Consider the following 115,343-nt stretch of genomic DNA (forward strand, 5'->3'; position numbering starts at 1 on the left):
TTACCAGTGTAAAGAAGGATGGACGGGAAATACTTTCGGAAATTTTGAAAGATTCACGGCTTTATGAACATACAGATATGCGTTATTTTGAGCCAAAGCTTGCACAACATATTGGTTGTATGCTGAATGAATATCTGTATTATTTTTATTATAGAGAGAAAGCTCTTCGGAATATTCAGAAAATAGGGGAAACACGAGGAGAAAGAATTAAGAAAATCAATGATCATATGTTGAAGGAACTTGGACAGTATGATGCAGCAAGAGATTTTGATAAAATGTTAGAAATCTACAGTGAACATATTTATATGAGAGAAAGTAATTATATGCAGGGGGAAACTTCTGTGGCAAGAGATGAGGCTTGCATTCCACGATTTGAACTTTATACAAAAGATGAAGGTGGATATGCAGGGGTTGCACTGGCATTTATGAAAGCAAAGATTACTGGTACAAAAGGAGAGATGATTTTGTGCGTCCCCAATCATGGAACTGTGGATTGGTTAGAAGATTCAGATATAATAGAGGTATCCTGTAATATTTCAAAGAATGGGGCCACACCAAAGAAAGGTCTATATGAATTACCAGAATGTGCAAAACAGCTGATTCGTACTGTGAAATGTTATGAGAGACTGGCCGCAGAGGCGATTGTGGAACGGAATACAGAAAAGGCTATTGACGCATTGATGATAAATCCACTGGTAAACTCATATTCTTTGGCAGTAAAACTGTTAGGGGAATATCTGGAGGTCTATAAGGAGTATACAGGAGGATGGACATTATGAATAGCGTAGGTGGATTTGGAATTGCCAATGTGGATATCATTTTTGGAAATGCTGACAGAATTCCAAAGCTTGGAGAAGAGATTTATACGCCAAGCTGCTTTAAGCAACTTGGCGGAGGCGTAGTTGCAACACTGATTCAGCTTTCAAGGTTGGGTGTTCCGGTGAAACTTGCAACTTATATAGGAAATGGTTCTCTTAGTAAATATCTTGTAAAAAAATTGGAAAAGGAAAAAATAGAGTACATTAACATGTTATCAACGGATGAAGAAGATCCAGTTACTCTCAGTTGTATTGTTTCCTGTGAACAGGACAGAGGTATTGTTTCCTATAAACCTAAAGAAGAAGCGTTTAGGGTGGACAGTAAAAAAATTTATGAATTTTATAAGGATTGTAAAATTGCTTTTCTTTCTCTTGAACAGAAAGAGTTTTGTAAATCTTTGAAAGAAGCAGGATGTATTATCGTGTTGGATTCTGCATGGAATGATATGTTAAGTTTGGAATGGTATTATGATGTTTTTCCGTATGTGGATTATTTTATTCCGAATTCCATGGAGGCGATAAAAATAACAGGCGAAGAAAATCCGGAAAAGGCATTGGAAAAATTGGGTCAGTATTTAAAATATCCAATTGTAAAAAATGGAAATAAAGGATGTCTTTATAAAGAGGATGGAGAGATTCATACTGTTGAACCGCTTCCAGTAAAACATGTAGATTCAACGGGTGCAGGTGATGCATTTGCAGCTGGATTTATGTATGGATTATATTATGGTTATAGTTTGGATGATTGTATACGGTTTGGAAATATTACCGGCGGGTATGCGGTAACAAAAATGGGATGTTTAACTGCAGAAATAGATGAACAGAAACTTTTAAATTATTTTCATAATATTTATAGGAGATAATGGAGAGAAGAATTTTTAAATAAATGTTTACACAAAGCGAGGAGATATTTTTCCTTCATATAGAATGATGAAATATAAGAGTCCTATATTTTCTGAGTGACATATAACAGGGAAAGCTAAAAAGCAATTTCGAAGAGCAATAAATAGAGGAAAAATTTAAAAATGGCCGGATCAGAAAGAGGAATTTATCCTAGATGGGGGGCGACTGCCAGTTCCTGGAACCGGTGCTGCATCACGGAGAAAGACAGAAACACCATCTTCAGGTGGAAATCCTTCCGGATTCTCCTGAAGGGAGTACGCCTTTTTATCTGATGTCGTTTATTATTGCTTGACGCAAAAAACCAGATGCCGTATACTGTAACTGTTCATCGGAGGGTTGATTGTTCGACGGAAACAATGGCTGGATAAGATGACAGGCTGAGATGCCTGTTGCTTATCCGTTACTGTTCAGGGGTATGTATAAGTCGTTGTTAAAAATGACGAAACTTATTTTTTTATTTTGTGGATAATCATTTTCAGCAGGAAAAACTGTGTTTATAGTTTTTTCTGCTGCTCTTTTTATGAACAGTTATACACCGGGTTCTGCTTTTAAGTCCTCTTTTTTTTTAGTCTCAAGATTTACATTAATACTTTTTTATCATAAAACAAATAGTTTATCCACAGTCAGAATGACGAAAGAGTGTTTTCTGGTAATTCGCTTTTTTCCTACGTTTTTGTTATACTCTTTTTAACAAAAAACACGAGAGGTTTCTTCATGGACATTGATTTAAAAGAAGAGCTTAAGAAACGCGATGAACTTCTTGCTGGTTATCTCAAACAGATTGAGATCCAGGAGGAATTTATCCAGAAACAAAAAGAATTGATCGAATATCTGGAAGATCATATTTCTAAGATCACAGACATAATCAGTGGCGTTTGATTATAACTGTGCTGGAGGGAAATATATGCCTGATTGGGAACAGATCAACTGGAAACTGGAGACCTTCGAAATGATGATAAAGGCAGGCATACCACAACACATAGAGAGCTTTTTATGATATCGGGGAGAGGAATGGTAATAGATACGCCTGGAATGAGAGAACTCGGAATGTGGAGTGCAGAGGATGGAATTGATCATACTTTTTTGGACATTGAAGAACTAACAAGGAAGTGCAGATTCAGCGATTGCTCTCATGAAAACGAGACGGGATGTGCAGTGAGACAGGCTGTGAAGGACGGATTGATTGCAGAAGAACGATATAGAGCGTATATGAAATTAAAAGCAGAGAATGCATACAATAAAAATGCAGTTGATTATCTTGCTGCTAAGAAAAGGAAATTCAAACAGATTGCCAAATTAAATAAACATAATTATAAACAATAAATGAAGAGCCAGACGCAAAAGACGCAGAGCCGCTAATTCTAAAGGATTTGAATTTAGAATTGTGGCTTTTTATATTGCAATACCATGAGTTAAAAAGAAATGGAGAAAAAGAAAATGAAGGAAAATATTATCATTCGATTGGAAAGAGAAAATGAATACCATGAGGTAGAAAATCTGGTAAGGGAGAGTTTCTGGAATGTGTATCGCCCAGGTTGTCTGGAGCATTATGTACTCCATCAGCTTCGCAACGATCCGGCATTTGTTCCAGAATTGGATTTTGTCATGACATTAGATGGACAGTTGATTGGACAGAACATGTTTATGAAGGCTGTGATTGCAGCCGATGATGGCAGAAGTATTCCGATTATGACCATGGGACCGATCTGTATTGCACCGGAGCTTAAAAGGAAGGGGTATGGAAAGATTTTACTGGATTATTCTCTGGAAAAAGCAAAAGAGCTTGGATGCGGAGCAGTATGCTTTGAAGGAAATATTGATTTTTATGGAAAAAGCGGATTTAAACAGGCAAGCGAGTTTGGCATCCGCTATCATGGATTGCCGGAAGGCGAGGATGCATCTTTCTTTCTGTGCAAAGAACTGATACCGGGATATCTTAATGGAATTACAGGAGAGTATGCACCTCCGGCAGGGTATCTGGTAAATGAAAAGGAAGCAGAGGCATTTGATAGAGAGTTCCCGTATATGGAGAAGAAAAAACTTCTGGGACAGATTTTTGAATGATGAAAAGCAGGAGGTAAATTTAGATGAAAGCAATGGAAAAAGACTGGTATCAGAAAAATTGGACGCTGGATATTCAGAATATGTCATGGGTAGAAGATACAGGCAGACAAGTAGATTTTCTAATCAAGCAGTTACAGTTAAAAGGAACGGAAAAAATACTTGATCTTGCATGTGGATTTGGTCGGCACTCACTGGAGTTTGCCAGACGTGGGTATGATGTTACCGGTATTGATATTACACCGGCGTACATAGATTATGCAAACGAGCAGGCAAAAAAAGAAAATTTGAATGCAAAGTTCATTTGTCAGGACATTCGCACGATCACATTTGATAAGGAATTTGATGTTGTGCTGAATATGGCGGATGGAGCAATAGGATATCTTGAAGACGATGGGGAAAATCATAAGATTTTTTCTGTCATTGCGAAAGCATTAAAAAATGGTGGAAAGCACTTTATGGATATCATGAATGGAAGCTATGCCCAAACACATTTCCCTTGCAAGTTATGAGATGCAGGAGAAAAGGGACTTACATTATCTGCTTTTGAATGGGAGAAGGAAAGAAAAACACTGACATATGGGCAGGTAGACTATATGTATGGAGAAGCACTTTATAAGCCTGAAATGAAAGAAGGAAATCCTATAAGGTTATATAGTTTGGATGAAATCACGGAGATATTCTGTAAATTAGGACTTCGTATTTGTAACAGCTTTGCTGATTTCAGTGGAAAGCCGAGTTCTGATAATGATATTCAATTGATGGTTTATTCCATACGGGAATAAATCTTCATCAAATCTTTATTTTTTTCTGTTAGGTTATATTTCAGTAAGAAATGAAATATAGAAGGAAGGATAGTAAAGATGGAAATGATGTTACAGACACAAAATCTATGTAAATATTTTAGAAAACAGAAAGCGGTAAATAATGTTTCACTTAATATCGAAAAGGGACAGATTTATGGACTGCTTGGACCGAATGGCGCTGGTAAATCTACCACATTGAAAATGCTGACCGGTATGATGAAACCAACTGCAGGAAAGATTTACTTTGATGGAAAACTTTTGGATAGGAAAGATTTATCAAAAATAGGAGCGTTAATTGAAAATCCGCCTATTTATGAAAATCTTTCCGCCAGAGAGAATTTGAAGGTAAGACAATTATTGCTTGGTACAGATGAAAACAGAATTGATGAGGTCTTGCAGATTGTATCACTTACAAACACCGGAAAGAAGAAAGCAGGACAGTTTTCTTTGGGGATGAAGCAAAGACTAGGCATTGCAATGGCATTGCTTGGAGAACCGGAACTTTTGATATTGGATGAACCTACGAATGGATTAGATCCAATAGGCATCGAGGAATTACGAGAGCTGATCCGGTCTTTTCCGGAACAGGGAATCACTGTAATTCTCTCCAGTCATATTCTCTCAGAGGTACAGTTACTTGCAGATAAAGTCGGGATTATTTCAGGTGGAATCTTAGGATACGAAGGAGCATTAAAGCAGGGAGATAATCTTGAAGATTTGTTTATGAATGTGGTAAGAAAAAACCAGAAAGCAGGTGAAATCCATGGTTAATATTATAAAAGCAGAACATCAAAAAGCCAAAAGAACCATGCGAAAAAAGTTTATCTGGGGATTTCCTTTTCTTACATTTGTCATGGCATTTATATTTACTCTTGGGATGACAAATGCTTATGCAGAAAGTGTTTGGAACTGGTGGTATACACTTTTGCTGCCGGGGATGATTGCTCTATTTTGTTATCTTTCTGTGGCGCAGGAGAAAAAGATAAAATACTATCATTTAATGACTATTCCCACAGACAGAAGAAAATTGTTGCTGGGGAAAATTATTTATATTGGGTACATGATTTTGTTTTCTAATGTGATTGTGTTTGCAGGAGCAACGCTTGGAGGCTTTCTTCTAACGACACATGTTCCAGTTGGAGGAGCGTTGATTGCAGTATTGTTTCTGACGGTTTCTGAGTTATGGGAGATTCCGGTAGCTTTATTTTTAAGTGAACGCTTTGGAATGATTGTAAACCTGTTCGTCTGTCTATTTATTACCGTCAGCGGTGTGGTAATATCACAGACCAGAATCTGGTATGTACTTGTTTCTGCAATCCCTATGCGAATGATGTGCCCGTTGCTTCATGTTTTACCAAATGGACTTGCCGCAGAAGCAGGGAATCCTCTTTTGGATACGGGAGTGATTGTTCCGGGAATGTGTCTCTCAATCATCTGGTTTGTTTTTGTAACGGTTCTGTTTTTGAAATGGTTTGAGAGAAGAGAGGTGAAATAAGATGATTGGAAGATCTCTTAATGCAGACTTGCGAAAGATGAAAGGAACATCTGTGATTCTGGCACACTTACTGATTCCGATTATAACCAGCGTTATATTTTTAATATATTACTTTTTTTCACCATGGAATGAAAATATGAAAGTGATTGCATTTTATCAGGCAATAGGAGCAGGACTTCCGGTACTTATTGGAATTTTTACAGCAAGTGTGATGGAACAGGAACAAAATGCAGGTGATTTTCAAAATCTGTTGTCTTTACCGGATAAACCTGCAGCATTTTTATCGAAACTGTTGATGCTACTGGTTTTGTGTCTGTGCTCTATCCTATTGACAGCAATCATATTCGGAATTGGATTTGGAAGAATCGCATCAAGCGATATCGAAATCATGAAAGGATGTATATTTGCAGCATTGCTGCTGTGGGGAAGCAGTGTTCCACTTTATCTGTGGCAGCTGATTCTGGCTTTTCAGTTTGGAAAAGGGGTATCCATTGGAGCAGGGATTATATCAGGACTAATTAGTGCATTGATGCTTACCGGACTTGGAGATTATGTGTGGAAATATGTATTTGTCTGCTGGACGGGTAGAGTACCATATACTTATCTGCAATCTGTATTGGGAGAAACTAGTGTAGGTGAATGGTTGTCATTCATACCAGGTTGCTTAATATTTATAGGGATTAGTATGGTATACTATTTTTGGTGGGTAAACCACTGGGAAGGAAACAGAATATCGGAATAGAATCGAGGGAAACTATGGCAAAAATACTGGCAGTTGATGATGAACCGGCAATTCTGGAAATGATAGAAAGCATTTTGAATAAGGATGGACATCTGGTTACCAAAGTAAGTAATCCGCTGAAACTTAATATGGAAGAATTACATCGTTATGACCTGATTTTACTTGACATTATGATGCCTGGAATGGACGGCTTTGAATTATGCAAAAGAATCAGGGCACTTGTGGATTGTCCGATTTTGTTTCTTACCGCAAAAACGGAGGAAAAAAGTCTGGTGAACGGACTTTCGTTGGGAGCAGATGATTATATTTCAAAGCCATTTGGAGTGATGGAACTTCGGGCAAGGATTCATGCACATCTTAGAAGAGAGCACAGGGAACATTCTGTCCGGATGGTTTTGGGGAGGGTCTGTATTCAAATATCTCAAAAGAAACTATTGGTTGATGATAAGGAACTTCCTCTTACGAAAGCGGAGTACGAAATTTGTGAATTCCTGGCTAAAAACAGGGAACAGGTTTTCTCGAAAGAACAGATTTTAGAAGAGGTCTTTGGTTTTGACAGTGAGAGTAATGACAGTACCATTATCACGCATATCAAAAATATAAGAGCAAAATTTGCGGATTATGATTATACACCGATAAAAACAGTCTGGGGGATTGGATATAAATGGGAAGAGTAAAGAGAAGCAATGCACTCAGCTGGATTTTTATGAGATATGTACTGGTCATGCTTGGATCATTAGTAGGTTTGGTGATTGTTGCTTGGCTGCTGCTGTACCTTTTGATTAGTGTGGGCTGTATCTATCCGGCGAATTATGCAGAGCAAAAGATTAATGAAGCATATGATACGATTTTACGTGCGGATAAAGTAACTGCTGAGATGATTCCTGCACTTTGTGATTATGTAATCTTTTCAGAGAATGGAGAGAAAATAGGTGGAGATCTGTCAGAACAATACGAACAGATAGCATGGAATGTTGCAAAGTACGGAAACGCATCCGGGAAATATTTTTATAAAGTAATTGTAAGGGAAAATGAATATGTTGTATTGCAATATCGCCTGACACCTCAATATCATTCAGCTTTTTTGAGGGAGCATTTTATAGGACCACAGAATGTGATGAGTATTATGTCAGTGATTGGAGCGGTAGCGATTATCATCATTCCGTCCATACGTTTTGGAAAAAGAATCAAAAAGCAGATGCAGCCTGTATTAGACGCAATCAGACAAATAAAGGATCAAAATCTGGAATATGAGACATCCTGTTCCGGTATCAAAGAGTTTGATGACTGTTTATCGGCAATCGATGATATGCGAGATGCATTGCGAGAATCTTTAGAAAAGCAGTGGAAAACAGAGCAGGAAAAGAAAAAACAGATGTCTGCTTTGGCGCATGATATTAAAACACCTCTTACGATTGTACGGGGAAATGCAGAACTACTTTCAGAGACTGAACTGACCACAGAACAGAAGAATAATATCACTTATGTTTTGAACGGCACAACACAGATACAAAGTTATGTAAAACAGTTGATAGATGTCACAAAATCATGGAATTGCAGTGATGTTACCTATACAACGGTGAGGTTAGAAGATTTTTTCGCAGATATAAAGGAACAGGCACTCGGACTGGTAGAAATCTATCACCAGAAAATAGATTGGAAGGCGGGACAAAGTGATAAAAAGGTAACGATTGCTTATGATCCAATGTTCCGGGCCGTAATGAATATGATTCAGAATGCAGTGGAGCATACAAAAGAAAATGGAATCATTTATATTGACGCAAAGGAGCAGGATGGCCGGCTGACATTCATTGTGGAGGATAGCGGATCAGGATTTACAAAAGAAGCATTATTGCATGGCACAGAGCAGTTTTTTATGGATGACACAAGTAGAAATGGCGAAGCCCATTATGGGATGGGACTATTTTTTGCAAAAACTGTGGCTGAAAAATATGGTGGAGGTATTAAACTTTCAAATTCTGAAAATACAGGTGGGGCGAGGGTAGAAATATTTTTCCTGAGTAGTCAAGAAACAAGCTAAATAGACCGCAATTAAGCTATGTAAAAGAAATTTTACATGCTTTTATCTAATATGTAAAAGCCTTTTGATAGACATTACTACTACGTTTGCTGTAATCTCATGGAAGAAGGAGGCATACAGAATTATGATAGCTGATAAAATTAAAAATGCTCGTACTATTCTTTATTACATAACTATCATTATAGTTGGGATTATATGCACATATAAGAAGAGAATAATATAACTTTTGTTATGATATCAAATGATTTTTTCATTTAATATAACATTGCATTGGATGAAAAAATGTGTTTGGAGATGAAAACATAATCGAATTGAAGGTTGACGATTCAAACATAAAAAGAGCTGGGTGGCATCTACCCAGCTCAATCTTCTACATGGAAGACATCTTCCACCAATAAATTAAAGTATTTAGAAATCCGTAGCATAAACTCGGCAGATGGGGTGCTGTCCCCACGTTCTATCCTGCCGACAGTTTTGGTGCTGAATCCGATAGCAGCGGCAAGGTCATCTTGGTAAATGCCACGCTGTTCTCGGATTTCTCGGATATTATTGGTAACCGCCATAAAAATCCCTTCTTTCAGTTCTATAGAATTTTCTTATTGTCAATTATGCAAAATGATGTGTCCGATAAAAAGGACTTGCAATTTTATCGGTAATGTCCTGTAATAGCAGAAGCATCAGATTTTCCAAGAACTTTTCCAAATATGTCTAAGCGGTCATTTTCACTAACCTTGATAGGTGCATACTTTTCATTAAGCGAGATAAGGAAGATTCCGTCTGTATCGTTTTGCAATTTTTTAATATAGGCTTCTCCGTTTAGAGCGAAGATGCCGATTTCTCCATTAGCAACAGATTCCTGCTGTAATACCCATGCAATCTGACCATCGTGGAATTCAGGTTCCATACTGTCACCACTAATACGGACACCGAAAGTAGTATCTTCCGGTAAGATAGATTCATCTATACATACAGTCTCTTTCGGTCCGTCTACAAGGAAGTTACCGGTTCCGGCTGATACAGCATTTTCAAAAATATCAATGCTTCGGAATGGAATTATCTTAGCAGTCTGCTTTTCATACATTCCGGATGCGTGGAGCAGATTAATATAATCCATAGCTTTTTCCCTGCCTTCATGTCTATGTCGCAGGAAAGGCTGATGTGAACTTTTTGTTTGACAGGTACATATCAACTAAAACAGAATTGCGCAGCACTACTTACAGTAATTATTTGTATACATGGAATCATTTTATTCGTGATACATTTGGCAAGAAGAAAGTAAGAGATGTGAAATACTCAGACGTGTTGTTCTTTTATACAGACTTGATTAATAATCAGGGATTACAGATTAATACGCTTGAGACAATTAACACAGTACTAAGACCTACATTTCAACTTGCTGTCAGAGATGATATCATAAGGAAGAATCCGGTAGACGGAGCATACTGTGAAGTAAAAAAGCGTAATGGTGGTGCCAGAAAAACAAGGCGAGCATTGACTGTGGATCAGCAGAGAAAATTCATGGAGTATGTAGCAAAGAATCCGTTCTTTTATCACTGGTATCCATTCTTTGTATTTTTGTTAGGAACTGGATGCAGAATAGGAGAAGCAATTGGGATACGCTGGGATGATATTGATTTGGAAAATCGAATCATTGATATCAATCATAGCTTAACCTATTACCAGAGAGCGGATGATTCATATAAATGTGAGTTTAGAGTATCTTTGCCAAAGACGGAAGCTGGTAATCGTAGAATACCTATGATGCAGCAGGTATATGATGTGCTTCAGGAAGAATATGAGAGACAGAAGCAGGAAGGCTTTTGTGTTGAGAATGTGGATGGAATGACCAATTTTGTATTTACCAACCGATTTGGGATGCCACATAACCCATCAGCAGTAAACCGGGCAATCAAAAGAATTGTGGATACACATAATTCAGAAGAAGAGGTGGCTGCTAAAAAGGAGAAGAGAGAACCTGTTATGATTCCAAGATTCTCCTGCCATATCTTCAGACATACGTTTGCATCAAGATTTTGCGAGAATGAAACCAACATCAAAGTAATTCAAGAGGTAATGGGACATGCTGATGTATCGACTACCATGAACATATATGCAGAGGCAAATCCAGATGTTACCAAATCAGTAATTGAGAAATTATCAAAAAATATGGATATTTTTTAGAAAAGTGTCCTGCGATTGAACTCTTCGAAGATTGAAAAATATACCTATTCATACTGTGGCAAATATGTTATACTTGCTAAGTATTGTTGTGTTTGACACAGCAGTACATGCATAAAATAAAAAGACGTATTTTAAGGCGAATGACATCTTTTGGACGCACAAAAGTCAAAAAAACGTCCAAGAGTATCCAAGTATATAGAATCCGGGAAAGCCCATTTTCCAAGGGTTTGCAAGGATATACAAGAGTTAGCTTAGCAATCAAAAAAATTCCCAACGATGAAGTCACTGGACGCTGATAAGAAATCTGCGAAGTCAGAAAACAGCACTTCCACAGCAGCACCGGAGAAAGAAGAAGTTATCGACTTCTCCAAGGTAAAGGTAGAGCCTTTATTTGAGGAATTTGTTGATTTCGATACTTTCAGCAAGTCAGATTTCAGAGCTGTAAAGGTAAAAGCTTGTGAAGCAGTTAAGAAATCCAAGAAGCTGTTACAGTTTACTCTGGATGACGGAACAGGCACAGATCGTACGATTTTAAGCGGTATTCACGCTTATTACGAACCAGAAGAACTGGTTGGAAAGACGCTTATCGCTATCACTAACCTGCCGCCGAGAGCCATGATGGGAATTGAATCCTGTGGAATGCTTCTCAGTGCAATCCATGAGGAAGAGGGCGAAGAAAAACTTCATCTTCTGATGGTTGATAACCATATTCCGGCTGGTGCAAAGCTCTATTAAGATGATGTAAAGATGTACCGTTTTACCGAATAGACGGGACGTACTTCATTTGATAAAAAACTAAAAAAACAGCGATTTACATCAAACTTACATCAGTTGATGCAAAATTAAGTGCAAGCAAGAAAAAATCGCATAATTAGTGCAATGAGTGGGCAATTCCAATCGGAGTTGCCCATTTTTAAAACAAACAGAAATATAAATAGGAATTGACAGAGGTAATGAAATGTTTGAAGAATTAGGAATTAGTTTTGGCACAGCACTAATCGTCTTACTTGCATTATATTTTATAATTAAGTGGGCGGTCAAAAATGGAATAAAAGAAGCCTATAGGGATATTACAGGGAAAGTCACTACCGAGGATATTGAGGCAGAACAAATATGTAACGAAGAGAAAAAATAGTTAATAAAGAGAGGTGCATATGCTATGCCAGGTATACTCGTGGTTGAAGATGATGAAAATTTAAATCGTGGAATTACATTTTCACTGAAAAAATCCGGATATGAGGTTTTTTCAGCAGAATCAGTGAAAAAAGCGAAAAGAATTGCAAGTGATAATAATGTGGATGTTACCATTTGTGATGTGAATCTTCCGGATGGGAATGGACTGGAATTTGTAAGGTGGATGAGATGCAATTATAATACATACATTATTTGTCTTACAGCACTAGATCAGGAGATGGATCAGGTCATGGGATATGAAGCAGGGGCAGATGATTATATTACAAAGCCGTTTAGTCTTTCGGTACTTCTTTTGAAAATAGAAGCACATTTCCGCCGCAGACAGGAGAAAACGGAAGCCGGAAAGATGATTTCGGGAGATATCGTATTTATCGCAGGAGAAATGAAAGTCCTGATAAAGAGTCGTGAAATCAGTCTGACAAAAACGGAGTTGAAAATGCTGACTTTTTTTCTTCAGAATCCGAAACAGATTCTTTCAAAAACACAAATATTGGAAAATGTGTTTGATCTGGAAGGGGATTTTGTGGATGAAAATACAATCGCTGTCAATATCAGAAGACTCCGTGAGAAAATCGAAGACAATCCGGCTGTACCGGTCTATATAAAGAATATCAGAGGTCTTGGGTATATATGGAATCAGGAGGTAAGGCGGTGACAAAGAGATATTGCAAGAAGATTACAGTAGTGCTCTCCTTGGTATTACCTGTCATATTATTGTTTGCAATATTAAATTGCTTTACCACGTATGTGTTTTATGAAGATTATAAATATAAAATGAATCTTATGACAGAGATTGCTGCAAAGGAAGAATTTTCCGGGCTGGATGCTGTTTCGGAATTGCTTAAGGATAAGGATATTGAAACTAACGAACAGGGAAGGCGATTATTGGAGCAATATGGATACTGGGGGAATAAAGGGAATGCATTTTATTCGCAATTCCGGCATCAGGTTATGGTGACCGGTGCTGTAAGCACTGTGATATGCGTGCTTCTTTTGACTTTTTTACTTTATTGGAAGAAAAAAGAAGATGCGTGTCATCAGAAAATTTTAGACCAGTTGGAAGGAATTCTGATCAGATTCCGTGAAAATAAATTTGATGATTTACTGAAAACGGAAAATCATGCAGAACTGGAAAAATTGAATGACCAGCTTGAAGCAATCGGACATCATATTCAGTTGATAAAGGAAGAAGCAAGGGCAGAAAAGGAGAACACGAAAGAAATGGTTTCTGATATTTCTCACCAGTTAAAGACACCGGTTGCAGCTTTGGATACATGTTTTAGTGTGCTGATGCAGAATGACTTAAGTGCCACAGAACAGGAGGAGTTTCGTATCCGTTGTCGGAGTGCTCTGGATGGACTGGAGACATTATTGCAGTCGCTTCTTGAAATATCCAAGATGGAAACTGGACTGATTCAGATTAATAAGAAAAAACTTCCGCTTATGGATACTGTCATATCTGCTGTGAACCGCACTTATCCTAAAGCGGATGAGAAAGAAATTGAATTCGTTTTTGACTATGAAAAAGAGCTGGAAACATGCACGATTATGCAGGATAAAAGGTGGCTTGGTGAAGCTGTGATCAACGTTCTGGATAATGCGGTCAAGTACAGTCCGTGTGGTTCAAAAATATTTATCCGGTTACAAAAAAGAAACGATCTTGTAAGAATGGAAATTGAGGATCAGGGAATTGGTATTCCGCAGAATGAGTATCACAAAATTTTTCAACGATTTTACAGAGGAAGTTCCAGGGAGGTCATGGAAAAGAGTGGTACAGGAATCGGACTTTTTCTATCGAGAGAAATTATCGAAAAACACGCAGGTACGATTACGGTAACCTCCGGCAAAAAGAAAAAAGGAAGCACGTTTGTGATTCAATTACCATATGTTGGTTAAATTTTAAGTGAGCAGAAATCTTACAATTCTGTAAGATTTCTGCTCGTTTTTTGAAAGTGAAATGAAAGATTGTCCTGATACAATTTGGATGTAGGTTGAAAAATGACCAAATATATAAACAGGCAAAGAAAGCGTGCTGAAAAGGTACGCTTTACAGAATTGAAAAGGAGGCAACACATGAGTGTGATATTAGAAACCAAGCAGCTTTGTAAGTTTTATGGCGCAGGTGAGAATCAGGTCAAAGCGGTCAATCAGGTGGACATTCAGATTGAGCAGGGAGAATTTGTCGCAATTGTTGGAAAGTCAGGTTCCGGTAAAAGTACATTACTTCATATGCTTGGAGGGCTAGACACCCCGACAAAAGGCAGTGTTACTTTAGCAGGGAAAGATTTATACAGGATGAAGGAAGATGCCCTTGCTGTTTTCCGCAGAAGAAAAATCGGATTTGTTTTTCAGGCATTTAATCTGGTTTCATCTGTTAATGTCTGGGAAAATATTGTACTGCCACTGGGGCTGGATGGAAGAAAAGTGGATGAAGCGTATGTAAATGATATTATTGCAACTCTGGGGATTGAAAACCGGATTTATAATCTGCCAAATCAGTTATCCGGAGGACAGCAGCAGAGAGTAGCAATTGCAAGAGCACTGGTGAATCGTCCGGAAATTATATTTGCAGATGAGCCGACAGGAAATCTTGATTCTAAGACCAGCGATGAGGTAATCGCTCTGTTTAAGATGACAGCAAAAAAATATGGACAGACAATTGTAATGATTACCCATGATGACGAAATTGCACAGGTCGCTGACCGTATTCTGGTGATTGAGGACGGACAGGTGGTGGATTTCAGATGAAGACAATAAGCAGGATTGCATATAGCAATGACAAAAGGAACAGGACAAGAAGTATACTGATCATGATGGCAATCTGTCTGACCACGATGCTGCTTGTTATCATCAGTACTGTGGGAAATGGGGTAATTCATTTACAGAAAAGTCAGGCGGCAGGATCATATGGAAGCAATTATGGTCTGTTTGTTTCCGCAGACGGATCGCAGTTAAAAGAAGTAAACCGCCGTGCGGAAATAGATGCTACAGGCACTATGTGCACCGAAGGTATCATAAAAGGCAATGAAAAAGGCGGGTTTGTCTGCATGGATGAGACTGCAAGAAAAATGCTTCCTTATAATAAAGAATATGAGTTGAAGGAAGGAAAGTATCCGGAAAAAATGCAGGAAATTGCCGCAGGAAGAGCATTTTTTCGTGCAATGGGGTATGGTGATGTAAAGATCGGAGATACGGTTACACTGGATTACCGCGCAGGGATGCAGTCAGAATATAAGCCGGAAGAATTTGTTGTCAGCGGAATCCTATATGATCGGGATGAGTATACCATCGAGGCATCTTATGTTGCTTTCGGGTCACAGGAGTTTTATGATGAGCACGTCGCAGAGAATGACAGACAGTATAATATTTATTTTACTTTAAATGATTCTGCAAATGTATCTATGAATAATATTGATTCGGTTATAAAGCAGATTGCAGCAGCTTGTGGGATCGAAGAAAAAAACGTTATAGTCAATGATCTCTATTTGCAATGGGTCTTGCAGCCGAGTTATGAAACGATTGCGGTATGCGGGGTTTTGATTCTTGCAATTGTACTTTTCTCTGTTGTGGTCATTTATAATATTTTTCAGGTCGGTATTGCCAACAAGATACAGGAGTATGGAAAAATCAAGGCTCTGGGAGCGACAAAAAAGCAGATGAAACAACTGATCTTCAGAGAGGGCATTTTTTTGACATTTTTTTCAATACCAGTTGGATTGCTTTTTGGCTTTCTGATTGCAAAATGCGGTTTTAACTGGCTGGTAGAACAGGGGAACCTTGTATCAACCGGAACTGGCTCTATGGGAGTTCAAAATCAGCAGGTGCCTCTGTTTTCCCTGCCTGTTATGCTTCTCTGTATTTTCGTATCATTTCTTACCGTTGCTTTGGCACTGCGTAAACCAATGAAAATTGTTTCACGGATTTCACCTATCGAAGCAACACGGTATTTAGAAAATGCAGAAACACAAAAAAAAGGAAAACGAAATGGCAGAAAAAATGTCACCGTGTTTTCTATGGCAATGGCAAATGTAACGGGTAATCCCAAAAGAACTATTGGTACTATCCTCACAATGGGTTTTTCTTGCGTATTGTTTGTGATTATCTCTAATTATGTGGGAAATATTGACACGGAGCATGAAGCACGTCTTTCCGTTAATCATGGACAATTTGAACTGCAGCTTGACTATTCTGCTGAGTACGATGAAAGATATCCGGAGAATAATCTGGATACGATTCTGACGGATGATCCATTGAATGATTCGCTGATTGAAGAAATCAAAAGCATTCCGGGAGTAACAGATGTCATGACGAGAGAGATTGTCTCTGTAAATCTGAACGGAACAAGATTTCCGGCTGATATTGTGAGTAAAAATGATTTTGATTTTATGCGCCAAGAAGGGGATATTGGCTCTATGGACTATGATCAGGCGGTAAAGAATGGTGATATTTTCTTTGGCTGGTCAACGTGGATGGAACAAGATGGATATGCTCCGGGTGAATCCATTGCATTTGACTTTGAGAATGGAAGTGAAACCTATACCTATCAGGGAAAGATTGCAGGATCCTTTGTAAGCGCGGACACTTATCTTGTCATTCCGGAAGGTGTATACCGTTCCATGAATCCGAGAGGAACAGCCTATGGCTATCTGTGGGTGGACTGTGATAAAAAAGATGTGGCATCTGTAGAACAAAGTCTGAATACTTTGATTTCTAATACTTCGCATATAAAAATGGATACTTATCATGCGCAGTTACAATCTGCCGAATTTGCAAGCAGCATGATGAAGCTTGGCTGTTATCTGTTTATGGCTATTGTAGGACTCATCGGGTTTATGAATATGGCGAATACCATGATCATGAATATTACGACAAAAAAGCAGGAATATGGTATATTACAGGCTGTGGGTATGACAAATAAACAATTAAATTTATGCCTGCAATTACAGGGACTGATGTTTACGGTTGGTACCATATGCGTAGCTTTGATTATTGGTCTGCCGCTCGGCTATGCACTTTTTTCCTATGCAAAACATAATGGAATATTTGGAATGAATATCTATCATGTTCCAATCGTACCAATTTTTATTATGATTTTTTTGGTCGGTCTGTTGCAGATTGTACTTTCCTGCGTTTTAAGCAGTAATCTGAAAAAGGAAACGCTGGTAGAAAGAATAAGGTATCAGGGATAGCAAGTAATATGTAATGAACTAGGTCTTAACGAAGAGGAGAAATAGATAACTTCCAGTTGTGCCAACTTGCCCTTTGAGAGAGGAGAAATCCCTTTCTCAAAGGGCTTTTTCTATTTATACGGATATTCGCAAACTACAAGATAAAGCCAAAACTTCATATTACCAAGTAAATGAAAAGCAGGAGAACAGTATTCGATTAAAAGAATGACAGGTGGCAGAGTCATTGAAGCAAATACAGATTTTTATAGATACCTTATCTGCCACCTGCCGTCTGCCGGTGTATGAAATTACGAAAACAGATTGCGAATCGCATGCAACTTGCAATCAAACAAGATATAATGAAGAAAAAAGAGGAGGCGATATCTATGGCAAGAACAGCAAATGTATTTGCACGTGTCGAACCTGAAATAAAAGAACAGGCAGAGCAGGTGCTTGATCGACTTGGAATTCCAATGTCCAATGCAGTAGGAATGTTTCTGAGACAGATTGTGCTCCAGAGAGGAATTCCTTTTGAAATGAAACTTCCAGCTTATGAGGAGCCTGTGGCATATGGTTCTCTGACAAAGGAACAGTTCAATGCAGAAATAGAAAAAGGCATGGAAGATATTAAGGCTGGCAGAGTGTATTCAGCAGATGAAGTTGAAGCAGAAATGAAACGGGAATTTGGTATATGAAATATAAAGTGATGTATACAGCAGGAGCAAAGAAAGATCTGCGAAATATTTTCAGATATATTTCAGAGGAACTGTTAGCTCCAGAGAATGCTGCAGGACAGACAGAGCGGATGCTGGATACTATGCCGAACAGAAATCGGCTCTATGAGGAAGAACCGTGGCACAGCAGAGGACTTCGATTCTTTCCGGTGGATAATTATCTGGTATTTTACAAAACAGATGATGAAACTGAAGCGGTATATGTAGTGCGAATTATGTATGGTGGACGTGATGTTCATAAACAGTTAAATCAAACAGAAGACGTTTCAGTAAATTAAAACAGAATATGGAACTAAAACACGCGCAGTTAGTCTATGAAAAATAGGTTAGCTGCTTTTTTCATGTAAAAAAGGAGGTGCCGTGTATGGGATATGCACGTAAAGATGTAGAGAAAACAAAGAAAATAGCAAAGAAATTTGTGCGCTATCAAGAGGGTGCAGAGCTTTATAGCATTGGACTGACGAAATTGAATAATACGGAGTGAAAGCCGTTACTGCGACTGGGCAGTTACAAGCCCGAATTACCGTACTCATATAAGTTCCTCTCAGATTCCATGAAATGCCCGGTATTCCCGGTACATTTCAATCATATTTTTTCTTGCATTTTTCAAATAAGAAGTATCGGCGCTGATTCGTCCAAGAAGAAAATATCCCTGATAGATAGAAAGCATGCGCTGAGAAAGAATTTTTGCATGATCTGGAGACAATCCGGAGTATAACAATACTTCCTGAAAAATCTGCTCAAATTTTTTCAGTCCTTCCATAAATACAGATGCAACTGCAGGCTTGCTAAGTGCTGTTTCCATACCCATCACCGCATACGGGCAGCCTGCAAATGTTTGTCCATTTGTCCTTTCAGATAAAAAATCAAAGATTTCTTCAATAAAACTTTCCCAGTCATTTCCCTGAGAACTATTTTGAAATTGTTCCAGTAAGATTTTTTGATAGTATTCCGTTACCGCTGTTGCCAGGTCATCCTTGCTTTTGAAATAAAAATAAAAAGATCCTTTTGGAAGGTCTGTTTGTTTGAGGATTTCGCTGATTCCAGTAGCAGAATACCCATTTTTCCAAAATAATTCAGCAGCACACTCGATCAGGCGTTGTCTGGATTCTTCACCTTTTTTCATTTCGCATTTCCTCCTTTAGTCTGGAAAACAGATGTGTAAGTGCAAACATAAGCGTTTCATAATGCATGTAATCTAAAGTATTCCTATCTGCAAGAATTTGAAGACTTGCCGGGAACTCGTCATCAGCTTCCCAGAAACGAATGATAATCGGCAAAAAAGGAAAAAGATTTAATTTAAAAGCAACATCTCCTTTTTCCAGTTCTTTTCCGGAAAGTGATATACAGGCATTACGCAATTCAATGGTTTTTCCGTTAAAAAAGTCAGCGGTATTCTGAAAAAATCCTCTGTTCGGTGAGAGATTTCCTGTTCGGACAGAGGAAAGGCTGTTTATATTTACAAATTCATGTGACAGATGGCATCTATCCTTTGAATAACATAAAACATCATAAATAGTCATTGCTTCATTATGATTGGCTTCATGAACTATTTCAAAATCATTATCTGACCACTGAACACTTCCCGTTTTTCGGTTAATACGATAGGTACGGTTAATAAAAGTAATATATAACCAGTCAAAATTGTAATCTAATGAATATTTATGTATCATTGTAGCCTGATCATATTGCAGGAAAACATGTGCCATTGAAATTTTTGTTTTATCATAATTATTGATAGCTTTCGTCATATATTCCTCCAAGAATATTTTTGTTGTAATTATTTATAAAATAGACTAATCGGTCTATAAAGTCAATACATTTTGCATAACACATAAAATTAACGATCATGAAAAGTAAATGATTAAGACTTCCCATACCTTCTTATGGTAGATGACAGAATCCCGGCAGTCAACTACTGCAAAACAGTATATAACAGTTGACAACAGTATTATACTGTTATATACTGTTTACAAGAGGAGGAAACATATGAAGCTTATAATCAATAATACATCGATGGTACCAATTTATGAGCAGATCATGGAGCAGATCAAGGCGCAGATCATCTCCGGAGAATTAAAAGAAAATGATATATTGCCGTCCGTGAGAACAATGGCAAAGGAACTGAAGATCAGTGCACTTACTGTGAAGAAAGCATATGACAATCTGGAAGCAGAGGGCATGACAGTCACAGTTCATGGGAAAGGAACGTATGTAGCGGCTTCGAATACACAGCTGATGGAAGAAGAGCGCAGGAAAGAGGTTGAGGCGGATCTGGAAGCAGCAATTCAGAAGGGAAGGCGCTGCGGAATGAAGGAGGAAGAGATCCGTTCGTTGTTTGAACTCATCATGGAGGATGAATGATTATGTTGGAGATCAAAGGAGTAAAGAAAAGCTACGGTGAATTTCAGTTAGACTGTTCGTTAAATGTAGAAAAAGGAAGGATCACCGGTCTGGTTGGAGAGAACGGAGCCGGTAAGAGTACTTTGTTCAAGGCAGTGCTCGGACTCATTTCTTATGATGCCGGTGAGATAAAGATCCTGGGAAAAATACCGGAAGAGTTAAGTGAAAAAGAGAAAGAAGAGCTGGGAGTTGTCCTGGCAGAAGCCGGATTCAGTGGATACTTGAAAGGGAAAGATGTTGAGGCAGTCCTTGCCAAATTGTATCCAAAGTTTGAAGCAGAAAAATTTCATCAGATGTGTGAAGAATATCAGATTCCGTTGGATAAATTTATAAAAGAGTACTCAACAGGAATGAAAGCAAAGCTGAATCTGATCATTGCATTGACACATCAGGCAGAATTCCTGATGCTGGATGAGCCGACGGCAGGGCTTGATGTCGGAGCGAGGGAAAGGATGCTGGATATTTTAAGAGAGTATATGGAAGAAGAACCGGAGAGAAGTATCCTGATCAGCTCACATATTTCTTCGGACCTAGAACATCTGTGTGATGACATTTATGTGATACATAAAGGAAAGATCATACTTCATGAAGCGATGGATACGATTCTTGAAAAATATGCAGTGTTGAAGGTCAGTGAGGAACAATATCAGGCAGTGGATAAAAGGTATCTTTTGAAAGAGAAAAAAGAGTTTTTTGGAGTTGCCTGTCTGACGAACGAGAAGCAGTATTATATAGAAAATTATCCGGAAATCGTAGTAGAGAGCGGATCACTCGATCAGGTGATCCTGATGTTGACAGGGGGCGAAAGATGATGAAAGGAATCAGAGGGCTTTTGGAAAAGGATTTTCGATTGTTTTTTCGACAGGGTGGTAATCTTTTTTTGGTGTTAGTGTTTGTAGCATTGTTTTTTATACTTACAGGAAAAACGGCAGCTGCTTTCATTGCAATGTATATCCCATCTGTTCTGGCGATATATTCAGGTAATACGATCAGTTATGATGAAAATGGCCATGGTTACACATATTTATTTTCTTTACCCGTAAATAAAAAAATATATGTCAGAGAAAAATATATTTTTTCCTTTATCATGACAGCATGTGGATGGTGCATTGGAATGATCTGTGCAGGAATTATGGTACTCATAAATCCTGAAGAGGTGTTTGATCTGGAAATGCTGGCAATGGAGTTGATCACATTTTTTGTGTTTCAGGCAATTGCGGGAATTATGATCGCGATCAGGATAAGGTTCGAAGGAGAGAAAGGGCGAATTGTGCTGCCAATCGCAATTTTAATTATTTTTGCGATTTGTTATACAATTAGATCTTTTGTGAAGACTAACTTGGGATTAAAAGAAAGTATTCTGCATATGATAGGGGGAATAGGGGATTTTGAAATCGGGATTGCCCTCATTGTGCTAAGTCTGCTTATATGGTTTGCTTCGTATAAGTATAGTATGAGCGCTATGAAGAAGAAAGAGTTTTAAGATAGATGTGGCAAAAATGATCCATTAAAAATAATGATTATAAAGTTGTAATAGCTACCAAAAATATGAGAAAAACTTTGTGGAAAAATAGGCTTGTGTTTCGTAAGAGTCCCTTGTAAAATAGCGGACAAGGATGAAAAGAAAAGGAGACTCTTATGGGAACCAATGAAAAAGATATGACTGCCGGATCTCCCGGAAAACTGATCATAACTTTTGCCATACCAATGATGCTTGGAAATATTTTTCAGCAGTTTTATACAATGGCAGACACCATGATCGTCGGACAAGTGGTAGGAGTTAAGGCACTGGCGGCAGTAGGTGCCGGTGATTGGCTGGTATGGCTGGTGTTGGGGATCATGACAGGTATCACACAGGGTTTTTCTATTCTTGTATCTCAGTATTATGGAGCAAGGGAAAAGGAAAATCTGAAATGTGCAGTGGCGAAAAGCTATATCATGACAGCATTACTGTCTGTGGTCGTACTCGCAGTAAGTGAAGGTACAGTTTATCATGTTCTTTTATTTTTACAGACACCGGATAATGTCATTGATCTGACAATGCTATATTTGCGGCTGATCTTTGCGGGAATCCCGATCATAGCTGCTTATAATATATTTGCAGCGATCCTTCGGGCACTTGGAAACAGCAGATCTCCGTTGATCGCAATGACAGTGGCAGCAGTGATCAATGTGGGACTGGATCTGTTATTTGTGGCGGTTTTTGGCTGGGGTATAGCCGGAGCAGCAGTGGCGACCGTTATCGCACAGGGATTTTCAGCCTTATACTGTTTGATCGTATTACGTAAAATCCCGGATATCCGCCTGGAAAAGAAGGATTTTTACAGGCAGCCCTCTATGAGCCTGCGACTTTTGGAACTGGGAGTTCCTCTTGCAATACAGAATGTGATCATCTCCGTGGGAGGACTTGTGGTACAGTATGTGATCAATGGATTTGGTTTTCTGTTTGTAGCCGGATTTACGGCAGCGAACAAGCTGTATGGAGTTTTGGAGATGGCTGCCGTTTCATATGGATACGCCATTACAACCTATGTGGGCCAGAATCTTGGTGCAAAAAAATACCAGAGGATTCGAAAAGGTGTGCGCAGCGGCACTTATATGGCAGTGCTCACTTCGGCTTTCATTTCTGGTATGATGGTGTTGTTTGGACGTAATGTACTGTCCCTGTTTGTATCCGGTGAACCGGATCAGACCCGACAGGTATTGGATATAGCATATAAGTATTTGTTTATTATGGCTGTCTTTTTGTGGGTGCTGTATCTGCTGTATGTGTATCGTTCCGCTATCCAGGGTCTGGGTAATACTTTGATTCCGCTTGCCAGCGGCATTGCAGAATTTATCATGCGTGTCAGTGTTGCGCTGCTGCTGCCAAAACTGATCGGTGAAGATGGAATATACTATGCAGAGATCTGTGCATGGAGCAGTGCAGCTGTTTTATTATTCGTAAGTTATATGATCATTATACGAAAATATAAAGAAGTATTATGAGGCAGGACTTCCGGAAACAAAAGTCATAAGAAAGGATGCGGTAGCAGATCTGTATGATGGAATATATAAAAGCTGGGGAGATCTTTCCTGAGAAAAAACGAGCGGGCCGGCGTTAAATAAAACGCTGGACCCGCTCCATTGTAGTTTTTAGAATAAAGATATCCGTCAGTACATCACCGGTTTCCAGAGAATGGTTGGCGTTTTGGGTGAGAAAGATAGGTACTTCTTTCTGCGCTGCCAGTTCCCGGATGGAATCGGTTTCAGCCCAGGGATCTGCGGTACCGTGGAAGGCGATGCTTCCGGCAAGTGGAAAGGAAAAGGTCTCTGCAAGAGGTGTAAACAGGATGCTTTTTACAGTCAGATCGTGTCGGGAAGCATAGGCAGAGGAGATGACTGTACCAATGCTTTTGGAAATAAACAGAACGCTGCCATAGGAATTCCAGTCGATGTTGCTTAAGGAGCGTTCTGTCTGTTCCAGGGCGAGGTCAAAGGCCTGTTTCATTTTTTCGGGGTCTCCTTTGACATTTTCCGGAAGGTTGTCATAGGATACAGTGCGGATTTTGTAGCCGTGTTTGCTGGCAAGGCGGCTGGTATAGTACAGAAGCGGCTTGTCAGCCGTGTATCCGATGCCCGGAAAAACAACAGCTAATTTCGGGGCATTTTTATCTGCTCCGGCTGTATGAGAGGAAACTTTTGTATAGAGCATCTGCAGCTGAAGCTTTTCCTGAAGCTCCTTTAAGGTAATGGAGATCGTACAGGAATCGGATGGAAGATAATCATAATCGGTAACAATGTCGTCCTCTTCCATGGAATAAACAATGTGTGAGGAACCCATGAGTTCCATGTCTTCTTCAATATCTGAAAGTAATTCTTCGTATGATTTCATATTAGTTTAAACCTTCTTATTCAAAAAATCTTTTATTTTTACAGATGCCTCTATTATACTGGTTTCATTGAATAACAGCAAGAGCCGGCAGAGAGAAGTTAAACCTTGCTTTTATCCTGCCTGCACGATATACTAATACAATACATATCTGATTAATGGAGGGTTTTACAAATGAAAATTGCAGCAACATACGACAACGGAAATATTTTCCAGCATTTTGGAAAAACGGAGTTTTTCAAGGTGTACGAGGTAGAGGATAACAAGGTTGTTTCCAGTGAAGTGATCGGTTCCAATGGCACCGGACATGGTGCACTTGCAGGACTTCTTGCGGATCAGGGTATTAGTGTTCTGATCTGTGGTGGAATCGGCGGCGGCGCTCAGACAGCACTTGCTGAGGCTGGTGTTGAGTTATGTTCCGGAGCACAGGGTGACGTAGATGCAGCTGTGGATGCTTATCTGAAGGGCGAGCTGGTATCCACAGGTGTGAATTGTGATCATCACCATCATGAGGATGGACATTCCTGCGGAAGCCATGAGGATGGACACTCCTGCGGCGGTCATGAAGACGGACATTCCTGCGGAGGCTGTGGCGGAGGATGTGGTTCCCAGCCATCTATTACAGGTCCTAACGTTGGAAAAACCTGCCGTACCCATTACAGAGGAACTTTTAATGATGGAACACAGTTCGATTCTTCTTACGACCGTGGCGAGCCGCTGGAATTCATCTGCGGAGCTGGTCAGATGATCAAAGGTTTTGATGCGGCAGTTGCAAACATGGAAGTTGGACAGGTGGTAGATGTGCACCTGATGCCGGAAGAAGCTTACGGAATGCCGAATCCGGATGCGATTTTTACGCTTGAGATCGCACAGCTTCCAGGTTCCGAGGATCTCACTGTAGGACAGCAGGTATATCTTTCCAACCAGTACGGACAGCCGTTCCCGGTTAAAGTTAACGCAAAAGATGAAAAAACCATTACTTTCGATGCTAATCATGAGATGGCAGGTAAAGAGCTGAATTTCAGAATTGAATTAGTAGAAGTGAAATAAGAAGAAACAGTGGGAGGTGCTGTATGGGAGCATATGGCATCTCCCTTTTTGCCTGAAGGGAGGAAGCTTTCCTGATGAGGATCTCTATGATACCATTTGGATTACTGTCCGGTTTTATGGACAGTAAAGAAATCCGGATCACAGAGCTGGGTGAAGATGGATTTCGGTTTCGCCTGGCAGAGGAATGCCCGGAACCGGAGCAATTTCTGATCTGTTTTTACGATATGAAAAAAGCCGGGTACAGGAGAGTGGAGATCCGGAGGTTTGGGATGAGTGCAGCAGAGGAGCAATGCCAGCAGGATCAACAGCCATCTGAAAAGGAAACCGGAAAATGTTTTTACAGGGAATATTCTGTGAGAGTGGAACAGAAGGACTATGTACAGGAGGTTCGGCGTCTGGCCGGAGCGTATAACAGATATATCTGTCTGAAGCTGGATGGAGACGATGGAGAGCTGGCGAAATCACTGACCGGTTATCCTGCGGAGTTGGATGAGATGCACTGCAGGTGTCTGGAGGAACAGAAGAAGCGGTGGTTTTTCAGAGAAAGTGAAAAGGCTTCCGGAAATCCACAGAATACAATGGATACAGAAGAACTAAGGCTTTTGGATAACGCAGAGTTTGCCCTGGAATTAAACTGCACTCCCCTGTATGAAGAATATCTGCACCAGCCGCTGCAGGCTTTTCTGGCGTCTTACTGGCAGAAGAATTATCTCACTCACAGTTATTTTGCAGGCCGGATACCGGACAGATTTTATATTGGAAATCAGTTCTGCCATAATCTGTTTCCGACAGAAGAGCAGCTTTTTTCTATTATGGATAAAATGTATTCGGAGGGATTGGAGATCACACTGGTATTTTCTTATATCCGGGAATTTATGCTTTTGTCTGTGGGAAAGCTTCTGGAAAAGGTGGATAACTGGTGTTGTATTCATGGGGTGAATGTGGAAATCGTAGTCAATGACTGGGCCATGATGGAAATGCTCTGTGGAAAAACATTCCGCCTGCGTCCTGTTCTTGGGACATTGCTCAATAAACGAAAAAAGGATCCGCGAATAAAATATAAATCCGGTGATACCTCATTATTTCAGCAAAACAGCCTGAATGCGGAGTTTTATCGGGATTTTCTGGCTGAAGAATTTCATATCCACAGATACGAATGGGAGTCCTGCGGATATCCACAGGAGCTTCCGCCGGGAAAAAACAGTCTGCATCTGCCTTTTTATCAGACAAACACTTCGCAGTACTGTCCGTTGTATGCTTTGTGCACCACCGGAGATCGTGGTACACAGCAGCTTGCGGAGCACTGTCCGAAATTCTGTGAAAAATACGCACTGCTTTATCCGGAACATTTACACATGGCAGGGCGGTATAACTCCCTGTTTGGTGTGGATAAAACACTTCCGGAGTCAACGGAAATGTGGAAAAATTTAAAAGGCACAAAGCCGGATCGTATTGTTGTTAATATATGACAGGTGATGGGCAGGCTGCGAAGGTGGATCGCGAATATCTATTTGACAAGAATACATTGCGGAAAAAAGGAACAGGTCATGGATAACAGTATGAAAATAACAGCCGGGTTAGGCTCCATAGATGAATATGAACGTTTTGTGCAGGCAGGCGCAGATGAATTTTTCTGTGGTTATGTACCATTTTTCTGGGCGGAAAAATACGGCACAGTAATGCCGTTAAATCGTAGGGAGGTTCTCTGCTGTAATGTTCAGCTTGGTGCATACAGTGAGCTGGAGATCCTTTCCCGGATGGTAAAAAAATATAAAAAGCCGGTACATCTCACCTTCAATTCCCTATATTATCTGCCGGAACAGTATCCGGAGATCGGAGATATCATAGAGAAGTGCATGAAAATAGGATTTCGAAGCTATATCATTGCAGATCCGGCGCTTCTTGTTTATCTGAAAAACAGGGGACTTTCCTGCGAGATCCATCTCAGCGGAGAGACAGGGGAAGTGAACAGCGAAATGCTGAAGATGTTCCGGCGCTTTCCTCTGAAGAGATTGATCTTTCATCGGAAAAACACGTTCCGGGATATGCAGTCTGTTATTGCATCTCAGAGAGAGGTGGAGAAACAGGCCGGGATCCGGCCGGAGGAGGGAATGGAGTTCGAGGCCTTTGTGCTGAATGAAATGTGCCAGTTTACGGGAGCATTCTGTAATTCTCTTCACTGTGATGAGATGGGATATCTTTGCAGGGTGCCCTATTGGCTGGGAACTGTACGGAATGGTGAGGCTGTTCCGGAAAAAATAAAGGCTCTTCAGGAGCAGGCCTGGGAGCAGGAACCAGCTCCGGAAGCATATGATGAATCCGGATATCTCTGCGGCGAGACAGGCTGTGGCCTGTGTGCACTGTATCAGCTGAAGAAGGCAGGGATCACGCATCTGAAGCTGGTTGGCCGGGGAAATTATGTGGATTATATGGAAAAAGATATCCGGAACCTGCGAAAAGCGCTGGAAATTTTGGACGTTGCAGAAAATGAAACAGCGTTTCAATGTATGATAAAAAGGATATTGTTTCCACATGGGTGCAGTGAAAAGTGTTATTATTGATGGAAGAATATAAATATTCACGAAAACCGGGATCCGGGCAGAATATATTTTCAGAAGAAATCCAGGACTGAAAGCTGTGAATATCAAATTGCTAAGATAGTGTGAGGAGAAAAGATAAAAAATGAATTTCGAGCGTGTAAAAAGAGAAGAAGCAGATACAGTTCTGAAGCTGTACCGTTCGCTGCTGGGGACGCCCTATTGTGTGTGGACAGAAGATTACCCTTCAGAAAAAGAAGTGGAATTTGATCTTTCCAGAGATGCGCTGTTTTGTATGCGGGACGCTGCAGGAAATATCGCAGGTGTGATCTCCATTGATGATGATCCAAATGTGGAATGTCTCACATGCTGGTCAGAAACAATGGTGCCGTCAGCGGAGGTCTCCCGGGTGGGAGTATGCCGGGAATTCCAGAACCAGGGAATTGCCAGGAAGCTTCTTGAGGGTGTGATGGAAGAATTGAAGAAGCGGGGCTATAAAGCTGTACATCTCCTTGTTGCGAAGGATAATGTAAAAGCACTCCGCTCTTATGATAAGCTGAATTTTGAGAACGTGGGAGAGTGTGAACTCTGGGGACATATGTACTGGTGTTATGAGAAAGAATTATAAAAAAACACTATAAAAATGAAAAACAGGTATCTTTTTGCCGGGCGGTAGATCGACCACCAATGTCAGATCAATAAGTGGTGGTCAATATACAGTCAGCAGAGAAGATACCTGTTTTTTGTTTGAAAGCAGATCAAATCTTCCGGCAGCTGTCCCTCTCGATCAGCTGATGAGGAACAATGATCTTTGTGGCCGGAAGGCTCGGATTTTCGATATGACTGATCATCTGTGTAGCCGCTTCCATTCCAAGCTGCCCGGAGTTAATATCAATGGAGGTCAGCTGAGGCGAAGTCAGTCTGGCAAAAAGTGAGTTGTTAAAGGAAAGAATGGACAGATCCTCCGGTATGGAAATATCTGCTTCCATACAGATCCTTTCCAGAGAAAGCGCCAGAATATCATCACTGACAAGCACAGCTGTAGGACGATTTTCGCTTAAAAGCAGCTTTCGAAGCTCCTGAAACTCATCCTGGGAAGCTGCCGGAACCTCTATACAGTATTCAGGCTGTACGGTTAATCCGTGACTGATCAGCGCAGTCATGTAGCCGGTTTTACGGTCTGCGGAAAAGACCAGAGAATTATCTACACCCAGATAAGCGATCTTCCGGTGGCCCAGAGCATAAAGATACTCCGTTGCCTCCTGTCCGGCCAGAAGGTTGTCATTATCGATGTAGATCGTATGATTGGTGTATTGTGCCGGTTTTCCGATCAGGATATAGAGAAGTCCTTCACTGAAAAGAAAATCAATAACAGGATCATTCACACGGGAATAAAGAACGATAAATCCGTCAACCTTACCGCTTCTGGACATAGAACGTACCGCGTTAAGGATTTCTTCTTCATTCTGACCGGTAACAATGGTGCTGATATACTGATGTGCGTTACAGTAGTGGCTGATTCCCCGGATCGTCTCAAGGTAAAAGGAATTCTCGTATGTCTCCTTTGGGGACGGAGGCAGGATGATACCGATGGAGCGGGAAATCTGTGCTGCCAGGTTGCTGGCCTGGAAATTCGGCTCATAGCCAAGCTCTGCCATGGCTCTGCGTACACGTTCCTTGGTTTCTTCACTGATAGATGGATTGTTTTTGCAGGTTCTGGAAACGGTGGACGGGGACACCCCGGCCAGAGCTGCCACATCCTTGATGGTTACTGCCATAAAATTGCCTCCTTACGGATATGCCGGATCAAAGCGGAAGTATGCATCTGATCTGGCTTTTTTATATCTCAGTTTGATAGATATATTGTAGTTCATAACAAGGATACTGTCAAACATATTGCATAGAAAATTGCATGAAATTGCGTAAAATCAGGTGTGCAGAGAATCATGCAGTGAAGTGCAGGCAGATTTCTGTTTGACATAATGAAAAACTGCACAAAATCAGGATGTAAAAATTGTAAGAAAGGTAGAAAAGACAAAAATGCATTGCACTTCATGCAAAATGGACGTATAATTTACGCAAACGGTTGCATAAATTATATGAATATGCATCCGTGAGAGGATAATAGATAAGATGCTCTGAGATGCAGGGCTCAATATAAGGAGAGAAAAGATATGGATAAAAGAGCAGCCGGCATTTTGATGCCGATCACAAGTCTGCCGTCAGAGTACGGCATCGGATGTTTTTCAAAGAGTGCCTATGATTTTGTGGACTGGCTGAAGGAAGCGGGACAGAGCTACTGGCAGATCCTTCCGCTGGGACCTACAAGTTACGGAGATTCTCCGTACCAGTCCTTCTCCACCTTTGCGGGAAATCCGTATTTTATCAGCCTGAAGGCACTGGTGGAGGAAGGCGTCCTTACAAAGGAGGACTGTGATAAGGTCAGCTGGGGAAGAAGAGCAGACAGTGTAGACTATGAGAAAATCTACAAAGGCCGTTATAAGCTTCTCCGCAAAGCCTATGAAAACAGTAACATCAGCGAGAATCCGGATTATCAGAAATTTGTTGCAGAAAACAGCTGGTGGCTTTCCGACTATGCACTTTTTATGGCAGTAAAGGATCAGTTCGGCGGTGTTGAGTGGACAAAATGGGCAGAGGATATCCGCCTTCGCTGGGCAAATGCCATGGATTACTATCGCAGAGAATTATATTTTGATATTGAATTCCAGCAGTATATGCAGTTTAAATTCTATGAACAGTGGATGAAACTGAAAAAATATGCCAACGAAAAAGGTATCCAGATCATCGGAGATATCCCGATCTATGTAGCTATGGACAGTGCGGATACCTGGGCTCATCCGGAGCTTTTCCAGCTGGATGAGGAGAATGTGCCGGTGGCTGTAGCCGGATGTCCGCCAGACGGATTTTCAGCAACAGGACAGCTCTGGGGAAATCCACTGTACCGCTGGGATTACCACAGAAATACAGGATATCAGTGGTGGATCTCCAGACTGAGCTATGTATTCCGCCTTTATGATGTGGTAAGGATCGACCATTTCCGTGGCTTTGATGAGTATTTTTCCATTCCGTACGGTGCGGAAAATGCTATTAGCGGTCACTGGGAAAAAGGTCCTGGGATCGATCTGTTCCGTAAGGTAGAGCAGGCTCTTGGATGGAAGCAGGTTATTGCCGAGGATCTTGGTTATGTGACAGATTCTGTTCGTCAGCTTGTCCATGACAGCGGATTTCCGGGAATGAAGGTTCTGGAGTTCGCTTTTGATTCCAGAGATTCCGGATGTGCCAATGATTATCTTCCGCATAACTATCCGGAGAACAGTGTAGCATACACAGGAACTCATGATAATGAGACCATTGCCGGATGGTGGAAGAGCATTACTGCAAAAGAGCGTAAGCTTGCCAGAGATTATCTTTGTGACAGTTGTACACCGGACAAGGATCTGTATAAATGCTTTATCAGCCTGGTTATGAGAAGCAGCGCAAAGCTCTGCGTGATCCCCATGCAGGATTACATGGGGCTGGATAACAGTAGCAGAATGAATCAGCCTTCCACAGTAGGAAAGAACTGGAAATGGAGGATCCGCAAAAGGGAGCTGACTGTGAAGCTTCAGAAAGAGATCCATGGTATTGCGCTTCGCTACGGACGTATGAACTGGTCCGATTAACTGGTACGTTTGTGAGGTATATTCCGTTTAAACGGGACGTGTAAGAGAGTGTGAAGAATTTAGATAGAATAGTGTTTTTTTGTGTGATATAATGCTGTTTCGTAGAGGCAGCTGTCAGTAAAGGGGAGGCTGACAGCTGCCTTATTCGTTTATAAGGATGCAGGGAAGCGGAGGGAAATATCTGCTTTGGATGCGTCAGATTTTTTCAATAAGGGGAGAATTATGACAGGAAAAACACACGCAGCAGTGGGACTTGGAACGGTACTGGCCGTAACGCAGCCGTCCACAGTTCACGGGATGATACTTGCAGCAGGAACGGGAATGCTTGGAGCACTGATCAGCGATATTGATGTGGGAACCTCCAAATCCCATAAGGATGCGGACCGGATCACGCTGGTCGCGGTTCTGCTTGTGGCAGCAGAGATCGCATTGAATTATTTTTATGATTTTTCCATCTGGGAAAAGATCCGCAACAACCAGTCCATGGCACCGGTAGCCATGGGAGTTATTCTTTTTATTGCAGTCTGTGCCTTTGGAAAAAATCAGCCACATCGGTCATTTATGCATTCGATCATGGCTATGGCCATTTTGAGTGCGGCCATATCCATGGTGTCAATGAAGCTGGTCTTTTACTTTGTGGTTGGATTTACATCACATCTGGTACTGGACTGCTTTAACCGGAAACGGGTACGGATCCTGTATCCGCTGCCGGGAGGCATTGCACTGGATTTCTGTAAGGCAGGAGGCTTTGTGGATTCCCTGCTTTTTAAGCTTGGATCTGTAGCTGTGATCTTTGAGATCGTATATCTGGCTGTGCAGATGGGAGAGAGCTGGAAGCTTTTTCAGATGTAGGAATGTTTTATTTACCGATTACGGATATTTTTATATGGGGCGGATATTGCAGGAACTGAAGGTTAAGACAAAAAAGGAGCAGATTTTCCAAATGCGGAATATCTGCTCTTTTTTAACCGAATGCGGATCATGAATATCCGCCTGACGGTTTTTAAGTGTGATCATTTATTCTTTCTGATCCTGCAGGCGCATGCTGTGTAAAGTACGTCTGTGGAAGAGTTCAGTGCTGTCTCACAGGAATCCTGGATCACACCTACGATGAAACCGACACCAACTACCTGCATGGCAACATCATTGGGGATTCCGAAAAGGCTGCAGGCCATCGGGATCAGAAGAAGAGAACCGCCGGCAACACCGGAAGCACCAGCCGCACTTGCAGCAGCCAGGATGCAGAGGATCAGAGCGGTCGGGAAGTCTACGCTGATACCAAGTGTATGTGCAGCAGCCAGAGCCATGATGGAAATGGTGATCGCTGCACCACCCATGTTGATGGTCGCACCAAGAGGGATGGAGATGGAGTAGGTATCCTCATCAAGTCCGAGATCCTTGCACAGCTCCATGTTTACCGGAATGTTGGCGGCAGAGCTTCTTGTGAAGAAGGCTGTGATACCACTGTCCTTCAGGCAGCGCAGAACCAGCGGATACGGATTCTGGCGTGTGCAGATGAAAGTAACGATCGGGTTGATCACCAGTGCAACAAAGAGCATGGTTCCCACCAGTACACAGATCAGACGGCCATAGCTTAACAGTACGCCAAGTCCCTGCTCGGAGATGGTTGTGAAGATCAGGCCCATGATACCAAATGGAGCAAGGCTGATGATCCATCTTACGGCCGTGGAGGTTGCATCGGAAATGTTTTCGATGACAGTCTTGGTAGTTTCGCTTGCGGCCTTCAGTGCGATACCGAAGATGATGGCCCATGCAAGGATACCGATATAGTTGGCGTTGACAAGTGCGTCAACCGGGTTGGAAACAATGTTCATCAGAAGGTTTTTGAGGACCTCTGCAACACCGCTTGGCGGAGTGACGTCGGAAGTATTTGTATTTTCGGAAAAAGTCAGCATGATCGGGAACAGGCGGCTGGAAATCACAGCTGCCAGTGCTGAGAGTACATTTCCCAGAAGATAAAGTACAACAACAAGTTTCATGTTTGTTTTCTGGCCTTTTCCCATGTGGCACAGAGAGCTCATTACCAGGAAGAACACCAGAAGCGGAGCAATTCCACGGAGAGCACCGACGAGCAGATCACCGAGAATGGAGATCACAGATGCCTGAGGGATCGCAAGTCCGAGAATGATACCAACGATCAGACCGCAGATGATACGCTTGATCAGGTTGATGCTGTTCCATTTTTGAATCAGGTTTTTCATAACTAGTTTCCTCTTTCCTATTGTGTGGGTGTGCTGAAAAATGCTGAGCCGCAAAGCAACGATCCGGTGTAGAGGGCTGATCGTTCTAAACTGCTACTACTGCATCATGTAAAAGCACAACAGGATAATTATATACAATCATGTCCGCCTTGTAAAGACAAATGTACATAAAACACGAAAAAGATATAAAAAAAGCGCCAGATCAATGCTTCGTCTGGCGCTATATATTTGAAGTTTCAGGCCCGGATTTTCCGGAAGCTTACAGCAAAGAAGAGAACCTCCGCAAAGCCTGTAATTCCCCATGAGAAAATATACAGGAGATAAAGCGAGGAAATGGTCTGGAAGTGTGCGAACACCGTATAGAACCAGATGACACGGAATACACAGGATCCCAGAATAATGATGATGGTCGGTGGGATACTTTTTCCGATGCCACGGGAAGCGGCGATACTGCAATCCATAAAACAGCTGAAGGCGTAGCTGAAGCCCATGATCCGGATCCTCTCCATGCCTGCATCTATGACGGCCGGTTCTGTGGCAAACAGTGACAGAAACTGCGGACCGAAAACAAGAAGCAGCCCACCAAGGATCGCGCCTGCGATGAAGGCATATGTAAGGCTGATCCCATAAGTCTTCAGCATACGTTTTTTATTTCCGGCACCCCAGTTCTGACCTATGAAGCTTGCGCATGCAGTATAGAAAGCAAACATGACGTTGTAGACCAGAGAGTCTGCATTTGCAGCGGCGGCATTTCCGGAAACCGTGATTGCATCGAAGGAGTTGACGCCGGCCTGTACGAACAGATTTGCAATGGCAAAAATTCCGTTCTGCAAACCTGTGGGAATGCCAAGAAGCAGTACTGCTTTACAGGCCTTCGGGTGAAGACGGAGCTTACGCAGGGATACCCTGCATTCATCTTTTCTCCGGAGGAGGTGGATCATTACCAGAGCTGCGGATATATACAGGGCGATCGCACTGGCAGTTGCCACACCTGCGGCAGCCATATGACAGACGATAACGAAAAACAGGTTCAGAAGAACATTGATCACTCCGGCAATGGAAAGATAGATCAGTGGTCTTTTCGTATCTCCGCGGGCACTTAATACGCCGTTACCGAAATTGTATACGGCCATGGCCGGCATACCCAGAGCATAAATCTTCATATATAAAACAGCCTGATCCATCAGCTCCGGTTTCGTATTCATCATGGACAGCATCTGTCCGGAAAACAGAAGACAGACGACACAGACCAGAAGTCCTGCGATGGCACAGAGAAGAAGAGATGTATGGATCGTTTCTTCGGTACCTTTTCTGTTTTCGGCACCAAGCTCGTGGGCTACACGAACATTGACTCCTGCGCCCATTCCGATCAGGATTCCGGTAAATAAAGTGACCAGCAGAGTTGTGGAACCCACAGCTCCAAGTGCCATGTAATCTGCAAATCGCCCCACAACCGCAACATCACTTAAGTTAAAAAGAACCTCCAACACCTGGGACCCCATCAGGGGAAGGCTGAAAAGGAGGAGATTTTTCCAGAGAGAGCCGGAGGTCATCTCTATGGAATGCGTATTCTTTTTTTCATTTTCACACATAGCTTACCTCATAAAAAATTATAAAAAATTCCTTCATCCAAGGTATACAATACTATGTTGAAATAGGTTTGTAAAGAGGGGAAAATGGCTCTTTCGCCAGGCGCAGAGGTTTGTTTTTATTTATAGATTCTACATTGATTTCAGTACGAACAATGATATAATAAATGAGAGCAATAAGAAAGTATTTTCAGAAATATTGGAAATATAAAATACAGCAGACTAAGGAGGAACTCAATACAATGAAAATCGGAAATGATATTTACTATGTAGGTGTAAATGACCATCAGGTAGATCTGTTCGAGGGACAGTATGTAGTGCCAAACGGAATGTCCTACAACTCCTATGTGATCAAAGATGAGAAAATCGCAGTTATGGACACTGTAGATGCCGGCTTCACAGAAGAATGGCTTGGAAAAGTAGCAGAAATTCTGGATGGCGCGAAACCGGATTATCTTGTAGTTCAGCATATGGAGCCGGACCATGCCGCAAACATTGAGAATTTCATGAAAGCATACCCGGATACAACTGTTGTTGCCAACACAAAAACCTTCACTATGATGGAGAATTTCTTTCGTGGAATGAATCTGGAAGGAAAGAAACATATTGTAGCAAATGGTGACACCCTGACACTTGGAAAACATGTCCTTACTTTCGTATTTGCACCGATGGTTCACTGGCCGGAGGTTATGGTTACATATGATAGCACAGACAAGGTTCTGTTTTCAGCAGACGGCTTCGGCAAATTCGGAGCTCTTGATGTAGAAGAGGATTGGGACTACGAAGCACGCCGTTATTACATCGGAATCGTCGGAAAATATGGCCCGCAGGTACAGAAGCTTCTCAAAGCAGCAGCAACTCTGGATATCCAGACTATCTGCCCGCTCCACGGACCGGTTCTTACCGAGAATCTTGGACATTATCTGGAGAAATATGATATCTGGTCTTCTTATAAAGTAGAGAGTGAAGGTGTAATGATCGCCTACACATCTGTATACGGACATACAAAGAAAGCAGCAGAGCTTCTTGCACAGAAGCTGGAAGAAAAGGGCTGCCCGAAGGTTGTTGTCTGCGATCTTGCAAGAGAAGACATGGCAGAGGCAGTGGAGGACGCTTTCCGCTACGGCAAGCTGGTACTGGCCAGCATTACATACAACGGAGAAGCATTCCCGTTTATGCGTACATTCATCGAGAACCTGACAGAACGTAATTACCAGAACCGCACCATCGGCCTCATTGAGAACGGAAGCTGGGCACCGACAGCAGCCAAAGTCATGAAAGGAATGTTCGAGAAGAGCAAAAATATCACATGGCTTGAGAACAATGTAAAGATCATGTCCTCTCTCAGCGATGAGAATGTGGCAGAGATCGATGCAATGGCAGAGGAGCTCTGCAAGTAATTTCTGAATGTCAGAACAGCTTATAAAAAATAAAGATATAACATAATAAAAAGACGTGGATCCGTAAGGCCACGTCTTTTTTATTTACCAAGTAACAGTTACATCCTCTTACACCACATAAATCCATAAGCCGGAAGCTCCACGTCCTTAAGCTCCAGAGTCTGGTCTGTGATCAGATCGCGGAAAGTTCCCTCCTCCTGCATCCAGGCAGTTTTTTCACTGTCGCTGAAGTTGAAGATTCCGATAAAGCGGTCATCTCCCTTCTGACGGAGGATACAGAGAATACTGTCATCATGAACATCATATGTATACACATCACAGTCCTTATCAAAAACAGATTCCTGACGGCGGATCTGTTCCATGCGGTCCAGAGTCTGGAAAATCTGTCCCTCAACGGAGGTTTTTGATTTTCTCTTTCCGGCAAGCTCCCACTGGAAAGCACCACGGTGGATATAGCGGGAATCTGCAGCCTTATCCGGATCCTCTTTATAGGAATAATCATTGAGACGGCCGATTTCATCGGAGCTGTAAAGCATCGGGATTCCGGACTGGGTAAGCATATATGCGTGAAGCATCAGATCCTCACGGATACCTCTTTTCAGTTTCTCGTCATCTTTTTCAAAAAGAGCAGCCTCGATTCCGCACATGGAAGCAGTGGTTCCGCAGAAGCGGGCATCCTGAGTTACCGGGTCATCATTATAGAGCTCTCCGCGACTGTCACTTCCCGGATGCTTTCCTGTAAAGAAATCATTCAGGTAACGCTTATGGGATGGCTCATCCATGTCCCATTCTTTCAGGGTGGCGAAATCAAGTCCCCAGCCGATATCGTCATGGCAGCGGAGATAATTCAGGAAGGTGTACTGCTTCGGAAGGCTGTTTACAATATCCATCTGTTTTTTCAGAAGGCGGATATCACGAGTGGCAATGCTGTTCCAGGTTGTAGCCATAGTGGTTACGTTGTAAAGCATATGGCACTCAGGCTTTTCTACAGTTCCGAAATAAGGAACAACCTTCTCCGGCTCCATAACGACCTCACCAAGAAGTACAACACTTGGGCAGACAATCTCGGCGATCATACGCATCATACGGACGATGGTGTGAACCTGTTTCAGGTTACGGCATGGAGTTCCCAGTTCCTTCCAGATATACGGAACCGCATCAATACGGATGACATCCATTCCTTGGTTTGCAAGGAAGAGGAAGTTGTACATCATCTCATTGAAAACACGTGGATTGCAATAGTTCAGATCCCACTGATATGGATAAAAGGTAGTCATGACATAATGACCGATATCCGGAAGCCAGGTAAAGTTTCCCGGAGCAGTGGTTGGGAATACCTGTGGTACGGTTTTTTCGTACTCGTCCGGGATCTCGCGGTTATTGTAGAAGAAGTAGCGGCTCATATATTCGCCGTCACCCTGGCGTGCTTTTTTGGCCCACTCATGATCCTCGGAGGTGTGGTTCATAACAAAATCCATACACAGGTTCATTCCGTTTTTATGGCATTTGTCAGCAAGAGCGGCAAGATCTTCCATGGTACCAAGATCCGGGCGGACTTTGCGGAAGTCGGCTACTGCGTAACCACCGTCGGAACGGCCCTTCGGGGTATCCAGGAACGGCATCAGATGCAGACAGTTTACATTACACTCCTTAAGATATGGAAGCTTGGCAGAAACTCCCTTGATGTTGCCGGCAAAATTGTCAATGTAGAGCATCATGCCCAGCATATCCTTCTGGCGGAACCAGTCCGGATTATTTTCTCTTTCGAGGTCGCGGTTTTTGAGAGCACGGCGGCGTGCTGTAAAATACTGGTACATCTGGTCGCAGAGCTCTGCAAACATGTCATCATTGTGATAAAGCTCTGTGTACAGCCAACGAAGCTCGTCGTGATGATGGTTTAAACGTTTCTGAAAAATTTCCTGATCTTTTTTCATGATTTCCTCCCTGAATAGATATTTATAGATGTCGGGAAACCTGTCAAATATTTCCCGGCGGTAATGGTTATCTGACATTTTTCCACAGAATTATAGCATGAAGTTTGCGGTACATGAATATACGGGTTGTTATGGAATATGGAAAAATGTTGTAAGTATTTTCAGTCTCCTGTTGTCTGTCGTCGTATCAGAACAGGAGTGATCTTTTTGTGGATCGGTTTTTGAAGCAGTGCCGGTTTTCTTTTCTTCATTTCGTTCATCTGTTCCACAAGCAGTTCCATGGTAGTCTGTGCGATCACATCAATCTGCTGTCCAACAGTAGTGATCGGAATGATGGACTCCTCAGCAATGGGTGAATTATCGAATCCGATGATCTGATATTCATCCGGCAGACAGTTATATTTCTGGAAGATCAGATTGAGAAACATATTCGCGTAAGTATCATTGGATAAAAATATGCCTTTTTTCTGACCGGAATATTTACTGTCAATATCCTGAAAGATCACACGCATCTGTTCAAAAAGCTCCTGATAGGAATCACCGGAAACATTAAGGTTCAGTTCATAAGGAACATGATATTCCCGGCATGTTTCTTCAAAGGCACGGATACGGTCATAAGCCGGAACATTCTCAGGTACATGGACATTGATGTGAATCAGTACATCACACTGATTACGTATCAGCAGAGAAGTAGCCTGCATGCCGCCCATGTAATTGTCTGTTGTAACGCTGCATATATGTTCCGCTTCACGTTCAATGGCGATCACAGGAATATTATAGGAAGCCAGTTTTTCGGAGGAAAGAGTATGGCTGAGAACAATAAGTCCTTCAATCTTATAAGCCATCAGCTCGTCCAGATACTGCATTTCTTTCTCCGGGCCGCCATCACTGACAAAAACCAGAAATTTGTAATGATAATCGGAGTAACTTCGAAGAAGCTGTGTCAGCATTTCAGAATAATAATGAAGATAAAGGTTCGGGATAATGATCCCTACAAATTCGCTTTTTCCATTGGCAAGAACCCTGGCAAGCTTGTTTTTTCTGTAGCCGAGCTCATCAAGGGCTTTTGCAATCTTTTCCTGATTTTCCAGGGTCAGAGAATCCGGATGATTGAAATATCTGGAGATCGTAGTCTTGGAAAAACCAGTGTATTCTGCAATATCGGCAAATGTTACCTGTTTTTTAGCCATAAAAAAATAGTCTCCTTTTAACAGCAGAAAGTTATGATACGGAATGCAGATGTGATCATATAAGAGAAAGCTGCAGACCGTACAGGATGATTGGATTGATATAATTAAGTATAACAATACAGACGTTAAATAGCAATAAAAAAATAACCAGTTAAGTTACCGGTAACTTTTCTTAAATAAATTAACAAAAAAGGTTGACAGAAGCTATGGCATATAGTAGTATCAAATTATAAAGTAACCGGTTACTTTACCGGTTACTAAATAAGAACGAAAGAACAAAAAGGGAGGAAAAGAGAATGAAAAAAGGTTCTGCGAAAGCTGTCCCGGCAGGAAAAAGAACTGCTGCAGAAAAGCTTCAATATGTGAAAAAGAACTGGCAGCTGTATGTGTTTTTTCTGTTGCCAGCACTTCTTCTGACGATCATCTTCAAATACGTGCCCATGGGTGGTGTACTGATCGCTTTTGAGGACTACAATGTTATTGATGGTGTATTTGGAAGCAAATGGGTAGGACTGGAATACTTCCGGAGATTTCTGGCATCACCGGACTTTATGAATTATCTTGTGAATACTCTGAAACTGAGTATTTACGGACTGCTGTGGGGATTTCCGATTCCGATCATCCTGGCACTTCTTCTGAATCAGATCCGGAGAGCCGGGATCAAGAAAAAGATCCAGCTTCTGATCTATGCACCGAATTTTATTTCAGTTATCGTACTTTGCGGTATGGTTCGTATGTTTCTTTCACCAGTAGGTCCGTTGAATAAACTGATCGGTTCTGATGCCAACTGGATGACTATGCCGGCGGCGTTCCGTACGATTTACATAGCCAGCGGAATCTGGCAGACAGCCGGATGGGCGTCCATTATGTATACAGCAGCACTTGCCAATGCAAGTAAGGATCTGGAAGAGGCAGCAGTGGTGGATGGGGCGAATATCCTGCAGCAGATCTGGTATGTACAGCTTCCGGCTATTAAAAATATCATTGTGATCCAGTTTATTCTTCAGGCCGGAAATATTATGAGCATTGGCTTTGAAAAAGCATATGCACTGCAGACAGATATGAACCTCCCTGCATCTGAGATTCTTTCTACTTATGTATACAGAATCGGTCTTCTGAATGGCGACTATGGATATTCTACAGCAGTGGGGCTGTTTAATTCAGTGATCAATGTAATTCTTTTGATCTTTGTAAACTGGGTAGTCAAGAAACTGAATGACGGAGAAGGATTATAGGAGGTGCTGTTATGGCAAAAGTAAAGAAAAAGAAATATTCGGCATCTGACAAGGCTATTTTAGGAATCGGATACGTGCTTCTGGGTGCATTTGTAATCTCCATTCTGGTTCCGCTTTTATATGTTGTGATCGCATCTTTTATGGATCCGAATGTGCTGAACAGCCAGGGAATCAGCTTTGATGTGCGGAAGTGGACGATCGATGCGTACCGAAGAGTTCTTGAAAATAATATGATCTGGAGAGGCTTTGCAAACTCATTTTTTTATTCCCTGGTGTTTACCATTATTTCAGTTCTGGTAACTTTGCTGGCAGCATATCCAATGTCCAAGAAAGAATTTGTGGGAAGAAATTTCTTCAATGTTATTTTTCTCATTACCATGTTCTTCGGTGGAGGAATGATCCCGACTTTTATCCTGATCAATCAGCTGCATCTGGTAAATACAATCTGGGCAATTCTGCTTCCGGGTGCGTTTAATGTCTGGAACATGATCCTTGCCAGAACCTATTATCAGTCTATCCCCAAGGAACTCAGAGAGGCATCTGCCATTGACGGTGCCACGGAAATCGAGCATTTTTTCAAGATTATGATGCCGGTATGCAAACCGATCATTGCAGTGCTTGCACTGTGGTCCTTTGTAGGAATGTGGAACAGTTATTTTGACGCTATGATTTATTTGAATGATGCGAAACTGCAGCCATTGCAGCTGGTACTTCGTTCCATCCTTGTACAGAATACACCGCAGCCCGGAATGATCGCAGATATCCAGAGTACTGCACAGATGGCAAAGGTAGCGGAACTTCTGAAATATGCTACGATCATTGTATCAAGTTTACCGCTTCTGATCATGTATCCATTCTTCCAGAAATATTTTGACCAGGGCATTATGGTTGGTTCTGTAAAAGGCTGATGACAGGAGGTTGATAATGATGAAAAAAAGAATGAAGGCATTATTGGCAATCGGGCTTTCTGCAATTATAATGGTATGCAGTGCCGGATGTGGAAATGGAAAAGAACACATGAAAGCAGAAATAGATCCGGATATCCCGGTGGAAGATGTGTCATTTCCTCTGAAAGAAAAAGCAGAGCTGTCTTTTATTACCAGTGCACCTGCAACATCTACACAGGAACCTAATGAAAGAACGATTTTTGAAAGACTGGAAAAGCAGACCAATGTCCACATTAACTGGACCTGTTTTGTATCGGATCAGTTTAATGACAAAAAAAATCTGGCACTGGCACAGTTCGGAAATCTTCCGGATGGACTTTTTAACGCAGGTATGAGTGATTATGATCTTCTTCGCTATGCCAAACAGGGAATCATTATTCCGGTAGAAAATCTTATTGATAAATACATGCCGAATCTTAAGGCTGTATTGGAAAAATACCCGGAATACAGAACAATGTGTACAGCACCGGACGGACATATTTATTCTTTCCCATGGATAGAGCAGCTTGGTGCGGGGAAAGAAGCCATTCAGGCAATTGGAGATATTCCCTACATTAATAAAAAATGGCTGGATTATCTGAAGCTGGACGTTCCGACCACAACTGAGGAACTGGAACAGGTTCTGATCGCTTTCCGAGACAATGCAGATAAACTGGAACAAGAATTTGATATTGAGGGTGGTGTGATCCCGATGTCCTTTATCATCAATAATGGTGATCAGGATCCTGCAATTCTCATCAACGGATTCGGAGAAGGATATGGTGACACCGGTGATCATTTTGCAGTGAAAGATGATGGAACCGTTATTTATACAACTGTACAGGAAGGCTATAAAGAAGGTATTCAGTGGCTCCATCGGCTGGTAGAAGAAAAGCTGGTGGATCCGGAGGCTTTTACCCAGGAATGGTCAACTTATGTTGCAAAAGGTAAGAACCACAGATATGGTCTGTGTTTCACCTGGGATATTGCAAATATTGATAACAATGAAGATTATGTAATGCTCCCGGCGCTGGCCGGTCCGGATGGTCTTGTAAATATCACAAGACAGAATAACAGTGAAACCAGTGGCTTTGACAGAGGACGCTGCGTTCTGACTACAAGCTGTCGGAATACGGCACTGGCAGCAGCATGGATCGATCAGATGTATGCACCGATCCAGTCTCCGCAGAATAACTGGGGTACTTACGGGGAAAAAGATTCATTTAATATCTTTGAGATGTCCGAGAATGCAGAAGGTGGTCAGATGCTGAAACATATGGATCTGGGAGATGCATCTCCGGTAGAGGTTCGTGAAGCACAGTCTGTAAATGGACCGTTGGCAATACTTAACGAGTATTACGATGTATATGTAACAGAGCCGGCAGATGCAAAATGGCGTCTCGACAATATGCACGAAACATATCTTAAGGATATGAACAGTAAATATGTGTATCCGAATGTATTTATGAGTATTGATGATACCAATAAGGTATCTCAGTACGACACGGATATCAAGAAGTATGCGGAACAGAAAAAAGCAGACTGGATCCTGAATGGCGGCATCGATAAAGAATGGGATTCCTATCTGAAAAAGATGGAGCAGTATGGACTGTCTGATTATCTGGCGATCAAACAGAAATATTTTGACCAGTATCAGAAGTCTCTTAGTGAGACAGAGAAATAAAAACAGAAAAAGATACCGGTCAGAAACATAAAAAAGAAAGAGAGAGCAGAGTATGAGTGAAAAACTTGAAAAAGCACGTCTTTATGAAATAGAGGAAGCAAAAAATATCCCGCAGGAAGAGAAACCGGCCTTTCATGTATCTGCACCGGTTGGCTGGATCAATGATCCCAATGGATTTTCTGTTTTTAAAGGAAAGGTACATCTTTTTTACCAGTATCATCCTTACAGCCGTGACTGGGGCCCTATGCACTGGGGCCACAGTGTGACAGAGGATATGATCAGATGGGAGCAGCTTCCTGCAGCACTTGCACCGGATCAGGAATATGATCGAGAGGGATGCTTTTCCGGAAGTGCTATTGAAGTGGATGGAAAACAGGCTTTGATCTACACAGGAGTTACAACAGTAAAGCTGCCTGATGGAAAAGAAGAAGTTCGGCAGAATCAGTGCCTTGCCTGGGGTGACGGAAAAGATTATGTAAAGGCAGAGAAAAATCCGGTAGTCACCGGGGATATGCTTCCGGAGAAATGCAGCAGAATTGATTTCCGTGATCCGAAGATATGGGAAGATAACGGAACATACCATATGCTCGTAGGATGCCGCAGCGAAGAAATTCCTGGACAGGTAGTTCTGTTTTCCAGTAAAGATCTGAAAGAATGGAAATTTGAAACAACTCTTGCGGAGAACTCCACAGGAGAAATCGGTGTTATGTGGGAATGCCCCGATTTCTTTCCGCTCGGGGATAAACATGTGCTGATCTGTTCTCCGCAGCATATGCGTGCAAAAGGGTATGAGTTTCATAATGGACATAATTCCCTATATTTTACGGGAGATTATGACAGCGAAAAACATACATTTGAAAAAGACGCACCGGTAAGTCTGGACTACGGACTTGATTTTTATGCGCCGCAGACAACCCTTCTTCCAGATGGAAGAAGAGTGATGATCGCCTGGATGAAATCCTGGGATAGCTGTGTGATCAAGGAAAAGCAGAGATGGCAGGGAATGATGACTCTTCCGAGAGAGCTGGAATATCGTGACGGAAAAATCTGGCAGAATCCGGTCCGAGAAATTGAGAATTATCGGAAAAACCGTTGCTGTTACGAGAATGTAAAAGTCGGTGAGAGCTTAAGCCTTGAAGGCGTCTGTGGCCGAATGATCGATCTGACCGTGGAATTGCAGAACACAGATAGCATCATGGATGGAGGCAGGAACTCCGGAAATCCAAATCAGGAAGCAGCGGATGTGTACAATGAGTTCCAGATCGAACTTGCACGCAATGAAGAATATACAACGGTCTTTACCTATGATCGAAAAAGACAGATACTGGAGATCGACAGAACCTGGAGTGGGGTACAGCGTGATGTTGTGTGTACAAGAAAGCTCCGGATCACAGATGACAGACAGAATCTGAAGCTGCGTTTTATCCTGGATCGAAGCTCCATAGAGCTTTTTATCAATGATGGAAGCAAAACTGCGACTACCGTGATCCCAACACCAGTGGAAGCAGATGAAATCCTGTTTCACAGTGACGGAAATGCTGTGATCCGGGTTGAAAAATATGATATTGTGTTGTAGAAGCCTCTCAAATATTGACAATTTCTCCGTTTTTGTATAACATAGGGGAAGTTGCTTACGCCGGATCAGGAGTTATTCGTAGCTCCTGATCCGGCATATATTTACAGGAGAGGAACACAGGAATGTTTTATCAGTTAAAAATCACAAGAAAAGGAACGAAACCGCCGGTATGGAGACGCTGTACTGTTGCGGCTGACGTTACATTTGCAAGAATGGCAGCCATGCTTGAGAAACTGGTTCAGTATCCGGCAGGCAGCCTATATGAGATTGAATTTTTTCAGAAAAAAGTACAGATCCGTGAGAACGGTGACGGAGAAGCGAAGAATAATTTCACATTATTAAATGCAGGCGAGACAGAGACTGCAGAGCTTATGGATTCCGAGAAATGGTTTACTTTCCGTCAGTATGGTGCGGATAAGGAAGTTCCGGAATACAGAGTTGATATTGAGAAGAAAGACAAGGGAACAGCAGAAGCTCCTTCTATTGTAAAAGAAGTAAAGGGTGAGGATGATCCGTACTGGACAGAGGCACCGGAGCTGGGATGCACTGCAGCAGTTGAAACTGAGGTGGAAACAGCCAAAGCATCTGAAGACATTGCTGCAACAGTAGCGGCAGTAGAGGCAGCAGCCAGAGCTGCAAAAGCAGATGAGGCAGCCACAGGCAGCAGAAGAAATCCTACAGTAAAAGATTTCCTTATGTCCTATCGTAAAGAAGACCTTCTCAGCATTGCAGGTGAGCTTGGACTTCACTGCAAGGGAATGGATCAGGAAGAGATCGCCGCAAAGGTTGCCGCAGAGGTTCTTAAACCGGAGGTTATGAAAGCAAGCTTCCTCGTAGCAGACGATCAGGAGGTACTGGCTTTTGAGGCAGCTATTCAGAGAAAATGCTTCCATGTTGCAGAGGATGAGTGGAATACGTTAGAGTGGCTGAACGATATGGGCTACCTTGTTTCCTACAGTGATGATTACGCAGAAGTTCCGGCAGAGGTTGCAGCTGTTTACGACCAGATCAACACACCTGAATTCCGGACACTTCGCAGTCAGGTAAACTGGCTGAAGGATTGTCTTGTTATGGTAAGCTATCTGTATGTATCTGCACCGGCGAAGACAGTATATGAGATGTTTAAGCAGAGAAAAGGCTTTGACATCGGATATGACAGGTTCATCGAGCTGTATCATACCGTTCCGGAAAAGGCCTGCATCTGTGAGCTTGCGGAGGATCAGATGATCCTGAAATCCGCACTGGTCAATAACATCTACAAGGATATCGAGAGACGTCAGGGTGGACGGAAATTCTATATTCCGTCAGTAGATGAGATCCTGGATTATTCCGAAAACGGTTATCCGACAAAATCTGCTTCTTATCAGAAACTGGGCAGATTCCTGATGGATGAGATGAAGGTTTCCGAGGCGGTGAAGGATCAGGTACTGTTCTTTATTTACAAAGAATGCTCCATGGATGGCAGAATGTCAGCGATCATGGAAAACCTGAACCAGAAAGGGATCCAGTTTAACGATGAGCAGCTTGAGAAATTTACAAAGCTGATCATGGAGGCAAACAATAACACAAGAATGCTGGAATTCCGCGGTTACACACCGAATGAGATCTCAGGAGCAGTATGGCCGTTTGCCACAGGCAGGCCGCACACTGCAATGCCGAACAGCTTTGTGCCGACAGCAATGCCGATGCATCCGGCATCTGCAAGAAAAATCTATCCGAACGATCCGTGTCCGTGCGGAAGCGGTAAGAAATATAAGAAGTGCTGCGGAAGAAGATAGTTCCGCAGGAAATTCACAGAGGTTCCGGAGCTGATACAGCTGAGCTTTTGAGATAGTATCGCCGGGATATCATACAAATTAAATATAAGACAGTTCGTTTGTACCATCCTGTCTATAAATAAAACCAGGGCTGAAGAAGATGTGAGAATCAGGGCAGACTCGTGGCGGGTCTGCCTTTTTTTATTTATGGAATATCGGGGTGGTGTGACAGATTCAGAAGGAGGAAGAAATTATGTATCAGTTAAAAACAGAAGCAGATTTTGATTCTGCACATTTTCTGTCCGGTTACACCGGCAAATGTTCCAATATCCATGGCCATCGCTGGCATGTGGAGATTGAGATCGAAAGCCGAAAGCTGGAGAAAAACGGCCAGGAGCGAGGGATGCTGGTAGACTTCGGAGATCTGAAAAAGGATCTGAAGGAGCTGGCAGATTCCATGGATCACACACTGATCTATGAAGAAAATACATTACGTCCGAAAACTCTGGAAGCACTGGATGAAGAAGGATTCCATCTGGTGAAGGTTCCCTTTCGCCCTACAGCAGAGAATTTTTCAGAGTATTTTTTCAGAAAAATGAAAGAAAAGGGCTATCCTGTAAAAAGAGCTGTTGTTTACGAAACTCCTAATAATTGTGCAGCTTACCGGGAAACGGAAGAAGAAACGGAGGCGGTATGGCTATGAGTACATATCAGGTTGTAGAGAAATTTGTCAGCATCAACGGAGAGGGCAGACGGGCAGGAGAGCTTGCCGCTTTTATCCGATTTAAAGGCTGCAATCTTCAGTGCAGCTATTGTGATACCAGCTGGGCAAATGAGCCGGGATGTGAGAGTGAAAGGCTGACAAAAGAAGAGATTCTTTCCTGGATCCGTGAAACAGGCGTAAAAAATGTGACACTTACAGGCGGGGAACCACTTTTGCGGGAAGGGATGGATGAGCTGATCGAGGCAATCCTGGAGGATCCATCCCAGCGGGTAGAGATTGAGACCAATGGAAGCGTGGATCTGAAGCCTTATCATATATTAAAAAACCGTCCGTCCTTTACCATGGATTATAAAACACCGGACAGCGGCATGGAAAAAGAGATGCTTCTTTCCAATCTGGAGCTTCTGGGCAGTGAGGATACGCTGAAATTCGTGGTCAGCAGCCGCAGAGATATGGAAAAAGCTCTGGAAATCCTGAAAAAGTACAGGCTGATCGGAAAAACAGCAGTTTATTTCAGCCCTGTTTTCGGCAGGATCCAGCCGGTGGAGATCGTGGATTTCCTTATGGAAAAAAAGCTCAACGATGTAAAGCTTCAGATCCAGCTTCATAAGGTAATCTGGGACCCGCAGAAACGGGGAGTATGACAGAAAAACATATCACAATATAACAGAAATACCGCAGAAAAGGAGAACGACATGAAAGCACTTGTACTTGCAAGCGGCGGTGTGGATTCCACCACCTGCCTGGGGCTTGCCGTGAACAAATATGGAAAAGAGAATGTAATTGCATTAACAGTAGCTTACGGACAGAAGCACACAAAAGAAATCGAGGCTGCCAGAAAAACAGCAGAATATTATGAAGTGGAACATCTTTATCTGGATCTGGAGCCGATCTTCCGGTACAGTGACTGCTCACTGCTGAAGCATTCAGACAGAGAAATCCCTCACGAAAGCTATGCAGAGCAGCTGAAGGAAACCGATGGATCACCGGTGTCAACCTATGTGCCGTTTCGGAACGGATTATTTCTTTCCTCAGCAGCAAGCATTGCGCTGTCAAAAAACTGCAGTGTGATCTATTACGGAGCGCATGCGGATGATGCTGCCGGAAATGCGTATCCGGACTGTAGCAGTGCATTTCACAATGCGATCAATGAGGCAATTTATCAGGGAAGCGGCGGTCAGCTGAAGGTTGAGGCACCTTTTGTCAGCTGCACAAAGGCAGAGGTCGTAAAAACCGGCCTGGAGCTTAATGTTCCTTATGAACTGACATGGAGCTGTTACGAAGGCGGCGAAAAGCCCTGCGGTGTGTGCGGAACCTGTATTGACAGAGCAGAGGCATTCCGTCTCAATGGAGTGAAGGACCCGGCACTTGACAGATAGATCGGTCATGAGTAAGTAACGAAGTGGATCGCAAATATCCGCCTGACCATAGAAAGGAAAAAAATATGAGCAGAGAAAACCTGGAAAAAGAAGGAATCACCCTTCTCGGAAATCAGAAGGTAAAATATCCGGACAATTATGCTCCGGAGGTACTGGAAACATTTTTGAACAAGCACCCAGACAACGATTACTTTGTAAAATTTAACTGTCCGGAATTTACAAGCCTTTGTCCCATTACCGGACAGCCGGATTTCGCGACGATCACAATATCCTACGTACCCGGTGAAAAAATGGTGGAGAGCAAATCTCTGAAGCTGTATCTTTTCAGCTTCCGCAATCACGGAGATTTTCATGAGGATTGCGTGAATATCATTATGAAGGATCTGATCCGTCTTATGGACCCGAAATACATTGAGGTCTGGGGAAAATTTACTCCGAGAGGCGGCATTTCCATTGATCCCTACTGCAATTACGGAAAAGCCGGAACCAGATGGGAGGAGATTGCCTGGAAACGCCTGACAGAGCATGACATGTACCCGGAGAAGATCGATAACCGGTAGAAAAACAAAAAGTCCCTGTTTTCACTGCGAAAAGCAATGAAAGCAGGGGCTTTTGGTTTAGTGTGCCTGACAGCGTAGGTTTATCTTTATGACAGCCGGATGCATTCTGATTCTGTGCCAAACAGATCAGCGATCACGTCGTGCACGGTTTCGATCTTATCTGCCATATAAGCCTTTGCTCCGCAGAACAGCAGGCCGTTTTCCACGTCGCCCTTTACGGCGGCGATCAGCTTGTCTGTAATGCAGTAAGGGATCTCGCCGGGGGAACATTTGGCAAGGCAGCGGTGGCATGGGCTGTGCGGGATTTTTTCACCGGCCATGACGTGCTGCATGAAGGGATTCATAATGGCACGTCCCGGCATACCTACCGGGCTTTTTACAATGGCAATGTCGTCCTTTGCGGCGTGGATCAGGGATTCTTTCAGCCGGATGTCTGCGTCACATTCTTCCGTTGGGATAAAGCGGGTGGCGACCTGAACGCCGTCCACACCAAGATCAAGGACATGCTTTACATCCTCGTGCGTGGCGATGCCGCCGGCAGCTACTACAGGGATTTCCGTGCCGAATTTTGCTGCATAGCTTTTTACAGTCTGGACGATCTTTCGGATCTCATTGTCGTAGGTTTCCGGGGTATAGGAATCCAGCTCTTCCTTGTGGAAGCCCAGATGACCGCCTGCCTGGGGACCTTCGATCACCACAAGATCTGCAGTGCGCTTGTACTTTCTTTCCCAGTATTTCAGAATAACCTTTGCAGATTTGTCCGTTGAGACAATGGGGGCGATCTTTGTTTTGCTTCCGCTGACAAGAGCAGGGAGCTCTGTAGGAAGTCCTGCACCGGAGATGATCAGGTCAGCACCGGCCTGGACAGCTGCCTTTACATGAGATGCATACTCCTTCAGTGCAACCATGATGTTGTAGCCAATGATACCGTCAGGAGAAATCCTGCGTGCTTTTTTCATCTCGGACAGGATAGCCCGCTGGTTGGCTTCCGCTGTATTCTGGTCGAAATCCTTTTCCTTGTAGCCGATCTGAGCGGTGGAAATGATTCCGATTCCGCCTTCTTTTGCAACGGTGCCTGCCAGCCGGCCAAGGCTGATGCCGACACCCATTCCACCCTGGATCAGGGGAAATCTCGTAAGTTTATCACCGATTTTAAAATTCTTCATAATGATCAGATCCTCACATTCATTTGCGTTCTTTAAATAATTTTAATATAAAATAGTTTTATCATCAAAGTATATCATAACAGGGAAATTTGTCAATGTATATGTAGGAAGGTTGGATCAGGGAGATGTGGTGATTTGTCGGTATAGCTTTTCGGAATAAGAAAAGGGTGAGCTGACAGCATTACGCTGTGTAGTCTCACCCTTTTTATGTGTGATGAAATCTAAAACTGTAAAGCAGTAGACTGTAGCTGAACTCCATCTGGCAAAATCAGAATTTAAATAGATTCAGACCGATCTCTTCGCTGAACTCACGACCGATTTCTCCATCGATCACCTGGATCTGGATTTCGGCGGTAGCACTGATGATGGCACGGTTCAGATGGCCGCCGTGTACAAGGCCTTTTTCGTCACCGGCCGCGATATGGAGATGAAGATAAACGTCACCGTCTTTACGGGTAACGGTACCGGTAAGAGAAACAATCTCATAAGCTCCCTGAAACTGGATAGAGTGGTATTCCTTTGTTACGGTGTTGTATACACCTGCAGTGAAATCATTGATGGCACCAAGGCCTGTGACCTGTGCAAGGCGGATGTTCTCTTTCTCTGCAACCTTGCCGATCTCCTCCAGGATCTCTTCCTTCGGATCAAGTCGAAGATAGATCGTGTTTCCAAAACGTCTGTATTCCATGATAAAAAACCTCCCTGTAAATTTTTTGATTTTCCCATTGTCTGAGTATGATTCCAGTATAATACATTCATGTTTTTATTCAATAGTTACATTAATCAGATTACAGCACTTCCGGAAATCACTGCATCATGCTCTGTCCAACTTCTTTTTAACCGAATCAAGTAAGTCCCCTGCGGGGTTGCGAGGAGCAATAAGCAGTGGGTGGGACTTACTTGTATCAGGAGGGGTACAAGCCCCTCCTGATAAACTGCGGAGCAGTTATTCGGTTATGAGCAAGTAGCGAAAGCGGATTGCGAATATCCGATTGACTTTATTAATTTCTGGAATTGCTATAGGTGTATTTTTTACATGTTCAGATTTTTTACATGAAAAAAAGGACTAAACCGATGAAAATATTGAATTTATATTTTTACCGGCTTTTTTTATAATGATTTTCATAAAGAACGGAATGTAAGAACTGTAAACTGGAAGCAGCAGGGAAAGGGTGAAAGTATGAAAAAAAGATTTGGTCAGATGATCAAGGTAAAACCGGAAAAGCTTGCCGAATATAAAAAATGGCATGCAAATCCAATGCCGGGCGTAAATGAAATGATCAAAGAATGCGGCCTGAAAAATTATTCTATCTACAGCAGAGGAGAATATCTTTTTACATATTTTGAGTACGAAGGCGAAGATTTCGATGCAGATATGGCAAAGATGGCAGCAGATCCGGCAACACAAAGATGGTGGGATGTTGTAAAACCGCTGATGTCACCCCTTCTTGACAGAGCAGAGGGCGAATTCTGGTCAGATATGGAAGAAATTTATCACCTTGACTAATAAGCAAAAGTAATAGATATGGAGGAAAAGAAACATGAACAGTAGAGAAAGATTTATCGCAACTGTAGAAAGAAAACCGGTAGACAGACCGGCCTGCTGGCTTGGTGATCCGACACCGGAGGCAGTTCCTGCACTTTGCGATTACTACCATGTAGACAATATCAAAGAACTGAAAAAAGTATGCGGAGATGATTTCTACGCAGTAGAGATCCCGTACAAATCCCCGACATGCTCCGCAATTTTCGCGGCATTTGACTGGTATATGAACGGAAGCAATGTAGATACAGAGCACAGAACACTGACAGCAGACGGATGCTTTGCACAGTGTGAGGATCTTGAAGATGTGGAGGCAGTGAATTTCCCATGGCCGGATCCGGAGCTTTATATCGATCCGGAAGAGTGCCGCCGTCTTGTTGATGAGGCACCGGATGATAAAGTAGTTATGGGTATGCTCTGGGCCTGCCACTTCCAGGATACCTGTGCTGCATTCGGAATGCAGACATGCCTTATGAACATGGTTGCAGAGCCTGAGATGGTACATTATGTAGATGATCATATTGTAGATTTTTATCTGAAAGCCCTTAAGATTTTCCTTGAGGCAACAAAAGGTAAAGTACAGGCAATCCTCATCGGTGATGATGTAGGAAGTCAGAGAGGCCTGATGATCAGCCCGGCTCTTATCAGCGAGTTCGTTATTCCCGGAGCAAAGAAACTTATCGATCTGGCACACAGCTATGGCGTAAAGGTTGTATATCATTCCTGCGGATCTATTGTTGAAGCTATCCCGCTTCTCATTGAGGCTGGCGTTGATGTTATCCATCCGATCCAGGCACTTGCAGCAGGTATGGATCCTGCAAACCTGAAAGATAAATTCGATGGAAAGATTTCTTTCTGCGGCGGTGTTGATACACAGGATCTTCTTCCGAACGGAACACCGGAGCAGGTAGCTGCAAAGGTTAAAGAGCTTCGTACCTACTTCCCGACAGGCCTTATCGTATCACCAAGCCATGAGGGATTACAGCCGGATGTTCCGCCAAGCAATATCAAGGCGCTGTTTGACGAAGCAACCAAGATCTACGAATAGGGAGGAAGAAAAATATGATCATTATTGGAGAAAAAATCAACGGTTCCATTCCTTCTGTTGCAGAGGCTATTGCAAAAAGAGATGCGGAGTTTATCAAGGACCGTGCAAGAAAACAGGCAGAAGCAGGAGCAACATTTATCGACTGCTGTGCATCTGTTCCGGAGGAAGAGGAAGTTGAAACACTGAAATGGATGATCGACTGTATTCAGGAAGTAACAGACCTTCCGATTTCTGTGGACAGTCCAAGTGCTGATGTACTGATCCAGGCTTATAAATTCTGTAAACGTCCGGGACTTTTCAATTCTGTATCCGGCGAGGGCGACAAGATCGACAAGATTTTCCCTGTTATGGCACAGGAAGAAAATAAAGGCTGGGAAGTTATCGCTCTTCTCAGTGATGATACCGGAATCCCGAAAAATGCAGCAGACAGACTTCGCGTATTTGATAAGATCATGGCAAAAGCCAAAGAATACGGAATCGCTCCATCAAGGATCCACATTGATCCGCTGGTAGAGATGCTTTGTACATCTGAGAACGGAATTGAGACAAATATCGAAGTTATCACTTCTGTTCGTGAGCAGTATCCGTCCATTCACATTACAGCAGCGATCAGCAATATTTCTTTCAACCTGCCGGTTCGTAAGCTGATCAACCTTGGATTTATGGTACTGGCTATGAATGCCGGACTGGACAGTGGAATCCTTGATCCGACAAACAGAGACATGCTTGGCCTTATTTATGCAACAGAAGCTCTTCTTGGAGAAGATGACTACTGTATGGAGTACATCGGAGCATACAGAGAGGGTCTTATTGGACCTGTAAAAAAATAATCAGGATCCCTTCAGGTTTGCAGAGCCTGCGGAGGACTCTGCAAACGAATCCCATAAAAAATACGATAAAAGCTGAGATGAGTGCGAAAAATTATCAGCCTGTCCGTAGCAAATAATGAATATACATAATATTTGGAGGTAGAACAATGTCAAAAATCGAAGAAGTTGCAAAATTAGTAGAAATCGGTAAAGCGAAACTGGTAGGAAAAGCAGTGCAGGAAGCTCTTGATGAAGGCTGCGATCCACAGGAGATCTTAAATAAAGGTATGATCGATGCCATGGCTGTTGTAGGTGAGAAGTTCAAAAATAATGAGATCTTTGTACCTGAGATGCTGGTAGCAGCAAGAGCCATGAAAAAAGGTGTTGAGGTTCTGAAACCGCATCTTGCATCCGGAGCTACAGGCGTAAAGGGTAAACTTATCATTGCAACAGTAGCAGGAGACCTTCATGATATCGGTAAAAACCTTGTTGCCATGATGATCGAGAGTGCAGGCTTCGAGGTTATCGACCTTGGTGTTGACGTTTCCAATGACAAGATCATCGAGTGCTACAGAGAGAACCCGGATACAAAGATCATCGCTCTTTCCGCTCTTCTTACAACAACAATGCCTGCACTTCGTGATGCTGTAGATGCACTGAACAAATCTGATTTCAGAAGCAATATCAAGGTTATGGTCGGCGGAGCACCGATTACCCAGGAATTCGCAGACGAGATCGGTGCAGACGGATATTCCGAGGATGCTGCAAGTGCTGCAACACTGGCAAATCAGCTGATCGGAGCATAACTGAATAATCCAACCGCTTATGATAAACCTATGCCATCAGGGATACCGTATGGAACAGAATTCAGAGATTCTGTTCATGCGGCATCCCTTTTGGGGTTTTAGAAACATAGGATGGATTAGATAAGAAGATCAGAGCATAAAAAACCGATGCAGGATATTTGTCTGATCCGGCATCGGTTTATATATCATTATCTTCTGGCATCCTCAACAGCTTTATACATAGCCATGATATTCTGAGGAGGAACATCACCGAGGATGTTGTGCTCCTGGTTGAATACGAATCCGCCATCCTGGAAGAAGATATCGATCATGCGTCTGCAGTAGTCGTAAACCTCTTTTTCAGTTCCCATGTTCAGAATTTTTCTGGTGTTGCATCCGCCGCCCCAGAAGGTGATATCTTTGCCGTATTCCTGTTTCAGTCTGGCAGGATCCATATTGGCTGCTGATGTCTGAACCGGATTAAGGATATCGAAGCCTGCTTCTGCCAGATCTCCGATGACCGGGAAGATGGAACCGCAGGAGTGGAGGAATGTCTTCATGCTGCTGTGTTTATGTACATACTCATTAATCTTTGTATGATACGGTTTGAATAAGGTACGGTATTTTTCCAGGGACATGAACATGTTGTTGTTCATTCCGAGGTCATCACCGAAACGGACGATATCTACGATTCCGTTAAGGTACTTACATGTGTTTTCCAGGTTTTTCAGGTGGCGTTCCAGAAGCTGGTCATTAAGTGCAAGAACCTGCTCCGGTTCCTCATAAATATCCATGAGATAATTTTCCATTCTGCGAAGGAAAGTTCCCCATTCGAAGAAGTTGCATCCGCAGGTGATCATCAGGGCACGGTCTGTGCTGTTCTTCAGTACAAGACATCTCTCACGAAGTGTTTCCCAGAAATATTTTTCGTTGGAATGATCCCATGGACTGTGAACCATAGCACTCCAGATAACCTTTCCCATCTCTTTATCCAGATCATTGTAGTTTTCCGGGTAATCTTCTTTATATGGGAAGTACTGCTGGTCAAAACACATTCCGCCGTTTGGCATCTTGGCAATGAGTGTGCCCTCGCAGTCAAAATATTCATAAGAGCCATCTTTGTTATGTCTCGGCCTGAACCAGCCCGGCCACTGTGCGGCAACGCCGTTTGATAAGGTTACATCGTACCAGTCGGAGTCTTCTGTGTTAAATACACGGCCAACGTCAAGGACGTCAGCTCCGATGATATCAAGAACCTGGATCTCAGGCTGAGCTACCTGCTGTACCACATCGTAAATACGGTTGTGGCCTGTTGTGATTCCAAGATATTCTTTTAATTTTCCGTAAGCCATACCACTGATTCCGGCACTTACGTTGCTTCCCAGATCCATTGGAAGGGAATCAGGATTCTGATGATTGACAGACGCCATTACACGTTCTCTGGGTGTCATTTTCATATATATTTACCTCCTGTAGTTTTTTATTTGCTTCAACTTATAACTACATTATGTGAAAAAAAAGTGTGTGTTTCAATACGATTGCCGGAATAAAAATCTAAACGTTTTACTACAAATTTTACTATGTTGAATGAAGCGGATCTCATAGGACATATAATGAAAAACAGATAAAAACAGAGAGAAAAACGACGAAACAGAAGCGTTTGAAGGGATATAAAAATGATAACATTAAAAGACGTTGCAAGGGAAGCGGGTGTATCCATAGCAACCGTTTCCTGCGCACTGAGCGGAAAGAAAGCAGTCCGTCCGGAAACCTATACAAAGATAATGGACGCTGTAGAGAAGCTGAAATATATTCCGAATTATTCTGCCAGAAATCTGAAAAAAAAAGCCAGCAATATGGTAAGCGTGCTGCTTCCGGGAATGAGGAGCCAGTTTTACTCAGGGCTCTTTGACGGAATATCTTCTTATCTTCAGTCCCATGGATATTCCATTAATATTGCGTTTTCCAATGATTCCGCAGATGTTGAATGTACGAAGATCGACGAATTTATTACCCAGAATTCAGCAGGGCTTATTATCGTGACGACACAGCCCGGTAATACAGCTTTTTTTCAGAACCACATTATGGATTATCAGATTCCGGCGGTTTTTGTTGAGCGTGAACCGGATTCCGTGTTCTGTAATTATGTAGGGTTTCGTCATTACGATACCTTTTACAGCATAACAAAACAGGTTCTGGAACAGGGATACCGGGATATCAGTATTGTCTGTGGTCCTCTTGAGTTTTCTTCTGAGCGGAATTATGTCCGGGCATGCAGAGATGCCATGGAAACACTGGGTGAAGATTTGGCACCGGAGAAGATATGTGCGACGAATTTTACCAGAGAAGATGCATTCAGCAGTTTTATGAAAATTTTTTCCAGGAAGCCGCCGGAGGTTTTGCTGTCAACAAGTCGTGAGATCACATATGGAATTCAGACTGCCATGGAATACTGCGGATTGCGAACCCCGGAGGATATTGTTCTGATCAGCTGTTCCGAGGAATCCTGGATCAACATCAATCAGAATGATGGTGTGATCAAAATCTCCAGAAACAGTACTGTTCTGGGGGAGCAGGCAGCCAGGATACTTTTGCAGAATATCCATAACCCAAGGCTGTATGAGCAGACTATACAGGAGATTGATTTTTCGGAAAAGGATATCCGGCTTGTGAGTCTGCCGGAAAAAGAAAAGCAGCAGAAACAGAGCTTCCGGATATCCTGCAGAGAGAAAATCCGCTTTCTGGCAGTGGACAATCCGACTATCCAGGCACTGCAGCTGCTTACCGGACATTTTGAAGCGGAAACCGGGATTCAGGTAGAGTTTCATTGTGTACCTCAGAACCAGCTGCTTTCCATGATTTCAGAGTCCTGTGCTACGCTGACGCAGACCTATGACTTTTATACCTATGATGTTCCGTGGCTGGAATATATGGTTCAAAATATGTGTCTTGCAGATATTTCTTCCTTTATTGAAAGTGACAGCTTCAGAAAGGATCAGTTTTTTCAGTCAGGCTTCCGGAACTGCCAGTTGAACGGACGGTATTTCGGAATCCCGGTGAGCGGAGGAACACAGCTTCTTTTCTACAGAAAAGACCTGTTTGAAAACAGGGAGCTTCAGACTGAATACCAGAAAAGGAGTCTGATATCACTTCGCGCACCGAGAACATGGAAGGAATTTAATGATGTGGCTGCCTTTTTTACAAGGAAGGAGAATCCTGCGTCACCTACAGAATACGGAGCTTCTTTTGCGGGAGCGATCGATGAAGAACTGGCACCGGAGATCCTGATCAGGCTCTGGGCCTGCGGCGGAAAGCTGTGGGATAATTATCATAGGCCAACCTTTCATACGAAGGAGAACAGAATGGCTTTTGAGAGTATTCTCCATACGCTGGATTATATACCGGAGAAAGATATGAACAGATCTATCACTCAGACAGTAGATGATTTCTGTACAGGCAGGACAGCTATGCTGATCACATATTCAGAGTTTGCCCATGGAATAAACCGGCGGGTGAAAGAGAATGTATCCGGTCGGATCGCTTCCGGTATGGTTCCGGGAAAAGCACCTGCCAGTGTAGGATGGAATCTGGGACTGAATCCTTTTTCCTCACACAGAGAATCTGTCTGCCGATTTTTTTCCTGGCTGTGCAATAGTGATACGAATCTGTATCTGACTATACTGAATGGTGCGTCAACAGTTGTGACACCGTACCGCAACAGTGAGCTGCTGAAGCTGTATCCCTGGCTGGTCAGCACTGAGGAGAGCCTTCAGTATGCAAAAAGACGAAACAGTCCGTATCGAAAGAATCGCCTGATTATTCCTGTAGAGCAGATTGAGAAGATCATGTGTCAGGCTCTGCGAAAAACATATCAGGGAGATATCTCTGTTGAGGAGGCGCTGAAAGCAGCACAGGAAGAGGCGGATCACCTGTTCAGCATGTATGGATATCCAACGATTCACGAAATATTCAGAAGATGACGAAAAACCACGTTTAATAATTTTTTTGTAATATGCAATATACACAAGAATAATTGTGGGAAAAGTTGTAACTTTTGTGAAAATATAGTATAATCAACGAAAAAGTGCACGAAAAACAGACAAAAATTATATATAATCACGGGCGATGTACAGATGGGAGGGGAAGAAAATGTATACACTTCTGATTGCTGATGATGAACCTCTTATCCGCAATGGGGTGAAAAAGATCATAGACTGGGAATCTCTGGGATTTTCGGAGATTTTTCTTGCGGAGGATGGACAGGAGGCACTGGATATCATACGGAAAAATCATGTGGATCTTGTGCTGACAGATATTGTGATGCCGTTTATGGATGGTCTGGAGCTGACGGAGATCCTTTCAAGGGAATTTCCGCAGATCCATGTTGTGATCCTCACTGGACATGAGGATTTTCAGTATGCACAGAAATCTGTGGGACTTGGAGTGAAGAACTATATCCTGAAGCCTATCGGTGCCGAAAGTCTTTATAAGGAAATGAAGGAGATCTGTGAGAAGCTTCATATAGAGAACAGCCAGAGACAGTATATCCAGTCAATGAAGAACCAGCTTCGCCAGAGTCTGCCTGTACTTCAGGAACAGACACTGAACAAGATTGTCTGTTCTGCAGACCGTAATCTCAGGCTGTATCTGGAGAGGGCAAAAAGCCTTCAGCTGGATATGAGCCAGGCACCATATGAGATTGGAGTCATGGATCTTGATATGGAAAATATTTCAGGGGCAGATTATGATCTTTATCTTTTTGCATCGCGGAATATTGTGAAAGAATGTCTGGGAAAAGAACATTATGTTTTTGAAGATGGAAAAGACAGAGTGGTAATTTTGTTTCGCTGCGGTACACTTGAAGCAGAATCGCATGATCTTATTTATGATGTCCTCTGTATTATCCAGAAGTCTATCTATAACACGATCCGGCTGAAAACCACCTGTGCACTGGGGACAACGGCAGCCACCCTGGATGAACTGAACCAGGCCTACCGCAATGCAAAGAAAGCACTGGAGTGTAAATATTCACTGGGAAGCAATAATGTTTATGATATTGAAGACCTGAATTATCTGGAGCGTTCCTTCTATTATCCGCAGCAGGAACTTCACCATCTTACTAAGAGTATCATGATCGGCAATACGGAAGAAATTGAACGAGCAGTACGTTCTGTATTTCGTGACAATGGAAAAGACGGTTCCCTTTCCGGAAAAAATGTCAAGGTTATTTATATGGAGGCAATGAATGCGCTTTTGAGAGAACTTGCCGGGCTTAAGGATATCCCGGATGAAATGTGGAACAGAGGATTTGTATTATACCAGAAATTTGAAACATACAGTTCCCTGAGAGAGATGGAGGATGAGCTGATCCGGTTTGCATGCAGTATCCGTGACGAAATGAATTCTGCTCAGACAAACAGTGGAATGCAGGTTATTGACAAGGTGAAGGATTATGTAATGAGAAATTATAAAAATCCGGAGATTTCCCTTACATCAGCAGCGGAATTTGCATCTGTCAGCACAGGATATTTAAGCGGACTCTTCAAGAAAGAAGCGGGAACGAATTTTGTAAAATATCTTACAGATGTCCGTATGGAAAAATCCATGCAGCTGCTTCGATCAACAGATATGAAAACCTATGAGATTGCTTATGAAACAGGATTTTCCAATCCTCATTATTTCAGTGTTTCTTTCAAAAAATATACAGGAATGTCTCCTTCCGAGTTCAGGGCAAAGGAGTAAGCCATGAAGAAAAAACAGAAAAGCAGCCTGAAAAACCGGGCCCTGAGTCAGACAGCGGTGCTGATTATTGTTACCATGTGTATTATGGTTACTGTTTTTTATATGGTCTTTCATTCAAGGGCATTTAATGAACGGGGAAAGTACGAAGAAGAAAATCTGGTAAATATGGAAGCCTATCTGAACAGCTATCTGGAGGAAGTGGATTCCATTGCAAAAAATGTAAATTATAATTATTATCTTCAGGATTATCTGGAAACTGTGATCAAAGAAGAAGATGATTATGTGGATAGCGGAATCGGAAAAAATATGCGTTCTTATGAGATGAGCTCCCAGGCATTCAGTGACACCTTACTTTCCAGGGCAGATATTTCCTCCATTATGATTTTTGGAAAGAAAAAAATGCTCCTGAACAGATCTATGTATACCTATCAGAAGGTCGCATTGGATTATTCCAAGCTGGACTGGTATGCGAAGGCAGTGGCAAAGCCACAGGATGCAATTATCACAGGACCTAACAGACATTCATTTTTTGACACAGATGATGAGGTGATCTCACTGAGCAGGGAAGTCCAGAGCTATGAAAACGGAACCTTCCGAGGTGTGATCCTGATCAATCTGAATATGAATAAGATCACGGAGATCTGTAATTCTTTTCAGGAAAAACAGGAGAATTTTATATGTATTATAAATGATAAGGGCGAGCTGGTTTATGAGCAGCAAAATGGAAGAGAACGCTTCGCTTTTGATGAGAAGGAAAACCGTCAGGAGCTGAATACAGCACTTGGGAAAACGAAGGAGAGCTGTTTCAGGCTGAACTACAGAGGAGAGAAATATCTGGTAACCAGAACCGATATGAAAACAACAGGGTGGACTCTGGTAAGTATGGTTCCGTACAAGTCTGTGATGGCAGAAACAATGGCAATCAGTGGGGTAATGATCCTGGCTGTGGCAATTACTCTTATAGTAACCCTGCTTCTGCTTAACCGGATTCTTACAGGAGTAGTAAAGCCTCTGAAAAAACTGGAAAAATATATGGTTCAGGTTAATCCGGATAATATGGATCAGCGTATGGAAATTCTTACAGACGATGAGATCGGACATTTGTCAATGAAATTTAATCAGATGATGGACCGTATCCGGAATCTGAAAGAGCAGGTGATCGAAGAACAGGAAGATAAGCGAAAGTACGAGCTTCAGGCTCTGCAGGCACAGATCAATCCGCATTTTCTGTACAATACGCTGGATTCCATTATATGGATGGCAGAGACAAATGACTCAAATATCGTGGCAATGACAGAAGCACTGGCAAAGCTGTTCCGGATATCCCTGAACAAGGGAAATGAAGAAATCTCTCTGGAAAGGGAGCTGGAGCATGTGAAAAATTATCTGATCATTCAGAGTATGCGTTATGCAGATAAATTTACATATGAAATTTCAGCAGAGCCTGGTGTGGAACGGTGCAGGACGATAAAGCTGATCCTGCAGCCGATAGTGGAAAACTGTATTTATCATGGCATCAAAAAGAAACGAGGAACAGGAAAGATCACTATCCGGGCGTACAGGCGGGAACAGAATCTGATCATAGAAGTCAGCGATGACGGATGCGGAATGCCGGAAGAAATATGCAGGAAAATCCTTTCTGATGAGATCGAATCTGAGAATATCAGCGGTTCCGGAATCGGAGTCAAAAATGTAAATGAACGCATCCAGCTCCGTTTTGGAAAGAAATACGGTCTGAGCTATTCATCAGAAGAAGGCGTTGGAACGACAGTGACTTATGTTCTTCCATATAATGAGGGAGGCAGTATATGAATAAGAAGCATATGAAAAAAAGGCTCCTGATTTTTGCGGCGGCAATTTTGATGATAATAACGACAGTAACTGTTCATTATAAAACAGAAGTCAGATCTGAGGCAGCCGGTATAAAAACGCAGCAGGAAACAAAGAAAAAAATAATCGGTGCCACCCTTGCATCCAGTCAGGCCAGTTATCAGTATGCTATTGGAAATCTTCTTGTTGCAGAAGCAGAGAAAGATCCGGATTATAAGCTGGAAATCCAGTATGCAGAATGGAATGTAAAAAAACAGGAAGATCAGATGAGGGATTTTATCCGGAGAAAGGTTGATGCCATCATTTTTTGTCCGGTTAATGCAAAATCCTATCTGAATGTACTTCGCGAGGCAAAGAACGCCGGAATCCCTGTGATCAATCTGAATATGAAAGTGGATACTGTATCTACGGAATATATTACAACTTATGTAGGGGCAAGTATGTCGGAAGAGGCTGATCTGGCAGGTCAGCTGGTGGTGGAATGTCTTAATGGAAAAAAAGGAAAAGTGGGAATCATAGAAGGTTCTCAGGGAACAGATCCCCAGATTTACAGAACACAGACATTTCTGGAATATCTGTCCAGTTATCCGGACGTTGAAGTTGTGGGGATTGAAGAAGCCAACTGGTCCCGGGCAAAAGCAGGTCTGGCAGCATCCAGACTTCTTTCCCAGAATCCGGATATCAATGTATTTTACTGCCATGACAGCAATATGGCACTGGGAGTTTATGATATGCTGAAGGCAAGAGGAATACAGGACAAGATCCAGGTGATAGGAATTGGAAATGAAACAGAGCATATGGAAGCGGTAAAGAGTGGAAAGCTTTATGGTATTGTAACCCAGCCACCGGAATATGAAGCGGAATATGCATGGAGCTGTGCAAAAAGAGCTGCTTCGGGAGAAATCCTGAGACTGTGGTACAAGAACCTGGTAGTAAGCCTTACAAAAGATAATATAGACACTTATTTCAGACCGTCACTGGATTAAAAAAAGGACTGTCACTGATGTGAAAAATAAGACTAAACCGATGAAAAAATTGAATTTCAATTTTCATCGGTTTTTCTTATTATACTAATAAATACTTCGTAATGATCGGATTTGTTACTCAGAAAGGTGAACTGACATTGGCGGAGGTGTCATTCATGGGAAAGGAGATAAATATGAGCAGTGGAGTAAACAGCACGGGACAGACATACGCTCTGGATATGCAGAAGGTTTCAAAACGTTTTCCAGGTACACTGGCTGTTGATAAGGTAGATTTCCGTGTGAAAAAAGGTGAAGTGCATGCTCTGATGGGAGAGAATGGTGCGGGAAAATCAACTCTGATGAAAATGCTGAACGGTTTGTTTAATGACTATACAGGAGATATCTACATTAACGGAGAGAAGAAACTTCTCCATTCCCCGACAATGGCCAAGGAAGCAGGAATCGGAATGGTATATCAGGAACTTTCTCTTGCAAGAAGAATTTCCATTTATGAGAATCTTCTGGTGGGAAGACTTCCGAAGAAAGGTATTTTTGTAGATAAGAAGAAAGCAATTGAGGAGTCAAAGAAACTTCTTGCAAGAGTGGGACTGGATTATATTGATCCGACTATGGATGTTTCTGAAATCAGCCAGTGCGAAGCACAGCTTGTCGAGATTGCGAAAACTCTTGGCTTTAATCCATCCATTATTGTTATGGATGAGCCCACATCCGCTCTTTCCAGCGACGAGGTTGAACGCCTTTACAAGATCATCCGTCAGCTGAAGGCAGAGGGGCTTGCAGTGGTTTATATTTCCCATCACCTGGCAGAGATCTTTGAGATCGCAGACAATGTTACAGTTATGCGAGATGGTAAGCTGGTAGGCTCCTGTGCAGTAGCTGATACGAATCCGGACAAGCTGGTTGAGATGATGGTAGGAACTCCTGTAAAGAATTTCTATGAGAACCATAAATCCATGGTACAGGATGAAGTTGTACTGAAGGTTGAAGATTATACACACTGGGGATTTTTCCATCATGTAAACTTCGAGCTTCATAAGGGTGAAGTACTTGCTATCTGCGGACTGGCCGGGGCAGGAAGAACAGAGATCGCAAGAGCACTGATCGGTGTGGATAAGGCCGATGGTGGAAAAGTCTATATACATGGAAAAGAGACACATTTCAGGAACTTCGGAGAAGCTATCGCCGGAGGACTTGGATATCTGACAGAGGATCGAAAAGTCGTAGGTCTGGCACTGAACCAGACAGTTGGTGATAATGTGACCTCCTGTATTATCGATCGGAATTCCAACGGTATTTTCTACAACCAGAAGAAACTGAACGGACTGATTGATGAGAAGATCAATGAGATGAGCGTTTATCCGGCAGACAGAGACCGTCTGGTAAACAGCTTCTCCGGTGGAAACCAGCAGAAGGTGCTGATGGCCAAATGGCTGGCAGCTGGTGTTGATATCCTGATCCTGGATGAACCTACACGAGGTGTTGATGTTAATGCCAAGCAGGTTATCCATAATGTAGTTAAGGATTATGTATCAAAAGGCAATTCCGTAATTCTTCTTTCTTCTGACCTTCCGGAAGTTGTGGGACTTGCAGACAGAGCAGTGATCTTACGTGAAGGACATACGATCGGAATGATCCGGAAAAAAGATATGACGGAAAATTCAATACTGATTGCAGCTAATGGGGAGGGAGAGTTCGTATCATGTCAGAAGTAAATAAAAATGGAAATACTGCCGCTCCAAAGGTAGATACAAGAAAAACAGAGATCAACAAAGCCAGCCTGATCTTTAATCAGCTTGGCATCTGGATCATTGTTGCAGGACTTATCATTCTGGGAATGATCATTTCGAAAGGACAGTTCTTCGGAAAAAGTAATATCCAGTCTATTCTGGAAGCAGTAGCCCTGACCGGTATGGTCTGTGCAGGACTGTTCTACGTTACATATTCAGGAAACATGACCGATATGTCTGTGCCGATCACAATGGCATTCGGCGGAGTTATGGCAGTACAGTGCATTAACTTCGGTTTTGTGGGATCTATTATTGCAGGACTTCTTGCAGGTGCCCTGATCGGTCTGATCAACGGTTTCATGATCGGTAAGATGAGAGCCAACGCCATCATCTGGACACTGGCGGTAAATCTTTTGATATCCGGTGTCATACGAGTAGTATGGCAGGGAAAAATGCTCTACGCAGAGGATATCGCGAAAGAGAGCATGCAGTCATCTGCTGAAAAGTTTTACGCGATTTCCAGAACCTATATCGGTGGAGCAATCTCCCTGATGGCAATCGTTATGCTGGTTATGTTTGTGATCTCATGGGTGATTCACACAAAAACAGCATTCGGACAGAAACTGAAGATCATCGGTACCAATTATGAGGTAGCGAAATTTTCAGGAATCAACTGTACAAAACAGATCATTATCGCATATGTGATCAATGGTCTCTGCAGCGCAACAGCTGGTATCTTTTATGCAGCTCTCAGAAAATGTGCTTCCTACGAAAACGGAACCGGTTATGATTTTGATGCTCTGACTGCGATCCTTCTGGGTGGCGTTTCCCTGAACGGTGGAAAAGGAAGTATTGTTGGAACCTTCGGTGGTGTTCTTGCTTATGGTATCCTCAACAATATTCTTTCCTGGATCGGTCTTGGGACATACACCAAGTATCTTGTCCAGGGTATCGTATTCCTGTTCATCGTATGGTTAAACACACATTCAAACAGAAAGTTGGGTAAAGCATGATGGAGAAGAAATTTAAGCTGAATGCAGCAATGATCAACAAAAACCGCGCATTTTTATTACTTGCGATCGTACTTTTCTGTGGACTGTTTGTGGACAATTTCTATACAGCCTACAATATCCGGGCAGTAACAGGTAACGGAAGTCTTGTTATCTGGCTGGGACTTGGATTTACTATCGTCCTCATTGCAGGGCATATGGATATGACAGTTATGTACATGTCAACCTTTGCAGCACTTCTTACACTTGGGCTTCACAGCAACCAAAAGCTTCCGTGGGCAATCTGCATTCTCATCGGTGCTCTGATGGGTGTTGTAAACGGCCTGATCATGGGACTGCTTGTTACAAAGCTGAAGATCCACGCATTTATCGCAAGTATCGGTATGCAGCTGGTTCTCAAGGGAATCATGTATGTGTACTGTAACGGAAGTGAGCTGAGTATCGGAAGAGATTATGATCTGAATGAGAAGCTGAATAATCAGCTGCTTCCATTTCTTCCATTCTCAACGTACTTTATTATCACAACACTTTTTGTAATCCTGGTAATTGTAATTCTTCGTTACACAAGACTTGGAAGAAATATCCATATGGTAGGTGGTAATGCAGAGACAGCATGGCTTGCAGGTATCCACAGTGACCGTGTTGTAATAGCAGCATTTATCATTTCCGGACTTGCAGCAGGACTTGGCGGAGCATTGAACGGAATCTATTCCGGCGCGGCGAATGTAACCATGGGTGAAAAAGGAATCTCACCTTTCTATATGGCATTTACAGCAACTGTTATCGGTGGAACAGATATCTACGGCGGCAAAGGAAGCGTAGGCTGGACCTACATTTCTCTTCTGATGATCGCGTTCCTGAAATCTCTCTGTAAATCCACAGAGCTTCAGGTACTGGTTATCGGTGCAGCACTTGTGCTTTGCCTGATCTATGAGACAGTTGCAAAATACAATAAAGATAAGATCCTTGGACGTCGTCCGAATCTTCATCTGGAACATCTCAAAGAGATGAAAGGTGCAAAATAAGTAACGAAAATAATAGGGGGAATTAAAAGCGGAGGGAGCTTTTAATAAAATAAAAACTATATAAGGTATAGGAGGAAGAAAACATGATGAAAAAGAGACTGGCGGTTCTGTTATGTGGTGCTATGTTGTTAGGTACGGGGTCTGTAGCATTTGCAGAGGAGAACACAGACGCCCAGGCAACTGAGGCAGAGGCAAGTGATGAGAGTGCAGAAGAGGAAGCAGTAGAAGTTCCTGACGCTGCAAAAGATTCTTACGACAAACTGCAGGAAGCAGAAAAAACATTAAAAACAACAGATGACCATCTCATGATGGAAGCACCGCTTAGCTTCGATGTTCCGGAAGTAGACGGAGATGCTGCATATTGTGAAGACAATTACGAAGAGACAGATGCCAATCACTGGCATTACAAAGAGTATCTTGACTGGGACGAGGCAAATGATGCAAAATTCCCGGAGTCACCGGCAGATGGACAGGAAGGCAAAAAAGTTATCCTGATCGTTCATGGTGCACATGCCTGGACAACATGCTACACAGAGGCTTTCCAGAAAGCATGTGATGCAGTCGGAATGGAAGTAACTGTTTATGATCCAAACTGGGATCAGGGAAATCAGGACAGCTACATTGACCAGGCGATCAACGAGCATCCGGATGCAATCGCATTGATTCCGCTTTCCGCTGACCATGCAACACAGCAGTTCAAGAAGATCACAGACGCTGGAATCCCGGCATTCTGTGTAAATACAACACCAGAAGCAGAAGCTATGAACTACATCATTTCCTACACTGGCCCGAATGACTGGTACCAGATGAGAACACTTGCCGATATGCTTGGCGAGAAGATGGAAGGCAAAGGAGGAGTTGCTTACATTACACATAACGTAGGTGGATCTCCTTACTATGCACGCTGCTATGGACCTATGACAGAGCTTGCTGAGAAATATCCGGATATCGAGACACTTGATATCCAGTCTCCTGGATTTGAGGCTTCCAAGGTTAAACAGGTTGTATCCGACTGGATCACAAAATATGGCGATAAATTAAATGCTATCGTTCTTGCAGATGACTCTGACCAGGCGATCGGTGCAGCTGAGGCTTGCGAGGCAGCAGGACGTGACGATATCGTAATCGTTGCAGCTGGTATCTCCAAACAGGGTCTTGATCTTGTAAAAGACGGAAAACTTTATGGTATGTCCTATCAGACCTGCCAGGGTGATGCTGGTCTTGCAGTTCGTACAATCTCCGAGTGGTTCTGTGGCATTGATGTAAACCGTGTAAACTATCTGAGAACAGACGTTGTTACTTCTGAGAACACAGCAGACTTTGAGCCGTGCCAGTGGTAATAAAAAAGAATAAACATGTCTGCTGATGCGGATGTCTGGATGCCGTCTCCTTTGAGGGAGGCGGCATTTTCAAACTGTGGATTGTGAAGAGCTTATGCAGCAGTGGCTTGTGTGGGCATGAATAATGGAGGTAATGGGATGAAAGCAGAAGAAGTTAGGATCTCCGAATGGGAAGGATATCAGAGAAAGGATTTTAAACTGGATGGCCATGAGTGTATCCTGGTCATGCCGAAAGAAGTGCATCCGGGAAAACCATGGGTATGGCGCGCAGAGTTTTTCGGAGCTTTTGATTATGCAGACAGAGCACTTCTTGAAAAAGGCTGGCATATTGCATATATGATGATCAGCGACATGTACGGATGCCCGGAATCCATAAGCCTTATGGAAATGTTTTATCAGTATATCACAGAGGAAGAAGGCCTTAATAAAAAAGCAGATCTTTTCGGCTTCAGCCGGGGCGGTCTTTATTCTGTCAATTATACGGTGAAAAATCCTGAAACGATCTCCACGCTGTATCTGGATGCGCCGGTTATGAATGTGACGAGCTGGCCGGGAGGATATGGAGCAAGTGAGCGTTATTCGAAAGAATGGGAAGAGTGTAAGGCAGTTTATCATCTCACAGATGAGAATGCCCTGGAGTTTAGGGGGAATCCTCTGGACAAAATGCCTCAGCTTCTTAAAGCGGGGATCAGGATCATGCTGGTAGCGGGTGCGGTTGACAGTGTTGTGCCTTATCAGGAAAACGGTGCCAATCTGGCCAGATATTATGAGGAAAACGGCGGCCAGATCAAAGTGATCGTAAAACCGGACTGTGACCATCATCCGCACAGTCTGGAAGATCCTGCACCGATCGTAGAGTATATTGCAGATAATTTCGAGAGAAACTGAGAAGAGATATACTTAAAAACAAGTATGTCTACCAGAAACTAATCATAAACAGCCAGAAATTAAGAATTGTACACATTGGCTGACCGGGGTACAATATAGGCAATTCAAAAAACAATTAAACGAAATGCAAAGGCGCATTTGTTGTAGAAATACAGCGAATGCGCCTGTTTTTTTACCAGAATGAACGCAGGATGCAGAGGCAGATCGCGGGATGATTTTCAGAAAGAGAGGGAATGTATTATGGCAAAGAGCGAACAGGTAATCAAAGATCTTGATAGAGTGATCGGACTGATCAACACAGATATGAAAGATATTCCGGCAGAGGAGAAAAAACAGATGGTGGCAGATACCATCGATCATTTTGACAACTATGTAAGCCCGGGCTGGCTGAAATACCGTAAATCTGTTTCTTCTGACTCTGAGCAGGGTGCAGTTCTTGAGTGGCAGGATGAAGGAGCTTACTGCTATGGACTGAACGGAGAAAAATTTATCGACTGTCTTGGCGGCTTCGGTATTTACACCTGTGGTCACAGAAATCCGGAGATTCTGAAAACCGTAAAAGCGCAGCTTGATCATCAGGCACTTCATTCTCAGGAGCTTCTTGATCCGCTTCGTGGATATCTTGCAAAAGCACTTGCAGATATCACACCTGGCGACCTGCAGTACTGCTTCTTCACAAACGGCGGTGCAGAGGCCGTTGAGATGGCTCTGAAGCTTGCACGTATCGCAACCGGCGGAAGATGGTTCATTTCCACAGTAGGTGCTTTCCATGGCAAGAGCATGGGCGCAATCTCCATGGGTGGTAAAAGTACATACCGTACTCCTTATATTCCGATGGTACAGCAGGTACAGCATGTGCAGTATGGTATTGCAGATGATGTAAGAAAAGCGATCAAGAACCTTCAGGCAGTTGGAGAGAAGGTTGCCGGTGTGATCCTTGAGCCGATCCAGGGCGAGGCTGGCGTTATCGTTCCTCCGGCAGGATACCTTCAGGAGGTTCGTGAGATCTGTGATGAGACAGGTGTGGCGCTGATCTTTGATGAAATCCAGACAGGTATGGGACGTACCGGCACAATGTGGAGATGTGAGGCAGAGGGCGTTACACCGGATATCATGACATATGGTAAAGCTTTCGGCGGTGGTATCATGCCGATCACAGGTATCATCTGTAAACCGAAGATGTGGGTTCAGGATCTGATCGACAACCCATGGCTTCTTGGCTCTCCTACATTTGGCGGAAACCCGGTATGCTGTGCAGCAGCTATCGCAACTATCAAATATATGCTTGAAAATGATATCCCGGGTGTCTGCAAAAGTAAAGGTGAGATCCTGAAAGCAGGACTTCAGAGCCTTGCAGAAAAATATCCTGAGATCATCCAGGAGGTTCGTGGTACAGGTCTTATGCTTGCAGTTGAGTTCCATACATGTGAGCTTGGTTATGAGACTGCAAAGGGTCTGTTTGCAAGACGCGTCATGACAGCCGGTACTCTTGTTAATGCGAAAACCATCCGTTTCGAGCCTACAGCTGTTATCTCCGAACAGGATATCAAGGATGTTATCTCCAGAATGGACGAGGCTCTTGCTGATACAAAGAAAGAACTTAATGTATAAGATAAGACAGAATTTTACAGAGAGTATTTTTTATGCGGAAAGGCATCGGCTTAGCTGGGCTGATGCCTTTTCTGAATGAATTACAAAGCATTTATATTGATGGATATGCTGCAGAGATAGACGTGAATATCTGAGTTAATGATCAATGTATTTTTTCAGAAAGGGATGATATTATAAGATGAGCTTATGCAGAATAGAAGTCATCACAAGCCTTGCAAAATTTTCCAGCCTGAAATCTGCACTTAGTAAAGCCGGTGTCAGAGGTATGACTGTTATGCAGGTGCTTGGATGTGGCGTTGAAAAAGGTACCCGTGAGTACGAGGTGGATGAAAATTACGAGATGGAGCTCCTTCCCAAACAGCAGATCAGTGTTGTGGTAAAAAAGGAGCAGGTGGATAAGATTGTGGAAGTGATCAAGCATGAGCTTTATACCGGGCATATTGGCGATGGCAAAATTTTTATCTACGATATTGATAATGTGATCCGTGTAAGAACGGGTGATGAAGGTGTAGATGCTCTGTAAAGGGTAAGCAGAGAATCGTGATGGCAGGCGAGGGTGTCCGCAGATAAAGCGGAACTTCGCCTATTTCTATGTTGTCTGTTTTGGGCTGCTAAACGAATGCGGATCGCGAATATCCGTCTGACTTATTGGGAGGTGACTGGGATTATGAGTGAAGATAAGAAATTAGGGCTGGGAAGTGTTGTATCTATATCAGTAGGGTTGGTCATTGCCACCAGCTGTCTGGTCTCACTGGGGCAGGGTGCAGGTACGGTTGGTGTTGTGTTTATTTTTTCCATGATTATTGCGTGTCTTTTGAATATGACTACGGTGGCTTCGCTTTCGGAGTTGAATGCCATTATGCCGAATACGACGGGTGGCCTGGCGCAGTATACGCTGGCATGTCTGGGGCCTTTTCCCACGCTGATCTCCATGGTGGGCGGTTATCTGCTCTGTAATATTTTGTCCTCTGGTGTGGAGGCTTCGATTTTTTCCTATGCGATGGCGCAGACGATCAAGCTGCCGGTTCCCAGTATTGCGTATACGCTGATCATGACCATTGTGATCATGATCGCAAATCTTCGTGGTGTGGATATGTTTGCAAAGATCCAGGATCTGGTCGCGTTTCTTCTGGTTGGTTCCATGATCATCATGGGACTGATCGGTATGCTTAAGCTGGGGACAGGGCAGGTGGTTTCGCAGCCGTATACAATGGCCACGAAGCCTTCGGAGCTGTTTTCTGCTACAGCTACGGCGTTCTGGCTGTTTATCGGGGCGGAGTATGTGATCCCGGTTTCCAAGAGTGTTAAGAATGCGAAGAGGAATGTTCCTCTTGGTATGATCATAGGTCTTGCTCTGATCTGTGGTGTGCAGTCGATAATGGTGTTTGGTTTTCATAATTATACGCCATGGCAGGAGCTTATGGATTCCCCGGCTCCGCATCTGCTTTACGGAGAAAATCTTCTTGGCAGTGCAGGTAAGATCTGGATGACTTTGGTGGCTGCGCTTGCAGTTGTGAGTACGCAGAATTCTACGGTGAATGGTCTGGCGAGTATCTGCCAGGGGATGGCGAAGATGAATATGATGCCGAGGATTTTTGCGAAGACGAATAAGCACGGGGTTCCCTGGTTTGGCGTTGTATTTGTCAGTGTGACGATTTTTATTTTTGCACTGATCAGTAATGATTCTTCTTCCATTATTTCGTTCCTGATCCTGGTGGGTTCGGTGTTCTGGATGATTTCTTATGTGCTGGCGCATGTGGATGTGCTGATTCTGAGAAAGCGGATGCCGAAGGTGCCGAGGAGCTTCAGGGTTCCTGGTGGGCCGGTGTTTCCGCTTGTTGGTATTGCGGGGACGTGTTATATGATCCTGAATATTTCTTCTGATCCGGTGGAGCGGAATATGATCTGGCTGGTTGTGGTGATCACTTTTGTGGTTCTGGCGGTTTATTCTTTCTGGTGGATCAGGACCAGGATGAAGATGCCGGTGTTTAAGAGTGTGCCGATCCAGAAGGTTATGGCGATGGAGAATGAGTTGTTTTATACGATCCGGAAGAGAAAGGGGATTTGGAGATAGTGTGGTGGAAGGACGCTGCTTTTATTGGCAGCGTCTTTCTTAATAAACGAGATAAACGAAATATTTTAAAAAAATTGAATTTTATGGTTGACAAGCATAACTCCCAGTGGTATTATAACTGAGCTGTCGCAAATAATTGTTTTTGAAAAACAAACAATTAAAAAGAATTTCAGAAAAATGAAAATCATAGTTGACAAAAGACAGAAGATATGATAAAGTATCCAAGTCGTCAACGAAACGACAACAAAATCTTAACTCGAAAATGTTTGAAAAAAACTTAAAAAAGTGCTTGACAAACAAAAAGAGATGAGATAAAATAAACGAGCTGTCTGAGAGACAGACACAAAAAACCTTGATAACTAAACAGTGAAACACATACGATTCTCGAAAATTTCTTTACATTTATTTAAAGAACGGTTTAAACAAACCAAAAGCAGTAAAACGAGAGATAGCCAAACGGTTGTCTTGAGTAAATGAATCAAACATTTTATCAGAGAGTTTGATCCTGGCTCAGGATGAACGCTGGCGGCGTGCTTAACACATGCAAGTCGAACGGGAATTACTTTATTGAAACTTCGGTCGATATGATTTAATTCTAGTGGCGGACGGGTGAGTAACGCGTGGGTAACCTGCCTTATACAGGGGGATAACAGTCAGAAATGGCTGCTAATACCGCATAAGCGCACAGAGCTGCATGGCTCCGTGTGAAAAACTCCGGTGGTATAAGATGGACCCGCGTTGGATTAGCTTGTTGGCAGGGTAACGGCCTACCAAGGCGACGATCCATAGCCGGCCTGAGAGGGTGAACGGCCACATTGGGACTGAGACACGGCCCAGACTCCTACGGGAGGCAGCAGTGGGGAATATTGCACAATGGGGGAAACCCTGATGCAGCGACGCCGCGTGAAGGAAGAAGTATCTCGGTATGTAAACTTCTATCAGCAGGGAAGAGATTGACGGTACCTGACTAAGAAGCCCCGGCTAACTACGTGCCAGCAGCCGCGGTAATACGTAGGGGGCAAGCGTTATCCGGATTTACTGGGTGTAAAGGGAGCGTAGACGGATGGACAAGTCTGATGTGAAAGGCTGGGGCTCAACCCCGGGACTGCATTGGAAACTGCCCGTCTTGAGTGCCGGAGAGGTAAGCGGAATTCCTAGTGTAGCGGTGAAATGCGTAGATATTAGGAGGAACACCAGTGGCGAAGGCGGCTTACTGGACGGTAACTGACGTTGAGGCTCGAAAGCGTGGGGAGCAAACAGGATTAGATACCCTGGTAGTCCACGCGGTAAACGATGAATGCTAGGTGTCGGGGAGCAAAGCTCTTCGGTGCCGCCGCAAACGCATTAAGCATTCCACCTGGGGAGTACGTTCGCAAGAATGAAACTCAAAGGAATTGACGGGGACCCGCACAAGCGGTGGAGCATGTGGTTTAATTCGAAGCAACGCGAAGAACCTTACCAAGTCTTGACATCCCTCTGACCGACTCTTAACCGAGTCTTCTCTTCGGAGCAGAGGTGACAGGTGGTGCATGGTTGTCGTCAGCTCGTGTCGTGAGATGTTGGGTTAAGTCCCGCAACGAGCGCAACCCCTATCCTCAGTAGCCAGCATTTAAGATGGGCACTCTGTGGAGACTGCCAGGGATAACCTGGAGGAAGGCGGGGATGACGTCAAATCATCATGCCCCTTATGATTTGGGCTACACACGTGCTACAATGGCGTAAACAAAGGGAAGCGAGCCTGCGAGGGTAAGCAAATCCCAAAAATAACGTCCCAGTTCGGATTGTAGTCTGCAACTCGACTACATGAAGCTGGAATCGCTAGTAATCGCGGATCAGAATGCCGCGGTGAATACGTTCCCGGGTCTTGTACACACCGCCCGTCACACCATGGGAGTCAGTAACGCCCGAAGTCAGTGACCTAACCGCAAGGGAGGAGCTGCCGAAGGCGGGACCGATGACTGGGGTGAAGTCGTAACAAGGTAGCCGTATCGGAAGGTGCGGCTGGATCACCTCCTTTCTAAGGAAAAAGTAGAGAAAAGAAATGTGTTTTACTGTTTAGCTATCAAGCTGAAAGATTTCTGGTGCCGATGCGGTTGGGGGACACACCCGTTCCCATCCCGAACACGACGGTTAAGACCCAATCGGCCGATGGTACTGCACTGGAGACGGTGTGGGAGAGCAGGTGGGCGCCAGATCAAAAAAAGAAAAACAGGAGAGATCCTGATGAGAATAAAAGCTGGTTTTACCAGTGATCAGAGTTTACAAAAACAGTTTGTGAGTTCTGATGGCTGATAAAACATCAGTCAGCATTGTACCTTGAAAACTGCATACATGAAATTTGATTAAGTTAATCAAATATCCTTAAACGCAAAGTATTAAGAAATTAATGCAAACGCAAAGATAGGAAGACATCGATTTATCTGTTATGAACAGAGTAATCAAACACATGTCGGAAGATACGTGAGTATCGGAAGACAGAGAATCAAGAAAGAGACCGCATCACCTACGCTAGGGTGATGAAGCGAAAGGTCAAGCAATAAGGGCACAGGGCGGATGCCTTGGCACTAAGAGCCGATGAAAGACGTGATAAGCTGCGAAAAGCTTCGGGGAGGAGCAAATATCCCGTGATCCGGAGATTTCTGAATGGGGAAACCCGCATGAGAAGACCTCATGCATCCATACGCCAATCCATAACGTATGGAAGGGAACCCGGGGAACTGAAACATCTAAGTACCCGGAGGAAAAGAAAGAAACATCGATTCCGTAAGTAGCGGCGAGCGAACGCGGAGGAGCCTAAACCGGTGTGCGTGCATGCCGGGGTCATGGACTGCATTTAAGATTCAGCGAAGTTAACAGAACGGTTTTGGGAAAGCCGGCCGGAGAGGGTGAAAGCCCCGTACGTGAAAGCCAAGCTGACTGAGCAGGATCCGGAGTACCACGAGACACGAGGAACCTTGTGGGAAGTAAGGGGGACCACCCCCTAAGGCTAAATACTACTTAGTGACCGATAGCGCATAGTACTGTGAAGGAAAGGTGAAAAGGACCCCGGGAGGGGAGTGAAAGAGAACCTGAAACCCTGTGTCTACAAGCTGTGGAAGTACTTTATATGTACAACCGCGTACTTTTTGTAGAACGGTCCGGCGAGTTACGCTTACTGGCAAGGTTAAGCACTTCAGGTGTGGAGCCGTAGGGAAACCAAGTCTTAAGAGGGCCTTAAGTCAGTAGGAGTAGACCCGAAACCGGGTGATCTATCCATGTCCAGGTTGAAGCTGCCGTAAGAGGTAGTGGAGGACCGAACCCACATCCGTTGAAAAGGGTGGGGATGAGGTGTGGATAGGGGAGAAATTCCAATCGAACCCGGAGATAGCTGGTTCTCCTCGAAATAGCTTTAGGGCTAGCCTCGGTGTGAGTCTTGCGGAGGTAGAGCACTGAATTTCCTAGGGGGCGTCAAAGCCTACCGAAGAATATCAAACTCCGAATGCCGTGTAGATATCACCGGGAGTCAGACTGCACGAGATAAGTTGGGCGGTCAAAAGGGAAAGAGCCCAGACCTACAGTTAAGGTCCCAAAGTGCGCGTTAAGTGGAAAAGGATGTGGGATTTCGAAGACAACCAGGATGTTGGCTCAGAAGCAGCCATACATTCAAAGAGTGCGTAATAGCTCACTGGTCGAGAGGTCCTGCGCCGAAAATGTCCGGGGCTGAAACGCGCCACCGAAACTAAGGAATCCGAAAGGATTGGTAGAGGAGCATTGTATATGGGAAGAAGCAGTACCGTAAGGAGCTGTGGACTGTATAGAAGAGAGAATGCCGGAATGAGTAGCGAGATAGAGGTGGGAATCCTCTAGGCCGAATATCCAAGGTTTCCAGGGTAAAGCTGATCTGCCCTGGGTGAGTCGGGACCTAAGGTGAGGGCGGGAGCCGTAGCCGATGGACAACAGGTTGATATTCCTGTACTGCAGTATAACAGAACTGTGGGGACACGTAAGGAGAGCGGGAGCCGGGAATGGAAAGTCCGGTACAAGCGAGGTACCAGTATGGTAGGAAAATCCGCCATGCAATGGGAAGACGTGATGTGGAGCGAAATTTAGTAGCGAAGCCCGTGAGCCATGCGTCAAGAAAAGCCGCTATTGTTTATACTGTACCCGTACCGTAAACCGACACAGGTGGATGAGGAGAGAATCCTAAGGCCGGCGGAAGAAGTATTGCCAAGGAACTCGGCAAAATGGCCCCGTAACTTAGGGAGAAGGGGTGCCTGCGAGAGCAGGCCGCAGAGAATAGGCTCAAGCAACTGTTTAGCAAAAACACAGGTCTATGCGAAACCGAAAGGTGAGGTATATGGGCTGACGCCTGCCCGGTGCTGGAAGGTTAAGAGGAGAGGTCAGACGTAAGTCGAAGCTTTGAATTTAAGCCCCAGTAAACGGCGGCCGTAACTATAACGGTCCTAAGGTAGCGAAATTCCTTGTCGGGTAAGTTCCGACCCGCACGAAAGGCGTAATGATTTGAGCGCTGTCTCGGCAATACATCCGGTGAAATTGAAGTGCCAGTGAAGATGCTGGCTACCCGCGCCAGGACGGAAAGACCCCATGGAGCTTTACTCCAGTTTGGCACTGGGGTCCGGTGTTGCATGTACAGGATAGGTGGGAGGCTGAGAAACGGTAACGTCAGTTGCCGCGGAGCCGCTGTTGGGATACCACCCTTGTGATATTGGGCTTCTAACCAGCCGCCGTAATCCGGCGGTGGGACAATGCCAGGCGGGGAGTTTGACTGGGGCGGTCGCCTCCGAAAGGGTATCGGAGGCGCCCAAAGGTTCCCTCAGAATGGACGGAAACCATTCGAAGAGTGCAAAGGCAGAAGGGAGCTTGACTGCGACACCGACGGGTGGAGCAGGTACGAAAGTAGGGCTTAGTGATCCGGTGGTATTAAGTGGGAATGCCATCGCTCAACGGATAAAAGCTACCCTGGGGATAACAGGCTTATCACTCCCAAGAGTTCACATCGACGGAGTGGTTTGGCACCTCGATGTCGGCTCATCGCATCCTGGGGCTGTAGTAGGTCCCAAGGGTTGGGCTGTTCGCCCATTAAAGCGGTACGCGAGCTGGGTTCAGAACGTCGTGAGACAGTTCGGTCCCTATCCGGCGTGGGCGTAGGATATCTGAGAGGAGCTGTCCTTAGTACGAGAGGACCGGGATGGACGGACCGCTGGTGGACCGGTTGGCTTGCCAAAGCCATGGCCGGGTAGCCAAGTCCGGAAGGGATAAACGCTGAAGGCATCTAAGCGTGAAGCCCCCCTCAAGATGAGATATCCCATTCTTTTAGAAGTAAACCCCCTTGAAGACGACGAGGTAGATAGGGCAGGGGTGGAAGTGTGGTAACACATGGAGCTGACTGTTACTAATCGGGTGAGGGCTTGACCAAGAAACGCAGGTTAAGAATTGATTCAAAGAGTTTGATTGACCATCAACAAAGCATGTATGTAGTTTTGAGAGTACAATGTAAAAGAATTTGTGGCCAACAGCCACTTTTTCTTGTATATAGGGGATTGGTCAAATGGTATGATAGGGGTCTCCAAAACCTTTGGTGGGAGTTCGATTCTCTCATCCCCTGCTATTTAAAAGTCGGAAAATCTTGAAAAATCAAGGTTTTCTGACTTTTTCTTTATTTTTACTGTCACACAAACAAAACCAGGGGATTGCCAATTGGCAATCCCCTGAATCATTAATATATATATATTATGCTTCTGCGTCAGCGTCAGCATCCTCATCCTCTTCCGGAGCTGCTGCGTACTCACCGATGTGAACAACAACTGCATCCTCAGGTGTGATAAAGTGAACCTGTTTGCCTTCCGGGATCGGGAGGTCTTTTACGTGGATGTCACGGACATCTGCCGGATAGCCGTTGAAGTCGATAACGATAGTATCCAGAAGGTTGGCCGGATCTGCTTTGTAGTGGATCTCTTCCATCTCCTGCTCAACGATACCCTGAACCATATCTGTATGTTCCAGTTTGACAGCAACTGTTGTGGAAACCTTCTCACCGGCTACCAGTGCCTGGAAATCCAGAGCCATCAGCTGTTTTTCAATTGGATTATAATCAATGTTCTTTACCAGGGCATCAACTTTCTCGCCTTCGATGTCCAGATAAATCTGTGTACCTTCTTTATTTGCTTTAATGAATTTCGCTGCCTCGGCACCGTCAAACTGGAGTGCTACAGGCTCTTTCATTTCTTTTCCACTAAGAATTCCTGTGACGTAACCCTCACGTCTTAATTTTTTAGCTTTTACATTCGGGTTTCTTTTCTCTGCTTTCAATGTGATCATGTCAAATTCCTCCTCCTGATGCATGGATTCCGGTAATGTTGCTGTTCGCGCTGTTCGCAGTAACACGAATTCTGCATTTCTTTTCTGACTGGGATTATTATAGCACTTCTCGTGAAAGGTGGCTAACAAAAAGTTAGAAAATTTAAAAGCAATATTTTGTATTGTTTGACTTATATGCAAAACTTCAAGAGTAAAATTAGACAAAAACGAAGTGTATATTTTAGATTTTACAGAAAAAAATAAAACAACATGAAAAATTGCACAAATTAAGTGATCATAAAAGCTCAAAAATCGCTATTTATCTGGAACAGAGATAAGTGATAAATGTGAATACTCCTTTTCATCTGTTCTGGAAATGCAGGAAGGCGACAATGTAACGTGGAACACCTGATTACAGTTGGAAAATGTCAGGTTTTGCAGAAAGAATACAGCAACATGCTGCAGAATATCTGTGCATTACAGAACGAGCAGAGTCCGGACGCGGAAAAAACGCAGCCGGAATTTTACTCTGGAGAAAGAATTTAACGGAATTGCATATAATTTCTGAAACAATTTTACATACACTTCACAAAGCCTTATCCCAACTACGATATCTGAATATCCGGAAAACTTCTATACTAAATAACATGTGAGCGAGAGAAGAGAAAGGAGATAAGTAATGTCAGAAATTGCACTTAGAAATGTATGTAAGCAATTTGATTCGGAGCATTACGGTGTGAAGGATTTTAATCTTGATATACATGATAAAGAGTTTGTGATCTTTGTAGGTCCGTCCGGATGTGGAAAATCCACAACTTTGCGTATCATCGCAGGTTTGGAGGAGATTACAGACGGTGAGCTGTGGATCGACGGTGAGCTTTCCAATTATCTGGAACCGAAGGAGAGGGGAATGTCCATGGTGTTCCAGAACTATGCTTTATATCCGAATATGACGGTTTACGGAAATATGGCATACGCCCTGAAGATCCGTAAGCTTCCGAAGGATGAGATCGACAGAAAGGTCCATGAGGTGGCAAAGATCCTGGAGATCGAGCAGCTTCTTGACCGGAGGCCGGCAGCTCTTTCCGGCGGTCAGAAACAGCGAGTTGCCATCGGAAGTGCAATTATCCGGAAACCGAAAGTCTTTCTTATGGATGAGCCCCTTTCCAACCTGGATGCAAAGCTTCGTGCTCAGATGCGTGTGGAGCTTGTGAAATTACATAAACAGCTGGACACCACCATTATTTATGTAACTCACGATCAGACAGAGGCCATGACACTTGGAACAAAGATTGTAGTCATGAAAGATGGATTGATTCAGCAGGTGGGCGCACCGCAGAGCATTTACGATAATCCGGTAAATCTTTTTGTAGCAGGCTTCCTCGGCTCTCCGTCTATGAACTTTTTCCGATGCACGGTGAAAGCAGAAGAAAATAACCGCACGGCTCTTCTTCTGGACGATGCCAAAACTGTAAAAAAGGTTTATCTGGACGGAACCAGAGGAAAACAGATCGCAGACAGATATAACGGCAGACACGTAATCCTGGGAATCCGTCCGGAGGATATCTACGAGCTGGATGAAGCGAAAAAGCTTGGTATTGAAAATGACAGCGTAGATGTAGACGAGCCTGTAGTAAACCGCGAGATGCTGGGAGCGGAAGTGATCCTCTATTTTGATGAGCAGGGCAAAACCCTGGCAGTTCGTTTAAGTCCGGAAAATCAGACACAGGTAGGGGAGAAGGTTTCTCTGTATTTTGATATGGAGAAGGCGCATGTGTTTGATCCGGAGACAGAAGAAAATATTTTTGTGCCATGAATTTATGTCACGGAAGAGCTTGAGTACAGGCAGATCAGCCTGTAGATAGAATCTGATTATGCAAGGAGGAGAAATAGTTATGGGAAATAACAGCAAAAGCAAGATTACACCGTACTTATATCTGGTACCCTGTATGTTGATTTTTGGAATATTCCTGTTTTATCCGTTTTTGAAAACAATATATTTAAGTCTTTACAAAACCAACAAAATGGGACAGGCAAAGCTGTACGTTGGTTTGGGCAATTATAAAGAGCTGCTTCAGTCAGCATCCTTTATCAACAGCCTGAAGGTGACGCTGATCTTTGTACTGATCGTTGTAGTTGGCGGCATGCTTTTTGGTCTGATCGCAGCAGTGCTTTGTAACAAGGCATTTCCGGGAATCCGGGTGTTCAGTACTTCCTATGCGCTGCCAATGGCTATCGCATCCAGCTCTGCAGCGATGATCTTCCAGATCATGCTCCACCCGGCAGTGGGTATTGTGAACAAGCTTACCGGCCTGGATATCAACTGGCTGAACGATCCGAACACGGCTCTGATCTGCGTAGCCATTCTTACCGCATGGCTTAACAGCGGAATTAATTTTCTGTATTTTTCCGCAGGACTCGGAAATATTGATGAGACCATTTATGAGAGAGCTTCTGTGGATGGAGCCAGCAGTGTGCAGCAGTTTTTCAGCCTGACGCTTCCAGGACTTTCCCCGATCATGTTTTACACACTGGTAGTAAATATCATTCAGGCCTTTCAGTCCTTTGGACAGATCAAGATCCTGACAGAAGGCGGACCTAATGAATCCACCAACGTAATTGTCTATTCCATTTACAGGGACGCATTCTTCAACTACCGCTTCGGAAGTGCGGCAGCCCAGTCCGTTATCCTGTTTGTGATCATCATGATCATTACACTGATCATGTTCCGTATTGAGAAGAAGGGAGTGAATTACTGATGAGCCAGATAGAAAATATGGCAGTTCCCACAGTGGGAAATATGTCAAAAGAGGAGCTCCTGGAGCTGAAAAAAGCCATGAATGCAAAAGCTCTTGCAAGGAGAAGAACAAAAACAGCGCTCCGTGTTACGGCAAATGTGGTATTTGCGGTTCTGATCCTGCTTCCATTGCTTTATGCCATCAGTATTGCGCTGATGCCTTCCAGTGAACTGTTTACTACAGAGTTGAATCTCTTTCCTAAGAATCCGACCTTTTCCAACTTTATCAATGCATTCCGCACGGTTCCGCTTCTCCGATTCATATTGAATTCCTTTATCATGGCGGGATGTATTACCATCGGACAGATCATTACCTGTTCTCTTGCTGCTTTTGCGTTTTCTTTCCTGGAATTCAAAGGAAAAGGTATTCTCTTCATGGTTGTGATGGCAACCATGATGGTTCCGGGAGAGGCAACGATCATTTCCAACTATCTGACTGTATCAGGCTGGGGAATGCTGGATACCTATCAGGTACTGATCGTGCCTTATCTTACATCCGCAATGGGAATTTTTCTGTTTCGCCAGTTTTATATGACCTTCCCGATCTCACTGTATGAGTCGGCAAAGCTTGACGGCTGCGGCAATCTGAAATTTATTGTAAAGATCCTGCTTCCGCTGACGAAATCCGCTATCGGTGCCATGGCAGTGTATACCTTTATCAATGCATGGAATATGTATATGTGGCCGCTGCTTGTAACAGGCTCCAACAATATGCGAACCGTTCAGATCGGTATCAGTATGCTGGACAGTGTGGATTCACAGTCCATCACACTGATGATCGCAGGAGTTGTTATGATCATTATTCCGTCCATTTCCATCTTTATCATCGGACAGAAACAGCTTATCCGCGGAATGTTTTCCGGGGCAGTCAAGGGCTGATACCGGAGCAGACCGCAGCCTCAGAGTGTTTTATCACAGGGGAAAAGATATTGTCACAGTCGTAAGACCTGGCAGTTCATCTTATATATAGGAAGAAAAAGAGAAAATTTTTCAAAAAGAGGAGAAAAAAGTTATGAAGAAAAAAATGATCGCAGCTTTACTTACTGCAGCAATGGCTGTTGGCTCTGTTTACGGAGTAACTGTATTCGCCGCAGATGCCGGCACAGATGAGAAAGCAGAGATGGCAGATGCTTCCGATGTAGACGGAACTACGATTACATTCTGGCATTCCATGGGTGGCGTTAACGGCGAGGCCATTGACACTCTGGTAAAAAAATTCAACGATGAGAACGAGTACGGAATCACGGTAGATGCGCAGTATCAGGGCGAGTATGATGATTCCCTGAACAAACTGAAAAGTGCTCAGATCGGAAATATGGGTGCAGATCTTGTACAGGTATATGAGATCGGTTCAAGATTTATGATAGATTCCGGCTGGATCGTGCCTATGCAGCAGATGATCGATGCAGACAGCTACGATGTATCTGAGATCGAGCCGAACCTGGCTGCATACTACACCATTGACAATGAGCTGTACTCCATGCCGTTCAACTCTTCCACACCGATCATGTATTATAACAAGGATATGTTTGATAAAGCAGGTATCACAGAGGTTCCTGACAGTCTGGAGGGAATCGGTGAGATCGGACAGGAGCTTCTGGACAAAGGCGGCGCAGGCGAGGTAATGTCTCTTGGTATCTATGGCTGGTTCTTTGAGCAGTTCATCGGAAAACAGGGGCTTGAATACGCAAACAACGGAAACGGACGTAAAGAGGCTGCTACAGCTGTTGCTTTTGACGAGAACGGTGCTGCAAAGAATATCCTTACAGCATGGAAAGACCTTAACGACAAAGGCTTTGCACCGATCGTAGGTAAAGGCGGTGATGCAGGACTTGCAGATTTCTCCGCAGGAAAGTCAGCGATCACTCTCGGTTCCACAGCGTCCCTGAAACAGATCCTTCAGGATGTAAACGGAAAATTTGAGGTTGGTACAGCATACTTCCCGAAGATCAAATCCAGCGACGAGGGCGGTGTTTCCATCGGTGGTGCATCTCTCTGGGCACTGAATAACAATGATCCGAAAAAGCTCCGTGCAACATGGGAATTCGTAAAATTCCTCATTTCTCCGGAGTCTCAGGCTTACTGGAACGCACAGACAGGATACTTCCCTGTAACTGTAAAAGCTCAGGACGAGCAGGTATTCAAGGATAATGTTGAGAAATATCCTCAGTTCCAGACAGCAATTGACCAGCTCCATGATTCTTCCGCAGATTATGTAGGTGCACTGTTAAGCGTATTCCCTGAGGCAAGAGCAACAGTAGAGTCTGAGATCGAGAGTATGCTCAACGGAAAAGAGGATGTAGATACAGCGGTGAAAAACATGGCTGATTCCATCAACAAATCCATTGAAGAATACAATCTTGTGAACGAATAATCAGAAAAAGCGCGAAAATCGAAAAAGAAAAATAAAAAGAAAAATAAAAAGAAGCAGCAGAAAAGCCCTGGAATCAGGTAGACAGTTACTACCTGTATATAATCGGATAATTGCAGAACAGTTATCCGGTTAGAATCCGGGGTTTTTCCTATTATATTGTGCAAAAATCGGCTATTGCCAGAAAATAACGGGATAAAAACGTTGGAATTACTGGACGGAATAGTATATATTAGCTATAATGATAAAGCTAATATTTACTCCTCAGGGAAGGAAGATAAATCTGTGAACAGAAGTAAAAGAGAAGATTATAAAAGATTCGTGGTATTTTGTCTGGCAAGTCTGATCGTGATTGCACAGGCGGCTATTTTTGCCTATGTGTGGTATGATTTCTACAGAGGAATGATCGAGCAGCCCTTCTGGCGAAAAGGTAACTGGGTACTGATTCTGATTTATGCGCTGATCTACCTGATGTTTGCCAAGCTGTATGGCGGCCTGAAAGTAGGATATCTTAAGCGGATCGATGTATTTTATTCACTGACTCTGGCTCTTATTTGTGCCAATGTTGTGACATATTTTCAGATTACACTGATCAACCGCTGGTTCCTCTCAGCGAAACCGCTTTTTGAGATGACACTGGTGCAGATCGCAGTGACGATCATCTGGATCTGGGGTACGCGGTACATTTATTCGAAGCTTTATGGGGCCAGAAGACTTCTGGTGATCTACGGAGACCGTGATCCAGGAGATGTGATCCACAAGATGAATACCCGAAAGGATAAATACGATATCAGTGGAAAGGTTCATATCTGTGAAGGTGAGGAGAAGATCCACGCTATGATGGAGAAGTATGAGGGCGTGATCATCTGGGATCTTCCGTCCCAGATTCGAAACAGATATCTGAAATACTGCTTTTCCCATTCCATCCGCTGTTATATGAGTCCGAAGATCTCGGATATTATCCTGCTTGGAACAGACAGGATACACCTGTTTGACACACCGCTTCTGATGTGCAGGAATCAGGGACTTTCCATGGAACAGAGAGCATTTAAGAGAGTTCTGGATATTATTATATCAGGACTTGGAATCATTGTATCTTCTCCGATCATGCTGATCATTGCCATTGCAGTGAAGGCTTATGACGGTGGCCCGGTATTTTATCTTCAGGATCGTCTCACATATAAAGGAAAAGAATTCCGTATCCGGAAGTTCCGCAGCATGTGCGTGGATTCTGAGAAGAACGGAGCACGTCTTGCATCCAAGCATGATTCCCGTATCACACCGGTAGGACATATTCTTAGAAATCTGCATCTGGATGAGCTACCGCAGCTTTTCAATGTATTTATGGGAGATATGTCACTGGTAGGACCTCGTCCGGAGCGTGATGTGATCATGCAGGAATATGAGAAAGAGATCCCGGAATTCCATTACAGACTTAAGGTAAAAGCCGGACTTACCGGCTATGCTCAGGTATATGGCAAGTACAATACGACTCCGTATGACAAGCTGAAGCTTGACCTGTTTTATATTGAGAACTATTCATTTCTTCTGGATATCAAGCTGTTGTTTATGACTGTGAAGATCTTTTTCCAGAAAGAAGTATCTGAAGGTGTGGATGACGATCAGAAGAATGCTTTGAAGGATTCACAGGAAGAGAAATAAGATTTTTTAAGTGCGTGTCAGGCTGGCTCTGATGCGCACTTTGCAAATGGAGACATATGAGACATAAAGGAGGCGTTTTTTATGGAAAAACCACTGGTTTCAGTGATCATGCCTGTTTATAATGGTGAGAAATATATTGGAAAAGCAATCCGGTCAGTTCTGGAGCAGAATGTTCCTGTCGAGATCCTGGTGATCGATGACTGCTCCACAGACGGAACAGAACTTACTGTGATGAAATATATGGAAAGCGGAAGTATCCGTTATATCCGCAACGAGAACAATGTGGGAGCAGCCCGTTCCAGAAACAGAGGTGTGAAGGAATCACGGGGAAAATATATCGCCTTCCTGGATGCGGATGACTGGTGGGAAAAGGGTAAGCTTAGAGAGCAGATCGAAGTGATGGAGCTTACCGGATGTGTGATCTGCTCCACAGGAAGAGAGCTGATGCAGCCGGATGGCCGTACAACAGGGAAATATATCCCGGTTAATGAGCGGATCACCTACCGGGATCTTCTGAAGCATAACAGTATCAACTGTTCCTCTGTGCTCCTCAGAAGGGAAGATGCGATCGCTTTTCCAATGGAGCATGATGACAGCCATGAGGACTATATCACCTGGCTGAAAATTCTTCGAAAAGGTGGTTTTGCGGCAGGAATCAATAAACCGTATCTGAAGTGCAGGCTCAGTGAAGGCGGCAAATCCCGCAATAAACTGAGGTCAGCAGCCATGACCTATCAGGTCTATAAATATATGGGCTATGGAAAACTGAAAAGTTTGATATTCTTTGTATCTTACGCATTTCATGGAGTATGGAAGTACCGTTGAAAATGCTGGTAAACCAGAATAATCCTGGTAAATGTTAATTTTCTATTTCCAAATTCATAAATATATGTTATTATTTATTCATATTTTTTTAGCAAGTAGCGAAGCGGGTTATGGATATCCGTATGAATAAGGTGGGAACAGATGAAACAGAGAACAGACAGCCAGGGGGTTCCGTATTCCTATCTGGTTGATAACATTAAGGTATTACTGATTTTCCTGGTTGTATTTAATCATATTATTGCATTTCAGCTGGTTAAGGTTGACATGATCGTACGTTATGTATGGTACGCGATCACGATCTTCCATATGCCTGCTTTTGTTTTTATGTCCGGATATCTGTCCAAGAAGCCTCAGGATGTGCTGAAGAATGTGAAGAATCTGCTGATTCCTTACATTCTTGGATACAGTCTCACATGGTATGCCTATATATGGCTTGGCAAGAGCATGGATTATGAGCTTCTTCGTCCATCCGGAACAGTTATGTGGTATGTGCTTGCGCTTTTTATCTACAGACTGACTATCGAGGCTCTCGGCAAGGTGCGTTTTATTGTGCCGTTGAGCATTATTTTTGCGTTATGGGCAGGAACGAGACCGGAATTTACAACATATCTTTCCAGTTCCAGGATTGTTGTATTTTTTCCGTTTTTTGTGGCAGGCTATCTGTGGAAAAGTGATTATACGAAGATCGTACGTAAATTTAAGGGAAAATTGGTTCTGGTGCCAATTTCAGGACTGCTTCTTTACGCAATCCCTAATTTTATGATCGCCAATCAGATCCCGATCGATATTTTCAGGGGAAATCACACATATCAGTTATCCGGAATGGATGATATTACAGGAATGCTGATCCGTCTTCTGATGTATCTGGTATCCTTTGTGCTGGTACTTACATTTCTTGCACTGATGCCGGATGTGAAGCTGCCGATTACTTTTGTTGGAAGGAATACAATGGGGATATATTTCTTCCATTATCCGATTATGATCGTGATGAACGGACTGTTTCTTCTGAGCATTCCGCAGATGCTGAATGTATGGGTACTGTTCGGTGTATCATGGATATTTGTACTGCTTCTTGGAAGCAAGCCGGTATCCTTTATATATAATGGTGTTCTTAATCTTATCATTTTGATTTTCTTTAAGAGGGAAAAACCGGTCCAGGATGAAGGACTGGAAGATGAGTATGATGAAGAGGAACACTACAAAGTTATACGAAAAAGAAAAAAAGCAATTGAAGAACTGGCGGCAACTCTGGAAGAGGAGGATGCCATGAAGGTGAAAAATGATGTGGCGGCTGTGCTGGAAACTGAGGATGCTGAAGCGGCTCAGGTGGAAGTAAGTGCAGAGGAGCTTTATGCAGATAAGGATTTTGCTGTGGAAACAGAGGGTGAGGATGCTGAGTCACCACAGACTTTTGAAGAACTGCAGGAGCTGGATGAATTAATGGATATTATAAAGCCACAGGAAGAGACAACGCTGACGGAAAAGGAATAGCAGAAAGAGCAGGATGATAATGAAAAGAGTTATTACTTACGGCACTTTCGATCTGTTTCATCAGGGTCACTATAATATCCTGAAAAGAGCAAGAGAGCTGGGGGATTATCTGATCGTTGGAGTCACCAGCGAGAGCTATGACATTGAGAGAGGCAAACTGAATGTCAAAGACAGTCTGCTGAAACGAATTGAGAATGTACGGAAAACAGGTTTTGCTGATGAGATAATCATAGAGGAGTATCAGGGGCAGAAGGTCAGTGATATTATTAAATATAACATAGACCTTCTTGTTCTGGGATCCGACTGGAAGGGTAAATTCGACTATCTCAAAAATTACTGTGAGGTTGTATATCTGGAACGTACCAAGAATATTTCCAGTACGAAGCTGAGAAGTGAGGGCAAGATATACAGGATCGGAATCGTGACCGATGATACAGAAGATAACGAGATGGTTCAGGAATCGAAATTCGTAAGCGGACTTCATGTAGAGAGTGTATATTCTGAGGATATTTCTGTAGCGGAAGAATTCTGTGACAAGTATGAACTGGATTCTTACGGAACAGATTACAGACGGTTTCTGGAGGGGCTGGAGATCGTCTACATTAAAGCCGGAATTAAGAAAAGGGCAGAGTATATAAGATATGCGCTGCAGCATGGCAGACATGTGGTTAGCGATACACCGATGACGCTGGATACAGGGGAGCAGAAAGCGTTATTCCAACTGGCCAAGGAACAGGGTGTTGTTCTCGTTGAGAAACTCACCCTTGTTTATCTACGTGCTTTTAACCAGCTTGTATGGCTGACACACAATGAACTGGTCGGTGATGTGGTAGCTGTGAAATGTGCAGTTTCACAGGATGATTTTCAGGGAGGAAAATCATTCAACGAGACTGTGAGCCAGGCACTTTGCGCATGTATCAAGCTGCTTGGAAAAGATTATCTGGATGTGAACACCAACGCTGTAAGGGGCAGCGACGGTGGCTTCGTCTATGATGTGATTACAGTGAAATATCCGAAGACACTGGCTACGATAGAGATCGGAACAACTGTAGATGTGGAGAATGAGCTTGTGATCATTGGAAGTAAGGGGAGGATCACAGTTCCCAATGACTGGTGGAATACCGGCTATTTTGAGGCGAAGGTGGAAGGCCAGGAATTTCTGAAGCGTTACAGCTTTAATTTTGAGGGAAATGGTCTTCGCTATCTTCTTCAGGAGCTGACCATTATGATCCGTGACAAACGGACAGAGTGTACCAGACTTTTTTATGAGGAGTCGGAGACACTGGCGGAGCTTTTGAAAATTATTGATCAAAGAGGTTGACAGATGACAGAAAAACAGGAGCTTCTTTTGCAGCTCTTCCGAGAGATCGATGAAATCTGCAAAAAGCATAATCTTAGATATGTGATGGCCGGAGGAACGCTGATCGGTGTCCTTCGAAACGAAGGCTTTATCCCATGGGATGATGATGTAGATATTTATATGCCGAAAAGTGACTGGGATAAATTCGTGGAAATCTGTAAGACAGAGATGCCACCTAACAGAGCGATCCACTGTTCTGATGTGGACAGGACGTATACGAATGGATTTCCACGTTATGCAAGCACAGACAGCTGTTCTATCCACAAGCATCAGATCATTGGAGAGGATAAGGCCGGGGAGATCATAGATGTGCTGACGCTGGATCCGATCCCGGACGATGACAGAGAATATGAGAAGTACAGAACACACATGATGATCTACACAGATCTTCTCAATATCAGCATGGTCGTGGGAGCGAGATGGGAGATTTCTGCTTTTCAGTATCTGTACTGGTTATTACGATACAAATTTTTTGGAAAAGACAGAACCTTGAAGAAGCTGGAGAAGATTATGTTTTCTTACAAAGAGGAAGAATGCAGCCGCTATGCAATGCGCTGGGGCGGATGTCCGTTCCTTTTTGACAAGGACATGATGTTTCCTGTGAAATATATGGATTTTGAAGGAACCAAAGTTATGGTTCCAAACAGAACCAGCGATTATCTGATCTGGCATTACGGAGATGAATGGTCTTATATACCGCCTCATGGGGAAAGGGAGTCCCATGAGTCTGTTTATGTGCCAGGAGCTACGTATCAGGAGATCCGTGACGAGTATCTGCCAAGGATCGATAAGGGCCGGATACGCAGACAGATGACATTCCGTAAATTCTACTGCCTTATCCAGACAAGAAAAGATCATAAGCTGGATATGCGAAGAAACAGGATCAAGGCAGGTGTGATTGCGAAGGATCTGGAAGCAAGGGTTATGAAGTCAGAGAAGAATGTGGAGACTCTTCTGGCAGAAGGCCACTATGATGTTCTGAATGAACTTTTTGAGGATTATTACAAGACACAGCTCAGTGTGGAATTTATCGGCCGTGAGGATTATAAGGGAATCCGTCCGTTTTATCACCCCACACTGATAGCTGTGGAGGATTCCGTTTTTCAGATCGCCATGCTGACACTGATTTATACAGAGCGTGTTTCCAAGGCGTATCGACTGTATGAAGTGAGAAAAAAACTGGATCATCTCACTCAGGAAATGGAACAGACAGTGGAAGATATCCGCAGATTTCGTAAAGCTGCCTGCCATTATGAATTTCGTGAGATGAAAGAAGCGGAGGAGATCGTGGATGATCTTCTGCGTAAATATCCGGACGCGCCGGGATTCCTGAAGTTTAAGTGCAGGTTCGTGATGGCTCGGGTTCAGGATCCATGGAACGCTTCTGAGGCAGAAGGATTTTTGGCACATGCGTTGAGGATCTTTCCTCACGATGGATATTTTATCAAGTATAAAGGGGATCTTCTGTGGAAAAAAGGGCTCCAGGATGAGGCACTGGAACATTTTGCGGAAGCGAGGGAATGTACCAGCAACGGAATTGTGCATCTTGAATTGGATAAATTCCTGAAAGACAAAAAGAGCCAGGCTGTGAAGGAATGCCGGAAACTTCTGGAGAACAGAAAAAAGGATGAGGCTTTTTCACTGATGGAACTGTGGAAGAGGCTGATGCCGGAGGATTCAGAAATCGACGGAGCTTTTTATCTGACAAAAACTTCTTATGTTCGCACGAAAGCGGAGCTTGAGGAAGTGATAAGTGAACTTTACTGCAAGATCGGTATATCTGATGATAAGATAGAGAAGGCTGAACTTTCGAATGAGATGCTGTACCGGGAGGCACTTACCCGCGCATGGCAGAGATTCGGTTATTCAAAACCTCTGGCACAGTGTCGTACCAGACTGCTGTGCACAGATGAAGAGAGTGAAATGGAATATCTGGCGGAGGAACTTCGCAGCTCCCGGATCCATAAGCAGCATCTTGGTGTAACATACAAACTGCTTGGAGACGTCCGCAGAAAACAGGGACAGACCCGGAGCGCATTTGAAAATTATTTCAAGGCACTGGAATGTGCGCTGCCTTCTTATATAAAGATGGAGCTTTCCAGGATCATCCTTGAGGATATGTATAAAGGAAGCAGAAGAGCAGCATTTTTTGCAAAAAAAGCAGATGCAGCGGAGTTTCTGAATGTCTGGCTGGATAAATATAAAAGTCAGGAGAATATCAGAACGATCCTGGATATAATTATGTAAATCTAAAAACCAACAGAAACGAGGCAGAGTATGTTGACCAGAGAGCAGAAGAAAATACTGGAACTTCTTAAGGAAATCGATATCATTTGCAGAAAAAACAAGATCACATATTTTCTTTCTCCGTATTTTACCCTCTGTGCTGTGACAGGACGGCCTTTTCCAATGAATCCGATGACAGGTGCAGTATATATGAAACCGGCAGATATGGAGCGGTTCAAGAATGCCTTTGAGGAAGAACCGGGGCTTCGAAGAGCACTGGAATCCATGGATAATAATAAGCATTTTCCGAATTTTCACCTTCGGTATACGGATAAAGATACCCTGTTTTACAGGCTGGATGATTACGGAAAATATCAGCATCCCGGAATGGCGGTGAATATTCTGCCGTTACAGTGTGAATATGGTCCGAAATGGAAATATTTCTGGAACCGTATGCTTGAGGAAGGCTGGAAAAAGATCAACGGAAAAAACAGCAGGTGGAAGACGAAGAGAGAGTTTGTGTGTATCTGGACAGTACGTTTTCTGTCACTGTGCGGCAGGGAATGGCTTGGAAAAAGAATCTTCCGGGATCTGATCCATCAGCCGCAGGAAGAAGTAAAGACTTACGTTGTTCGTACCATGAATAAGAATACGTATTATCCGGCTTATGTTTTTGAAGAGTCCCTTGAAGTGGAACTGGAAGGGGAGAGATTTTTTGTGCCGGGAGATACAGATAAATATCTTACAGTGGCTTTTGGTAAAAAATATCAGAACAAGGGTCCGGAGAATTACCGTCCAAGTCCTGTGGTAATGTGCAGTGCCCTGATTCCATGTGAAGAATTTATGCAGCAGTCAAAGGAGCTTAAAAAACTTGCTGCCAGCAGAAGGAAAAGAGCACGCCGTACAGATTTTGGTATGAGTTATAAGAAATATTTTAACAAGTGCTGGGATTATGCGAAATTTTGCGGAAAGAAGTATACCTGTGCAAGAGCATACAGGCAGAAGCTGGATTATATCAGGAATCTGTATAAAAATGCAGATTATGTTCAGCTGGAGAACGCATTCTCCGAGTATACGAATGTAATGAACAAATGTCTGAAATATGATGAAATATTTGAGGCAGATCCGGAAATACTGGATTTATATATGCAGTATCTTGAAAAAACGGGACGGATTCCACTTTTGGAAAAGGTAAAAAAATATGTCTGATAAAATGAAACTTACAGATTATGTGACAGAATTTCTTCAGAAAAAAGGAATTCACGATTTTTTTGGATACCAGGGAACGATGATCGCTCATCTGGTGGATTCTATTGAGCACAATGCAAATACAAAAAGCCATTCCAGCTATAATGAACAGGGAGCGGCTTTTGCAGCCTGCGGTTATGCACAGGCCAAGGATTCCTGTGCCTGCGCGTATGCTACCAGTGGTCCGGGTGCTGTGAACCTGCTTTCCGGCGTGGCTGATGCGTATTTTGATTCGCTGCCCGTGATCTTTATTACCGGACAGCTGAATACTTATGAATATTCCGGAATCGACGGTCTTCGCCAGCAGGGATTCCAGGAGATCGATATTGTTTCCATGGCGAAGCCTGTGACGAAGTATGCAGTGCAGATCCGGGAAGCACAGGATATTGTGAGAGAGCTTAATCTGGCATGGCAGATCGCCAATACAGGACGTAAGGGACCGGTTCTTATTGACCTTCCGATGAATATTCAGAGAGGGGAAGTCAGTGATCCGGTTTATGATATGAAGTTTTCCGATGAGGAGACAGAGGCAGCTGTATACAATCGGAAAGATGGTGGAAACGGAGCTGCTTTTTACAGGGAGGCTGTGGATAAAGCTGATTCTGCTGATGTAGCTGAAGCTGTGGAAGAAATTTTATGTAAACTTAAAGAGGCGAAACGACCGGTGTTTATGATCGGCCACGGAGCAGCTGGTTCCGGGGAAAAAATCCTCGTCGATATTGCAAGAAAGCATCAGATCCCTGTGATCACAAGCGTTCTGGCAAGATCAGTCCTTGCATGGGATGATCCGCTGAATTGTGGCTGTATTGGCGGCGCGTACGGACATCGTTATGCAAATATGATCGCCAATGCCAAGAGTGATCTTCTTGTGTGCTTTGGAATTTCCCTGTGTACACGTCAGATCGGAACCAAAGTTCATGAGTTTGCCAGGGGCGCACAGATCGTGAGGGTGGACATTGACCCTTATAATCTTCAGAGAGAAATCCATGAAGGCAGAGAAGGGGAGAAGTGTTTTTGCGTAAGCGCAGAGGACGTGGCAGAGAGATTAGCTGCCGCTGAGAGCCGGATCAGTTCTTACGGGGACTGGCTTGAGGTGTGCCGGAGAATCCGCAGAGAGCTTACACAGGTGGATGATGAGACTCCGGAGAGATATCCGAACCGCATGATCGCATATTTAAGTGACCAGCTTGGAGATACCGGTGCTGTGGCTGTTGATGTAGGTCAGCATATGGTATGGAGCTATCAGTCCTTTCATAATAAACAGGATCAGAAGATTCTTTTTTCCGGTGGACATGGTGCCATGGGCTATGCACTTCCGGCGGCGATCGGAGCCCATTATGCCACCGGGAAGCCGGTAGCCTGTATCTGCGGTGACGGTGCATTCCAGATGAATATCCAGGAGCTGCAGTGGGTGAAGCGTGAGAACATTCCGGTGAAAATGGTCGTGATGAATAATGAGGCTCTGGGTATGATACGCCATCTTCAGAGAGATTATTTTGATTGCGTATATGCGGATACTTCCGATGGCAGCGGATTTTCGTCCTGTGATTTTTCAGATGTGGCTAAGGCGTATGGAATCCGGGCAAAAAGGATCCAGGGTGAAGATGTGGAGAATGCTTCCGGGGAGTTTCTGGAGCAGAACGGGCCGGAGCTTCTGGAGATCATGCTGGAGAACGGAACTTATGCGTACCCGAAGACCTGTCTTGGGGAGCCGATCCACAATCAGCAGCCTTATATACCGAAACCGATTTTTGATGAACTGATGGAGATATAATATGGGAAAAGTAACTGTGATCACAGGCGGTACCTCCGGCATTGGAAGAGGGATCGCTGAGAAAATTCTGGCTGAGTCAGCAGCTGAGGACAGGATTTTTGTAACATATGGGCATAATGAGGACAAGGCACAGGCGTTTCTTGAGAACCTTCCCCGGGAAAAAAGATCTCAGGTGGTCCTGGTGAAAGCAGATATGTCTTCCTATGAAGATATGATGGCTTTTGTGGCGGAGCTGAAAGACCAGGCAGATCATATTGACTGGCTGGTGAGCAATGCGGGAGTGAGCACCTATGCCAAGTATGAGGATTATACTTTTGAGGAGTGGACAAGGATCGTGAACACCAATCTTTCTGTGCCTGTGTTTATGGTTAAGGAGCTGCGGCCAATGATGAGTGAAGGTGGAAGCATTTTGTTTACCGGATCTTATGCAGGACAGCAGGCGTATTCGTCTTCTCTGGTGTACGGTGTTACCAAGGCGGCGATCCATTTCCTGACCAAATCTCTTGTAAAAGAGTTTGAGCCGAAGGGCATTACTGTGAATGCCATTGCACCTGGATTTATCGAAACTCCATGGCACAGCGCCCGCACCCAGGAGAGCTATGACCGCATCAATAAAAAAATCGCACTCCACAGATTCGGAACAGTGGAGGAAGTGGCGGATATGGCATTTGCAGTGCTTGGAAACGGGTATATGAATGGCAGTGTAGTGGATATCCACGGGGGTTATGACTTCTTTTGACATTTCGAAAACGAGATGAAGCGGAGCGGAATCGAGTTTGTGCACTTGAGACGTTCGTATGGAACAGTGAATTTCTTTATATTTAAGTGAAAAAGGCTTGACTTGCATGCTTGCTCTGTGCTAAAATTGACAAGCGACATGGAAGTTAGGTCTTTTTTTTATGCCCGAAAATGACGACGGATAAACGTTCCGGGCAGTACGGAAGACCATGCAAATGAAAACACTGGAGGTGGAAGTTGTGCGCGTTAAGATTACATTAGCATGTACCGAGTGCAAGCAGCGTAACTACAATATGACGAAGGAGAAAAAGAACCATCCTGAGAGAATGGAGACCAAGAAATATTGTAAGTTCTGTCATACACACACTCTGCACAAGGAAACAAAGTAATCACAGAGATTTGTGAGGTTATGCTATGGAAAAACAGAAATCTGCGGACAAGCCGCAGAAAAAAAGTTGGTTTCAGGGAATTCAGTCAGAATTTGAGAAGATTGTCTGGACAGACCGTGCCACACTGGCAAAACAGACTGTTGTGGTCGTGATCATCACGATCATCCTGGCAGTGGTTATCAGTGTAATGGATTCCGGAATTCTGGAATGCATTAATTTCTTAATGAAGTAAGGATAAAGGTGATTGTATGTCAGAAGCAGCAAAATGGTACGTTGTCCATACCTATTCAGGGTATGAGAACAAAGTAAAAGCCAACATTGAAAAGACAATCGAGAACAGACACCTGGAAGACCAGATCCTGGAGGTACGTGTTCCGCTGCAGGATGTAGTGGAGATGAAGAACGGAACCTCAAGACAGGTTCAGAAGAAGATGTTTCCAGGCTATGTGCTTCTCAATATGGTGATGAACGACGATACCTGGTACGTTGTCCGTAATACCAGAGGTGTTACCGGATTCGTAGGACCGGGATCAAAGCCTGTGCCTCTTACAGAAGAGGAAATGCTGCCGCTTGGTATCCAGAAACCGGATATCGAAGTGGACTTCGCAGAGGGCGACATGGTAGTTGTTACTGGTGGTGCATGGAAGGATACCGCAGGTGTGATCACAGGTATCAATATGCAGAAACAGACAGTAACAATCAATGTTGAGCTTTTCGGTCGCGAGACACCGGTAGAAATAAGTTTCGCAGAAATCAAAAAAGCTGAGTAATAAAAAAACAAGGTAACAGCAAGTGGGAGGGACACACCCCCGCCAATACCACATAGGAGGTGCCGAAAATGGCAAAGAAAGTAACAGGATATATCAAATTACAGATTCCGGCTGGTAAAGCAACTCCAGCACCACCTGTAGGTCCGGCTCTTGGACAGCACGGTGTAAACATCGTACAGTTTACAAAGGAGTTCAACGCAAGAACAGCTGATCAGGGAGACCTTATCATCCCGGTTGTAATCACTGTTTATGCTGACAGAAGTTTCAGCTTCATAACCAAGACTCCGCCGGCAGCAGTTCTTCTTAAGAAAGCTGCAAACATCAAATCTGGTTCCGGTACACCGAACAAGACCAAAGTAGCTAAGGTTACTAAGGCACAGGTTCAGGAGATCGCTGAGCTGAAGATGAAAGACCTCAATGCAGCATCTATCGAGGCTGCTATGAGCATGATCGCCGGTACAGCAAGAAGTATGGGAATCGAAGTCGTAGACTAATAAATACCGAAGCTTAAGTTCGGGGTTCCCGTAGAAAAAGTGAAATTTTCAAGTGGGAGGGCTTTTCCCCGCAAATACCACAGGAGGTTATAGAAATGAAACGAGGAAAGAAATATGTGGAAGCTGCGAAAGCAGTAGACCGCGCAACATTATATGATGCACCAGAGGCTATCAGCCTTGTTAAAAAGGCTGCTGTAGCTAAATTCGACGAGACCATCGAAGTTCACATCCGTACAGGCTGCGATGGACGTCATGCAGATCAGCAGATCCGTGGAGCAGTTGTTCTGCCACACGGAACAGGTAAAAAAGTTCGTGTACTTGTATTTGCTAAAGATGCTAAGGCAGAAGAGGCAAAGGCAGCAGGAGCAGACTTCGTAGGAGCTGAGGATCTTATTCCGAAGATCCAGAACGAGGGATGGCTTGACTTTGACGTTGTAGTTGCAACACCGGATATGATGGGCGTTGTAGGTCGTCTTGGTCGTGTACTTGGACCGAAAGGCTTAATGCCGAACCCGAAGGCTGGTACTGTAACAATGGACGTAACAAAAGCTGTTAACGACATTAAAGCAGGTAAGATCGAGTATCGTCTTGACAAATCCAACATCATCCATGTTCCGATCGGAAAGGCTTCCTTTACCGAGGAGCAGTTAAGCGACAACTTCCAGACGCTTATGGGAGCTATCACAAAGGCTAGACCTAGCACACTGAAAGGTCAGTATCTGAAGAGCGTTACAATCGCTCCGACAATGGGACCTGGTGTTAAGCTTAACCCGGTTAAATTAGCTCAGTAATAAATTTTAAATGCCCTGTGCAGAGATGAGAATCTTTGCATAGGGTATTTTTTATTTGGAAAAAATTCTCAGGGAGATGGGAGAGAGTCTTGATTTTTTAGCTTAATGCTTTTACAATAAGGCTCAAACCAGTAATAGATGGATAGATTTAGAGATTTGTCAGAGATTTATCATCTAAAGTTTACAAATGAAAATTGAAATTATGTTAGGATATAAAAAAGATGGGGAAAACGTTTCTGTAGGGGAAACTTACAGATGAATTTGTCTGGACAGGGAGTATAAATTGAGATCAAAAAAGCGTAAAGCGAAGAAAATAAAGAAACAGGTAAATAAAATAAAAATGATACTCTGCCTGGTGGTGGAGGCTATCGTAATCCTGACACTTGTAGTGATCATCGGTTGGAACAAAGGTGTAGGAGACTGGATGGAGTCTCTGCAGAAACCGGTCGTACGCAAGCTTGAGATGAGTGGCATCAACAGTCCCTATGCAGTGCTGATGCAGGTAAAAGGCGGTAAGATCATCGGAAATATGAAGGGTGATGAGAAGATCTATCCGGCTTCTATGACGAAGATCATGACTGCGATCGTAGCCATTGAGAACCTGGATGATCTGGATCAGGAGATCACTCTGACACAGGAGATGTTTGCGGGGCTTTATGAGCAGGATGCAACCCAGGCAGGCTTTCAGCCGGGGGAAACAGTGCGTGCCATTGATCTTCTCTATGGTGCCATGCTTCCATCAGGGGCAGAGTGCTGTATCGCACTGGCAGATACAGTTGGCGGTTCCAGGGATGGCTTTGTGGAGATGATGAACAAGAAAGCGCAGCAGCTTGGCATGAATAAGACGCATTTCTGTGATACGACAGGGCTCCATGATTCGGATCATTACAGTACTGTGCGTGATATCGCGGTGCTTCTGAGATATGCACTTAAGAATGATACCTTCCGGGAAATTATTGAGAGTCCGCGGCATTCTACAGGAGTGACCAATATCCATCCAAGCGGGATCACATATTACAGTACCATGTTTAAGAATTTATCAGATACTTCTGTAACTGGTGGTCACATCCTGGGCGGCAAGACAGGATATACCAGTGAAGCCGGATTGTGTCTGGCAAGCTTTGCAAAAATCTATGACAGGGAATACATTCTGGTAACGGCAGGCGCAGCAGGCAATACGGGAAGTGCACTGCATGTGCAGGATGCAGTGACGATTTATAACCGGCTTGGCAGTGCGATTGAGGCGCAGATGGAGAAGTGATTTTTTATTCTAAAATTTACCGGCACAGAGGTGTATGCTGCTGTATTGGCAGTATAACACTTCTGTGCCGTTTTTTGATTCTTCAAAATGAAATCGTATAGCGGGAACCTGCAATGTATTCGCGGCTGATATAAAGCGGACTTCCATCAGGAGCTTCCATATAGGAATCCAGGATCAGCACAGGATCACCGGAAGACAGACGCAAAGTTTTGGCCATATCAGGGGAGGCTGCAGTAACAGAAATTGTGCTGCGGCTGGACTCTGCGATCGTACAGCTGTAGGTGGCTTTGATATATTCAAAAAAAGAACCGTTTTCTACAGCATTCGGATCAAAATCCGGGAAAAGTCGTGTGGGGAGCCAGGTGTGAACATCAATAACCGGAATACTGTCAGCCAGAAGAAGACGTTCCAGGAAAAAAATTTCTTCATCGGGAGCAAGCTGCAGAAAATCAGAGGTTACGGTGTTCGCATTTTTTTTGCAGAAGGACAGTACGTGAGATTCCGGAATACGGTCATTCTGACGGCAGGATTCGGAAAAACTCATATTTTTCTGGGATTCAAATTTACGGAAGATCATGGGGGATTTTACAAAGGTTCCTTTTCCCTGGTGCTTGATAAGATATCCCTGTGTGCAAAGCTCTTCCACGGTACGTCTGACAGTGATCCGGCTGACATGGTAAAGATCGGCAAGCTCCGGCTCTGTCGGGATTTTTTCCCCGGGCTTATAAGTACCGTTTTTGATCTGACTGGTAATAATATCCATAAGCTGCTTGTAAAGCGGCTGGATCGAATTTTTATTTAACATGAAAATATCCTTTCTAGAGATTGTTCATAAACGATATTTTACTATAGTGCGGATGTATTTGTCCAGTAAGAGACAAGCCTTTGCAGTGCGGAGGAGTGTGTATAGGATGAATAATTAATCATAAATCATGAATATACTCTTTACTATAACGTTATAATATGTTATATTCTTCAAAAAGGTAAAATGCAAAAAATTAAGAGAAAGAAAATCATCTGAAAATCCGAAAAAACCTGTATTTTCAATGGATTTAGAGGATTGTCAGACGAATTTCCACAAAACCGGAGGATGAAAAATGGACGCAGTAAAAATCGTAAATAAGATCAGTGAAGAGCATGGAACAATCAAAAATGTGTATTTTCTTGCATGTGGAGGTTCTCTTGTAGATTTATACCCGGGATATTATTTCCTGCGTGCGGAGTCAGCAGTGATGGATGCACAGTGGATCCCGGCCAGAGAGTTTGCTTTGACACCGCCTAAGAAGCTTGGAAAAGACAGCCTTTTGATTATCTGCTCTCACAGCGGAAAGACCAAAGAATGCCTGGAAGCGGCGAAAGTGGGAATGAATGCAGGTGCAGCAGTTGTGACCATGACACATGCACCGGGATCTGCCTGCGATACAGATGAGTGGATATCTGTTGTATATGACTGGGCACCGGGAGTGAAAGAAGCAGAGAAGCCGCAGGGAATCGTACTTCGTATTCTTAATGAGCTGATGAAGGTACAGGAGCCGGGATATGTTCTTTATGACAAAATCGCAGAAGGATTTGATAAGATCGATGAGATTATTGCAGCAGCAGTGAAGGATCAGCAGAATGCGGCATGGCTTTTTGCAGAAAAATATTCAGAGGAACCGAACCTTTATATCATGGCATCAGGAGCCTCCTATTCACAGGCCTACGGATTTGCTATCTGTTCACTTCAGGAAATGCAGTGGATGGACTGCGGATACCTGAACAGTGCAGAATATTTCCATGGACCATTTGAGGTGACAGACGAGGAGCACCTTTACATTCTGATGATGAGTCGTGGAAGAAACCGTATGATGGATGAGCGTGTTCTGACTTTCCTTGAAAAATACGGAAAGAAATACGAAGTGATCGATGCGGACAAACTTGGCATGGCAGCTATTGACGACAGCTGCGTGGAATATTTTACACCAATGCTTTTCTATACCATGACAACTGTTTACCGCACCGCACTGCAGGATAAACGCCGTCATCCGCTGGATATGAGAAGATATATGGGTGTTGTGGAATACTAAAAACGCTGCTTGTGCCTGTGCACAGAGAAAGGGGAAAAATGAGCAGATACAGTACAAAACTCCTTGGGTTCGGAGACAATGTTGTGGATATCTACGATCACTTAAAAACCATGTATCCAGGTGGCAATTGTGTAAATGTCAGTGTCTACGGTAAAATGGCAGGCTGTGAAAAAACAGCATATATGGGATATTTCGGGAATGATGACAGGGCAGAGCTGATCATAGATGTGCTGGGAAAAACCGGCGTGGAAACTGTGAAATGCAAACAGCTTCACGGTGAAAATGGCTATTCCAGGATCACATTAAAAGACGGAGATCGTGAATTCCTGGATTTTAATGAGGGTGGCATTCGTGGAAAAACACCGTATATCTTAGATCGTTTTGATCTGGAATACATGAAAGGATTCGATGTGGTACATAGTGGAAATTATTCTTTTACAGAGAGTGAGCTCCACAAGATCAAAGAATCCGGAATCCCGGTTTCCTTTGATTTTTCTGATGATTCCACAGAAGAATATTATGAAAAAACGGCACCGTATGTTACATATGCTTTTTGCTCTTTTGATGGAACCGATGAGGAAGCAAAAGAACATCTGAAAAAGCTCACCTCCATGGGACCGGAACTTGCCATGGCTTCCAGAGGTGCGAAAGGCTGTATTCTCTATGATGGGGAGAAATTTTTTGCCCAGGAAGCAGCTCCGCTTGAAAAAGTGAAGGATACTCTCGGTGCAGGAGATTCCCTGATCGCGTCTTTCCTTACAGGCTTTATTGGAAGAACTAAAGCCGGTATGGATAAGGAAACCGCGATCTGTGAAAGTCTTGAAGAGGCAGCTGCTTTTGCGGCGGGTATCTGTGGTATGGAAGGTGCTTTTGGCTACGGAAAAAAATATGAATAGCAGGAGGGGAAAATAATGGGACGCAATGGAAAAAGCAGAGCTCTTATTTGCTTTGTACTGTGCATGATCATGGCTCTGCCGGTATATTTCAGCAGTGCAGTGGCAGTAAAAGCGGCAGAACAGCAGACCATCATCATAGGAACGAATGCAGAGTATTCGCCGTTTGAATACCTGGACGATGATGGAAATATTACAGGTTTTGATTACGATCTTCTGGAGGCGATAGCCAAAGAAGAAAACGTGAAGCTGGTATGGAAGGATATGCCCTTCGATTCCCTGATGGGTTCTATGGAGGCCGGAGATGTACAGGTGATCGCTGCCGGAATCGGACCTACTGAGGATCGTAAAAAAAGTGTTGATTTTTCCGATGTTTATTATACCGGTACACAGTGTATCATAAGCCGTAAGGATAATCCAATCAAGAATTTTGAGGAGATGTCCGGAAAAACAGTTGCAGTTCTGGAGGGTGCACAGAGTGATATGATCGCATCCGGCGAGACTACTGATTACGGTGAAGTTAAGGATGCCAAAGTAAAAAGATTTAAAAACGCTTCCAGTGCAGTCATGGAGCTGAAAAACGGTGGAGCAGATGCAGTTCTGATCGACAATATCATGGCTGAAATTTACTGTAAACAGAATTCAGATCTGCAGTATGAGTCTGTGCCAAGCACAGCAGAGGATACTGTTTTCTGTATTGAAAAAGGAAACACAGAGCTTGTCCAGATCATCAATGACGGGCTTGCAAAAGTAAAAAAATCAGGGGAATATGATGATCTTTATCAGAAGTATTTTGTAGACACAGTTGAAAACAGTGAGGATGTGACAGATGTAGCAGCAACAGATGGTTTTCTGGGACTTTTAAGCTTTATTTTCCTTCAGGATAACCGCTGGAAGTTTTATATCAATGGTCTTGGGATCACGCTGATCGTTTCCCTTTTGTCAGTGGTCGTAGGTATCCTGATCGGTCTTGTGGTGGCTCTGGTACGTCTTGGAGCTGCGAAAAAAGGCAGAAGAACCATTCTTTCCACGATCGCGGATATTTATGTTGATGTGATCCGCGGAACACCGTCGGTTCTTCAGCTGATGATCATTTATTTTGCTGTATTCCACAGTAGGCTTGGATATGTGGCAGCAGTGGTCAGCTTCGGTATCAACAGTGGTGCGTATGTTTCCGAGGTTATCCGCGGAGGTATTTTGTCTGTTGACAAAGGTCAGAGTGAGGCAGGACGTTCGCTGGGCCTTGGATATAAAGATACCATGCGTTTTATTATCATTCCGCAGGCTGTAAAAACCATCCTTCCGGCAATGGGTAACGAGTTTATCCAGCTGATCAAAGAGACTTCTATTTTGGGCTATGTGGGTATCATGGATCTGACAAAGGCGGCAAGCTATGTTTCTTCCCGTACTTATCAGATGTTCATACCGCTGATCGTTGCAGGTATCATGTACTATCTGATCGTGAAGTGCCTGAGCCTTCTGCTGAAGAGATTTGAAAGGAGACTGAGAGAAAGTGATTGATGTTAAAAATCTGAAAAAATCCTTCGGGGATGTACACGTATTAAAGGGAATCACAACTCATGTAAACAAAGGTGAGTGTATCTGCATCATCGGTCCGTCCGGCTCCGGAAAATCTACTTTTCTGCGCTGCCTGAATCTTCTGGAAAAACCGGAGGAAGGTGAGATCACCGTAAACGGACAGCAGCTCCTGGATCCGAAGCTGGATGTAGATAAATTCAGAGAAAATGTGGGAATGGTTTTTCAGCATTTTAATCTGTTCCCCAATATGACAGTATTAAAAAATATCACCCTTGCACCGGTACGCCTTGGCAAATGGAATGCAGCGGAAGCTGACCAGAAGGCAAGAGCTCTTTTGAAAAGAGTCGGGCTTGAAGAGAAAGCGGATGTTTATCCCGGAAAGCTTTCCGGCGGACAGAAGCAGAGGGTTGCTATCGCCAGAGCACTGGCAATGAATCCCCAGGTACTTCTGTTCGACGAGCCAACATCAGCTCTTGATCCTGAGATGGTCGGGGAGGTTCTTGAGGTTATGAAAGAACTTGCAAAAGAAGGCATGACCATGCTGGTGGTTACCCACGAGATGGGATTTGCAAGGGAGGTCAGCGACAGAGTGCTCTTTATGGATGATGGGGTGATTCTTGAGGATAGAAATCCGAAAGAACTGTTTGGGAATCCTCGAGAGGAAAGGACGAAGGAGTTTCTTTCTAAAGTGTTGTAGGGTTTTTGGGGGTAAAAAAGTTCTGTTTTGAAAAAACGGGGAAATTCGCGGGGAGGGGAGGCACTCGGAGTTGCGAAGCCCGTTTCCCCTCCCCACACCCCACACCTCCGGGCACGCCGCTGTGCTACGCCTTGGAGAGTGTTAATTTATCGGCTTAGTCCTGTATGCTGCTGTATCGGTGGCGTCAGGCTGAGCCGATTTTTTTGTTCTGCCGGACGGGAAAGCGGCCCGCGTAGCGGGCCTGTTCCCTGGGATATGGCAAAAAAGATAGAAGGAGTTTTGTTTTCAGGGATAGGATAGTCAGGAAAAGATTTATTTCCCAAAATAGGACAGCCAAAAACAGATTTGTTCCCAGATATACATCAAACAGGAACAGGTCTGCTACGCAGACCGCTTTCCGTTCACCACACACCCATCGACACAATTCCCACACAACCAATACCGTGGAATACAGAATCCTTTCCAACACATTGTAGCATACCACAACGCAGAGCAGCGACGTGCCCGGAAAGGGGGAGCGCGAGGGGGAAAAACGGGCTTCGTAACTCTGAGTGCCTTTCCCCCTCGCAAACCTGCCCACGCCCAAGTGTCCCCCCGAAAGGAAAAGAGCCCCACTGCCCAAAGTGTTCCCCCTGGAAAGAAACTATCCGTCAGAAGACACAGGCTCTCCGCCCAGGAGCGTACGTCAGACGCCCGACATTGTACAATATCTGGTACAATTTTCTCATTAATTTTATCAATAGTACATTCCCTTGTATATTATAAAGAACATACATCCAATCTGTTGACTTTGAAATCTGAATCTGTTATCTTATGGTCGTCATGAGAAATGTTATATATTACTAACTGCGCGGGCAGTGAACGAATAATGATTAAGACAGAACAGAGAAAGGATGTGCAACAAATTGGCAAAAGTTAATTTCGAGCAGTGGAACGGATTCAAAGGCGATCGTTGGAAAGAGAAAATCGACGTTCGTAACTTCATCAGCATGAACTATACACCATATGATGGAGATGCTTCCTTCCTGGAAGAGCCAACAGAGGCAACTGATAAACTCTGGGGCAAACTTCAGGAGCTTCAGAAAGAAGAGCGTGCAAAAGGCGGCGTTCTTGATATGGAGACAGAGGTAGTAACAGGAATTACAGCATACGGTCCTGGATATATCGATGAGGAGCTCAAAGACCTGGAGCAGGTTGTAGGTCTTCAGACAGACAAACCTCTGAAACGTGCTTTCATGCCATACGGCGGAATTAAAATGGCAGAGCAGGCATGTGAGACTTACGGATACCATGTAAGCGACAAAATCAAAGATGTTTTCAACAACTATGAGTTCAAAACACACAACCAGGGTGTATTCGATATCTACACACCAGAGATGAAGAGAGCACGTCACAACAAGATCCTTACAGGACTTCCGGATACTTACGGACGTGGACGTATCGTAGGTGACTACAGACGAGTAGCTCTTTACGGAATCGATTACCTGATCGCAGGTAAAGAGAAAGACTTCGCAGCATGCGACCGTCAGGGTATGAGACGTTATGACTTCCAGCTTCGTGAGGAGATCGCAGATCAGATCCGCGCTCTGAAGAAGATGAAAGAAATGGCTCAGATCTATGGCTTTGATATTTCCCAGCCGGCTAAGAATGCAAAGGAAGCATTCCAGTGGCTGTACTTCGGATATCTTGCAGCGATCAAGACTCAGAACGGAGCTGCAATGAGTGTTGGACGTATCTCCACATTCCTTGATATCTATATTGAGAGAGATCTTGAGAACGGAACTCTTACAGAGAAAGAGGCACAGGAGCTTGTTGACCATATCGTAATGAAATTCCGTATGGTTAAATTCGCTCGTATCCCGTCTTACAACCAGCTCTTCTCCGGTGACCCGGTATGGGCAACTCTGGAAGTAGCAGGTATGGGACAGGACGGACGTTCCATGGTAACAAAGAACGACTATCGTTTCCTTCATACACTTGAGGATATGGGACCGGCTCCGGAGCCGAACCTTACAGTTCTCTATTCTTCAAGACTGCCTGAGAACTTCAAGAAATATGCAGCAGACATCTCTGTTACAACAAGTTCCATCCAGTACGAGAACGATGATGTTATGCGCCCGGTATGGGGCGATGACTACAGCATCTGCTGCTGTGTATCTGCTACAGAGACAGGTAAAGAGATGCAGTTCTTCGGTGCTCGTGCAAACCTTGCAAAATGCCTTCTTTACGCGATCAACGGCGGTGTTGATGAGAAGACAAAACAGCAGGTAGGACCTCAGTACCAGCCGATCACTTCCGAGTATCTTGACTATGACGAAGTAATCGCAAAATATGATCAGATGATGGACTGGCTTGCACATCTGTATGTCGGAACACTGAACATGATCCACTACATGCATGATAAATACTACTATGAGGCAGCTGAGATGGCACTTATCGATACAAAGGTTGACCGTTCTTTCGCAACTGGTATCGCCGGATTCTCACATGTAGTAGATTCCCTTGCCGCTATCAAATATGCAAAAGTAAAAGCAATCCGTGATGAGGACGGAATCACAACAGACTTCCAGGTTGAGGGTGACTTCCCACGTTATGGTAACGATGATGACAGAGCAGACGAGATCGCAACCACTCTGCTTTCCACATTCCTTGAGAAGCTGAAACACATCCATACCTATCGTGATTCCAAGCCAACCACATCCATCCTTACCATCACATCCAACGTTGTTTATGGTAAAGCTACAGGATCTCTTCCGGACGGAAGAAAAGCCGGCGAGCCTCTGGCACCGGGAGCTAACCCGTCTTACGGCGCAGAGCAGAACGGACTTCTTGCTTCCCTGAACTCTGTTGCAAAGCTTGACTATGAGGATGCACTTGACGGAATCTCCAATACTCAGACAATCAACCCGGATGCACTTGGCCATTCAGAGGAAGAGCGTACAGAGAACCTTGTAAATGTACTTGACGGATATTTTGACCGTGGGGCACATCACCTCAATGTAAACGTATTCGGTAAAGAGAAACTTATCGATGCTATGGAGCATCCGGAAAAAGAGGAGTATGCAAACTTCACGATCCGTGTTTCCGGATACGCTGTTAAGTTCATCGACCTTACAAGAGAGCAGCAGCTTGACGTTATCGCAAGAACCTGCCACGAAAGGATGTAATAAAAAATATGGGCGACCAGAAAAAAATCACTGGCTACGTCCACTCACTGGAGAGCTTCGGCTCTGTTGACGGACCAGGAGTCCGGTATGTGATCTTTTTGAGCGGCTGTGCCATGCGCTGCCAGTTCTGCCACAATCCGGACACCTGGCAAATGAAAACAGGAACGGAGTACACAGCAGATGAGCTGCTTGAAAAAGCATGTCGATACCGCTCTTACTGGGGAAGTAAGGGCGGTATTACTGTGAGTGGAGGCGAGCCACTGTTACAGATTGATTTCCTCACTGAGCTTTTTAAGAAAGCCAAGAAACTTGGAATCCACACAACACTTGATACCAGCGGCAATCCTTACACAGAAGAAGGCCCATGGCATGAGAAATGGGAAGAGCTGATGAAATATACAGATCTTGTCATGCTGGATATCAAACACATTGACGAGGAGCAGCATAAGATCCTCACAGGCTGTACCAATCAGAATATCCTTGCCATGGCACAGAAGCTTTCTGATATGGGCATTGCAATGTGGATCCGTCATGTGCTTGTGCCGGAGCGTAATGACCGTGATGATTATCTTCACCGCCTGGCTGATTTTATCGGTACACTTAAGACCGTTGAAAGAGTAGAAGTTCTTCCGTATCACACTCTGGGAACCTTCAAGTGGGAAAATCTTCACATTGACTATCCGTTGAAAGGCATTAATCCGCCCACAAAAGAACGGATTGAAAATGCGGAGAAGATCCTGGGTGCAGGTACTCACTGATCATAGAAAATATTCAGGCGGATATTTATGAGCCGCAGAAACCTATCAGATTTTGATAAAACCATATTTCATGTCGTAAAATGGACATGAGATATGGTTTTTTTATATTTCTTACTATACTTTGAAAAAAAATAATGATATCATAGATGTGTTGAAAAACATGATGGAATACTATGTGTAAACAAGGCAAAGGAAGAATAATGGGGATAAAAGAAACAATGACAATGCAGGAAGCATTGGCAATGAAGCAGCATCTGGAGCAGGTTTTTTCTATTGTGCGCTTTTTGGACAGAGAAACACTGGAAACAGGCCGGGGTGTGGAAGAACCATGTCAGTGTTATTCGATATGGGGTAAAACTAATCAATGCGACAATTGCATTTCCAGGAAGGCATTTGAGCAGAAATGTCAGAAAACAAAAATAGAGATCGTAGATTCAAAAGTCTATCAGGTTATTGCCAGATACCTGGAGATCGATGAAGTACCATATGTTATGGAAATGATCAACAGCCTGGAAAGAGATGATATCATTGATGCTGAGGATAAGGAGAATCTTCTGGCTGAACTCAGCGGATATGCAGATGCACTGTACAAAGATGTTCTGACAGGAGTTTTTAACAGAAGATACTATGAGGAAAAGGTGAAAAATCTGGAGAGTTCTGCCGGAGTAGCCATGGTGGATCTGGATGATTTTAAACTTTATAATGATACATATGGTCATGATGCAGGAGATAAAGCACTGAAAACAGTAGTAGATGTCATTCGCCGCCATGTTCGTAAGAATGATAAGGTTATCCGTTTTGGCGGAGATGAGTTCCTGCTTCTGATCCCGGATATTAATATCGATAATTTCACCAAGAAACTGAGAGAGATTAAGGAGGAAGTTCATGCAGCCAGAGTTCCAGGTTATTCCCAGCTGAAACTTTCCGTAAGTATTGGTGGCGTGCTGTCATGCAATGAGACACTTGGAGAAGCGGTTTTAAAAGCGGATAAATTTATGTATCAGGCCAAGACACGTAAGAATATGGTAGTTATCAGCGATAATGAGATTAAGGGAGGAGGGAATTCTGAGGAATTCCTTATGCGGGATAAGACCAGGCTGACCATTCTTATTGTAGATGATTCTGAAATGAACCGTTGTATCCTTTCGGAGATGCTTGGCGAAGATTATGATATTCTGGAAGCTACCAATGGAGAAGAAGCGATCAGTCTTCTGAGACAGTACGAGACGGAAATTTCCCTTGTGCTTCTTGATCTTGTCATGCCTGTAATGGACGGATTCGGTGTGCTGAGTTATATGAATGAGCGTAACTGGATCGAAGATATCCCGGTAATTATGATCTCAGGAGAGGATTCCGTATCCTATGTGAGGCGTGCGTTTGACCTGGGAGTTGCAGACTATATCAAGAAACCGTTTGATGCACAGATCGTATACAGACGTGTATACAATACCATCACACTTTACGCGAAACAGCGAAGACTTCTTCTTCTTGTAGCAGATCAGATTTACGAGAAAGAGAAGAACAACCGAATGATGATCAGTATTTTGAGCCAGATCGTAGAGTTCCGTAATGGAGAGAGCGGCGCGCATGTACTGCATATTAACATTATTACAGAACTGATTCTTGAGAGACTGATCCAGAAGACGGATAAATATGATCTTTCCGGAGCTGTGCGCGGGATGATCGTTACAGCATCTGCACTTCACGATATTGGAAAGATCGGTATTGATGACAAGATCCTCAATAAACCCGGAAGGCTGACAAATGAAGAATTCGAGGTCATCAAGACCCATAGCGTCATTGGAGCCTCCATGCTTGAGAGTCTGGAATATTATAAAGATGAGCCACTGGTACGGATTGCCCATGATATCTGCAGATGGCATCATGAGCGTTATGATGGAAAAGGTTATCCGGACGGCCTGAAAGGTGAGGAGATCCCGATTTCCGCACAGGTAGTTGCTCTGGCTGACGTATATGATGCACTGATCAGCGATCGTGTATACAAAAAAGCCTATTCTCATGAGAAAGCTGTTGAGATGATCCTGAATGGAGAATGCGGAACCTTTAATCCGTTGCTTCTGGAATGCCTGACAGATATTCAGGGCCGCCTGAAGGAAGAAATGCTTACAATGGCAGAAGAACGTGTGGAAACTGAGGATAAAGGAAGTGCAACATCAGAATTTGAGGGTTACGAGAAAACGAAAGAACAGCTATTTAAGACAATGTCCGAAGATCTCCGAAAAGAATACATAGATAAGGTCCCTATGATCGGGGGGGGGGGAACAGACGTTCCTGAAAAAACCGAATAAAAAAATCCATTCATAAATAAAAAAGGAGCCGGTGTGATCCGGCACAGCCCCTGTCAGACAGGGGACTGTGCATTGGAATTACACCAGCTCTTTATTTTTTATAAGCATTTCTTTGATGATATTCTGTGTATAAGCACCAAGATGACGTTGTGTATCACGGTCAAGCTCAGACGGGATGATCGGTTTGCCGTATTCAATGACAACATGTGCAGGTGTCATTTTGGGAAAATTGGCCTCCCAGATATTGGCGGAATTGCTGATCGCTATAGGGATAATAGGACTTTTTGCCCTGGTTGCGATCTTAAAGCTTCCGTCATGGAATGGCAGCATATCCAGCTCATCGGAATTTTTGTTTCTGGTTCCCTCGGGGAAGATGCAGACAGAAATGCCGGATTTCACATAGTCGGCAGCCTGGAGGATGGTTTTAAGTCCCTGCTTGATATCTTCCCTGTCAAGGAAGAGACAGTAGAGATTGTGCATCCAGTTGGAGAGCAGCGGGTAACGCTCCATTTCTTTTTTTGCCACATAGCCGGTACGTCCCGGGCAGCGGCTGTATGTGAGCAGGATATCAAAATAGCTTCTGTGGTTGGCAACATAGAGAACGGCCTGATCTTTGGGGACATTCTCCTCACCGATCACAGTTACCCTGGCTCCTGTAAGCCACAGGATAAACTTAAAGATGGCCTGTACCATGCGCAGGGAGCTGATATCCTTTTTCATGGGGGCGAATTTCCCGATGATCCATTCTATAAGAAGAACCGGGATCGTCAGCACCAGATATCCGATCACTGTGATACATACAAGTATAAATCGAATCATATCTTTTGTCCTTTCTGTATTTGAACACATTACGGCTTTTTAAAAATGGCCGTGGTATTCTTTTATTATACGAAGAATTTCAGATAGTTGCAATAAATCTTTCCCTGATTACATAGAATAAATACTGAGTAATGCGAAAAAACGGAGAAGCGCATTATGAAAAAAGCAGTTTGTCTGCTTGCAATCCTGGTACTGGCAGCTGTACTGTCCGGCTGCGGTCTTATCCGGATCGAGGAAGAAGAACGCAAACCGGTTGATTATACAGTGGTGGAACGCCAGGATATCCCTGCGGCTCTGGATGAGATCATGAATGAAAAAAAGGAAAAAGAATTTCAGCTAAGCTATCAAACAGGAGAGGCCCTGTACCTGGCAAAAGGCTACGGACGACAGATGAGCGGAGGATACAGCATTCAGGTGGAAGAACTGGGAGTCTCCTCAAACGGGCTTTTTTTTGTTACAAGACTTATTGGCCCGAAAGATCTTAATGAGGCCGGAGTTCCTTCTTATCCATGTATTGTCATAAAAACAGAACCCCAGAAGAAACCGGTGGTTTTCCGGGAGGGAAAGGCAGACAGCGGATCTGAGAAAGGGGAATAGGCAGTGGAATTAAAAAAAGAAAGCATACAGGTGTTAAGAAAAAAAAGCCATGCAAGAAGCCAGATCACCTTTGACGAGGATTTTAATGTGCCGGATGCAAAGCCGGATGTGGGCAGGCTGATCCAGCATAAAGGACGCATTATAATGGAAGACGTACGTCTCACAGATGGAAAAGGGATCCTCACCGGAAATCTGGAAGCAGATGTGCTTTATGTGGGGGAAGAGAGCGGAATTGTCAGCAGTCTTACTGTAAAACTTCCGTTTGAGGAAACTCTGAATCTGAAAAATATCACAAACGGAGATAAAATGTGCCTGAAGTGGGAGATTGAAGATCTTGCGATCCGTCTGATCCATTCCAGGAAGCTGAATATTAAAGCACTGGTAACTTTTTGCGCAGCTGTGGATGAGACGAATCAGATCAGGATACCCGTTGCACTGGATACACCTGATGTATCTGCCAGAAAAAAACAGATCCGCTTTCTGGGACTTGGCGTACATAAAAAAGACACCTTGCGGATCAAGGATGAGTACACCATTGCTTCCAATCGGCCGGATATTTCAGGACTGATCTGGTACACCATGGATATAAGGGGACTGGAGCTGAAGTCCGGGGAAAATACAGTAAAAGCCAGGGGTGAGCTGTCTGTTTTTGTGCTGTATGAGTCGGAGGATACGGAGGCACCTGTGCAGTGGCTGGAATATTCCATGCCTTTCTCCGGCGAGGTGGAATGCACTGGCTGCACAGAAGAACTGATCCCGGATATCACAGTATCTGTGATGCACCAGAGCCTGGAAGCAAAGCCGGATGCAGATGGCGAGGAGAGGATTTTTGTTTCAGATGTAGTGCTGGAGCTGGATATGAAATTTTTCCGGGAGGAAGAATATGAACTAGTGACAGACATCTATACACCTGTCCGTGAATGTATTCCGGAAGGAAAGACGGAAATTTTGGACCGGCTTCTTGTGAGAAATTTTTCCAGATGCAGGCTCAGTGAGCGGATCCAGGTCAAGGAGACACAGGGAAAAATCCTCCAGCTTTGTCACAGCCGGGGAAAAGTGAAGATCGATAAGACTAGGATCGTGGAAAATGGCGTGGAAGCCCAGGGAGTGGTGATGCTGAAGATTTTGTATATCATCGGAAATGACAGCATGCCGTTTTATTCCATGGAAGCCATGCTGCCGTTTACTTATGTGGTGGAGGCGCGTGGAATCCGTGAGGACAGCACGTATCAGTTAAAAGCGGAACTGGAGCAGCTTTCCGCAGCAATGGCAGATGGAAATGAGATCGAGATCCGTGCGTCTGTCGGCTTAAATCTTCTGGCTGTCAGCAAGGAAGAAGTTTTTGTTATAGATAAAGTAGAAGAAAAACCTCTGGATATGAAAAAGATCCAGGCAATGCCGGGAATCCTGATCTATATGGTGAAACCAGGAGATGAACTCTGGGATATCGCAAGAAGATATCACACATCTGTTGAGGAAATCAGAGAACTGAACGGACTGAACGAAAATCAGGAGCTTTCACCGGGAACTCCGATCCTTGTGGTGAAAAAAGTAGAAGGTCAGATCAAATGAGAAAAACTATCGGAAACGAAAAAAAGCTGGAATATTTTGCTGTTGAAAAGAATGTAAAAATCATATAAAATATAAGTATAAATACTGTATACAAAGTACAAATGGAGGGGCATATGCGGTTAAAAGCAATGGCAAAAATCAATCTCGGACTTGATGTTCTGGGAAAGAGAGAAGACGGCTATCATGAAGTGCGCATGATCATGCAGACGATCCGTATGTATGATATCCTTGATATACGAAAGACAAAAAAGCCTGGAATCGTGCTGACAACGAATCTTCCTTTTATTCCGGCAGACAGAAGAAATCTTGTATATAAAGCAGCAGAGATGCTGATGGAGGAGTTTGGTGTTGAAGAAGGACTTTCCATCAAGCTACGCAAGTTTATTCCGGTGGCAGCCGGAATGGCAGGCGGAAGTTCTGATGCAGCGGCTGCATTCGTAGGGGTAAACCGGATGTTCCGTCTGGGACTTACCGAAGAACAGCTGATGGAACGTGCAGTGAAAGTAGGAGCAGATGTTCCGTACTGTATCATGCGTGGAACAGCTCTGGCAGAAGGGATCGGTGAGAAGCTGACCCGTCTTCCGAAAGTTCCGAAGTGCTATGTTCTCATAGGTAAGCCGGGGATCAATGTTTCCACGAAGACAGCATATGAGAATCTGAACCTTGCCGGGATCGGGAAACATCCGGATATCGATGGAATGATCGGGGATATTGAGAAGGGAGACCTCTATGCAATGGCCTCCAAAATGGAGAATGTTTTTGAGCCGGGGATCATAAGACAGTATCCGGTGATCGGAGATATCAAGACTCTCATGGAAGAAAAGGGTGCACTGAAGGCAGTGATGAGCGGAAGCGGTCCTACTGTATTTGGAATTTTTGATAACAGGGATAAGATGGCAGCTGCAGCAAAGAGCCTCCGAAGGAGCGGCCTTGCGAAGACAGTATTTGCTACAGATATTTACAACAGGGATGGAGGATTTACGGA

Annotated in this window: 101 protein-coding genes, 1 tRNA gene, 3 rRNA genes and 2 pseudogenes (3 of these 107 running past the window's edge); 91 read left to right on the plus strand and 16 right to left on the minus strand. The window is 43.6% G+C overall.

The annotated features are described in order from the left end of the window. The 12 genes from AC04Q4_RS12985 to AC04Q4_RS13040 form a co-directional block, all read left to right on the plus strand. On the plus strand, window positions 1-779 hold the 3' portion of the coding sequence (locus AC04Q4_RS12985) for a family 4 glycosyl hydrolase (RefSeq protein WP_173738100.1). Its footprint begins 598 nt before the window's first position; the window shows 779 of its 1,377 coding nt (coding positions 599-1,377); its start codon lies beyond the left edge, outside the window; its stop codon occupies window positions 777-779. Then, window positions 776-1,681 carry a carbohydrate kinase family protein gene (locus tag AC04Q4_RS12990; RefSeq protein WP_173738099.1) on the plus strand — a complete coding sequence of 302 codons (906 nt, stop codon included), beginning with the start codon at window positions 776-778 and terminating at the stop codon, window positions 1,679-1,681. The genes AC04Q4_RS12985 and AC04Q4_RS12990 overlap by 4 nt, the downstream gene beginning before the upstream one ends. A 754-nt stretch (window positions 1,682-2,435) precedes the next feature. Next, window positions 2,436-2,600, plus strand: a complete 165-nt coding sequence (locus AC04Q4_RS12995) for a hypothetical protein (protein ID WP_173738098.1) — start codon at window positions 2,436-2,438, stop codon at window positions 2,598-2,600. Window positions 2,601-2,633: 33 nt separating this feature from the next. After that, the gene (gene rsgA / locus AC04Q4_RS13000) at window positions 2,634-3,044 is read left to right on the plus strand and encodes a GTPase RsgA (protein WP_173738097.1); all 411 of its coding nucleotides are present in this window, start codon (window positions 2,634-2,636) and stop codon (window positions 3,042-3,044) included. Between the two features lie 114 nt (window positions 3,045-3,158). After that, entirely contained in the window at window positions 3,159-3,785 is a 627-nt protein-coding gene (locus AC04Q4_RS13005) for a GNAT family N-acetyltransferase (RefSeq protein ID WP_173738096.1), read from the plus strand. A gap of 23 nt (window positions 3,786-3,808) precedes the next feature. After that, the gene (locus tag AC04Q4_RS13010; RefSeq protein ID WP_476389111.1) at window positions 3,809-4,294 is read left to right on the plus strand and encodes a methyltransferase domain-containing protein; all 486 of its coding nucleotides are present in this window, start codon (window positions 3,809-3,811) and stop codon (window positions 4,292-4,294) included. A gap of 84 nt (window positions 4,295-4,378) precedes the next feature. Beyond that, entirely contained in the window at window positions 4,379-4,567 is a 189-nt protein-coding gene (locus AC04Q4_RS13015; RefSeq protein ID WP_005330841.1) for a hypothetical protein, read from the plus strand. Window positions 4,568-4,645: 78 nt separating this feature from the next. Then, window positions 4,646-5,359 (plus strand): lantibiotic protection ABC transporter ATP-binding protein, encoded by a 714-nt coding sequence (locus tag AC04Q4_RS13020; RefSeq protein ID WP_005609481.1) that lies wholly within the window; start codon window positions 4,646-4,648, stop codon window positions 5,357-5,359. Beyond that, window positions 5,352-6,083, plus strand: coding sequence for a lantibiotic immunity ABC transporter MutE/EpiE family permease subunit (locus AC04Q4_RS13025; protein ID WP_476389112.1), 732 nt, complete (start codon window positions 5,352-5,354; stop codon window positions 6,081-6,083). Before AC04Q4_RS13020 ends, AC04Q4_RS13025 begins: the two co-directional genes overlap by 8 nt. A 1-nt stretch (window position 6,084) precedes the next feature. Further along, the gene (locus tag AC04Q4_RS13030; protein ID WP_118640790.1) at window positions 6,085-6,825 is read left to right on the plus strand and encodes a lantibiotic immunity ABC transporter MutG family permease subunit; all 741 of its coding nucleotides are present in this window, start codon (window positions 6,085-6,087) and stop codon (window positions 6,823-6,825) included. Window positions 6,826-6,839: 14 nt separating this feature from the next. Then, the gene (locus AC04Q4_RS13035) at window positions 6,840-7,502 is read left to right on the plus strand and encodes a response regulator transcription factor (RefSeq protein WP_195456402.1); all 663 of its coding nucleotides are present in this window, start codon (window positions 6,840-6,842) and stop codon (window positions 7,500-7,502) included. Continuing rightward, a complete protein-coding gene (locus AC04Q4_RS13040; RefSeq protein ID WP_173738094.1) occupies window positions 7,490-8,866 on the plus strand; it encodes a sensor histidine kinase in 1,377 nt (458 codons plus the stop codon). Before AC04Q4_RS13035 ends, AC04Q4_RS13040 begins: the two co-directional genes overlap by 13 nt. A gap of 362 nt (window positions 8,867-9,228) precedes the next feature. Here the strand turns inward: AC04Q4_RS13040 and AC04Q4_RS13045 are convergent, their stop codons facing one another. Both AC04Q4_RS13045 and AC04Q4_RS13050 read right to left on the minus strand, forming a co-directional pair. Next, a complete protein-coding gene (locus AC04Q4_RS13045) occupies window positions 9,229-9,429 on the minus strand; it encodes a helix-turn-helix transcriptional regulator (protein ID WP_004853407.1) in 201 nt (66 codons plus the stop codon). Between the two features lie 83 nt (window positions 9,430-9,512). Then, window positions 9,513-9,980, minus strand: a complete 468-nt coding sequence (locus AC04Q4_RS13050) for a S24 family peptidase (protein ID WP_173738093.1) — start codon at window positions 9,978-9,980, stop codon at window positions 9,513-9,515. Between the two features lie 44 nt (window positions 9,981-10,024). Between AC04Q4_RS13050 and AC04Q4_RS13055 the strand changes: the two genes are divergently transcribed. From AC04Q4_RS13055 to AC04Q4_RS13100, 10 genes and pseudogenes are all read left to right on the plus strand, one after another. After that, the gene (locus AC04Q4_RS13055; RefSeq protein WP_195456400.1) at window positions 10,025-11,047 is read left to right on the plus strand and encodes a site-specific integrase; all 1,023 of its coding nucleotides are present in this window, start codon (window positions 10,025-10,027) and stop codon (window positions 11,045-11,047) included. Between the two features lie 267 nt (window positions 11,048-11,314). Beyond that, window positions 11,315-11,782: pseudogene (locus AC04Q4_RS13060) on the plus strand (lysine--tRNA ligase); the annotation flags it as partial. A 223-nt stretch (window positions 11,783-12,005) separates the two neighbouring features. Continuing rightward, on the plus strand, window positions 12,006-12,182 hold the full coding sequence (locus AC04Q4_RS13065) for a DUF6019 family protein (protein ID WP_476389113.1): 177 nt from the start codon (window positions 12,006-12,008) through the stop codon (window positions 12,180-12,182). A 24-nt stretch (window positions 12,183-12,206) separates the two neighbouring features. After that, window positions 12,207-12,896 carry a response regulator gene (locus tag AC04Q4_RS13070; protein ID WP_476389114.1) on the plus strand — a complete coding sequence of 230 codons (690 nt, stop codon included), beginning with the start codon at window positions 12,207-12,209 and terminating at the stop codon, window positions 12,894-12,896. After that, complete coding sequence (locus AC04Q4_RS13075) at window positions 12,872-14,137, plus strand: ATP-binding protein (protein WP_476389115.1); 1,266 nt, start codon at window positions 12,872-12,874, stop codon at window positions 14,135-14,137. The genes AC04Q4_RS13070 and AC04Q4_RS13075 overlap by 25 nt, the downstream gene beginning before the upstream one ends. Window positions 14,138-14,314: 177 nt before the next feature. After that, complete coding sequence (locus tag AC04Q4_RS13080; protein WP_476389116.1) at window positions 14,315-14,989, plus strand: ATP-binding cassette domain-containing protein; 675 nt, start codon at window positions 14,315-14,317, stop codon at window positions 14,987-14,989. Beyond that, on the plus strand, window positions 14,986-17,430 hold the full coding sequence (locus AC04Q4_RS13085; protein ID WP_476389117.1) for an FtsX-like permease family protein: 2,445 nt from the start codon (window positions 14,986-14,988) through the stop codon (window positions 17,428-17,430). Before AC04Q4_RS13080 ends, AC04Q4_RS13085 begins: the two co-directional genes overlap by 4 nt. Window positions 17,431-17,795: 365 nt before the next feature. Further along, window positions 17,796-18,104: a type II toxin-antitoxin system RelB/DinJ family antitoxin gene (locus AC04Q4_RS13090; RefSeq protein WP_173738088.1), complete on the plus strand. Its 309-nt coding sequence runs from the start codon at window positions 17,796-17,798 to the stop codon at window positions 18,102-18,104. Next, window positions 18,101-18,421: a type II toxin-antitoxin system RelE/ParE family toxin gene (locus tag AC04Q4_RS13095; RefSeq protein ID WP_173738087.1), complete on the plus strand. Its 321-nt coding sequence runs from the start codon at window positions 18,101-18,103 to the stop codon at window positions 18,419-18,421. The genes AC04Q4_RS13090 and AC04Q4_RS13095 overlap by 4 nt, the downstream gene beginning before the upstream one ends. 86 nt (window positions 18,422-18,507) lie before the next feature. After that, window positions 18,508-18,627, plus strand: a complete 120-nt coding sequence (locus AC04Q4_RS13100; protein ID WP_226844454.1) for a DUF6462 family protein — start codon at window positions 18,508-18,510, stop codon at window positions 18,625-18,627. Between the two features lie 60 nt (window positions 18,628-18,687). Here the strand turns inward: AC04Q4_RS13100 and AC04Q4_RS13105 are convergent, their stop codons facing one another. Both AC04Q4_RS13105 and AC04Q4_RS13110 read right to left on the minus strand, forming a co-directional pair. Then, complete coding sequence (locus AC04Q4_RS13105) at window positions 18,688-19,269, minus strand: TetR/AcrR family transcriptional regulator (protein WP_173756485.1); 582 nt, start codon at window positions 19,267-19,269, stop codon at window positions 18,688-18,690. After that, window positions 19,256-19,894, minus strand: a complete 639-nt coding sequence (locus tag AC04Q4_RS13110) for a DUF3786 domain-containing protein (protein WP_476389118.1) — start codon at window positions 19,892-19,894, stop codon at window positions 19,256-19,258. The genes AC04Q4_RS13105 and AC04Q4_RS13110 overlap by 14 nt, the downstream gene beginning before the upstream one ends. Before the next feature lie 238 nt (window positions 19,895-20,132). On the opposite strand from AC04Q4_RS13110, the gene AC04Q4_RS13115 reads away from it, so the two are divergent. From AC04Q4_RS13115 to AC04Q4_RS13130, 4 genes are all read left to right on the plus strand, one after another. After that, a complete protein-coding gene (locus tag AC04Q4_RS13115; RefSeq protein WP_148448300.1) occupies window positions 20,133-20,507 on the plus strand; it encodes a GntR family transcriptional regulator in 375 nt (124 codons plus the stop codon). A 2-nt stretch (window positions 20,508-20,509) separates the two neighbouring features. Further along, window positions 20,510-21,358: an ABC transporter ATP-binding protein gene (locus AC04Q4_RS13120; protein ID WP_173741556.1), complete on the plus strand. Its 849-nt coding sequence runs from the start codon at window positions 20,510-20,512 to the stop codon at window positions 21,356-21,358. After that, complete coding sequence (locus tag AC04Q4_RS13125; protein ID WP_092071575.1) at window positions 21,355-22,029, plus strand: ABC-2 transporter permease; 675 nt, start codon at window positions 21,355-21,357, stop codon at window positions 22,027-22,029. The genes AC04Q4_RS13120 and AC04Q4_RS13125 overlap by 4 nt, the downstream gene beginning before the upstream one ends. 155 nt (window positions 22,030-22,184) lie before the next feature. After that, the gene (locus AC04Q4_RS13130) at window positions 22,185-23,534 is read left to right on the plus strand and encodes an MATE family efflux transporter (RefSeq protein ID WP_173738081.1); all 1,350 of its coding nucleotides are present in this window, start codon (window positions 22,185-22,187) and stop codon (window positions 23,532-23,534) included. 112 nt (window positions 23,535-23,646) lie between these two features. Here the strand turns inward: AC04Q4_RS13130 and AC04Q4_RS13135 are convergent, their stop codons facing one another. Beyond that, window positions 23,647-24,420 carry an alpha/beta hydrolase gene (locus AC04Q4_RS13135; protein WP_476389119.1) on the minus strand — a complete coding sequence of 258 codons (774 nt, stop codon included), beginning with the start codon at window positions 24,418-24,420 and terminating at the stop codon, window positions 23,647-23,649. 171 nt (window positions 24,421-24,591) lie between these two features. On the opposite strand from AC04Q4_RS13135, the gene AC04Q4_RS13140 reads away from it, so the two are divergent. From AC04Q4_RS13140 to AC04Q4_RS13155, 4 genes are all read left to right on the plus strand, one after another. Then, a complete protein-coding gene (locus tag AC04Q4_RS13140; RefSeq protein WP_476389120.1) occupies window positions 24,592-25,467 on the plus strand; it encodes an FKBP-type peptidyl-prolyl cis-trans isomerase in 876 nt (291 codons plus the stop codon). An 86-nt stretch (window positions 25,468-25,553) separates the two neighbouring features. After that, window positions 25,554-26,936 carry a hypothetical protein gene (locus tag AC04Q4_RS13145; protein ID WP_476389121.1) on the plus strand — a complete coding sequence of 461 codons (1,383 nt, stop codon included), beginning with the start codon at window positions 25,554-25,556 and terminating at the stop codon, window positions 26,934-26,936. A gap of 78 nt (window positions 26,937-27,014) precedes the next feature. Then, window positions 27,015-28,028 (plus strand): U32 family peptidase, encoded by a 1,014-nt coding sequence (locus tag AC04Q4_RS13150; protein ID WP_330596753.1) that lies wholly within the window; start codon window positions 27,015-27,017, stop codon window positions 28,026-28,028. Window positions 28,029-28,149: 121 nt separating this feature from the next. Continuing rightward, window positions 28,150-28,632 (plus strand): GNAT family N-acetyltransferase, encoded by a 483-nt coding sequence (locus tag AC04Q4_RS13155; RefSeq protein WP_476389122.1) that lies wholly within the window; start codon window positions 28,150-28,152, stop codon window positions 28,630-28,632. 130 nt (window positions 28,633-28,762) lie between these two features. Here AC04Q4_RS13155 and AC04Q4_RS13160 read toward each other — a convergent pair whose 3' ends face one another. After that, window positions 28,763-29,782, minus strand: a complete 1,020-nt coding sequence (locus AC04Q4_RS13160) for a LacI family DNA-binding transcriptional regulator (RefSeq protein ID WP_195456389.1) — start codon at window positions 29,780-29,782, stop codon at window positions 28,763-28,765. Between the two features lie 360 nt (window positions 29,783-30,142). Here AC04Q4_RS13160 and malQ point away from each other — a divergent pair, with 360 nt between their 5' ends. Both malQ and AC04Q4_RS13170 read left to right on the plus strand, forming a co-directional pair. Continuing rightward, on the plus strand, window positions 30,143-31,687 hold the full coding sequence (gene malQ / locus AC04Q4_RS13165) for a 4-alpha-glucanotransferase (RefSeq protein WP_476389214.1): 1,545 nt from the start codon (window positions 30,143-30,145) through the stop codon (window positions 31,685-31,687). A gap of 222 nt (window positions 31,688-31,909) precedes the next feature. Next, a complete protein-coding gene (locus AC04Q4_RS13170; RefSeq protein WP_173738074.1) occupies window positions 31,910-32,539 on the plus strand; it encodes a metal-dependent hydrolase in 630 nt (209 codons plus the stop codon). Window positions 32,540-32,700: 161 nt separating this feature from the next. Here AC04Q4_RS13170 and sstT read toward each other — a convergent pair whose 3' ends face one another. Together sstT and AC04Q4_RS13180 are read right to left on the minus strand one after the other, a co-directional pair. Next, a complete protein-coding gene (gene sstT / locus AC04Q4_RS13175) occupies window positions 32,701-33,909 on the minus strand; it encodes a serine/threonine transporter SstT (protein WP_476389123.1) in 1,209 nt (402 codons plus the stop codon). Between the two features lie 236 nt (window positions 33,910-34,145). Beyond that, on the minus strand, window positions 34,146-35,501 hold the full coding sequence (locus AC04Q4_RS13180; protein ID WP_476389124.1) for an MATE family efflux transporter: 1,356 nt from the start codon (window positions 35,499-35,501) through the stop codon (window positions 34,146-34,148). 239 nt (window positions 35,502-35,740) lie between these two features. On the opposite strand from AC04Q4_RS13180, the pseudogene AC04Q4_RS13185 reads away from it, so the two are divergent. Further along, window positions 35,741-36,895, plus strand: a pseudogene (locus AC04Q4_RS13185) (FprA family A-type flavoprotein); the annotation flags it as partial. Between the two features lie 101 nt (window positions 36,896-36,996). Here the strand turns inward: AC04Q4_RS13185 and AC04Q4_RS13190 are convergent. Further along, window positions 36,997-38,832 (minus strand): alpha-amylase family glycosyl hydrolase, encoded by a 1,836-nt coding sequence (locus AC04Q4_RS13190; RefSeq protein WP_476389125.1) that lies wholly within the window; start codon window positions 38,830-38,832, stop codon window positions 36,997-36,999. Between the two features lie 161 nt (window positions 38,833-38,993). Next, window positions 38,994-40,022, minus strand: a complete 1,029-nt coding sequence (locus AC04Q4_RS13195) for a substrate-binding domain-containing protein (protein WP_178809698.1) — start codon at window positions 40,020-40,022, stop codon at window positions 38,994-38,996. A gap of 296 nt (window positions 40,023-40,318) precedes the next feature. Between AC04Q4_RS13195 and AC04Q4_RS13200 the strand changes: the two genes are divergently transcribed. The 9 genes from AC04Q4_RS13200 to queF all read left to right on the plus strand — a co-directional run bounded on the left by AC04Q4_RS13200 (window position 40,319) and on the right by queF (window position 49,863). Then, on the plus strand, window positions 40,319-41,257 hold the full coding sequence (locus tag AC04Q4_RS13200; protein ID WP_178809695.1) for an ABC transporter permease subunit: 939 nt from the start codon (window positions 40,319-40,321) through the stop codon (window positions 41,255-41,257). A gap of 11 nt (window positions 41,258-41,268) precedes the next feature. After that, complete coding sequence (locus AC04Q4_RS13205; protein WP_119239812.1) at window positions 41,269-42,165, plus strand: carbohydrate ABC transporter permease; 897 nt, start codon at window positions 41,269-41,271, stop codon at window positions 42,163-42,165. A 70-nt stretch (window positions 42,166-42,235) separates the two neighbouring features. After that, the gene (locus AC04Q4_RS13210) at window positions 42,236-43,867 is read left to right on the plus strand and encodes a type 2 periplasmic-binding domain-containing protein (protein WP_476389215.1); all 1,632 of its coding nucleotides are present in this window, start codon (window positions 42,236-42,238) and stop codon (window positions 43,865-43,867) included. 52 nt (window positions 43,868-43,919) lie between these two features. Continuing rightward, on the plus strand, window positions 43,920-45,443 hold the full coding sequence (locus AC04Q4_RS13215; protein ID WP_476389126.1) for a sucrose-6-phosphate hydrolase: 1,524 nt from the start codon (window positions 43,920-43,922) through the stop codon (window positions 45,441-45,443). Window positions 45,444-45,565: 122 nt separating this feature from the next. Beyond that, entirely contained in the window at window positions 45,566-47,221 is a 1,656-nt protein-coding gene (locus tag AC04Q4_RS13220; RefSeq protein WP_476389127.1) for an SEC-C metal-binding domain-containing protein, read from the plus strand. A gap of 232 nt (window positions 47,222-47,453) precedes the next feature. After that, a complete protein-coding gene (gene queD / locus AC04Q4_RS13225) occupies window positions 47,454-47,903 on the plus strand; it encodes a 6-carboxytetrahydropterin synthase QueD (RefSeq protein WP_178809685.1) in 450 nt (149 codons plus the stop codon). Next, a complete protein-coding gene (gene queE / locus AC04Q4_RS13230; RefSeq protein WP_476389128.1) occupies window positions 47,900-48,568 on the plus strand; it encodes a putative 7-carboxy-7-deazaguanine synthase QueE in 669 nt (222 codons plus the stop codon). The genes queD and queE overlap by 4 nt, the downstream gene beginning before the upstream one ends. A 9-nt stretch (window positions 48,569-48,577) precedes the next feature. Beyond that, entirely contained in the window at window positions 48,578-49,303 is a 726-nt protein-coding gene (gene queC, locus AC04Q4_RS13235) for a 7-cyano-7-deazaguanine synthase QueC (RefSeq protein ID WP_476389216.1), read from the plus strand. Window positions 49,304-49,368: 65 nt separating this feature from the next. Beyond that, window positions 49,369-49,863: a preQ(1) synthase gene (gene queF, locus AC04Q4_RS13240; RefSeq protein ID WP_015526640.1), complete on the plus strand. Its 495-nt coding sequence runs from the start codon at window positions 49,369-49,371 to the stop codon at window positions 49,861-49,863. An 86-nt stretch (window positions 49,864-49,949) separates the two neighbouring features. On the opposite strand, the gene AC04Q4_RS13245 is transcribed toward queF, so the two are convergent. Then, window positions 49,950-51,029: a nitronate monooxygenase gene (locus tag AC04Q4_RS13245; RefSeq protein ID WP_178809679.1), complete on the minus strand. Its 1,080-nt coding sequence runs from the start codon at window positions 51,027-51,029 to the stop codon at window positions 49,950-49,952. A gap of 268 nt (window positions 51,030-51,297) precedes the next feature. Then, on the minus strand, window positions 51,298-51,717 hold the full coding sequence (locus AC04Q4_RS13250; protein ID WP_178809676.1) for a PCC domain-containing protein: 420 nt from the start codon (window positions 51,715-51,717) through the stop codon (window positions 51,298-51,300). 492 nt (window positions 51,718-52,209) lie between these two features. Here AC04Q4_RS13250 and AC04Q4_RS13255 point away from each other — a divergent pair, with 492 nt between their 5' ends. The 4 genes from AC04Q4_RS13255 (at window position 52,210) to AC04Q4_RS13270 (ending at window position 55,235) form a co-directional block, all read left to right on the plus strand. Further along, window positions 52,210-52,536, plus strand: coding sequence for an L-rhamnose mutarotase (locus tag AC04Q4_RS13255; RefSeq protein WP_476389129.1), 327 nt, complete (start codon window positions 52,210-52,212; stop codon window positions 52,534-52,536). 34 nt (window positions 52,537-52,570) lie between these two features. Continuing rightward, entirely contained in the window at window positions 52,571-53,620 is a 1,050-nt protein-coding gene (locus tag AC04Q4_RS13260; RefSeq protein ID WP_015526635.1) for a uroporphyrinogen decarboxylase family protein, read from the plus strand. Between the two features lie 14 nt (window positions 53,621-53,634). Continuing rightward, the gene (locus AC04Q4_RS13265; RefSeq protein ID WP_015526634.1) at window positions 53,635-54,450 is read left to right on the plus strand and encodes a methyltetrahydrofolate cobalamin methyltransferase; all 816 of its coding nucleotides are present in this window, start codon (window positions 53,635-53,637) and stop codon (window positions 54,448-54,450) included. Window positions 54,451-54,596: 146 nt separating this feature from the next. Next, window positions 54,597-55,235 (plus strand): corrinoid protein, encoded by a 639-nt coding sequence (locus AC04Q4_RS13270; protein WP_015526633.1) that lies wholly within the window; start codon window positions 54,597-54,599, stop codon window positions 55,233-55,235. A gap of 188 nt (window positions 55,236-55,423) precedes the next feature. Here the strand turns inward: AC04Q4_RS13270 and AC04Q4_RS13275 are convergent, their stop codons facing one another. Beyond that, on the minus strand, window positions 55,424-56,671 hold the full coding sequence (locus AC04Q4_RS13275) for a uroporphyrinogen decarboxylase family protein (protein ID WP_147603680.1): 1,248 nt from the start codon (window positions 56,669-56,671) through the stop codon (window positions 55,424-55,426). Between the two features lie 219 nt (window positions 56,672-56,890). Here AC04Q4_RS13275 and AC04Q4_RS13280 point away from each other — a divergent pair, with 219 nt between their 5' ends. The 16 genes from AC04Q4_RS13280 (at window position 56,891) to AC04Q4_RS13355 (ending at window position 79,052) form a co-directional block, all read left to right on the plus strand. Further along, window positions 56,891-59,194, plus strand: a complete 2,304-nt coding sequence (locus AC04Q4_RS13280) for an extracellular solute-binding protein (RefSeq protein WP_476389130.1) — start codon at window positions 56,891-56,893, stop codon at window positions 59,192-59,194. Window positions 59,195-59,363: 169 nt separating this feature from the next. Further along, entirely contained in the window at window positions 59,364-60,956 is a 1,593-nt protein-coding gene (locus AC04Q4_RS13285; RefSeq protein WP_161206355.1) for a response regulator, read from the plus strand. A gap of 3 nt (window positions 60,957-60,959) precedes the next feature. Continuing rightward, on the plus strand, window positions 60,960-62,768 hold the full coding sequence (locus AC04Q4_RS13290; protein WP_015526628.1) for a cache domain-containing sensor histidine kinase: 1,809 nt from the start codon (window positions 60,960-60,962) through the stop codon (window positions 62,766-62,768). After that, window positions 62,765-63,772, plus strand: coding sequence for a sugar ABC transporter substrate-binding protein (locus AC04Q4_RS13295; protein WP_195456373.1), 1,008 nt, complete (start codon window positions 62,765-62,767; stop codon window positions 63,770-63,772). Before AC04Q4_RS13290 ends, AC04Q4_RS13295 begins: the two co-directional genes overlap by 4 nt. A gap of 155 nt (window positions 63,773-63,927) precedes the next feature. Continuing rightward, window positions 63,928-65,484: a sugar ABC transporter ATP-binding protein gene (locus tag AC04Q4_RS13300; protein WP_015526626.1), complete on the plus strand. Its 1,557-nt coding sequence runs from the start codon at window positions 63,928-63,930 to the stop codon at window positions 65,482-65,484. Further along, window positions 65,472-66,512 (plus strand): ABC transporter permease, encoded by a 1,041-nt coding sequence (locus AC04Q4_RS13305; protein ID WP_015526625.1) that lies wholly within the window; start codon window positions 65,472-65,474, stop codon window positions 66,510-66,512. The genes AC04Q4_RS13300 and AC04Q4_RS13305 overlap by 13 nt, the downstream gene beginning before the upstream one ends. Beyond that, window positions 66,509-67,534 carry an ABC transporter permease gene (locus AC04Q4_RS13310; protein ID WP_059086396.1) on the plus strand — a complete coding sequence of 342 codons (1,026 nt, stop codon included), beginning with the start codon at window positions 66,509-66,511 and terminating at the stop codon, window positions 67,532-67,534. The genes AC04Q4_RS13305 and AC04Q4_RS13310 overlap by 4 nt, the downstream gene beginning before the upstream one ends. 83 nt (window positions 67,535-67,617) lie before the next feature. Beyond that, window positions 67,618-68,874, plus strand: a complete 1,257-nt coding sequence (locus AC04Q4_RS13315; protein WP_015526623.1) for a sugar ABC transporter substrate-binding protein — start codon at window positions 67,618-67,620, stop codon at window positions 68,872-68,874. Between the two features lie 138 nt (window positions 68,875-69,012). Next, window positions 69,013-69,762, plus strand: coding sequence for an alpha/beta hydrolase family protein (locus AC04Q4_RS13320; protein ID WP_015526622.1), 750 nt, complete (start codon window positions 69,013-69,015; stop codon window positions 69,760-69,762). Window positions 69,763-70,002: 240 nt separating this feature from the next. Next, on the plus strand, window positions 70,003-71,373 hold the full coding sequence (locus tag AC04Q4_RS13325; protein WP_015526621.1) for a putrescine aminotransferase: 1,371 nt from the start codon (window positions 70,003-70,005) through the stop codon (window positions 71,371-71,373). Between the two features lie 178 nt (window positions 71,374-71,551). Next, window positions 71,552-71,896 carry a P-II family nitrogen regulator gene (locus AC04Q4_RS13330; protein ID WP_059086394.1) on the plus strand — a complete coding sequence of 115 codons (345 nt, stop codon included), beginning with the start codon at window positions 71,552-71,554 and terminating at the stop codon, window positions 71,894-71,896. A gap of 144 nt (window positions 71,897-72,040) precedes the next feature. Continuing rightward, window positions 72,041-73,447, plus strand: a complete 1,407-nt coding sequence (locus AC04Q4_RS13335) for an APC family permease (protein ID WP_178774352.1) — start codon at window positions 72,041-72,043, stop codon at window positions 73,445-73,447. Window positions 73,448-73,934: 487 nt separating this feature from the next. Then, window positions 73,935-75,464, plus strand: a 16S ribosomal RNA gene (locus AC04Q4_RS13340). Window positions 75,465-75,524: 60 nt separating this feature from the next. Further along, a 5S ribosomal RNA gene (gene rrf, locus AC04Q4_RS13345) occupies window positions 75,525-75,642 on the plus strand. 332 nt (window positions 75,643-75,974) lie between these two features. Further along, window positions 75,975-78,863, plus strand: a 23S ribosomal RNA gene (locus tag AC04Q4_RS13350). The 16S, 23S and 5S rRNA genes sit together here with 1 tRNA gene alongside, the layout of an rRNA operon. A 118-nt stretch (window positions 78,864-78,981) precedes the next feature. Further along, a tRNA-Trp gene (locus tag AC04Q4_RS13355) sits at window positions 78,982-79,052 on the plus strand. 125 nt (window positions 79,053-79,177) lie between these two features. On the opposite strand, the gene AC04Q4_RS13360 is transcribed toward AC04Q4_RS13355, so the two are convergent. Then, on the minus strand, window positions 79,178-79,765 hold the full coding sequence (locus tag AC04Q4_RS13360; RefSeq protein WP_015525319.1) for a 50S ribosomal protein L25: 588 nt from the start codon (window positions 79,763-79,765) through the stop codon (window positions 79,178-79,180). A gap of 658 nt (window positions 79,766-80,423) precedes the next feature. Here AC04Q4_RS13360 and AC04Q4_RS13365 point away from each other — a divergent pair. The 18 genes from AC04Q4_RS13365 to AC04Q4_RS13450 all read left to right on the plus strand — a co-directional run bounded on the left by AC04Q4_RS13365 (window position 80,424) and on the right by AC04Q4_RS13450 (window position 99,941). Beyond that, complete coding sequence (locus tag AC04Q4_RS13365; RefSeq protein ID WP_173737645.1) at window positions 80,424-81,560, plus strand: ABC transporter ATP-binding protein; 1,137 nt, start codon at window positions 80,424-80,426, stop codon at window positions 81,558-81,560. A gap of 79 nt (window positions 81,561-81,639) precedes the next feature. Further along, window positions 81,640-82,503 carry a carbohydrate ABC transporter permease gene (locus tag AC04Q4_RS13370; protein WP_173737646.1) on the plus strand — a complete coding sequence of 288 codons (864 nt, stop codon included), beginning with the start codon at window positions 81,640-81,642 and terminating at the stop codon, window positions 82,501-82,503. Continuing rightward, the gene (locus tag AC04Q4_RS13375; protein WP_173737647.1) at window positions 82,503-83,420 is read left to right on the plus strand and encodes a carbohydrate ABC transporter permease; all 918 of its coding nucleotides are present in this window, start codon (window positions 82,503-82,505) and stop codon (window positions 83,418-83,420) included. The genes AC04Q4_RS13370 and AC04Q4_RS13375 overlap by 1 nt, the downstream gene beginning before the upstream one ends. 133 nt (window positions 83,421-83,553) lie before the next feature. Then, window positions 83,554-84,915: an extracellular solute-binding protein gene (locus AC04Q4_RS13380; protein ID WP_178773223.1), complete on the plus strand. Its 1,362-nt coding sequence runs from the start codon at window positions 83,554-83,556 to the stop codon at window positions 84,913-84,915. Window positions 84,916-85,197: 282 nt separating this feature from the next. Further along, window positions 85,198-86,574: an exopolysaccharide biosynthesis polyprenyl glycosylphosphotransferase gene (locus tag AC04Q4_RS13385; RefSeq protein WP_173737649.1), complete on the plus strand. Its 1,377-nt coding sequence runs from the start codon at window positions 85,198-85,200 to the stop codon at window positions 86,572-86,574. An 81-nt stretch (window positions 86,575-86,655) separates the two neighbouring features. Then, window positions 86,656-87,399: a glycosyltransferase family 2 protein gene (locus AC04Q4_RS13390; RefSeq protein WP_173737650.1), complete on the plus strand. Its 744-nt coding sequence runs from the start codon at window positions 86,656-86,658 to the stop codon at window positions 87,397-87,399. 141 nt (window positions 87,400-87,540) lie between these two features. Further along, a complete protein-coding gene (locus AC04Q4_RS13395) occupies window positions 87,541-88,890 on the plus strand; it encodes an acyltransferase family protein (protein WP_178773225.1) in 1,350 nt (449 codons plus the stop codon). 19 nt (window positions 88,891-88,909) lie between these two features. Beyond that, a complete protein-coding gene (locus AC04Q4_RS13400; protein WP_173737652.1) occupies window positions 88,910-90,211 on the plus strand; it encodes an adenylyltransferase/cytidyltransferase family protein in 1,302 nt (433 codons plus the stop codon). Window positions 90,212-90,214: 3 nt separating this feature from the next. Next, window positions 90,215-92,497 carry a LicD family protein gene (locus tag AC04Q4_RS13405; protein ID WP_173737653.1) on the plus strand — a complete coding sequence of 761 codons (2,283 nt, stop codon included), beginning with the start codon at window positions 90,215-90,217 and terminating at the stop codon, window positions 92,495-92,497. 30 nt (window positions 92,498-92,527) lie between these two features. Then, entirely contained in the window at window positions 92,528-93,685 is a 1,158-nt protein-coding gene (locus tag AC04Q4_RS13410) for a LicD family protein (RefSeq protein WP_173737654.1), read from the plus strand. Then, complete coding sequence (locus AC04Q4_RS13415; protein WP_244092501.1) at window positions 93,678-95,498, plus strand: thiamine pyrophosphate-binding protein; 1,821 nt, start codon at window positions 93,678-93,680, stop codon at window positions 95,496-95,498. Before AC04Q4_RS13410 ends, AC04Q4_RS13415 begins: the two co-directional genes overlap by 8 nt. Before the next feature lies 1 nt (window position 95,499). After that, window positions 95,500-96,237 (plus strand): SDR family NAD(P)-dependent oxidoreductase, encoded by a 738-nt coding sequence (locus AC04Q4_RS13420; protein WP_173737655.1) that lies wholly within the window; start codon window positions 95,500-95,502, stop codon window positions 96,235-96,237. Window positions 96,238-96,475: 238 nt separating this feature from the next. After that, window positions 96,476-96,625 carry a 50S ribosomal protein L33 gene (gene rpmG / locus AC04Q4_RS13425; protein ID WP_044961412.1) on the plus strand — a complete coding sequence of 50 codons (150 nt, stop codon included), beginning with the start codon at window positions 96,476-96,478 and terminating at the stop codon, window positions 96,623-96,625. Window positions 96,626-96,650: 25 nt separating this feature from the next. Continuing rightward, the gene (gene secE / locus AC04Q4_RS13430; protein ID WP_173737656.1) at window positions 96,651-96,857 is read left to right on the plus strand and encodes a preprotein translocase subunit SecE; all 207 of its coding nucleotides are present in this window, start codon (window positions 96,651-96,653) and stop codon (window positions 96,855-96,857) included. A gap of 16 nt (window positions 96,858-96,873) precedes the next feature. After that, on the plus strand, window positions 96,874-97,395 hold the full coding sequence (gene nusG, locus AC04Q4_RS13435) for a transcription termination/antitermination protein NusG (RefSeq protein WP_173737657.1): 522 nt from the start codon (window positions 96,874-96,876) through the stop codon (window positions 97,393-97,395). Between the two features lie 68 nt (window positions 97,396-97,463). Then, window positions 97,464-97,889: a 50S ribosomal protein L11 gene (gene rplK / locus AC04Q4_RS13440; RefSeq protein ID WP_015525333.1), complete on the plus strand. Its 426-nt coding sequence runs from the start codon at window positions 97,464-97,466 to the stop codon at window positions 97,887-97,889. Between the two features lie 95 nt (window positions 97,890-97,984). Next, complete coding sequence (gene rplA, locus AC04Q4_RS13445; RefSeq protein ID WP_021976011.1) at window positions 97,985-98,680, plus strand: 50S ribosomal protein L1; 696 nt, start codon at window positions 97,985-97,987, stop codon at window positions 98,678-98,680. 283 nt (window positions 98,681-98,963) lie between these two features. Then, window positions 98,964-99,941, plus strand: a complete 978-nt coding sequence (locus AC04Q4_RS13450) for a D-alanyl-D-alanine carboxypeptidase family protein (RefSeq protein WP_330594785.1) — start codon at window positions 98,964-98,966, stop codon at window positions 99,939-99,941. 82 nt (window positions 99,942-100,023) lie between these two features. On the opposite strand, the gene AC04Q4_RS13455 is transcribed toward AC04Q4_RS13450, so the two are convergent. Then, complete coding sequence (locus AC04Q4_RS13455) at window positions 100,024-100,746, minus strand: GntR family transcriptional regulator (protein WP_173737658.1); 723 nt, start codon at window positions 100,744-100,746, stop codon at window positions 100,024-100,026. A gap of 292 nt (window positions 100,747-101,038) precedes the next feature. On the opposite strand from AC04Q4_RS13455, the gene AC04Q4_RS13460 reads away from it, so the two are divergent. The 7 genes from AC04Q4_RS13460 (at window position 101,039) to AC04Q4_RS13490 (ending at window position 111,370) form a co-directional block, all read left to right on the plus strand. Next, window positions 101,039-102,007: a phosphoheptose isomerase family protein gene (locus AC04Q4_RS13460; protein ID WP_173737659.1), complete on the plus strand. Its 969-nt coding sequence runs from the start codon at window positions 101,039-101,041 to the stop codon at window positions 102,005-102,007. Between the two features lie 38 nt (window positions 102,008-102,045). Next, on the plus strand, window positions 102,046-102,903 hold the full coding sequence (locus AC04Q4_RS13465; RefSeq protein ID WP_173737660.1) for a PfkB family carbohydrate kinase: 858 nt from the start codon (window positions 102,046-102,048) through the stop codon (window positions 102,901-102,903). 15 nt (window positions 102,904-102,918) lie between these two features. Beyond that, a complete protein-coding gene (locus AC04Q4_RS13470) occupies window positions 102,919-104,421 on the plus strand; it encodes an ABC transporter permease subunit (protein ID WP_173737661.1) in 1,503 nt (500 codons plus the stop codon). Then, window positions 104,414-105,136 (plus strand): ATP-binding cassette domain-containing protein, encoded by a 723-nt coding sequence (locus AC04Q4_RS13475; RefSeq protein ID WP_173737662.1) that lies wholly within the window; start codon window positions 104,414-104,416, stop codon window positions 105,134-105,136. Before AC04Q4_RS13470 ends, AC04Q4_RS13475 begins: the two co-directional genes overlap by 8 nt. A 905-nt stretch (window positions 105,137-106,041) precedes the next feature. Then, entirely contained in the window at window positions 106,042-108,303 is a 2,262-nt protein-coding gene (pflB, locus tag AC04Q4_RS13480) for a formate C-acetyltransferase (RefSeq protein WP_243251594.1), read from the plus strand. Window positions 108,304-108,311: 8 nt separating this feature from the next. After that, window positions 108,312-109,061, plus strand: a complete 750-nt coding sequence (pflA, locus tag AC04Q4_RS13485; RefSeq protein ID WP_476389131.1) for a pyruvate formate-lyase-activating protein — start codon at window positions 108,312-108,314, stop codon at window positions 109,059-109,061. A gap of 200 nt (window positions 109,062-109,261) precedes the next feature. After that, window positions 109,262-111,370, plus strand: a complete 2,109-nt coding sequence (locus tag AC04Q4_RS13490) for a diguanylate cyclase (protein ID WP_173737665.1) — start codon at window positions 109,262-109,264, stop codon at window positions 111,368-111,370. Window positions 111,371-111,448: 78 nt separating this feature from the next. Here AC04Q4_RS13490 and AC04Q4_RS13495 read toward each other — a convergent pair whose 3' ends face one another. Beyond that, window positions 111,449-112,189, minus strand: coding sequence for a 1-acylglycerol-3-phosphate O-acyltransferase (locus AC04Q4_RS13495; protein WP_178773276.1), 741 nt, complete (start codon window positions 112,187-112,189; stop codon window positions 111,449-111,451). A gap of 156 nt (window positions 112,190-112,345) precedes the next feature. Here AC04Q4_RS13495 and AC04Q4_RS13500 point away from each other — a divergent pair, with 156 nt between their 5' ends. Next, window positions 112,346-112,786 (plus strand): protease complex subunit PrcB family protein, encoded by a 441-nt coding sequence (locus AC04Q4_RS13500; protein WP_178773277.1) that lies wholly within the window; start codon window positions 112,346-112,348, stop codon window positions 112,784-112,786. Window positions 112,787-112,789: 3 nt separating this feature from the next. Then, window positions 112,790-114,358, plus strand: a complete 1,569-nt coding sequence (locus AC04Q4_RS13505) for a DUF3794 and LysM peptidoglycan-binding domain-containing protein (protein ID WP_173737668.1) — start codon at window positions 112,790-112,792, stop codon at window positions 114,356-114,358. 113 nt (window positions 114,359-114,471) lie between these two features. Beyond that, on the plus strand, window positions 114,472-115,343 hold the 5' portion of the coding sequence (ispE, locus tag AC04Q4_RS13510; protein WP_173737669.1) for a 4-(cytidine 5'-diphospho)-2-C-methyl-D-erythritol kinase. The gene runs 10 nt beyond the window's last position; 872 of the gene's 882 nt are visible here — the first part of the coding sequence; the start codon lies at window positions 114,472-114,474; its stop codon lies beyond the right edge, outside the window. Further along, window position 115,343: a 1-nt sliver of a GntR family transcriptional regulator gene (locus AC04Q4_RS13515; RefSeq protein WP_119239407.1), read on the plus strand. It continues 701 nt past the right edge of the window; a 1-nt sliver of its 702-nt coding sequence is all that appears in the window; only part of the start codon is in view: it crosses the right edge, with 1 base visible at window position 115,343; its stop codon lies off the right edge, out of view. Before ispE ends, AC04Q4_RS13515 begins: the two co-directional genes overlap by 11 nt.

The organism is Blautia sp. HA8986 (genome assembly GCF_056504635.1).

What these genes read in the sequence shown, in the direction of transcription:
- AC04Q4_RS13205 (WP_119239812.1), top strand. Translation starts at nt 41,269, where the DNA reads ATGGCAAAAGTAAAGAAAAAGAAATATTCGGCATCTGACAAGGCTATT.
- AC04Q4_RS13105 (WP_173756485.1), bottom strand. Translation starts at nt 19,269, where the DNA reads ATGAAAAAAGGTGAAGAATCCAGACAACGCCTGATCGAGTGTGCTGCT.
- AC04Q4_RS13490 (WP_173737665.1), top strand. Translation starts at nt 109,262, where the DNA reads ATGGGGATAAAAGAAACAATGACAATGCAGGAAGCATTGGCAATGAAG.
- AC04Q4_RS13460 (WP_173737659.1), top strand. Translation starts at nt 101,039, where the DNA reads ATGGACGCAGTAAAAATCGTAAATAAGATCAGTGAAGAGCATGGAACA.
- AC04Q4_RS13375 (WP_173737647.1), top strand. Translation starts at nt 82,503, where the DNA reads ATGAGCCAGATAGAAAATATGGCAGTTCCCACAGTGGGAAATATGTCA.
- nusG (WP_173737657.1), top strand. Translation starts at nt 96,874, where the DNA reads ATGTCAGAAGCAGCAAAATGGTACGTTGTCCATACCTATTCAGGGTAT.
- AC04Q4_RS13405 (WP_173737653.1), top strand. Translation starts at nt 90,215, where the DNA reads ATGACAGAAAAACAGGAGCTTCTTTTGCAGCTCTTCCGAGAGATCGAT.
- AC04Q4_RS13310 (WP_059086396.1), top strand. Translation starts at nt 66,509, where the DNA reads ATGATGGAGAAGAAATTTAAGCTGAATGCAGCAATGATCAACAAAAAC.
- AC04Q4_RS13360 (WP_015525319.1), bottom strand. Translation starts at nt 79,765, where the DNA reads ATGATCACATTGAAAGCAGAGAAAAGAAACCCGAATGTAAAAGCTAAA.
- secE (WP_173737656.1), top strand. Translation starts at nt 96,651, where the DNA reads ATGGAAAAACAGAAATCTGCGGACAAGCCGCAGAAAAAAAGTTGGTTT.
- AC04Q4_RS13020 (WP_005609481.1), top strand. Translation starts at nt 4,646, where the DNA reads ATGGAAATGATGTTACAGACACAAAATCTATGTAAATATTTTAGAAAA.
- AC04Q4_RS13455 (WP_173737658.1), bottom strand. Translation starts at nt 100,746, where the DNA reads ATGTTAAATAAAAATTCGATCCAGCCGCTTTACAAGCAGCTTATGGAT.
- AC04Q4_RS13025 (WP_476389112.1), top strand. Translation starts at nt 5,352, where the DNA reads ATGGTTAATATTATAAAAGCAGAACATCAAAAAGCCAAAAGAACCATG.
- queF (WP_015526640.1), top strand. Translation starts at nt 49,369, where the DNA reads ATGAGCAGAGAAAACCTGGAAAAAGAAGGAATCACCCTTCTCGGAAAT.
- AC04Q4_RS13330 (WP_059086394.1), top strand. Translation starts at nt 71,552, where the DNA reads ATGAGCTTATGCAGAATAGAAGTCATCACAAGCCTTGCAAAATTTTCC.
- AC04Q4_RS12995 (WP_173738098.1), top strand. Translation starts at nt 2,436, where the DNA reads ATGGACATTGATTTAAAAGAAGAGCTTAAGAAACGCGATGAACTTCTT.
- AC04Q4_RS13395 (WP_178773225.1), top strand. Translation starts at nt 87,541, where the DNA reads ATGAAACAGAGAACAGACAGCCAGGGGGTTCCGTATTCCTATCTGGTT.
- AC04Q4_RS13135 (WP_476389119.1), bottom strand. Translation starts at nt 24,420, where the DNA reads ATGAAATCATACGAAGAATTACTTTCAGATATTGAAGAAGACATGGAA.
- AC04Q4_RS13260 (WP_015526635.1), top strand. Translation starts at nt 52,571, where the DNA reads ATGAACAGTAGAGAAAGATTTATCGCAACTGTAGAAAGAAAACCGGTA.
- AC04Q4_RS13045 (WP_004853407.1), bottom strand. Translation starts at nt 9,429, where the DNA reads ATGGCGGTTACCAATAATATCCGAGAAATCCGAGAACAGCGTGGCATT.
- AC04Q4_RS13070 (WP_476389114.1), top strand. Translation starts at nt 12,207, where the DNA reads ATGCCAGGTATACTCGTGGTTGAAGATGATGAAAATTTAAATCGTGGA.
- AC04Q4_RS13200 (WP_178809695.1), top strand. Translation starts at nt 40,319, where the DNA reads ATGAAAAAAGGTTCTGCGAAAGCTGTCCCGGCAGGAAAAAGAACTGCT.
- AC04Q4_RS12990 (WP_173738099.1), top strand. Translation starts at nt 776, where the DNA reads ATGAATAGCGTAGGTGGATTTGGAATTGCCAATGTGGATATCATTTTT.
- AC04Q4_RS13415 (WP_244092501.1), top strand. Translation starts at nt 93,678, where the DNA reads ATGTCTGATAAAATGAAACTTACAGATTATGTGACAGAATTTCTTCAG.
- AC04Q4_RS13335 (WP_178774352.1), top strand. Translation starts at nt 72,041, where the DNA reads ATGAGTGAAGATAAGAAATTAGGGCTGGGAAGTGTTGTATCTATATCA.
- AC04Q4_RS13365 (WP_173737645.1), top strand. Translation starts at nt 80,424, where the DNA reads ATGTCAGAAATTGCACTTAGAAATGTATGTAAGCAATTTGATTCGGAG.
- AC04Q4_RS13470 (WP_173737661.1), top strand. Translation starts at nt 102,919, where the DNA reads ATGGGACGCAATGGAAAAAGCAGAGCTCTTATTTGCTTTGTACTGTGC.
- AC04Q4_RS13170 (WP_173738074.1), top strand. Translation starts at nt 31,910, where the DNA reads ATGACAGGAAAAACACACGCAGCAGTGGGACTTGGAACGGTACTGGCC.
- AC04Q4_RS13130 (WP_173738081.1), top strand. Translation starts at nt 22,185, where the DNA reads ATGGGAACCAATGAAAAAGATATGACTGCCGGATCTCCCGGAAAACTG.
- AC04Q4_RS13255 (WP_476389129.1), top strand. Translation starts at nt 52,210, where the DNA reads ATGAAAAAAAGATTTGGTCAGATGATCAAGGTAAAACCGGAAAAGCTT.
- AC04Q4_RS13305 (WP_015526625.1), top strand. Translation starts at nt 65,472, where the DNA reads ATGTCAGAAGTAAATAAAAATGGAAATACTGCCGCTCCAAAGGTAGAT.
- AC04Q4_RS13290 (WP_015526628.1), top strand. Translation starts at nt 60,960, where the DNA reads ATGAAGAAAAAACAGAAAAGCAGCCTGAAAAACCGGGCCCTGAGTCAG.
- AC04Q4_RS13410 (WP_173737654.1), top strand. Translation starts at nt 92,528, where the DNA reads ATGTTGACCAGAGAGCAGAAGAAAATACTGGAACTTCTTAAGGAAATC.
- AC04Q4_RS13075 (WP_476389115.1), top strand. Translation starts at nt 12,872, where the DNA reads ATGGAATCAGGAGGTAAGGCGGTGACAAAGAGATATTGCAAGAAGATT.
- AC04Q4_RS13215 (WP_476389126.1), top strand. Translation starts at nt 43,920, where the DNA reads ATGAGTGAAAAACTTGAAAAAGCACGTCTTTATGAAATAGAGGAAGCA.
- AC04Q4_RS13005 (WP_173738096.1), top strand. Translation starts at nt 3,159, where the DNA reads ATGAAGGAAAATATTATCATTCGATTGGAAAGAGAAAATGAATACCAT.
- AC04Q4_RS13100 (WP_226844454.1), top strand. Translation starts at nt 18,508, where the DNA reads ATGGGATATGCACGTAAAGATGTAGAGAAAACAAAGAAAATAGCAAAG.
- pflA (WP_476389131.1), top strand. Translation starts at nt 108,312, where the DNA reads ATGGGCGACCAGAAAAAAATCACTGGCTACGTCCACTCACTGGAGAGC.
- AC04Q4_RS13420 (WP_173737655.1), top strand. Translation starts at nt 95,500, where the DNA reads ATGGGAAAAGTAACTGTGATCACAGGCGGTACCTCCGGCATTGGAAGA.
- AC04Q4_RS13250 (WP_178809676.1), bottom strand. Translation starts at nt 51,717, where the DNA reads ATGGAATACAGACGTTTTGGAAACACGATCTATCTTCGACTTGATCCG.
- AC04Q4_RS13400 (WP_173737652.1), top strand. Translation starts at nt 88,910, where the DNA reads ATGAAAAGAGTTATTACTTACGGCACTTTCGATCTGTTTCATCAGGGT.
- sstT (WP_476389123.1), bottom strand. Translation starts at nt 33,909, where the DNA reads ATGAAAAACCTGATTCAAAAATGGAACAGCATCAACCTGATCAAGCGT.
- AC04Q4_RS13140 (WP_476389120.1), top strand. Translation starts at nt 24,592, where the DNA reads ATGAAAATTGCAGCAACATACGACAACGGAAATATTTTCCAGCATTTT.
- AC04Q4_RS13065 (WP_476389113.1), top strand. Translation starts at nt 12,006, where the DNA reads ATGTTTGAAGAATTAGGAATTAGTTTTGGCACAGCACTAATCGTCTTA.
- AC04Q4_RS13115 (WP_148448300.1), top strand. Translation starts at nt 20,133, where the DNA reads ATGAAGCTTATAATCAATAATACATCGATGGTACCAATTTATGAGCAG.
- queE (WP_476389128.1), top strand. Translation starts at nt 47,900, where the DNA reads ATGAGTACATATCAGGTTGTAGAGAAATTTGTCAGCATCAACGGAGAG.
- AC04Q4_RS13315 (WP_015526623.1), top strand. Translation starts at nt 67,618, where the DNA reads ATGATGAAAAAGAGACTGGCGGTTCTGTTATGTGGTGCTATGTTGTTA.
- AC04Q4_RS13125 (WP_092071575.1), top strand. Translation starts at nt 21,355, where the DNA reads ATGATGAAAGGAATCAGAGGGCTTTTGGAAAAGGATTTTCGATTGTTT.
- AC04Q4_RS13015 (WP_005330841.1), top strand. Translation starts at nt 4,379, where the DNA reads ATGTATGGAGAAGCACTTTATAAGCCTGAAATGAAAGAAGGAAATCCT.
- AC04Q4_RS13275 (WP_147603680.1), bottom strand. Translation starts at nt 56,671, where the DNA reads ATGAAAATGACACCCAGAGAACGTGTAATGGCGTCTGTCAATCATCAG.
- AC04Q4_RS13155 (WP_476389122.1), top strand. Translation starts at nt 28,150, where the DNA reads ATGAATTTCGAGCGTGTAAAAAGAGAAGAAGCAGATACAGTTCTGAAG.
- AC04Q4_RS13090 (WP_173738088.1), top strand. Translation starts at nt 17,796, where the DNA reads ATGGCAAGAACAGCAAATGTATTTGCACGTGTCGAACCTGAAATAAAA.
- AC04Q4_RS13180 (WP_476389124.1), bottom strand. Translation starts at nt 35,501, where the DNA reads ATGTGTGAAAATGAAAAAAAGAATACGCATTCCATAGAGATGACCTCC.
- AC04Q4_RS13040 (WP_173738094.1), top strand. Translation starts at nt 7,490, where the DNA reads ATGGGAAGAGTAAAGAGAAGCAATGCACTCAGCTGGATTTTTATGAGA.
- AC04Q4_RS13325 (WP_015526621.1), top strand. Translation starts at nt 70,003, where the DNA reads ATGGCAAAGAGCGAACAGGTAATCAAAGATCTTGATAGAGTGATCGGA.
- AC04Q4_RS13095 (WP_173738087.1), top strand. Translation starts at nt 18,101, where the DNA reads ATGAAATATAAAGTGATGTATACAGCAGGAGCAAAGAAAGATCTGCGA.
- AC04Q4_RS13030 (WP_118640790.1), top strand. Translation starts at nt 6,085, where the DNA reads ATGATTGGAAGATCTCTTAATGCAGACTTGCGAAAGATGAAAGGAACA.
- AC04Q4_RS13380 (WP_178773223.1), top strand. Translation starts at nt 83,554, where the DNA reads ATGAAGAAAAAAATGATCGCAGCTTTACTTACTGCAGCAATGGCTGTT.
- AC04Q4_RS13085 (WP_476389117.1), top strand. Translation starts at nt 14,986, where the DNA reads ATGAAGACAATAAGCAGGATTGCATATAGCAATGACAAAAGGAACAGG.
- AC04Q4_RS13390 (WP_173737650.1), top strand. Translation starts at nt 86,656, where the DNA reads ATGGAAAAACCACTGGTTTCAGTGATCATGCCTGTTTATAATGGTGAG.
- AC04Q4_RS13270 (WP_015526633.1), top strand. Translation starts at nt 54,597, where the DNA reads ATGTCAAAAATCGAAGAAGTTGCAAAATTAGTAGAAATCGGTAAAGCG.
- AC04Q4_RS13210 (WP_476389215.1), top strand. Translation starts at nt 42,236, where the DNA reads ATGGTATGCAGTGCCGGATGTGGAAATGGAAAAGAACACATGAAAGCA.
- AC04Q4_RS13120 (WP_173741556.1), top strand. Translation starts at nt 20,510, where the DNA reads ATGTTGGAGATCAAAGGAGTAAAGAAAAGCTACGGTGAATTTCAGTTA.
- AC04Q4_RS13190 (WP_476389125.1), bottom strand. Translation starts at nt 38,832, where the DNA reads ATGAAAAAAGATCAGGAAATTTTTCAGAAACGTTTAAACCATCATCAC.
- queD (WP_178809685.1), top strand. Translation starts at nt 47,454, where the DNA reads ATGTATCAGTTAAAAACAGAAGCAGATTTTGATTCTGCACATTTTCTG.
- AC04Q4_RS13495 (WP_178773276.1), bottom strand. Translation starts at nt 112,189, where the DNA reads ATGATTCGATTTATACTTGTATGTATCACAGTGATCGGATATCTGGTG.
- AC04Q4_RS13245 (WP_178809679.1), bottom strand. Translation starts at nt 51,029, where the DNA reads ATGAAGAATTTTAAAATCGGTGATAAACTTACGAGATTTCCCCTGATC.
- AC04Q4_RS13320 (WP_015526622.1), top strand. Translation starts at nt 69,013, where the DNA reads ATGAAAGCAGAAGAAGTTAGGATCTCCGAATGGGAAGGATATCAGAGA.
- AC04Q4_RS13195 (WP_178809698.1), bottom strand. Translation starts at nt 40,022, where the DNA reads ATGGCTAAAAAACAGGTAACATTTGCCGATATTGCAGAATACACTGGT.
- AC04Q4_RS13050 (WP_173738093.1), bottom strand. Translation starts at nt 9,980, where the DNA reads ATGGATTATATTAATCTGCTCCACGCATCCGGAATGTATGAAAAGCAG.
- AC04Q4_RS13285 (WP_161206355.1), top strand. Translation starts at nt 59,364, where the DNA reads ATGTATACACTTCTGATTGCTGATGATGAACCTCTTATCCGCAATGGG.
- AC04Q4_RS13295 (WP_195456373.1), top strand. Translation starts at nt 62,765, where the DNA reads ATGAATAAGAAGCATATGAAAAAAAGGCTCCTGATTTTTGCGGCGGCA.
- AC04Q4_RS13500 (WP_178773277.1), top strand. Translation starts at nt 112,346, where the DNA reads ATGAAAAAAGCAGTTTGTCTGCTTGCAATCCTGGTACTGGCAGCTGTA.
- AC04Q4_RS13220 (WP_476389127.1), top strand. Translation starts at nt 45,566, where the DNA reads ATGTTTTATCAGTTAAAAATCACAAGAAAAGGAACGAAACCGCCGGTA.
- rplA (WP_021976011.1), top strand. Translation starts at nt 97,985, where the DNA reads ATGAAACGAGGAAAGAAATATGTGGAAGCTGCGAAAGCAGTAGACCGC.
- AC04Q4_RS13110 (WP_476389118.1), bottom strand. Translation starts at nt 19,894, where the DNA reads ATGACGAAAGCTATCAATAATTATGATAAAACAAAAATTTCAATGGCA.
- AC04Q4_RS13465 (WP_173737660.1), top strand. Translation starts at nt 102,046, where the DNA reads ATGAGCAGATACAGTACAAAACTCCTTGGGTTCGGAGACAATGTTGTG.
- AC04Q4_RS13010 (WP_476389111.1), top strand. Translation starts at nt 3,809, where the DNA reads ATGAAAGCAATGGAAAAAGACTGGTATCAGAAAAATTGGACGCTGGAT.
- AC04Q4_RS13080 (WP_476389116.1), top strand. Translation starts at nt 14,315, where the DNA reads ATGAGTGTGATATTAGAAACCAAGCAGCTTTGTAAGTTTTATGGCGCA.
- AC04Q4_RS13035 (WP_195456402.1), top strand. Translation starts at nt 6,840, where the DNA reads ATGGCAAAAATACTGGCAGTTGATGATGAACCGGCAATTCTGGAAATG.
- AC04Q4_RS13370 (WP_173737646.1), top strand. Translation starts at nt 81,640, where the DNA reads ATGGGAAATAACAGCAAAAGCAAGATTACACCGTACTTATATCTGGTA.
- AC04Q4_RS13145 (WP_476389121.1), top strand. Translation starts at nt 25,554, where the DNA reads ATGATACCATTTGGATTACTGTCCGGTTTTATGGACAGTAAAGAAATC.
- AC04Q4_RS13160 (WP_195456389.1), bottom strand. Translation starts at nt 29,782, where the DNA reads ATGGCAGTAACCATCAAGGATGTGGCAGCTCTGGCCGGGGTGTCCCCG.
- rplK (WP_015525333.1), top strand. Translation starts at nt 97,464, where the DNA reads ATGGCAAAGAAAGTAACAGGATATATCAAATTACAGATTCCGGCTGGT.
- AC04Q4_RS13300 (WP_015526626.1), top strand. Translation starts at nt 63,928, where the DNA reads ATGGGAAAGGAGATAAATATGAGCAGTGGAGTAAACAGCACGGGACAG.
- AC04Q4_RS13150 (WP_330596753.1), top strand. Translation starts at nt 27,015, where the DNA reads ATGGATAACAGTATGAAAATAACAGCCGGGTTAGGCTCCATAGATGAA.
- AC04Q4_RS13265 (WP_015526634.1), top strand. Translation starts at nt 53,635, where the DNA reads ATGATCATTATTGGAGAAAAAATCAACGGTTCCATTCCTTCTGTTGCA.
- AC04Q4_RS13280 (WP_476389130.1), top strand. Translation starts at nt 56,891, where the DNA reads ATGATAACATTAAAAGACGTTGCAAGGGAAGCGGGTGTATCCATAGCA.